This is a genomic window from Alishewanella tabrizica (assembly GCF_014652375.1).
Classification (GTDB): domain Bacteria; phylum Pseudomonadota; class Gammaproteobacteria; order Enterobacterales; family Alteromonadaceae; genus Alishewanella; species Alishewanella tabrizica.
Map to the genome: position 1 here is coordinate 173015 of NZ_BMYR01000007.1, position 84768 is coordinate 257782.

Annotated in this window: 76 protein-coding genes and 1 tRNA gene (1 of these 77 running past the window's edge); 26 read left to right on the top strand and 51 right to left on the bottom strand. The window is 43.9% G+C overall.

From position 1 onward, the window contains the following. From fliL to IE070_RS09715, 10 genes are all read right to left on the bottom strand, one after another. Window positions 1–469, bottom strand: the 5' portion of a protein-coding gene (gene fliL, locus IE070_RS09670; RefSeq protein WP_189482878.1) for a flagellar basal body-associated protein FliL. Its footprint begins 53 nt before the window's first position; 469 of the gene's 522 nt are visible here — the first part of the coding sequence; it begins with the start codon at window positions 467–469; its stop codon lies off the left edge, out of view. Between the two features lie 105 nt (window positions 470–574). Further along, window positions 575–2968: a flagellar hook-length control protein FliK gene (locus IE070_RS09675; RefSeq protein ID WP_189482880.1), complete on the bottom strand. Its 2394-nt coding sequence runs from the start codon at window positions 2966–2968 to the stop codon at window positions 575–577. Window positions 2969–3111: 143 nt separating this feature from the next. Beyond that, window positions 3112–3576, bottom strand: a complete 465-nt coding sequence (gene fliJ / locus IE070_RS09680) for a flagellar export protein FliJ (RefSeq protein ID WP_189482882.1) — start codon at window positions 3574–3576, stop codon at window positions 3112–3114. Continuing rightward, entirely contained in the window at window positions 3576–4919 is a 1344-nt protein-coding gene (fliI, locus tag IE070_RS09685) for a flagellar protein export ATPase FliI (protein WP_189482884.1), read from the bottom strand. The genes fliJ and fliI overlap by 1 nt, the downstream gene beginning before the upstream one ends. Before the next feature lie 36 nt (window positions 4920–4955). Further along, complete coding sequence (fliH, locus tag IE070_RS09690; protein ID WP_189482886.1) at window positions 4956–5762, bottom strand: flagellar assembly protein FliH; 807 nt, start codon at window positions 5760–5762, stop codon at window positions 4956–4958. 52 nt (window positions 5763–5814) lie between these two features. Next, window positions 5815–6846: a flagellar motor switch protein FliG gene (gene fliG / locus IE070_RS09695; RefSeq protein ID WP_189482888.1), complete on the bottom strand. Its 1032-nt coding sequence runs from the start codon at window positions 6844–6846 to the stop codon at window positions 5815–5817. Beyond that, window positions 6839–8542: a flagellar basal-body MS-ring/collar protein FliF gene (gene fliF / locus IE070_RS09700; protein WP_189482890.1), complete on the bottom strand. Its 1704-nt coding sequence runs from the start codon at window positions 8540–8542 to the stop codon at window positions 6839–6841. The genes fliG and fliF overlap by 8 nt, the downstream gene beginning before the upstream one ends. A 32-nt stretch (window positions 8543–8574) precedes the next feature. Further along, window positions 8575–8913 carry a flagellar hook-basal body complex protein FliE gene (gene fliE / locus IE070_RS09705; RefSeq protein WP_189482892.1) on the bottom strand — a complete coding sequence of 113 codons (339 nt, stop codon included), beginning with the start codon at window positions 8911–8913 and terminating at the stop codon, window positions 8575–8577. Window positions 8914–9091: 178 nt separating this feature from the next. Then, window positions 9092–10600, bottom strand: coding sequence for a sigma-54-dependent transcriptional regulator (locus IE070_RS09710; protein WP_189482893.1), 1509 nt, complete (start codon window positions 10598–10600; stop codon window positions 9092–9094). A gap of 2 nt (window positions 10601–10602) precedes the next feature. Next, entirely contained in the window at window positions 10603–11838 is a 1236-nt protein-coding gene (locus IE070_RS09715; RefSeq protein WP_189482895.1) for a sensor histidine kinase, read from the bottom strand. A gap of 184 nt (window positions 11839–12022) precedes the next feature. Between IE070_RS09715 and IE070_RS09720 the strand changes: the two genes are divergently transcribed. Beyond that, the gene (locus tag IE070_RS09720) at window positions 12023–13591 is read left to right on the top strand and encodes a glycosyltransferase (protein ID WP_189482897.1); all 1569 of its coding nucleotides are present in this window, start codon (window positions 12023–12025) and stop codon (window positions 13589–13591) included. Window positions 13592–13626: 35 nt separating this feature from the next. Here the strand turns inward: IE070_RS09720 and IE070_RS09725 are convergent, their stop codons facing one another. Further along, window positions 13627–15108 (bottom strand): sigma-54 interaction domain-containing protein, encoded by a 1482-nt coding sequence (locus IE070_RS09725; RefSeq protein WP_189482899.1) that lies wholly within the window; start codon window positions 15106–15108, stop codon window positions 13627–13629. Window positions 15109–15275: 167 nt separating this feature from the next. Next, the gene (locus tag IE070_RS09730) at window positions 15276–16061 is read right to left on the bottom strand and encodes a flagellin (protein ID WP_189482901.1); all 786 of its coding nucleotides are present in this window, start codon (window positions 16059–16061) and stop codon (window positions 15276–15278) included. A 253-nt stretch (window positions 16062–16314) separates the two neighbouring features. Here IE070_RS09730 and pseB point away from each other — a divergent pair, with 253 nt between their 5' ends. The 17 genes from pseB (at window position 16315) to IE070_RS09815 (ending at window position 33473) form a co-directional block, all read left to right on the top strand. Continuing rightward, window positions 16315–17316: a UDP-N-acetylglucosamine 4,6-dehydratase (inverting) gene (gene pseB, locus IE070_RS09735; RefSeq protein ID WP_189482910.1), complete on the top strand. Its 1002-nt coding sequence runs from the start codon at window positions 16315–16317 to the stop codon at window positions 17314–17316. Continuing rightward, entirely contained in the window at window positions 17313–18479 is a 1167-nt protein-coding gene (gene pseC, locus IE070_RS09740; protein ID WP_189482918.1) for a UDP-4-amino-4,6-dideoxy-N-acetyl-beta-L-altrosamine transaminase, read from the top strand. Before pseB ends, pseC begins: the two co-directional genes overlap by 4 nt. Continuing rightward, entirely contained in the window at window positions 18476–19174 is a 699-nt protein-coding gene (gene pseF / locus IE070_RS09745) for a pseudaminic acid cytidylyltransferase (protein WP_189482920.1), read from the top strand. Before pseC ends, pseF begins: the two co-directional genes overlap by 4 nt. Then, window positions 19167–20198, top strand: coding sequence for a UDP-2,4-diacetamido-2,4,6-trideoxy-beta-L-altropyranose hydrolase (gene pseG / locus IE070_RS09750; RefSeq protein WP_229797014.1), 1032 nt, complete (start codon window positions 19167–19169; stop codon window positions 20196–20198). The genes pseF and pseG overlap by 8 nt, the downstream gene beginning before the upstream one ends. Before the next feature lie 21 nt (window positions 20199–20219). Further along, the gene (gene pseI, locus IE070_RS09755; protein ID WP_189482922.1) at window positions 20220–21269 is read left to right on the top strand and encodes a pseudaminic acid synthase; all 1050 of its coding nucleotides are present in this window, start codon (window positions 20220–20222) and stop codon (window positions 21267–21269) included. A 4-nt stretch (window positions 21270–21273) separates the two neighbouring features. Then, entirely contained in the window at window positions 21274–21861 is a 588-nt protein-coding gene (gene pseH, locus IE070_RS09760; RefSeq protein ID WP_189482924.1) for a UDP-4-amino-4,6-dideoxy-N-acetyl-beta-L-altrosamine N-acetyltransferase, read from the top strand. An 11-nt stretch (window positions 21862–21872) separates the two neighbouring features. After that, window positions 21873–22130 carry a phosphopantetheine-binding protein gene (locus IE070_RS09765; RefSeq protein ID WP_189482926.1) on the top strand — a complete coding sequence of 86 codons (258 nt, stop codon included), beginning with the start codon at window positions 21873–21875 and terminating at the stop codon, window positions 22128–22130. A 5-nt stretch (window positions 22131–22135) separates the two neighbouring features. After that, on the top strand, window positions 22136–23437 hold the full coding sequence (locus IE070_RS09770; RefSeq protein WP_189482928.1) for an ANL family adenylate-forming protein: 1302 nt from the start codon (window positions 22136–22138) through the stop codon (window positions 23435–23437). Next, window positions 23430–24146, top strand: coding sequence for an SDR family NAD(P)-dependent oxidoreductase (locus IE070_RS09775; protein WP_189482930.1), 717 nt, complete (start codon window positions 23430–23432; stop codon window positions 24144–24146). Before IE070_RS09770 ends, IE070_RS09775 begins: the two co-directional genes overlap by 8 nt. A gap of 149 nt (window positions 24147–24295) precedes the next feature. Continuing rightward, window positions 24296–25204, top strand: coding sequence for an NAD-dependent epimerase/dehydratase family protein (locus IE070_RS09780; protein ID WP_189482932.1), 909 nt, complete (start codon window positions 24296–24298; stop codon window positions 25202–25204). Beyond that, the gene (locus IE070_RS09785) at window positions 25201–26349 is read left to right on the top strand and encodes a glycosyltransferase family 4 protein (protein ID WP_189482934.1); all 1149 of its coding nucleotides are present in this window, start codon (window positions 25201–25203) and stop codon (window positions 26347–26349) included. The genes IE070_RS09780 and IE070_RS09785 overlap by 4 nt, the downstream gene beginning before the upstream one ends. Window positions 26350–26359: 10 nt before the next feature. Next, entirely contained in the window at window positions 26360–27325 is a 966-nt protein-coding gene (locus IE070_RS09790; RefSeq protein WP_229797015.1) for a hypothetical protein, read from the top strand. Between the two features lie 284 nt (window positions 27326–27609). Continuing rightward, a complete protein-coding gene (locus tag IE070_RS09795) occupies window positions 27610–28332 on the top strand; it encodes a TylF/MycF/NovP-related O-methyltransferase (RefSeq protein WP_189482936.1) in 723 nt (240 codons plus the stop codon). Between the two features lie 30 nt (window positions 28333–28362). After that, window positions 28363–29043: an acylneuraminate cytidylyltransferase family protein gene (locus tag IE070_RS09800; RefSeq protein ID WP_189482938.1), complete on the top strand. Its 681-nt coding sequence runs from the start codon at window positions 28363–28365 to the stop codon at window positions 29041–29043. Beyond that, window positions 29040–31292 (top strand): N-acetylneuraminate synthase family protein, encoded by a 2253-nt coding sequence (locus IE070_RS09805; RefSeq protein WP_189482940.1) that lies wholly within the window; start codon window positions 29040–29042, stop codon window positions 31290–31292. Before IE070_RS09800 ends, IE070_RS09805 begins: the two co-directional genes overlap by 4 nt. A 101-nt stretch (window positions 31293–31393) precedes the next feature. Continuing rightward, window positions 31394–32089: a TylF/MycF/NovP-related O-methyltransferase gene (locus IE070_RS09810; RefSeq protein WP_189482942.1), complete on the top strand. Its 696-nt coding sequence runs from the start codon at window positions 31394–31396 to the stop codon at window positions 32087–32089. Window positions 32090–32174: 85 nt separating this feature from the next. Continuing rightward, window positions 32175–33473, top strand: a complete 1299-nt coding sequence (locus IE070_RS09815; RefSeq protein ID WP_189482944.1) for a hypothetical protein — start codon at window positions 32175–32177, stop codon at window positions 33471–33473. A 63-nt stretch (window positions 33474–33536) separates the two neighbouring features. On the opposite strand, the gene IE070_RS09820 is transcribed toward IE070_RS09815, so the two are convergent. The 28 genes from IE070_RS09820 to IE070_RS09955 all read right to left on the bottom strand — a co-directional run bounded on the left by IE070_RS09820 (window position 33537) and on the right by IE070_RS09955 (window position 62462). Beyond that, on the bottom strand, window positions 33537–34478 hold the full coding sequence (locus IE070_RS09820; protein WP_189482946.1) for a class I SAM-dependent methyltransferase: 942 nt from the start codon (window positions 34476–34478) through the stop codon (window positions 33537–33539). A 56-nt stretch (window positions 34479–34534) separates the two neighbouring features. Then, entirely contained in the window at window positions 34535–35494 is a 960-nt protein-coding gene (locus IE070_RS09825; RefSeq protein WP_189482947.1) for a GDP-L-fucose synthase family protein, read from the bottom strand. A gap of 2 nt (window positions 35495–35496) precedes the next feature. Continuing rightward, window positions 35497–36615 (bottom strand): GDP-mannose 4,6-dehydratase, encoded by a 1119-nt coding sequence (gene gmd / locus IE070_RS09830; RefSeq protein ID WP_189482949.1) that lies wholly within the window; start codon window positions 36613–36615, stop codon window positions 35497–35499. 14 nt (window positions 36616–36629) lie between these two features. Further along, window positions 36630–37703 carry a glycosyltransferase family 2 protein gene (locus IE070_RS09835; RefSeq protein ID WP_189482951.1) on the bottom strand — a complete coding sequence of 358 codons (1074 nt, stop codon included), beginning with the start codon at window positions 37701–37703 and terminating at the stop codon, window positions 36630–36632. Next, on the bottom strand, window positions 37703–38722 hold the full coding sequence (locus tag IE070_RS09840) for a glycosyltransferase family 2 protein (protein WP_189482953.1): 1020 nt from the start codon (window positions 38720–38722) through the stop codon (window positions 37703–37705). The genes IE070_RS09835 and IE070_RS09840 overlap by 1 nt, the downstream gene beginning before the upstream one ends. Before the next feature lie 2 nt (window positions 38723–38724). Then, entirely contained in the window at window positions 38725–39591 is an 867-nt protein-coding gene (locus tag IE070_RS09845; RefSeq protein WP_189482955.1) for an O-methyltransferase, read from the bottom strand. Window position 39592: 1 nt separating this feature from the next. Further along, entirely contained in the window at window positions 39593–40759 is a 1167-nt protein-coding gene (glf, locus tag IE070_RS09850; RefSeq protein ID WP_189482957.1) for a UDP-galactopyranose mutase, read from the bottom strand. Continuing rightward, window positions 40752–41705 (bottom strand): glycosyltransferase family 2 protein, encoded by a 954-nt coding sequence (locus tag IE070_RS09855; RefSeq protein ID WP_189482959.1) that lies wholly within the window; start codon window positions 41703–41705, stop codon window positions 40752–40754. Before IE070_RS09855 ends, glf begins: the two co-directional genes overlap by 8 nt. Before the next feature lie 145 nt (window positions 41706–41850). Continuing rightward, window positions 41851–44643 (bottom strand): motility associated factor glycosyltransferase family protein, encoded by a 2793-nt coding sequence (locus IE070_RS09860; RefSeq protein WP_189482961.1) that lies wholly within the window; start codon window positions 44641–44643, stop codon window positions 41851–41853. A gap of 15 nt (window positions 44644–44658) precedes the next feature. Further along, entirely contained in the window at window positions 44659–44988 is a 330-nt protein-coding gene (locus IE070_RS09865) for a hypothetical protein (protein WP_189482963.1), read from the bottom strand. Beyond that, window positions 44988–45434, bottom strand: coding sequence for a flagellar export chaperone FliS (gene fliS / locus IE070_RS09870; RefSeq protein WP_189482965.1), 447 nt, complete (start codon window positions 45432–45434; stop codon window positions 44988–44990). The genes IE070_RS09865 and fliS overlap by 1 nt, the downstream gene beginning before the upstream one ends. A gap of 11 nt (window positions 45435–45445) precedes the next feature. Next, the gene (gene fliD, locus IE070_RS09875) at window positions 45446–46918 is read right to left on the bottom strand and encodes a flagellar filament capping protein FliD (RefSeq protein WP_189482967.1); all 1473 of its coding nucleotides are present in this window, start codon (window positions 46916–46918) and stop codon (window positions 45446–45448) included. A 23-nt stretch (window positions 46919–46941) separates the two neighbouring features. Further along, window positions 46942–47334: a flagellar protein FlaG gene (locus IE070_RS09880; protein ID WP_189482969.1), complete on the bottom strand. Its 393-nt coding sequence runs from the start codon at window positions 47332–47334 to the stop codon at window positions 46942–46944. A gap of 66 nt (window positions 47335–47400) precedes the next feature. Next, entirely contained in the window at window positions 47401–48243 is an 843-nt protein-coding gene (locus IE070_RS09885) for a flagellin N-terminal helical domain-containing protein (RefSeq protein WP_189482971.1), read from the bottom strand. A gap of 300 nt (window positions 48244–48543) precedes the next feature. Continuing rightward, window positions 48544–49401: a flagellin N-terminal helical domain-containing protein gene (locus IE070_RS09890; protein ID WP_189482973.1), complete on the bottom strand. Its 858-nt coding sequence runs from the start codon at window positions 49399–49401 to the stop codon at window positions 48544–48546. Window positions 49402–49574: 173 nt separating this feature from the next. Then, window positions 49575–50798, bottom strand: a complete 1224-nt coding sequence (flgL, locus tag IE070_RS09895) for a flagellar hook-associated protein FlgL (RefSeq protein ID WP_189482975.1) — start codon at window positions 50796–50798, stop codon at window positions 49575–49577. A gap of 6 nt (window positions 50799–50804) precedes the next feature. Then, window positions 50805–52838 carry a flagellar hook-associated protein FlgK gene (gene flgK / locus IE070_RS09900; protein ID WP_189482977.1) on the bottom strand — a complete coding sequence of 678 codons (2034 nt, stop codon included), beginning with the start codon at window positions 52836–52838 and terminating at the stop codon, window positions 50805–50807. Window positions 52839–52871: 33 nt separating this feature from the next. Further along, complete coding sequence (gene flgJ, locus IE070_RS09905) at window positions 52872–54161, bottom strand: flagellar assembly peptidoglycan hydrolase FlgJ (protein WP_189482979.1); 1290 nt, start codon at window positions 54159–54161, stop codon at window positions 52872–52874. Window position 54162: 1 nt separating this feature from the next. Then, on the bottom strand, window positions 54163–55260 hold the full coding sequence (locus IE070_RS09910; RefSeq protein ID WP_189482981.1) for a flagellar basal body P-ring protein FlgI: 1098 nt from the start codon (window positions 55258–55260) through the stop codon (window positions 54163–54165). Window positions 55261–55269: 9 nt separating this feature from the next. Then, window positions 55270–55953 (bottom strand): flagellar basal body L-ring protein FlgH, encoded by a 684-nt coding sequence (gene flgH, locus IE070_RS09915; RefSeq protein ID WP_189482983.1) that lies wholly within the window; start codon window positions 55951–55953, stop codon window positions 55270–55272. Window positions 55954–55966: 13 nt separating this feature from the next. After that, window positions 55967–56755 (bottom strand): flagellar basal-body rod protein FlgG, encoded by a 789-nt coding sequence (flgG, locus tag IE070_RS09920; RefSeq protein WP_189482984.1) that lies wholly within the window; start codon window positions 56753–56755, stop codon window positions 55967–55969. A 91-nt stretch (window positions 56756–56846) separates the two neighbouring features. Continuing rightward, entirely contained in the window at window positions 56847–57593 is a 747-nt protein-coding gene (locus IE070_RS09925) for a flagellar basal body rod protein FlgF (protein ID WP_189482986.1), read from the bottom strand. Between the two features lie 179 nt (window positions 57594–57772). Then, window positions 57773–59062: a flagellar hook protein FlgE gene (flgE, locus tag IE070_RS09930; protein WP_189482988.1), complete on the bottom strand. Its 1290-nt coding sequence runs from the start codon at window positions 59060–59062 to the stop codon at window positions 57773–57775. A gap of 26 nt (window positions 59063–59088) precedes the next feature. Next, complete coding sequence (locus IE070_RS09935; RefSeq protein ID WP_189482990.1) at window positions 59089–59772, bottom strand: flagellar hook assembly protein FlgD; 684 nt, start codon at window positions 59770–59772, stop codon at window positions 59089–59091. Between the two features lie 10 nt (window positions 59773–59782). Continuing rightward, a complete protein-coding gene (flgC, locus tag IE070_RS09940; protein ID WP_189482992.1) occupies window positions 59783–60202 on the bottom strand; it encodes a flagellar basal body rod protein FlgC in 420 nt (139 codons plus the stop codon). 2 nt (window positions 60203–60204) lie between these two features. Then, window positions 60205–60606 carry a flagellar basal body rod protein FlgB gene (gene flgB, locus IE070_RS09945; protein WP_189482994.1) on the bottom strand — a complete coding sequence of 134 codons (402 nt, stop codon included), beginning with the start codon at window positions 60604–60606 and terminating at the stop codon, window positions 60205–60207. Window positions 60607–60681: 75 nt separating this feature from the next. Beyond that, the gene (locus IE070_RS09950) at window positions 60682–61515 is read right to left on the bottom strand and encodes a CheR family methyltransferase (RefSeq protein WP_189482996.1); all 834 of its coding nucleotides are present in this window, start codon (window positions 61513–61515) and stop codon (window positions 60682–60684) included. 17 nt (window positions 61516–61532) lie between these two features. Continuing rightward, window positions 61533–62462, bottom strand: coding sequence for a chemotaxis protein CheV (locus IE070_RS09955; protein ID WP_189482998.1), 930 nt, complete (start codon window positions 62460–62462; stop codon window positions 61533–61535). A gap of 127 nt (window positions 62463–62589) precedes the next feature. On the opposite strand from IE070_RS09955, the gene flgA reads away from it, so the two are divergent. From flgA to flgN, 3 genes are all read left to right on the top strand, one after another. After that, window positions 62590–63315 carry a flagellar basal body P-ring formation chaperone FlgA gene (flgA, locus tag IE070_RS09960; protein WP_189483000.1) on the top strand — a complete coding sequence of 242 codons (726 nt, stop codon included), beginning with the start codon at window positions 62590–62592 and terminating at the stop codon, window positions 63313–63315. Between the two features lie 78 nt (window positions 63316–63393). Beyond that, complete coding sequence (flgM, locus tag IE070_RS09965) at window positions 63394–63717, top strand: flagellar biosynthesis anti-sigma factor FlgM (RefSeq protein WP_189483002.1); 324 nt, start codon at window positions 63394–63396, stop codon at window positions 63715–63717. Beyond that, the gene (gene flgN, locus IE070_RS09970) at window positions 63714–64148 is read left to right on the top strand and encodes a flagellar export chaperone FlgN (protein WP_189483004.1); all 435 of its coding nucleotides are present in this window, start codon (window positions 63714–63716) and stop codon (window positions 64146–64148) included. Before flgM ends, flgN begins: the two co-directional genes overlap by 4 nt. Before the next feature lie 25 nt (window positions 64149–64173). On the opposite strand, the gene IE070_RS09975 is transcribed toward flgN, so the two are convergent. Next, complete coding sequence (locus IE070_RS09975) at window positions 64174–64632, bottom strand: LPP20 family lipoprotein (RefSeq protein ID WP_189483054.1); 459 nt, start codon at window positions 64630–64632, stop codon at window positions 64174–64176. A gap of 434 nt (window positions 64633–65066) precedes the next feature. Between IE070_RS09975 and IE070_RS09980 the strand changes: the two genes are divergently transcribed. Then, the gene (locus tag IE070_RS09980) at window positions 65067–66200 is read left to right on the top strand and encodes a flagellar assembly protein T N-terminal domain-containing protein (RefSeq protein ID WP_189483006.1); all 1134 of its coding nucleotides are present in this window, start codon (window positions 65067–65069) and stop codon (window positions 66198–66200) included. Between the two features lie 147 nt (window positions 66201–66347). Further along, window positions 66348–66422: transfer RNA gene (locus tag IE070_RS09985), tRNA-Arg, on the top strand. 425 nt (window positions 66423–66847) lie between these two features. Here IE070_RS09985 and IE070_RS09990 read toward each other — a convergent pair. The 7 genes from IE070_RS09990 to rppH all read right to left on the bottom strand — a co-directional run bounded on the left by IE070_RS09990 (window position 66848) and on the right by rppH (window position 73998). Next, on the bottom strand, window positions 66848–67543 hold the full coding sequence (locus IE070_RS09990) for a FlgO family outer membrane protein (protein WP_189483008.1): 696 nt from the start codon (window positions 67541–67543) through the stop codon (window positions 66848–66850). 96 nt (window positions 67544–67639) lie between these two features. After that, window positions 67640–68302 carry a FlgO family outer membrane protein gene (locus IE070_RS09995; RefSeq protein ID WP_189483010.1) on the bottom strand — a complete coding sequence of 221 codons (663 nt, stop codon included), beginning with the start codon at window positions 68300–68302 and terminating at the stop codon, window positions 67640–67642. Beyond that, entirely contained in the window at window positions 68299–68937 is a 639-nt protein-coding gene (locus IE070_RS10000; RefSeq protein ID WP_229797016.1) for a FlgO family outer membrane protein, read from the bottom strand. The genes IE070_RS09995 and IE070_RS10000 overlap by 4 nt, the downstream gene beginning before the upstream one ends. 390 nt (window positions 68938–69327) lie before the next feature. Next, window positions 69328–70176, bottom strand: coding sequence for a thymidylate synthase (locus tag IE070_RS10005; protein ID WP_189483012.1), 849 nt, complete (start codon window positions 70174–70176; stop codon window positions 69328–69330). Then, window positions 70173–70982 (bottom strand): prolipoprotein diacylglyceryl transferase, encoded by an 810-nt coding sequence (gene lgt / locus IE070_RS10010; RefSeq protein ID WP_373296956.1) that lies wholly within the window; start codon window positions 70980–70982, stop codon window positions 70173–70175. The genes IE070_RS10005 and lgt overlap by 4 nt, the downstream gene beginning before the upstream one ends. A gap of 164 nt (window positions 70983–71146) precedes the next feature. Beyond that, on the bottom strand, window positions 71147–73405 hold the full coding sequence (gene ptsP, locus IE070_RS10015) for a phosphoenolpyruvate--protein phosphotransferase (protein ID WP_189483014.1): 2259 nt from the start codon (window positions 73403–73405) through the stop codon (window positions 71147–71149). Window positions 73406–73488: 83 nt separating this feature from the next. Beyond that, on the bottom strand, window positions 73489–73998 hold the full coding sequence (rppH, locus tag IE070_RS10020) for an RNA pyrophosphohydrolase (RefSeq protein WP_189483059.1): 510 nt from the start codon (window positions 73996–73998) through the stop codon (window positions 73489–73491). 380 nt (window positions 73999–74378) lie between these two features. On the opposite strand from rppH, the gene mutH reads away from it, so the two are divergent. Continuing rightward, window positions 74379–75062: a DNA mismatch repair endonuclease MutH gene (gene mutH, locus IE070_RS10025; protein WP_189483016.1), complete on the top strand. Its 684-nt coding sequence runs from the start codon at window positions 74379–74381 to the stop codon at window positions 75060–75062. On the opposite strand, the gene cysB is transcribed toward mutH, so the two are convergent. Continuing rightward, window positions 75059–76036 carry an HTH-type transcriptional regulator CysB gene (gene cysB / locus IE070_RS10030; RefSeq protein WP_189483018.1) on the bottom strand — a complete coding sequence of 326 codons (978 nt, stop codon included), beginning with the start codon at window positions 76034–76036 and terminating at the stop codon, window positions 75059–75061. The genes mutH and cysB overlap by 4 nt on opposite strands. Window positions 76037–76328: 292 nt before the next feature. Here cysB and IE070_RS10035 point away from each other — a divergent pair, with 292 nt between their 5' ends. Continuing rightward, complete coding sequence (locus IE070_RS10035) at window positions 76329–77093, top strand: hypothetical protein (RefSeq protein ID WP_189483020.1); 765 nt, start codon at window positions 76329–76331, stop codon at window positions 77091–77093. Window positions 77094–77148: 55 nt separating this feature from the next. On the opposite strand, the gene topA is transcribed toward IE070_RS10035, so the two are convergent. Beyond that, window positions 77149–79734, bottom strand: a complete 2586-nt coding sequence (topA, locus tag IE070_RS10040; protein ID WP_189483022.1) for a type I DNA topoisomerase — start codon at window positions 79732–79734, stop codon at window positions 77149–77151. Window positions 79735–79955: 221 nt separating this feature from the next. On the opposite strand from topA, the gene astB reads away from it, so the two are divergent. Next, the gene (gene astB / locus IE070_RS10045) at window positions 79956–81296 is read left to right on the top strand and encodes an N-succinylarginine dihydrolase (RefSeq protein WP_189483024.1); all 1341 of its coding nucleotides are present in this window, start codon (window positions 79956–79958) and stop codon (window positions 81294–81296) included. Between the two features lie 105 nt (window positions 81297–81401). Here astB and IE070_RS10050 read toward each other — a convergent pair whose 3' ends face one another. Beyond that, window positions 81402–84767, bottom strand: coding sequence for an Ig-like domain-containing protein (locus IE070_RS10050; protein WP_444541862.1), 3366 nt, complete (start codon window positions 84765–84767; stop codon window positions 81402–81404). Window position 84768: the final 1 nt, after the last annotated feature.

Here is an 84768-nt window from a genome sequence, read left to right on the forward strand (position 1 = left end):
CCACATCCAACATGGCATTTTGTAACTCTATTAACGCTTTATTTTTTAATTCTTCTTTACCGGTCGCGGTAATCAGCTCATCGGCATTAGACGCACTAAAAGTGGCTAATAACGAGCCTTCAATCAATGGAATATGCCGCAGAGCTAACCCTTGATTCGCTTCACCACGAACCATTAATTGCACACGAATTTGTACCATACGATCACGAGAGGCACCTGCCACATTAAACACAAAAGGTCGCGGTAATTGCACATACAAAGCGGTACCTTGTGTTGCGCCACCCGCAGCCGCAGCACCGTCTGTTACCGTTTCAGATGCCGTGTCGGTCACTTCAGGGGCGGTTTCTCCCCCCATTAAAAAGAAGTAAGCCCCAGCACCACCCGCTAGCAGAACCACAATACCGATAATCAGCATTAACTTCTTTTTCTTACCGCTGTTATCAACAATCTCTAAATCATTCTCTGCCATGATGTTATGGCTCCTTGCAGTATCTAATACCTGTTATAAGTTGGTATTATGGTCATCAGCGCAAGCGTTTGTAAACAAAAGCTACTCATCTTACACATAGGATGCTTAAGCGTAATAATCAACTAAGCGTTCGCTGTGATGTATATCGATTGTGCTATTGATTACACCGCCCTCTGCCGCGCTTTGTGTATCATCACCTGAGGGTGTGCTGCGACCGCCATGTTGCTCAGTTGATTGACGTTCTTGACGAGCTTGCTGCTGTACTTGCCCTTCCCCCAACTGAATGCCTTGCTGTTGTAACATCTCACGTAATTTAGGCATTTGCTGTTCAAGTAATTCTTTTGCTTGTTGTTGTTGCACAATAAACTGCACGGTAGCTTGTTCTTGTTGCAGATTAACCCGAATTTGCATTTGGCCTAATTCAGCAGGATCTAGCCGGATCTCAGCAACCTGCACGTTTTGCCTTATCATTAATTGCACCCGCTCACGTAATTGGCCGGTCGCATCTTGTTGCTGCAAATTAAGCTGTTTTAACTGCGCCGCTAAACTTGGTGCTACCGCAGCACTTTGTGGCCGAGATTGTTGCTCAAGTACACTGGCAAAGCCCTCTGCTCTAGCTAACGAAACCGCGGCCTCAGTGGTCGGCGTACTCGAGCTGTTTACCGTTGCAGCAGTGGTTTGCGATCCATTTTGAACTAACGCCACCTCAAATTTAGTAAAGTTCAAGGTTTTGCTATCTTGACGTGCTTGCCCTTGCTGTTCGTTGTTGCTCGCAGTGTCGCTAGCAGATTCAGCCGCTACACTTGCCATCACGCGTGACGCGTTCGATGCGCTGTCTGTAACACGTGCAGTACTACTACCTAGCGTATCCAGTCCGCGTTTTTGGCTAGCGCTAGCTTTATTCGCTGTAGCAGTGCGTTCATTGGGTATTGATAAGCCTAACCCCGTCGCCACAATATTTTCTGCGGCATTAACCGCTGTAGCAACCGCATCCGTTGCGTCAGGTAGAGGCGCTGAACCTGGGGTGTTTATTGCCGGTGCTGAAGTTGTCGCTATCGTAACGGATTGAGCTTGAGCGGCTTTTGTCGATGTAGCATCAATGTGTTCTAGCGTGTTATCTGTGGCAATGGCTGCTGCCGATACTGCGCTGTTTGCCATCATAGGTTTGTTTACCTCAGCAGAGGTTCCAGCAACCGAGGACGCTTCTTGTGCTATCTTAGACACGTCGTTTGCCATGGTGTTATTTGATGAGGTTATAAGTGAACTTGCCGAAGCCGACGCTAGCCTGTCAGATTGACTTGACAGCCCAGACACATCACCACGCACGCTTGACGTGGCGGCCTGTGCATCAGCGCCTGCCGAAATCTTATTAGCCGCAAGACTCTCAGATACCAAACGCTCTGCTGCACTCTCAACGGCGAGTATGTCGGCTGACGTAGTCTCAGCCATCGCCTTTGTTGGCGACGCCTTGTCAATCACTTGGCGCTCTGCATCTTGGTTTACTGCGGCTTTTGATAAATGAGCAACATTGACCAGTGAAGAGTCTGGAGTAAGTGCGTTGACGCTTTGATGAGCTCGTGGATTGTCCTGAGCTATATCGTTGAGTTCCGAACTATTTATAGACGTTATAAGATCGGTGGCGATGTTAGAAGAACTAGGTAATGTTGTTGTAGATCCAGCACTGTTAAACGAGGTTACTAAGGATGCGACACTGTCCGAAGAACTGGCTGACTTCACTAAAGATACAGCGGTGTCTGAGGAAGTCGTTAACGCTGCGGCCGATAAAGCGCTAGCGCCTTGCTGTACTGTCTTTGCGTTAGATTCGCCTGTCGCCTCAGTTAGAACATCAGCACTGGCTTGTGTTGTTATGATGTCGGCTTGACCTTGGCGAGCTATAGCCGGCACACTCACGCCCTTTTGTATTGCTTCTTCGCTCAGAAGTGGGAGCGGCATTGCTTGTAGCGGGGTTTCATCATCGGGGACTGGCCCCAGTTTATCGATAAGTGGTTCATCTTGGAGATGGTGTAAACGCGAACCTATTAACGCTTTTTGTGATACTTGGGTATTAGCATCGCTTGATTGCTGAATAAGCCCTAACCATTTACCAGCAAAATCTGCCTCAATATCCGCATGTTCATTAACTTGCTCAGCATAAAATGACGGATCCGTATAAGCTGTTTCCATAGCATCTTTATCTGACATTGCCGCAACAGCGGGCTGATTTGACAGATGCTTTGCTGACAAAACAGGCCCAGAAGCATCTAGATTCTCTGTAGTATGAGGCGCGGTTTTTGATAGCGTTGTTGGCGGCATAGTGGCGGCAGAAGTTTGCCCCTGTCGTAGGTCTTTCGTATATTGCTCGTCTTGCAACAATTGTTGAAATGCTGCAGCTTGTTGCGCGAAAGCATCTGCTTGACCAGGCTTAGCAAAACCAGCATCCCCCGTGGAGAGCGATTCTAACCCACTAAACAATAAAGAAAATTGTAAGCCTTGCGACATATTTGACTCCGCTTTATCTAAGAGAGTAAGTGCTGCTGTATTTAAATAGTTGAAGCAAAAAACGCGCCAATGTTAATATTGCCTTATTGCTTTTGGTGTGTGCGTCAACGCTTATTTTCTGCAAGCAATTGATCTTAAGGCAATTATTCTGAAGGCAATTGCTCTGCAAGTAAGCGCTGTCGATAAAAGCGTTGAGCTGCATACTCATCCGCGAGCTTTTGTTGCTGCCGATCATCGGCCAGTTGCGCTTTTAGCTGCGCTTGCTCAACTAACTTTTCTAGTGCTTTGCGTTTAGTTTGCATTTTTAACCAACTTTGTCGCCGTTGCTCTGCCGCATTGCGCGTTTGTTGCACAACCCGCCCCTGCTGCGTTAAGGCCTGATCTAACTTGCTGATAAAACTCACATACTGATTATATTGACGCCCGCCTAACCCAACCGCACCTTGCTGTAAACTTTGTTGAATATACTCTGTGCGATAATTTGCCAGCCCTTGATACTTTTGCTCGGCTTGCACGAAAGCTTGCTGTGCCCGTATAAAATGCCCCTGCAAATTCTCTTCCCGCTCTTTTTGTACTTTAATCAGTAGCTGTAAACGTGCTGTGGCCATTAATTTGCTCGCTTAGGTTGAGGCGCTAATTGGCTTAAAAGTGTCAAACAATCGTCATATGGCACAACGTCTTTCATCCCTTGCTGTAAAAATTGGTTGATGCGCGGCATCATATTGATCGCCAAATCTAATTGCGGATCGCTGCCCCTTACATAGGCACCAATGGCAATTAAATCTTTACTTTGCTGATAACTGGCATAGAGCTGTTTAATACTTCTAGCCATCAGTTGATGCTCGTTACTGGTTACCGCTGGCATTACTCGGCTGATCGACTTCTCAATATCGACGGCAGGAAAGTGCCCAGCATCGGCCAGAGATCGTGATAACACGATATGCCCATCAAGTATGGCACGAGAAGCATCCGCAATCGGATCTTGTAAGTCATCCCCCTCTGACAACACCGTGTAAAATGCAGTGATAGATCCTTGGTTGCCACTGCCGTTACCGGCACGTTCCACTAACGCCGGTAATTTGGCAAATACAGACGGTGGATAGCCCTTAGTTGCAGGCGGCTCACCTACGGCTAGCGCTATTTCACGTTGTGCTTGTGCATATCGAGTGATCGAATCAATTAATAGCAACACATCTAAACCTTGATCACGGAAATATTCGGCGACCTGTACCGCCGTCTCACACCCCTTTAACCGCATCAAAGGCGACACATCGGCGGGCGCAGCAATGACAACGGAGCGTTGCTTACCCTCTTCCCCCAAGATTTCATCAATAAATTCTTTGACCTCCCGACCGCGCTCCCCCACCAATCCTACCACAATCACATCTGCAGCCGTGCCGCGCGTCATCATGCCTAATAACACACTTTTGCCCACACCCGATCCCGCAAATAATCCCATGCGCTGGCCTTTACCCACAGTGAGAATCGCATTAATGGATCGTACGCCAACATCAAGTGGTTGTTTAATTGGTCGACGATTCAGGGGATTAATAGGCTTCCCTTTGCCACTGGCAAACAGAGTCGCGCTTATCGGCCCTTTGTCATCTAAAGGTTTTCCCACCCCATCAATCACCCGACCCAATAACGCCATACTAAGCGGTACGCCTTTGTGCTGTAATAACGGTGTTACCCGCGCGCCAGGCACTACGCCATCAATATCTTCTTGCGGCATCAAAAATACGCGATCTTGGGCAAAGCCAACCACTTCGGCCATAATATGGCCACGCGCACTGTCGACTAAACAGGCTTGGCCAATGGCGGCGCTGCAGCCCGTTGCTTCAAGCGTTAATCCCACCACGCGTACTAAACGCCCAGACACGGCAGGCCGACTGGTTTGAATGTACTGTTGTTGCTGTTGTACAAAGCGGAGAAGATCGACGTTTTCCAACATAAAATACCTGCAATGGGTAAACGCCGCAGATTGGCGTTAGTCTTCTGAGGAGTGATGCAGGAAATGTTCCAAGCTGCTTTCAAGTCGTTGTGTCAAGGTTCTGTCAACGCTGGATTTTTCAGATTCAACCACGCAGCCACCCTGCTCTAACAGGGGCTCAGCGCGTAATTGCCATTGCCTTTCCTGTAAATCTGTCTCAGTGTAATGCTCGCGTATGATAGTCAGATCATCGGGATGTAATTTAATGATCACGTGTTCGGCTTTTAACGGCAGTGCAGCTGTCGCTTGCTGTAAAGCGTGTAATACCACCTTGGGATTGGTTTTTACCTCAACTCCAATCACGGCTTTAGCCATGGCCAACGCTAGCTCGCTGAGCGCTTGCTCGACTTGTTCATTTAAGCCTTTTAATGGCTGTTGTAATTGCTCAATAAGCTGAGTGAGTTGTCCTAACTTATTCTCAATTTCTGGCTGGATCGCGGCTAAACCCTGTTTTTTACCCTCTGCAATACCTTGCGCTAATCCCGCTTCTTGCCCTTGCTCAAGCCCCTCTTTATAACCTTTACTAAAGCCTTCTTCTTTACCTTCGGCAAAGCCGTCATCATAGGCCGCTTGTTGCAGCTGCGCCATATCTTCGGCGGTAAGCGGTTTATACTCGGGCTCCTCGGCCACTGAGCTAGACTCAACTAGCGTTTTTGGGGGTAACCGTAGATTTAATGCGTTAGTCTGACCAGGTTTTAAATCTGTTTCGGTAGATAAATCAAGCGTCTGCCAAGCTTCAAGCGCGTCAGATACGGCCTCATCAGGTGAAAAAGGTTTTTTATATCGAAACGGATCAGTATTCATATTTTACCTGAAAACAGTTGAGCCCAATACACGGGCGCAGCCTACATTTGTGTTACACAAATTCTTCGCCACCACCGCCACCCAGCATGATTTCGCCCGCATCGGATAGGCGACGGGCAATGGATAAAATTTCTTTTTGTGCCGCTTCTACTTCGCTGATCCGCACAGGCCCCATAGCTTCTAAATCATCTTGCAACAATTCGGCTGCCCGCTTAGACATATTTTTCAGGATCTTTTCTTTTAAGTTTTCGTCAGTCCCTTTTAGCGCTTTCATCAAGGCGTCTTGCTGAACTTCACGCAATATGGTTTGAATTCCCCGATCATCCACATCAATAAGGTTTTCGAATACAAACATCAAATCTTGGATTTGCTGCGCCATCTCTTCGTCATGCTCGCGGATAGAATCCATTAACTGACCTTCTAAGTTGGTATCCAGATAGTTAAGAATATCCGCAGCCGCCTTTAAGCCGCCCATTTTTGCTGTTTGTGCGCCCGCTTGCCCAGCAAACTGTTTCTCCATAATTTCGTTTAGCTCTTGCAATGCTGCCGGTTGTACTTCCTCTAAATTGGCAATTCGCATAGTTAAATCTAAGCGAACTTTTTCAGAGAATTGCGACAAGATTTCGGCAGATTGCTCTGGCTCTAAATACGACAATACAATAGTTTGAATTTGCGGGTGTTCATTACGAATGATATTGGCAACTTGCTTGGAATCCATCCATTTTAAGGAATCAAGACCGCGAGCACCGCCGCCCAAGACAATTTGATCTATTAAGTTAGCGGCTTTCTCTTCACCCAGCGCCGCCGTCAATGCGCGTTTGATAAATTCTTCGCTTTGGAAACCTATAGTACTAAAGTTCTGAATTTGTTCAATAAAACGCCTATGCACCGCAGCAATTTTTGCTTGATTTAAATCGGTAGTTTGTGCCATTGCCATGCCTACACGCTGCACTTGCTTTGGCTCTAAGTGTTTTAGAATTTGGGCAGCATCTTCCTCTGATAAGCTCAGCAACAAGATGGCCGCTTTTTCTACGCCATCGAGTTTACTAATATCGAAGGCTTTAACCTCTTTTTTCTCACTCATCTTCTGCTAACCAATTTTTTACCACCAGAGAGGACAATTCCGGTTCGTTCGCCACAAGCGCACGCACCGCTCTTAGTAAATCTTCATCACCATGTAAATCCGGTAACATCAAGGTGCCATCCGGGGCAAAACCAACCGATTTCTCGTCAAATTGATTTGCGCCTAAATCATCATCATCACCTAAATCTAAACCTTGCGTTAACGCGTTTTCATTATAAGCATCGGCAGTTTCGGCTGGATTCATGAGTTTCTTCAACATGGGGCGTACTATGCCCCACAGTAATACGATGATCACTAAGCCGCCCATCACCAACTTTAACGCTTGTAAGAACCATTCTTGTTGATAAATGGGCACTTCAGCAACAACGTCTAGCTGTTCGCGTACAAAAGGAACAGAGATCACTTCAATAGTATCGCCCCGTTGTACGTCAAAGCCAACCCCGCCTTGCAATAAGCGACGAATATTTTCTAATTCAGCTTGAGCTCTTGGTGTCGGCACTGCTACGCCATCGTCACCCGGTGTTCCCGGTTGGTAGTCTACTGCCACCGATACACTTAAGCGCCTAATCACCCCACTTTGCTGCGTGGTATGGCTGATGGTAGTATCTAATTCAAAGTTGCGGGTCGATTCACGGGAATTACGGCCAGGAATTACCGCCTGCGAATTAGCGCCTGTAGCTTGCTCAGGAATAGCTGAAGGCATTGGTGGCTGATTAGATAATGCGCCTGGAATACCGCTACTGCTGCCTCCTACGCTATTTTCTTCAATCACCATTTCGCTACGAATAGCGGGAAGATCAGGATTAAAACGCTTTTGTGTTTGTTCAACTGCGGTAAAATCCATTACTAAATCAACTTGGGCAGTGTAATTGCCCATACCCAATACCGGCATTAAAATAGAGTCAACTTTCTGACGATATTCATCTTCGCGGCTGCGCTGAATTTCCAATTCGCGACGATTACGCGCCGAAGCACCATCTTGCGAACCACTGTTTAATAAGCGACCATTTTGATCGGTAACCGTCACCCGCCCAGGCGCCAAACCTTGTACTGCTGAGGCAACTAAATCAACAATAGCATCCACTTCGCTGTCTCGAATTACTCGGCCACCACGCGCAGTGACCAGCACGGTGGCAGAAGGGAGTGCTTGCTGACGAGCAAACACATTTTCTTTTGGAATAGCTAATAATACGCGCGCTCTGGCGATACTTTGCAGCTCTTCAATAGTTCTGGACAATTGCTGCTCACGGCTATGTTTTAAGCGTTCCATTTCTAGCCGCTGGCTAACACCAAATCCACTGTCTTGTAATAAAAATTCGGTACCTTGCGACGGTTCTTGATTAAGCCCTGCCCGCGATAAACTTAAACGGACATCTTGCACGGTGTTTTCTGGAACCAGAATAACGTTGCCTTCCAGCTTATATTTTATTTTTTGCGCATCTAAATGATCCAGCGTTTGAATCAACTCTTGTGTGTTGTAAGTGCCCAATGGGCGCATTTCCGGCGTTTTAGCCCAAAAAATAATCAGAATTACAATCGCGACACAGATGGTCAGTGCGACCACTAGGGTAATTTGCCGGATCAGATCGCCTCCCCCCCCAAAGGAATTTAATAAGCCACTCTTAGGTTCAGGGGTTGTTTCGTTATTGAAATCGGTGTTGGTTAACGCCAACTCGGTTGATTGATTCTCTGCCACCTTACTTCTCCTGGATTCGCTGCGATACGCGATTAAACTGGCATCGACATAATTTCTTTATAAGCTTCAACCACTTTGTTGCGAACCTGCACGGTGGCTTCAAATGCTAAAGAGGATTTTTGAGCGGCGATCATGGCTTCTGCCAGTGACACACGTGGATCACCCATTTCTACAGCCGTTGCCATTACCCGCGTTTGCTGTTGTAAGGCATTTACGCTACCAAGGGCATCTTTAAACAAGGTAGAAAAGTCAGATTGGCTACCATTTACCGGCTTAACCGCCATACTGGGATCAGCTTCGATAGGTAACGCTCGCGCCTGACCTGCCATCGCCTGCATTTGGGCATATAACGCCTGACCTTTAATTTCCATAATGCACCCTGTCAAAAAATTGCTATCACCTACACTATCCCTGATTAAGCAGAAGTTATGCCAACTCCTAACCAATAGTGGTAATTAGTATTAATCAATTTAAAAACAGCAGGTTAACCTACCACTTCTGTGATAGGTATTAGGTTAAGCAGCTAGCAGGCTTATGGAGAGCACTGGGCTATACGGGGACTTCAATCCCTGATTCACGCATCCGAGCTAATTTGTAGCGTAGGGTACGATCACTGATCCCGAGCTTTTGCGCGACATCTTTACGCTTAAAAGCACAGGCGTGTAAGGTGGCTAAAATTAACTTGTGCTCTTGTTCATGGATCTCTGTTTTAAAATCGCTGGCCGAGCTAATGGCAGAACTAGCAGCGGAGCTAGGAGTAGAGCTAGTAGCTACGAATGCCGCGGCAGCAGAAGCAGGCATTTCGGATGGTGCATAGCAAACCGGTGGTGCAAGCTCTGTAATGGAGACATAACCCGCTCCCCCTGCGTCTTGAGACGGCGCTTGCACAGTGTCATCTGTAGAACGGCTAAACTGTGGATTATCGCGACGTGGGGCGGATTCAACTAAAATATCAGCTGCATCAATCACTAAACCTTGCTGTAAGATCAACGCACGCTGCACCACATTGTCTAATTCACGTACATTTCCGGGCCAAGTATGTGCTGTTAAAACTGCCGCTGCCGCGTCACTTAAACGGACAATCGGCCGTTGCTGTAACTGACAATGCCGCTGTAACAAATGTAACGCCAGCGGCACGATATCGGCTGCTCGGTCTTTTAAGGCTGGCCAACATAACGGAAAGACGTTGAGACGATAATATAAATCTTCTCGAAAATGTCCTTCAGCAACGGCTTGTCGTAAATCGCGATTACTCGTGGCTAAGATGCGTACATCTAAACGTAGGGTTTTGCGGCTGCCCAACCGCTCCACTTCACGCTCTTGCAGCACGCGTAGGATTTTCACCTGTAAATTAAGCGGCATTTCCGTGATTTCGTCTAACAATAAGGTGCCACCTTGCGCTTGCTCAAACTTGCCAGGACAGGCGGAAATTGCCCCAGTAAAAGCGCCTTTTTCATAGCCAAATAAGGTAGATTCAAGCATATTCTCAGGAATGGCCGCGCAGTTAATAGCAACAAAAGGTGCGCTTGCCCGTGCAGACTGTTGATGAATATAGCGTGCAAGCACCTCTTTGCCGGAGCCACTGGGGCCCAAAATCATCACACTTGCCGCAGACTGTGCCACTCGCGCGGCAAGTTGCAGCAACGCCTTACTCTCTGGCGCTGCCGCTATGGGTTCAGTTACAGAAGTGGGTTCAGGTATCACATAGCGCGCCACTGAACTGACTAACACCTCTGGCGAAAAGGGCTTCGCCAAATAATCAATTGCCCCGAGCCGAATTGCTTCGACCGCGTCTTGCACATTCGCATAGGCCGTCATCATTAATACAGGGATCTTGCTGTAATGCTCACGCAAAGTTCTCAGTAACGTCAACCCCGAAACTGAGCCCATTTGCACATCGCTAATCACTAATTGCACAACATGCTTTTTTAAATGCAATAAGGCGTCTTCAGCACTGGCCGCCGCCACCACGTGATAACCCGCAAGCATCAACGTATCAGCCAAGGCTTCACGTAAACCTGCGTCATCTTCCACGACCATAATACGGATATCAGACATGCTCATACTCCCCTAACCTTGCCTGCGTGTTGGTCCTGAGTGCAAGTCAAAGCCTCTTGTTTTGTACCATGCGGCACATCTGGTAAGGCATACACTGGCAATACCAGTTCAAAACACGCACCCGCTAACGCGTTCGCGAATTGTGGATCTTCCGTATAATTGGCCTGATTTACATAACGTATTTGCCCTTGATGGCTATGAAACACAGCCTGGACCACCGCCAAGCCTAACCCCGTGCCACCGGCCTTACGACTAAAAAAAGGCTCAAAAATATGTGCTTGAATATCTGCTGCTATGCCAGGTCCGTTGTCACTAAATCTTAATAGCAGTTGATTATTGTTGGTGTGGCCTTGCTCAAGATGGATGCAGGCGTGGTGTCCAACCGCTTGTAAACTGTTTTGCAATAAATTAAGCAAAGCTTCGACCAGACTATTTTTATTCCCTAATAGCTGCAGCTGTGGCGTATGCAGCGTAATGGTTAAGCTCGCCTGATGCTGCAGCAATAGCGCTTCACTTCGACTTACCCATTCATCACATAAGGCTTGCAAGCTAAGGACGTCGACTGCTTGCGCCGTTCCCGAGCGAGCAAATAACAGCATATCGTTTACCTGTTGCTCAAGATCGTTAAGCCTAGCAATAAGTTTCTGCTGAAAGCTCGCGCGAGCGTCTGTTGTAAGCTTGGGGCTGTTGAGATTTTCAGCATACAGTAACGCTGAAGATAACGGCGTGCGGATCTGATGCGCTAACGTTGCCATCATTTTACCCAAGGTGGATAAACGTTGAAGATGACTGATGCGGTGTTGTAATTCTCGTGTCTCAGTTAAATCGGTCAGCACAATAACTTGCCCTGCCTGAGATAATTGCCCCGCCTGAGGTGATAATGCGCTAATGGCAATTTTAAGACGTCGGCCATCTGCCAACGACACTTCTAACCCATCATCACTGCGTGGTCTAAAACAGCGCGTGATCACCGCTAACCAGCGCTGGCCTAGCAAGGGCTCACCTAACATGGTGATCGCAACTTGGTTCGCCTCAACCACCACACCTTTACTATCAAGTAAAATAACCCCCGATGGTAAACAATGTAAAATATGGTGTAGACGTGAAGCGTCCGAGTTATTGCTTGCCAGATCACGCAGCGCAGCAGAAGACGAAACCAACGGCGCTGTGTTCGTTAGCGGTAAAGACCGATGATAAGAGGTCTGCTCGCTCAAAAGGGGGGCGACGGCAACCGTCATCAGCTTGCTCCTACATAACCTAACAGATAATAAGCTAGGTTATGCAGAGAGCATGCCAGTGTTAAACGATTAATTTACAACATTTTTTTCAGTCAAAAAAATGACTCTTGTATTTTTTGTATGCTTGTTTTTTATATCTTAATACTGCTATTGTTAATTTTTTATCAAATCAATAAAGACTAAAATGACACTTGATAATGTTACTAATCAGCTCAAAGCGTTTTTTATTCCAGCAACTAATCCGCTTTACGACACAAGAGGACGTGATATTAGTGAGCTTGGTAAAACATGGATAACCTTATTTAAGCAAACTATAAGCACCGATGAATTGGTTTCCAGTATTATTAGTCAATTCAGAGATTATGGTCCTTATGCATTACTCTACGCATATTCTTTATTGCTAAAAGCCGGAACACAATCCATCAATATTTCAGAGTTATATGACGATATTTTAGGTATGCGATTGTCTGCAAATGAAAAGTTTTTCATCTACTATCAGCTTAAATCTATCAACTTTCAGGGAATCAACAGCACAGCCTCGGGAAAAAGCATTACGCTATACCAGCAAATCATTACTGAGTTTAACAACCAACTTAAAGCAAAAATTAACTACATACCTGCAACTGAACGAAATGAAGATGTAATTGTGGTGTTCACTGCTCAGTTTCTTGGCCTAAATCATGCTCCAACTAAAACAGCGTTAGACCGGATAAGAGTCTTAAAAAGTATTGCTAGCAAAGAAGTTATTTTGATTAACACCTGCGATTTATTACCAAAAGCAGGCGCTTTACCTTGGTTTGACATGGCGTTAGCAAATAGAGCTGATATTGAACAGCAAACAATGGAATATCAAGGAGCCAAATTTAAGTATGCGCAATGCTCTGATACAATGCCTAATGTACATGAAATGACAATGCTTATTGATGTAATTAATACCCTAAAACCTAGCTTTACTATTAGTATTGGCGAAAATTTGTTGGCTGATATCAGCAGTCAAATTGTTCCTAATGCGGTTATATCAACAGTATTTAGTAGCTTGTCATACTCCCCAAGTCAATTTAGAGTTATTGGACGCAAAGTATCTGAATTAGAGAAAAATAACTTGAGCAAATATGGTTTATCTGCTGATAGTGTAATAGAAAGCACTTTTACATTTGATTTTAAACCACAAAAAAACATTTTTAGCAGATCATCCCTTAGATTACCTGAGAATAAGCTCTTGATAACCTTGATTGGCGGTAGATTAACAACTGAATTCTCAGAGAGTTTTTTACAAGAGTTATTACCGCTATGTGATCAAGGGATCCATTTTGTTACCGTTGGATATTTTGATACTTATACCCAACTTTGTGACAAATACCCTCGTTTTCAACAAAACTCAAGTCATTTGGGCTTCCAAGACGACGTTCTAGCCGTCCTCGAAACATGCGACCTATTCCTTAACCCGCCAAGAGCGGGAGGAGGAAGTTCCGCAGCTGAAGCCTTATTCAAAGGGAAACCGGTTATCACTCTTAATATGGGTGATGTTGCAACAACAGCTGGACAGGCATTTATAGTTAATAATATGCATGAATTGCGCGAAAAAATTATTAAATATAAAAACGATAAAAATTTTTATCTGGAGCAATCACAAATAGCCAAGGATAGAGCTAAAGTGCTTATGAACAGTGACATGGCATTTTCCGATGTTTTACAACAAATAAACCTACATCATTTTTTTGATTACCCATGGCAGCTATACAAGCAGATGTAACAAAATAACCAGCTAGGCAGTAAAAAATTTACTGCCTAATCATCTTTGCCCAGATTATACTTACGCATTTTTTCTACTAGGGTGGTACGTCTTAAACCCAGGATCTCAGCGGCACGGGCGACAATAAAATCATGTCGTTCCAGCGCTTGAGAAATAAACCGGATCTCCAGCTCAGCCAGAAATTCTTTTAAGTCCAAGCCATCATGTGGTAAGTCATGCAAGATACTCTGCACCGCAAAACTAGTTTCTAACGAAATGGGACTGGTTGCAGCAACCCTTTCTTCATTAGCGTCATCATCATTATCATCGGTTTGAAACAAGGCATTTAATAAATCGCGTTCTTGTAATGCTTCGGGATAGACAGGCTGATAACTCTCAACCTCAAGGTGTTGATACTTTTTAGGAAGCTCAGCAACATCAATCACTTGATCAGGATACATGATCACCATTCTTTCCAGTAAGTTACCTAATTCACGCACGTTACCTGGCCAAGAGTGCAATTTCAGGCTCTCTATAGCGCGCTCAGTAAACTTTACTTTAGCCTGATGCGACTGATATTGCCGATTCAACAATTCGTTAATCAGCAAAGGTAAATCTTCTGCACGTTCATGCAGAGCGGGGGTCTCAATAGGAAATACATTTAGCCGATAGTATAAATCTTCACGAAAACTGCCTTCGGCGATCATTGTTTCCAAATCACGATGCGTTGCCGCAATAATACGAACATCCGCTTTTAAGATTTGCGAACCGCCTACCCGTTCAAAGATGCGCTCTTGCAATACCCTTAATAGCTTTACCTGCATCGGTTGTGGCATATCACCTATTTCATCTAAAAACAGCGTCCCCCCTTGTGCCAGTTCAAAGCGCCCTTTACGGGTTGATATTGCCCCAGTAAAGGCGCCTTTTTCATGCCCAAATAATTCACTTTCTAATAACTCAGCTGGAATGGCACCGCAGTTAATGGGCACAAAAGGACCACTTGCGCGATGCGACAGCAAATGAATATTGCGGGCAACCACTTCTTTGCCCGTACCCGAAGGACCAAGCACTAATACATTGGCTTCCGTTCTGGCAACTTGCTGAATTAAAAAACGGATTTTTTGCATGGCTGGTGCTTGCCCCACCATGCCATCAAACTTAGCCTGATTGTCTAGTTTTTTATGGGTAGGCAATAAACGGTGATATTGCTGCGCATCACGCAACAATTGGGTCAGGCTAGCATAAGCAAAATGTTCACTTAATACCCCAATAACATTGGCATGCTCGAGCAAGAACGCCAAACTGTCGCTAATAACAATAAAGGCGCATGCCGGAAACTGGCGTATTAACATTGCAGGTTCAACCTGTTCAGTGGCCCCTAACAGGACCACAGACTCTGGATGCAATTGCAGTTTGTTTATGACTGTGTCAGGCGTAAGCAAATGATGTGCTTCACCAATAAAGCTTAATACAGTAGACAATCGCTCTCGGCGACCAGCCTGCATATCAACAATATAAAGATTGGGATTTTCTGACATTAGCACACAGATTATTAGTCTTCTTTCAATTCATTGTACAAGCTGTGCGCGCCCTTGCAAGGCAAAACGCTATTTTTTTGACGCCTTGTCAAAAAAATAGCGTTTGATTAAAATCTAAACCCTCTGATGTTTTAACAAGCGCAACCTATCTCGCACGAAGCATCAAGCTAGCTCAATAATGATAGCGCTTGCTCTGAGGTGACGCGGGCTTGCATCGCAACATTAATTGAGCTTTGCGCTAAGATACCGTTAGCCGCCCGCTCTGCACTCGCTTTAGCAAAATCTAAGTCTGCAATGCGTGAACGCGCTTCTGCGGTTGCCACTTGCTGTCCTGAAACTGCATTAGCTGTTCCTTGAAATGCATTAATGCTTGCGCCGATGTCCGCTTGAAACGCCCCGAGTTGCTCTGCCGTACTGCGAAGGGTCGCTAAATTATTGGCTTGATTAGCGGGCTGAGTGATATCAAGATTAAACAGATTCTGATCCGCCAAAACGGCGCTGAGATCAGTCGTTTGCAGTGCCACGCTACTTTCACCGGCATTAAAGGTGAGATTACTGTCAGTAAACAGCGCTTTGCCCGCAAACTCTGCACCCAGCCCTTGCTGAATATTAGCCAAATAACCATTTGCTTCAGTTTGCAGCGCTTGCCGATCGGCATCATTGTAAATGCCATTACCCGCCGCAATGGTTAAACGCTCTAGTTCCAGCACATTATCATTAATACCTTGTAACGCTTGATCATAGACGCGTGCAAAAGCGATACCGTCAGCCAGATTACGCTGCCCCTGCCCTTGCGCATTAAGGGTACTACTTAGCCGATTAGCAATTTGTAATCCTGCAGAATCGTCAGCGGCACTGTTAATGCGCTTACCCGTGGCTTGCTGCTGCGCCAGTTTTTGTTGTTGCTGCAGAACATTATTAAGGATATTGGTATTCGGTGTGTTAACTTTCATAGCCATTCTTCCTCAAATTAATTGGTTATAGTTTAGCCTGATCTGCAGATATACTCAATTTCCTGATTGTTTTAGCTAGCTGTTTTAGTCGCTAAACTCAGCACAGACTTGCATCAACAATTAAAGTAGTTAAACTTGAATAGTATGCGCCCTAAATGCTATCTGATTTTACTAGGTTTTCTTAAACGCTTACGCTAATCTCATATCACATATTGGGTGAATAATAATGACAATAACTCGGGTGGGCTGACACATGTTTGATGGTAAAACTATTCTGATCACCGGCGGCACAGGCTCCTTTGGTCATAAATATACCCAGACATTGCTGGCACGATACAAACCAAAAAAAATCATCATTTTTTCCCGTGACGAGCTCAAACAATATGAAATGCAGCAACGTTTTAATGAGCGATGCATGCGTTACTTTATTGGCGATGTAAGAGATCCTGAGCGGCTACGCCGTGCTATGCATGGTGTTGATTATGTTATTCATGCAGCAGCTCTCAAGCAAGTGCCTGCAGCCGAATATAACCCCACCGAATGCATTAAAACCAATATTAATGGCGCTGAAAATGTAATTAACGCCGCAATTGATTGTAACGTTGATAAAGTTATTGCGCTGTCCACCGACAAAGCCGCTAATCCGGTGAATCTGTATGGTGCAACCAAACTGGCATCCGATAAACTTTTTGTAGCGGCCAATAATATGGTAGGCAGCAGCCGGCCACGATTTTCGGTAGTGCGCTATGGTAATGTTGTGGGCTCACGCGGTTCAGTTGTACCCTACTTTGAACAATTAATTAATCAAAATGCTGGGCATTTGCCTATTACTCACGAGCAGATGACACGATTTTGGATCACCTTGCAACAGGGTGTCGATTTTGTTTTAAAGAACTTTGAACGGATGCTTGGCGGTGAGATTTTTGTGCCTAAAATACCTTCCATTCGTATTACCGATTTAGCTCAAGCCATGGCACCTCAGTTACCCATTAAAATTGTTGGCATCCGCCCAGGTGAAAAATTACATGAAATGATGTGCCCCGGCGATATGTCGTTTCATACCTTCGAATTCGCTGACCACTTTGTTATTGCACCCGCCATTAAATTTTTTAATCGCAGTAATGATTTTACAACTAACGCTTTAGGTGAACAGGGGCATTTAGTTGCACAGGGGTTTGAGTATGTCTCTAATACAAATACACATTTTTTAAACATTGACGAAATTCGTCAATGTAACCACGTGGCGACGTTATGATACCCTATGGCAAGCAGCTATTAGATGCCGCGGATCTGGCTGCAGTTCAGCAGGTATTAAACTCTAATTGGCTTACCCAAGGCCCGAAAGTACCTGAATTTGAGCAAGCGATTTTACTAAAATGCCAAGCTCAGTTTGCGATAGCCGTTAACAGTGCCACCTCCGCATTACATATCGCTTGTTTAGCGCTAGAGGTAGGCCCCGGCGATAGTGTTTGGACGTCCCCCAATTCCTTTGTGGCGTCAGCCAATTGCGCTCTATACTGCGGCGCAACGGTAGATTTTGTCGATATCGAGCTTGAAACTGGCAACCTGTCTATTCAGGCGCTAAGCGAAAAACTAATACTCGCAAAACAGACAAACTCTCTACCTAAGGTGCTTATACCGGTGCATTTTGCGGGTCAACCTTGCGATATGCCGGCTATCGCTGCGTTAGCCAAAGAATATGGCTTTAAAGTGATTGAAGACGCGTCACATGCTATTGGTGCTAGCTACCAAAACAAGCCAGTAGGCAATTGTTTTTATTCCGACATTTGCGTTTTTAGTTTTCACCCAGTTAAAATTATCACCTGCGGCGAAGGCGGTATAGCCACCACCAATAACGCCAAACTTGCCAGAAAAATGCAAATGCTGCGCAGCCATGGCATCACTTCAGAAGCCGAGGAATTAACCGAACCCAGCCATGGTGTTTGGTATTATCAGCAGCAAATGCTCGGTTTTAACTACCGCATGACTGATCTGCAAGCGGCGTTAGGTTTAAGTCAGTTAAGCAAATTGACTCATTTTGTTGCTGAACGTCATCTATTAGCAAAGTGGTATGATGATGCCTTTGCTGACAATAAAGGCATTTCCCCATTACAACAGCAACCCTATGCTTATAGCAGCTATCATCTTTATGTAGTCAGGCTGCTCAATCTGAATAAAACCCAGCATAAAGACTGTGTTCAGTTTCTTCGACAGCAAGGTATTGTCGGGCATTTACACTATATTCCCATCTATTTGCAGCCGTATTATCAGCAACTCGGCTTTAAAGCTGGCTATTGCCCACAAGCTGAGCTGTATTATCAACAGGCACTAACCATACCGCTGTTTCCGGGGTTAACAGCTAAGGAGCAACACAGTGTGGTTGATGCCCTGCAACACTTTTTAGAAAATACACAATGAATATTGCCATTATTCCTGCCCGTGGCGATAGTAAGCGCATACCTCGGAAAAATATCAAAGATTTTTGCGGTCAGCCGATGTTGGCTTATCCGATTAAGGCGGCACTACAAAGTGGCATTGTTGATAAAGTCGTGGTATCGACAGACGATCACGAAATAGCGGATATTGCCCGGCAATATGGTGCCCAAGTGCCGTTTATGCGCCAGCCAAACTTAGCCGATGATTATACAGGCACCAGTGCCGTGATCCGAGATGCTATACGCCAGTTACAGCAACTGGGTTGGGATCTAAAATACTGTGCTTGCTTATATGCCACAACCCCATTACTCAATGCCACAGTTATTCGCGACGGTTATCAGCAATTGCTGGCAAACACCGCTGATTATGTGTTTACCAGTGCCCGTTTCTCTTTTCCGATCCAACGAGCTTTACTACTGACTGAAAGGGGCGGCGTTATGCCGTTCGATGCTGCTAGCATAGGGAAACGCTCACAAGATTTAGCCCCCGCTTATCATGATGCGGGCCAGCTTTATTGGGCCAGCGCCGAGACTTGGCTAGACACCAATAAACAGGTCTTTGGTGACAACTCGCGAATGCAGGTATTACCCGATCATTTGGTCCAGGATATCGACACCTTGGACGACTGGCACCGGGCAGAACTGCTATATAAATTGCTACAGCAGGAACATGCCTGAGATGCAGGTACTGTTTCGAACCGATGCGTCTGTCACGCTTGGCAGCGGCCATGTAATGCGTTGCCTTACATTAGCTAAAGCACTTACGCAGCAAGGCGCTAATTGTCATTTTATCTGCCGCAAAATAAATGGCAATCTTATCGACTTTATCCGCCAACAGGGTTTTACCGTACTTGTATTGCCAGCACAGCTAACCTCAGAACAAGAAGACGCTCACCAGACTCTGGTGCAGCTTAAGCAGCCTTATCAGCTGTTAGTACTGGATCACTACGAACTTGGCTACGCCTTTTGCCAACTGTTACGCCAACGCTGTAAAACTGTACTGGTTATTGACGATTTAGCCAACCGTTCGCACGATTGTGACTTATTACTTGATCAGAATCTGCTGCCAAATGCCGATGCACGTTATACTGCTTTGGTGCCCCCAAATTGCAAACAGTTACTCGGTCCACACTATGCACTGCTGCGTGATGAGTTTTATCAGACCAGCGCCAGCAGACAACAAAATCATATACTGGTGAGCTTTGGTGGTAGCGATGAACACAATTTAACCGCTCTGGCAATAAACGCCATAAAGCAGCTAAAGCCCGAGCAAGTTACGGCCGATATAGTAATAGGGGAAAATAACCCATGGCGCATCGCGCTTGAAAAGCAGCTTGCCAGCTTACCTAATATGCAGTTACATGTGCAAAGCAAAAATATGGCAACACTGATGCAACGCGCGCAGTTGATGCTGGGTGCAGGCGGTGCGACCCATTGGGAAAGATGCATCAGTGCTCTGCCTGGTTTGGTCGTAACAATTGCCGAAAATCAACAGGCAACAACAGCTTATTTGGACAAACTGGGGGCATGTATTTGGTTGGGCAATGCCACTGAGCTCACTGAGGCATTGCTGATAGAAAAAATAAGTTACTATCTGAAAAAACCAGAATTGCTTCAAGCGGTTGCGACTGCAGCAAGCAGCGTAACCCCTGCAGGCGGTGGAGCCTTGGCTGTAGTAGAAGAGCTACTCGCGCTGCAATAAAAAATCATTAGGATTAACAATATGTCGGTAATCTTACTTGGCAACAAAAAAGTAGGTGCCAAAGAGGCACCCTTTATTATTGCTGAACTCTCGGGTAACCATGACCAATCGCTGGATAAGGCATTAGCAATGGTTGATGCTGCTGCCGCAGCTGGTGCAGATGCAATTAAATTGCAAACCTACACGGCAGATAGCATGACGCTGGCTATCCATGAGGGTGACTTCGTGATTCAAGATCCGAATAATTTGTGGCAGGGTAGATCGCTGCATAGTCTTTATCAACAGGCTATGACGCCCTGGGAATGGCATGCCCCCCTATTTAAACGCGCTCAATCGCACGATATGCTGGCATTTAGCACGCCTTTTGACGTTAACGCTATCGCTTTTTTAGAGCAGCTTAATGTGCCCTGCTACAAAATTGCCTCATTTGAAAACAGCGATCACGCTCTGCTGGCTGCAGTAGCTAAAACCGGTAAGCCTGTGATTATGTCTACCGGTATGGCAACACAAACCGAGCTGGCTGAATCGGTAGAGGTACTGCGTAAACACGGTTGCAATCAGCTTATCTTACTAAAATGCACCAGCCACTACCCGGCCGATCCGGTTGATGCCAATCTGGCGACAATCCCGCATTTAGCTCAGCTGTTTAACTGTCAGGTTGGTTTGTCTGACCATACTGCCGGTATCGGTGTAGCCGTTGCCAGTGTGGTGCTGGGCGCAACAGTAATTGAAAAACACTTTGTACTCGACAGAAGTGAAGGTGGTGTTGACGCCGAGTTTTCCCTTGAGCCCGATGAATTTTCCGCGCTGGTGCAGGAATGTAAGCGCGCTGCGGTAGCGCTGGGTAAAGTCACTTACGGCGGCACAGACAAAGAGCAGGCCTCGCGTAAATACCGCCGCTCATTATATGTTGCCGAAGATATGCAACCAGGTGACATTTTCACCCCGGCTAACTTACGTTCTGTGCGCCCCGGCTTGGGTCTGGAACCGAAATATCTGCCAATGTTGCTGGGTAAACCAATTAAAAAGGCGGCAGCCAAAGGCACCGCGATGAGCTGGGAGTATCTGTAGCGCTATGCTGACAGCAAAGCAGTATCCCGTCAGTCAGTTTCGCCCTCTAACTGAGGCCGACCTGGAGCTGGTATGGCAGTGGCGTAACCAACCGGATATCCGGCGCAATATGCACAATGACACGCCTATTAGCTGGCATGAACACCTGGCCTGGTTTGAAAAACTGCAGTCTGATTTAAGCCGTAACTTCTTTGTTTTTTATCAGAATGAACGGCCGATAGGCGTGCTTAACTTTAACCAGCACAGCAGCGGCGTGCTGGAATGGGGCTGCTATTTGGGTGAAACCAATGTCTGGCCAGGCTCAGGGCTGTTGCTGGAGATTGCCGCACTGGACTATGCGACAATGCAAAACGCACAGCACAGCCTATATGCTGAAGTACTGTCTTTTAACCAAAGCGTGCTAAAAATGCACCAGTTGTTTGGTTACCAGCCTTTACCCGACTTCCCGGGCAAACACAGAGATAATCAGCCTTATCAGGTAAAAGCGTTTCACTACCCGCTGGCCGACTGGCGTGCCAACCGCGACGCCGTATTAGCGCGTTTGCCAAAGCAAATTGCTGCAGCGGCCAGTTTTATTCAATTTACTCAGTAGCAGGTTTTAACGTGGAACTGGAACATACTATTCGCCAAACGCTGGATCAGGTTGCCATCATCGCAAACTGTCAATTGATTGATAACATCAACGATGACACGGTACTGCTGCAAAGCGGGCTCGACTCGCTGGGCTTCGCGATGCTGGTCGCGCAACTGGAAGAAGATTTAGGCATAGATCCGTTCAGCCAGATGCAAATAGCCGTTTATCCACGCACTTTTGCCGAATTTGTCGGCGTTTATCGCCAGACACTGGCAAACGGCAACTAAAACCAATGAATCTGCTGCAGCGACTGCAACAAGCGAACTATAACAGCACTGCCATCAGCGCCGGGGCTGATATCAGCTATCCGCAGTTGGTAGCGCAAGCGGTGCAACTGAGGCAGCAATATCCGGCACTGCAACATCATGCTATCGCCCTAAGCTACACCGACCTTAGCACTTTTACCTGTGACCTGTTGGCGTTTGACGGTTGGTGCCGGGCACTTTATCTGCTGCCGGATAACAACCTTGAATTGCCAGAGCAGGTTATCCGCTGGCCTGAAAATACCTCAACCGCACCTATAACCGCAACTGCAACTGCAACGCCTATAGCAGAAACAACCCTCTGGTATCTGGCAACATCAGGCACCACCGGTACGCCAAAATGGATAGCGCATTCATTTACCAGCTTAAGCCGCGCCGCTAAAGCCTCAGTACAAAGTGCGGCATTGCACTGGGCATTATGTTATCAGCCAAGCCGTTTTGCCGGGCTGCAGGTGCTATTGCAAAGTCTGTTATCCGGCGCAGTAATAACCGACTGCAACAGCGGTGATGCGCAGCAGCGTTTTAACCTGATGCAACAATACAGTGTCAATGCAGTATCGGCCACGCCCTCTTTGTGGCGACAGTTACTGATGACAGCGCAAATAAACGCACTGCCCTTGCAACAAATAACGCTGGGCGGTGAAATTACCGACCAGCCGTTACTTGATACACTGGCAGCGTTATTCCCAACTGCCCGTCTGCTACATATCTACGCCTCTACCGAAGCCGGTGTGGGTTTTGCCGTTGCCGATAAGCGTGCTGGCTTTCCAGCCAGTTGGCTAAATCAATGTCACAGCAACCTGTTGCTTAAAATCGATGCCAAGCAACATTTATGGTTAAAGCCGCCACAGCTGCCTGATACCCGCCTAGCGTCTGCTGTTGATAGCGATGGCTATCTGGACAGCGGCGATTTAGTCACTATTGTACAAGACAGAGTTGTCTTTCTGGGCCGTGCCAGCGGTGTTATTAATGTTGGCGGTAATAAAGTTCATCCCGAGCAGGTAGAACAGGTATTGTTACAGTACCCTGCCGTGCGCCAGGCAAAGGTGTATGCCAAAACCAGTAGCGTCATAGGCCAGTTAGTTATCGCAGATATTGTTGTCGACACCGGTACTGACAGTAAAACACTGCAAGCTCAGTTGGTGCAGCACTGCCAGCAACAACTGGAGCGCTATCAACTGCCCGCCCGGTTTAATATAGTCAGCAGTTTAGCAACCAATGCGACTGGTAAGTTAAGCCGTAAGGCTGATGTAAAGGAGCCTCATGAGTAAATTAGTGATTGTCACCGGCGCCAGCCGTGGTTTAGGTTTAGCGATATGCCGCCAGTTGCTGCAGGCAGGTTACAGCGTACTGGGATTGGCCAGAACGCCAAGTGATGAGTTAACACAGCTACAACAGCAAGGCTTACTCTTTCGCGCAGCTGATTTATCTAAACTGGATAACATTCCGGCCCTTTGTAGCGAACTGACTAAACAATACGGCCGGCCTTATGCGCTGATTAACAACGCTGCTGTTGGTTATGATGGTGTACTGGCAACGATGCACAACTCTGAGATAAATAGCTTACTTAACCTGAACATTCAGGCACCTATCTTGCTTAGTAAGTACTTGCTAAGGCCAATGTTGTTAAACCAAAGCGGCCGTATCGTCAATATTTCGTCGATTATCGCCCGCACCGGTTTTAACGGCTTAAGCGTATATGCCGCAAGCAAAGCGGCACTGGAAGGTTTTAGTAAATCTTTAGCCCGTGAAGTTGGCAAAGCCGGTATCACGGTAAATTGCGTGGCACCAGGCTACATGCAAACCGAGATGACGCACAGCCTGCAGGGCGATAAATTAGAAAGCATAAAACGGCGCAGCCCGCTGGGCCGGCTGGCCACACCGGATGATACAGCAGGTGCAGTGGTGTATCTGCTAAGCGAGCAAGCAGCTGCGATAACAGGCACAACGATTACTGTTGATGCTGGTAGTACGGCTTGACCACCTTGATATATGTCGGCTTTCAAAGAGCTGTCCAGGGAAGCAGGATATTACTGGCACGACGAGCTAGGAAATAAAGAAAGAAAATAACTGAAGCTTCCGCTATTAAATTGCAGTGCTAAGTTGCAAATAGCCCGGAGAATTATAAATTGAGCAAAAAAATCTTAGTGCTAGGTGCTGGTGGTTTTATTGGTAGTCACTTGGTTGCAGCATTACGCAATACAGAGAACAAGATCCAAGTGGCAGGCAATAATCTTGTCCCTTTGGCTGGTGATACTATCGAGTGCCTGTCAGGGGAATTAAACAGTGATCTATATCAGAAATGCGCAAAGCCGGATCTGATTTTTCATCTGGCAGGTGGCGCTTCAGTTGCAAGTTCATTACACAATCCCAAGCACGATTTTGCCAAGACATTACCCAACCTGAGTGCACTGCTGGATAAGATGCAGACAGACTGGCCGCAAGCAAGGCTGATTTATCTATCAAGTGCAGCTGTTTACGGTGAAAATGCTTCCGCCAGCACCTCAATACAATGTTCACTTAATCCTATATCACCTTATGGATTACATAAGCAACTAGCAGAAGAGATGATCCTGTTTTACTATCGCCGCTTTCAGTTGTCAGCACAAATAGTACGTCCATTTTCAGTCTATGGCGAAGGGTTGCGTAGGCAACTGCTATGGGATGCCCTTAAAAAAGCGCAGCGCGGAGAATTTTGCTATTTTGGCAGTGGGAACCAGCAACGAGATTGGGTCTATATCGGTGATCTTATCGATTTTCTCCTCAGCTTGATGACTAAGAATGTCAACAAGCAGAATCAACTACTAAATGCCGGTACAGGTAAAGGAATTACAGTAAAGCAAATCCTTACCATGTTATTGAAGATTGCAAAATACCCTCGGCCTCCAGAATTTTCCTCTATTGGTAAACCTGGAGATCCTGACAACCTAGTAGCCTGTAGCCAGGAGCAAATAGCCTATCCACAACTTAAAAATACCAGTTTGCAACAAGGGTTAGAGCGTTATGTTGCTTGGTTTAAACAGCAGGAGCAATCATGAAAAAAGTCGGGATTTGCGTATTAGTCACTGAAGATTGGTTTGGTGGCATAAACTATTTCTTAAGTTTACTTTCAGCGCTCAACCAACATCCAAACCCCGATCATGAGTATTATATCTTAACCAATCGCAGCGACATATTTAGCCATAGCTATAAACCTCATATCAAAATCATCCAATGTGAGCATCTAACTGATAATTCTGAGCGGGTCAGAAGGTTACGTCGTCACTTTCAAACTAACATCGGTCTAGCCTACTATGCCCGGCTCTATCAGCTAGATCTGATAACCCATACCATGCCAGGTAAACGCCTGCTACCGCCAACTATCTACTGGATGCCCGATTTTCAGCATTGTTATCTGCCGCAGCTGTTTAGAGAAGCAGAAATTGGTAGCCGAGACCAGTCTATATCCATGGCTGTAGAACGTTCCGGTCATTTACTTTTGAGTAGCGAATCGGCAGAGAGGGATTTCAGGCATTTTTATCCGCAATATGACTCCGTTCAAACTCACGTCTTGCGCTTTGTACCCTATATCCAAGCTCAAGATCTTGCCTGTCAACAACAGATACTCGCTCAGCCACAGGTAGAAGACGACTTTTTCTATCTGCCGAATCAATTCTGGGTCCATAAAAACCATGCTGTGGTTATAGAGGCATTGCTATTGCTACCTCGGGAGATCAAGGTGATCTGTACCGGTAGTCTTAATGACTACCGTAATGCAACCCATATTGAGCAGTTATTGCAACGGGTCAAAGAGTTAAGGCTTGAGGAGCGGTTTGTCGTCCTCGGTTTGGTAGAACGCAGCAAAATGATGTCCTTAATGGCTAGAGCTTTAGCTATTATCAATCCCTCCTTGTTTGAAGGCTGGAGCACCACGGTGGAAGAAGCAAAATACACAGGTAAAAAGATCATCCTTTCCGATCTGCCAGTACACAGAGAACAAGCTCCTGCAGATGCTGTTTATTTTCCGCCTCGAGATCCATCGGCACTGGCCGCAGCAATCTTGCAAATTTGGCAGCAAAAAAATAATGAAAGACAGCGAGCGGTTAGCAGATTTGCTCAAGCCAGAATTACTTTGGCTGAAAATCGCGCATTATTTGCTGAAAAATATCAAACTATCATTTCGGCTATACTCAAAAATGTTTAAGGAATAAAAGATGCCAACTAGTCCTGAGCAACCAGATACCAATGCCTTGGTCAAAAGTGCCATGAGATCTTTACATAAAAGGCTGTCCGATATGATGGTTTTACAAGGTCGCGCACTCGCCGTTACCAACCAACAACGTTCTGATATTAAAAGCCTGCATGATGCAGAGTTTAAGGTTTTCTCCCAATTTGGCGAAGATGGCATCATTCAATATCTAATCAGAGAAACAAAAATTTCTCAGGAAGAATCAATTTTTATAGAATTTGGGGTCGAAAGTTACCTTGAATCAAACACCCGTTTCTTATTAGTAAACAATAACTGGAAAGGTCTGGTTTTTGATGGGGCTGAGCAAAATGTAGCTGCAATAAAAAAGCAAGACTTCTATTGGCGAAATGACTTGACTGCCGTACATGCCTGGATTGACCGCGACAACATCAATCAATTAATAAAGAATGCTGGTTTTTCTGGTGATATTGGTTTGTTGAGTGTAGATATTGACGGCAATGATTATTGGGTGTGGCAAGCTATTGATGTAGTTAATCCAGTGATCGTAGCTGTGGAATGGAACAGTATTTTTGGCTCTGAAGCTCCTATTTCTATTCCTTATGACCCTAAATTCTTCCGCACCACTGCCCACTTTAGCAACCTCTATTACGGCGCATCTATTGCTGCACTGGAACAACTGGGACAACAGAAAGGTTACTCGCTGATCGGTTCCAACAGCACCGGAAATAACCTTTTTTTTGTACGCAATGATCGGGTTGGCCCGCTCAAAGTGCTGACAGCCAAAGAGGCTTATGTCGAATCCAAGATCAGAGAATCACGAGATGAGCAGTACAAACTCAGTTTCATAGCAGGTAAACAGCGACTCAAACTGATTGAAGATATGCTGGTAAAAAATGTGAAAACGGGGGAAACGAATACTCTGAGTGAGTCAGTTGCCGCTTTCAATCACATTCACACGACTAATAGCTGAAACTACTTTAGTCGTGTACAAAAATAGTACACGACTCTGCGGTGTGTATATTTTCGAATAAGGTTGGACATAAAAATGCGCAAAGAACAATTGGAAATAAAATGAACATTTCCCAAAACCTTGTATACCCGAGCAACTGAAATTTTTCAGCGAAAACTAACAACATAACTCTGATATACAAAAAATAAGAAAAATCATCCAAGAACAAAGCAAAACATGTAATCGCACAGGGTAAATTTAAAGTAAATAAAACATATTTGCAACATTAAAATGGCAATAATCAAATGAATGAAACATATGAACTATTCAAACAAATAAAGCATCCTACAGATGTCAGTGACTATTGGCATGTATTCAATATGCAGAACGCGTTAAACGTAATGTATTGGGATCATTTCTTTAAGATAACCCAAGGACTCGAAGGCGACATCATTGAATTTGGCGTTGGCAGAGGCAGAAGCTTACTAACCATTCTATCGCTAGCAACCTACTATAACAATGTTAATAATACATCTAAAAAAATATTTGCTTTGGACAGTTTCGAAGGATTCCCTGAGCCCACAAAAGAAGATGAATCCCCAAGAGCACCCAAAAAAGGAGAATGGGCCAGCTCACCAAATAAACAGTTTAACTACTCCCCAGAGTCACTAAACATAATCATTAAGAATGCTGCAATTCCGGCTAATACTTTACAGAATTTGCATGTTATTAAAGGGTTCTTTTCTGATACAATTTCAAAAATATCATCCAGTAAGATTTCCATACTCCATTTAGATGGTGATTTATATCAATCTGTTAAAACCCCCTTGGTCGGACTTGCAGATAGAATTGTTCCGGGGGGAATCGTTGTAATAGATGACTACCTGCTGCAGGATGCCAATCAGTCTTCTGAGCCGTTTCCGGGAGCTCGGACAGCTGTCGAAGAGTTTCTCCGCCAGCGAAATGACTTTCAGTTGCGTGAGAGTATCAGAGGGACTCCATATTTAGTGAAAGCAGAGATCAAATAATTTTATTGCATACTGCCAGGAGCAGAGACCATGAAGTTTACAGCGTTGATTCCCGCACGAGCCGGTTCTAAAGGTGTTGTGGATAAGAATATTCGAGAGATCAATGGCTGTCCGTTGATTGTCTGGAGTATACAACAGGCTCTGGATTGCAAGCTGATCAGTAAAGTTCTGGTATCTACCGACTCTCCTATCATTGCATCGATCGCCGAAAAGGCGGGCGCAATTGTTCCTGGCCTGAGACCATCATATCTTGCCGAAGATACAACTTCGACCGAAGCTGTTATGCTACATGCTGCAGAAAACTGGTTGAATAACAATCCTGACGAAGTAATAGTATTGTTGCAGCCTACATCACCTTTGAGGTTTAAAAACAGCCTAGATAAAGCTATCGAACTGTTTATCGATCAGCAAGCTGATTCACTAGTATCAGTGTGTGAGAGCCATGCTTTTTTTTGGAGCACACCGGAAGAACCGCAAGCTTTATACGATTATATGAATCGGCAAAGGAGGCAGGATATTCCTACTGAGAAACGGCAGTATCGTGAAAATGGATCGATATACCTGACAAAGCTTTCGATACTAAACCAGCTTAAAAACAGACTCGGCGGAAAAATTGCTATGTTCTGTATGCATGAAGCAGAGTCTTGGGAAATTGATTCATTGACAGACTTTAATATTGTCGAGCAGTTGATGAAGAAGAATGGCTTATGATTATTGAAAAGAACATTACTCGACACATTGTTTTCACAGATGATGAAATAGGCCATGCACTTTACAAAATTAGTAACAACAGATCAGGTATTGTATTTGCTCTTGCTCAGAATGGTGTTCTGGAAGGTGTTCTTACAGACGGAGACGTCAGACGTTGGTTATTGCAAACAACACACTTTGATTTAACGCTCCCAGTGTCAGAAGCTATCAATACAGATTTTATCTACGCTTATGAAGACACGCCTTCAAGCCATATTGAAAATTTGCTGTCTTCAAAGATTGAATTTGTACCTTTACTGGATAAGCAAGGGCGATTAGTTGGGATAGCATCATATAAATCTCAATACATTGAGATCTCTAACTTTTCAATATCGGAGAAGAGCAAAGCTTTTATTATTGCAGAGATCGGAAACAATCATAATGGTAGTATTGAACTTGCAAAGAGACTGGTCGATGAAGCGATTGATGCCGGAGCAGACTGTGCTAAGTTTCAGCTTCGCGATATGGACTATGTGTACCGTAAAACAAATTCTTTCGCTACCGGTGAAGATTTAGGAGCCGAATACACATTGGACCTTCTTAAGAAGTTCCAACTCAGCCTTAAAGAGATGTTTGAGGTTTTTGATTACTGTAAAGAAAAAGGAATCATCCCTCTATGCACTCCGTGGGATTCAGCCAGCCTGGAGGCGCTGGAAAATTACGGTATGCCTGCATATAAAGTGGCATCCGCGGACCTGACTAACCACGATTTCCTGGAACTTTTGGCGAAGATAGGCAAGCCCTTACTGTGCTCGACCGGAATGTCGACCGAGTCTGAAATTAAAGATGCTGTGACGTTATTAAAAAAATATGGATGTCCTTTCATATTGCTACATTGCAATTCAACATATCCTGCACCTTTTAAAGATATCAATCTCAAGTATATGCATCGTCTTAGAGAATTGAGTCTCAATGGCTTTGTGGGTTATTCAGGCCATGAACGAGGCATAGCAGTTGCGATTTCGGCTGTCGCACTTGGTGCTAAGGTCATAGAGAAGCATTTCACTCTGGATCGTACTATGGAGGGAAATGACCACCGTGTCAGTCTGCTGCCAGCTGAGTTTTGTCAAATGGTACAAGGGATCCGCGAAACAGAACAGGCACTCGGGCATGCCGAGCAACGGAAAATCACTCAGGGAGAAATGATGAACCGGGAGGTTCTGGGCAAAAGTCTGGTAAGTAGAAGGGTCATTGTCGCTGGTGAAATTATCAAAGCGGCAGATGTAGAGATACGAAGCCCAGGCAAAGGACTTGCTCCTTATCAAAAACAATTCCTGATTGGAAAAAAAGCACAGCGTAACATAGATGCTGGTGATTTCTTTTATCCTTCTGATCTAAATGACCATGTAAAGAAAGCCCGCAAATATAGTTTTAAGCGTCCTTTCGGTGTGCCTGTAAGGTATCATGACATTGCCGCAATGCTGCAAAAATCAAACTTCAACTTGGTTGAGTTTCATTTCAGCTACAAAGACTTAGAAATCAAACCGGAGTCAATTTTGTTGGCTGATGGATATGATTTGGATTTCATAGTCCATAGCCCTGAACTGTTTGGCGGTGATCACATCATGGACCTTTGCTCGTCAGACAAACTCTACCGTCAAAGGTCAATAGCAGAGTTGCAAAGAGTCATAGATACGACACTTAGCCTGAAGCCATATTTCCATCGTAGCGGAACACCAATGATTGTCGTCAATGCGGGCGGCTTTACTTTGGATCATTTTATGCCGGACACTGAGCGTCAGGATAAATACGCACTAATTGCAGATGCCTTTCAACAGGTCAGAAGCCTGGGTGTGGAGATTATCCCTCAAACAATGCCGCCCTACCCTTGGCATTTTGGAGGGCAACGTTACCATAATCTCTTTCTGACGGCTGACGATACTACAGCTTTTTGCGAGGCGCACGGTGTCAGGGTTTGCCTTGATGTGTCTCACTCAAAACTGGCCTGTAACCTACATAAAGAGTCATTTAGTGAATTTGTCCAAAAAGTTGCTCCATACACCGCTCATTTGCACATTGTTGATGCCGATGGTGTGGATGGTGAAGGTTTACAAATTGGTGAGGGTGAAATTGACTTCGCAGATCTTGCCCGTCAGCTCGAACAACTGGCACCTACCGCATCCTTTATTCCGGAAATATGGCAAGGTCACAAAAATGACGGGGAAGGATTCTGGTCAGCGTTTGAGCTTCTGGAACAATATGGCTTCTAATGATTCATCCAGCAGAAATGATATACATAAACGAGTCACTTCAAATATGACTTAGTGCCGGGTAACTGTATGCCCATGATAAAGTTATGGACCACTGAAAAATGAATGCAAACTCAAATGAAGCAGAAGAGTTAGTAATACGCGGATTGAATTCCAAAAATGTTTTTGATTTCGAGAATGCTTACTATTGGTTTAGCCATCCCACCCGAGTCAGTAAGTTACTTGCTCAGTATGAAATTTATAAAAGAATAATTCGTGTTCCCGGTGACATCATAGAACTAGGCGTATTTAAAGCAGCCTCGTTAATCAGACTCGCAACTTTTCGCCACATTCTGGAAAATGACTATTCTAGAAAGATAGTTGGATTTGACGCTTTCGGAAAATTTCCGACTGAGAATTTAACAATGGAAACTGATCTTGAATTTGTTGGCGAATTTGAAGGGATCGGCGGTGAAGGATTATCGGTCAATGAGGTAGAAAAAATACTTAGGCATAAATCTTTCAATCACATCCAACTTATAAAAGGAAATATTTTCGATACGCTTCCTGCGCACTTGGAAAAATTTCCATCAACCAGGATTGCCTTGCTCCATTTAGATATGGATGTTAAGGAACCCACCAGCTTTGCTTTAGATCTCCTGTATGATCGAATTGTTCCTGGCGGTGTAATAGTGATCGATGACTATAATGCTGTAGAAGGAGCAACGTTAGCTGTTGATAACTTCATAAAACAAACAGGTTTGAAAATTCAAAAAGACCCATTCTATGTATTACCGAGCTATATAATAAAAGAGTGACTATCCTCAATAACACTTTCTATCACTATAACGTTATTGTAGAGAAAAGTAGAAGATCTCCAGATACACGCAGAAGGCACTTGGAATGGAACAACAACTCTTTGAAATAATACTGAATAAGATTCCGGCCCCTGAATATCAAAATGCAGATCAGCAATTCTTTACTGAAGCCAATTATTATGGCGCAGCACGATTAATTGCTGAGCAACTTGGTCTGACGGATATTCCGTTTAGTCTGGCAGGATGGAGACACGGCTGGGTACATTTTCCTATAAAGTATGTTCGACAACTCACTGTTTGGGGTAGTGAAGACGCACATTTTCTATTAGGCCAACAAACACATGTCGATTTCCTCGCGACACATAATATAAAAGCTACGGCCGTTGGACTCCCCTTCATCTATGCAAATGCTGTTGAACATTCATTAAGGATCCCAAATACACTGCTGGTGATGCCACCACATACGTTGCCATACATCCCTAGCACTGGTAACGAAGAAAATTATATCAAGCAAATAGATAAGATCCGTCATCAGTTCGATGCGGTTGTGTTTTGTATTCATCATTCATGTTTTGAAAATGGCATCTGGCCGGAGCTGCTCAAAAAATATGAATTCCCGATGATTATCGGTGCCAGTGCGAATCAAGTGAATGCACTCACCAGATTACAGAAAATATTTTCATGCTTTGAATATGTGACAACAAATACTGTCGGCTCTCATTTACCTTATGCTGCCTATTGCGGGGCAAAAGTGTCTATCTATGGCGAGTTTTCAGATTTTTCTCACTACAACATTGAAAAAGATCCTTATGCCAAAGCGAATCCTGAACTCATGGAATTTAACATAAAACATACAGAAGAAGCCTTTATTAGGAAGCTGGTTCCTTTTCTTTTTTGCGAGCATCCAAAGCTCGCTAATCAGCATATAGAATGGGCCCAGACTGAGCTAGGACAAAAGTATAAAAAGGAACCTGGCGAGATAGCAACTTTACTTGGTTGGTATAACCAAAATGTTCAAATGAAAAAACACAAAGAACAATTAGCCATTGAGAAGAATAGGGCAAGAGAAGTCATGCTCAATGATATTGGTTCGATGCTGAAACTCGCAACATCCTACAAAAATAATTTTGCAATTTACGGCGCAGGCGATGTCGGTATCACGCTAATCAAACTACTTGCAGCCGTTGGCTTGAAACCAATTTGCGTTTTTGATAGAAAATATCAGTCTCAAAATAATGTCGATGGTATAGAGATCAGAAATCCTGAAGATGTATCTGCAGCAGAAATCCAGCTTATTCTGGTCGCATCTTTTGCATTCCAGTATGAGATAAAAAACTATATAACATCAATTCGAAAAGATATAAAACTGTGGCTATCATCATAACCATCCCAACAATACGACTGCAACGTTTTGCAATAATTTAATGAGTATAGGTTAGCCGCAGCTTTACTTCACAAGCTCAATATATAATGAAACATGAGGCTCTGTTGTATCAAATACATGCAGGTTCAAGAAAGGTTCTTCCAGCGATACGCCTCTGTAGCACGGAATGCATGCTCGGAAAGACAAGTCCCGCGCAACTTCGTTTAGCTTTACATAATCCCAATAGCTAATGTGCCGACCAGGATCTGCAACCGAAAACTCTGCGTTTATACCCATCTCAACTGCCGACTCATAATACTTTCTGGCATCGAAATCGGACAGTTGCATCAATGTGAATAGCTGCCGGCCGTCATGATGTACTGAGTCCGTCAGCAAATGTTTGGATACCTCTAACGCCAGCTGCTGTTTTACGTCGTCTGAAAGCTGTATCTGGCTAGCGACGATCGAGAGTATCCTTTGGTCGTTATCTGTTGAAGGAACTGCCAATCTCATCAACGCGCCGGGCTTCATAACCCGATAACACTCGCGGAGGAAGTCAATTGCTCTGTCAGATTCGAGATGCTCCAGGGTGTGCGAGCAATAAATTAGTGCGACCGAATTGTCTGCCAACGGAAGTTGCAAATTCGCTGCACATAAATCTATCGATTCGTAATCACGGCCTGCCAGTCCCTGAACAGCCTGATAATACTTAGATTGACCCGGAAAATCATAATTACGCCAACGGTAATGAAAGAATGCACCGGAACCAAAATTACAAAACACATCATTATTGGCGAAACGACTGTAAAGGCGGGCATCAGCTGCAGAAGAATACAATGTCCAACTGTTGTCGTATCGATTTAACGCGGCACCTAAACCAAGCTTATACAATTTTCTATTTATAAATCGTGACAGTTTAGGCAACCAGCCAGTCGTCGATGCAGAAAGCAGATAGAACCGAGTCGCCGGAATGAATGATTCCCTCAGGCTTTTGAATAAACTGATACTTTTCTTAAATTCACTCATCGACCTGAGCTCCGCAAAGCAAAATAAAAAATATACTGTTCAGAATGGGCGATACTTTACTTGGCCAGGTTTTGCTGACAAAACCAACTCCACAGTTCGCTTAACCCCTGACTGAGTTCTATCTTTGCAGTCCAACCAAGCCCAGATAACCGGTCGACATTCAATCTCTTTAAAAGGGTCCCTTCCGGGGCGGCAGTATCAAACTGCAGCTCTCCATCAAAGCCTGTGATGTGTTTGAGCAACTCCGCCAGCTCCCGAATAGAACAATCAACACCTGTGCCAATATTGATATGCGAGCACATCGGCTCTAAACCGTCACAGTAACTGGTTGCCGGCAGGCTCATCAAATAATGGCAGGCGCTGGCTAAATCATCAACATGCATAAATTCACGCCGTGCATTACCGCTTCCCCAAATCCTGACTTCAGGCTCGTTATTGACTATAGCTCGATGGAGTTTCCCTACCAATGCGGGGATAACATGGCTGTGCTGCGGATGAAAATTGTCATAGGGGCCATACAAATTGGTCGGCATGACTGAACGGTAATCCCTACCGTATTGTCTGTTGTAGCTTTCGCATAACTTAATACCAGCAATTTTTGCGATAGCATAAGGCTCGTTAGTTGGTTCCAAAGGTCCTGTTAACAGCGCTGATTCAGCAATAGGCTGCGGTGATAATTTTGGATAAATACAGCTGGAACCTAAAAATAGCAATTTTTGCACGTCAGCCTGGTGGGCTGCCTGAATAAGATTGCATTCAATCATTAAATTTTGATAAATGAAATCTGCTGGAAACTGGTTATTGGCCCATATCCCCCCTACTTTGGCAGCCGCTAAATAAAACTCGTTAATCTGTTGACGCCGGAAAAATTGCTGCACTGCTGATTGGTCAGTTAAATCCAGTTGGTCTCTGGTTGCAGTAATCAGTTCGACTTCTGACTGTAACTCCAGTAGTCGACACAAAGCGCGACCCACCATGCCCTTATGCCCAGCAACAAAAATACGACGTCTGCTCATTCTCATCCCTCGGTACTCATAGCACAGTCAAAACCATTTTGTTTTAAAAAAGCCTGACGCTTCGCTTCTTTCAAGTCATGATGAGCCATTTCTTTGCACAGAGTCCTGGTATCTATTTGCGCTTTCCAACCTAATTTAGCATGGGCTTTGCTGGCATCCCCTAATAAAGTTTCTACTTCTGCAGGGCGAAAATATTTAGGGTCAATGCGCAATAAAATATCGCCGGTTTTCACTGCAGGAGCATCCTCTCCAGACACAGACTCCACAATAGCGACTTCATCAACACCCTCGCCTGCAAACCGCAGCTGTATACCCAGCTCTTCCGCCGTCCATTGGATAAATTGACGAACCGAATACTGCAAGCCAGTAGCTATAACAAAGTCTTCAGGTTGTTCCTGCTGTAACATCAACCATTGCATATAAACATAATCTTTAGCATGACCCCAATCCCGTAGCGCATCGATATTCCCCATGTAGAGACATTTATCGAGCCCCTGAGCAATATTGGCTAGTCCTCTAGTGATTTTACGGGTCACAAAAGTCTCACCACGGCGTGGAGATTCATGGTTAAACAGAATACCGTTGCAGGTATACATCCCATAAGCTTCGCGGTAATTAACCGTAATCCAGTAGGCATACAACTTGGCAACTGCATAAGGGGAGCGCGGGTAAAACGGCGTAGTTTCCCGCTGTGGCGTTTCCTGTACCAAGCCATATAGTTCAGAAGTTGATGCCTGATAAAAACGGGTTTTCTTCTCCAGACCAAGCAAGCGGATGGCCTCTAGCAGCCTCAAAGTGCCCATAGCATCAACATCTGCAGTGTATTCAGGGGATTCAAAACTAACGGCAACATGACTTTGCGCACCTAAGTTATAGACTTCATCAGGTTGAACCTGCTGAATGATGCGGGTCAGGTTTGACGAATCGGAAAGATCGCCGTAGTGCAATATAAAATTACGATGTTCAACATGAGGGGACTGATAAATATGATCAACCCTTTGCGTATTAAACAGTGAAGAACGTCTTTTTATGCCATGAACTTCATAGCCCTTTTCTAACAGCAGCTCTGCCAAATAAGAACCATCTTGTCCTGTAATTCCGGTAATTAAGGCTTTTTTCATAGTTGTTGGCGCCCTTACTGTGGATTAGAAGATTGACGTACACAGAAAACACGCCAGCTTAATACATTAACGCCAGGGCAAGACAAAATAATACGTTGGGTAACATCGTCCTCATGGGCACCTTCAATACAATTGAGCACAAAATCCGGAGCCGCCAGCACCAGATCTTGCAAACTCATAACCGGAACATTAGCATACTCCGGCAGATTATCAGCGGACGACACAACAAAACCTATCACCTGAATATTTTTTTGGCTTAAAAAATGATAAAAAATCTGAGACAACTCCCTGGTACCAAATATCGCAAGGCGTTTCCCCGTCAAAACAGACAACTCTATATGGCCTTGCAACATATTCAGCATTAATCTTTTTAACAGTGATAGGTTCAGAATCTGCGCAGCTAGCATTTCCGGCAACTGAGAATGAGCTGTATTCAGTTCTAGCAGGCTATCCACCATCGTATCCTGTGCAAGCACATGAGTTATGCTCGTATCATTAGAACTTACCCCTTGCAGACTAAAACGAGCCACAGTTCGCTGAGTAAAGATACCTTTGGTTTTTTGGATGACTTTCTTCATAAAAAAAGTGTCTGCCGCAACCGTTAGACACTCATTAAAAGGTCCATGTTTATCAAAAAGTTCACGGCGGCAAAAAAAAGCCTGATGGCGGGGTTTAAAATTAATTGGATCATCTTTTTGGGTCATGCTGAAGTAGGATTCTCCAGTTTGTTCATTGACACAAAAGATAGTTCCACAATAATAGTCTGTCTCTGATGTAAATTCAGCAAGAACTTCAGCAATTACTGTTTCGTCATATAAAGAATCATCCGAATTCAAAAAGTAAACCAGATCACCAGTAGCTAAAGCGACGCCACGGTTAAAAGCATGATAAATACCTCTGTCTTTATCAGAAACTATTTTACTGATATGCGGATACTGATTAACCAAAGCCAGCGTAGAGTCCTTTGATCTGCCATCGACAATAATGTGCTCAATGTTTGCTACAGCGGTTTGATTCGCCACGCTGTCAAGACAGGTCTTTAGAGTGGTTTCACTATTGAATGTTGCTGTAATAATTGAAACTTTCATTAAGCTATCACCATAAAATCACGCCATTCCTGGAGGCCCGATTCACTTAATTGTTGCATCACGGATAAGCGCACAGGCTGTGCTGCAATAACGATTTTTTTACCCAAACAGTCCTGCAAAGCTCTGACTTCAACCCGCGTTTGGCCAATCGTCAAAGTTGCTGTGGCCTGTTGCTCTATCAAACAGAGCACCTCAAAACCAGCCTCACTTAGCAGCTTATACAACAACCGGGCTAAACCACCTGAACCATATATCGCCAACTTCCTTGCAGATCCTGCCAACCTTTCTAACCTAGGCAACTTAAATTCCAGCAAATAACCAAACCAAAGTCGCAGCTTTTCAGCATCGAGCGCAGCCGTCACTGAGTTGTTACTTAAGCGCATCTGCACCAGAACTTCGGGAAGACATGCCATTCGTCTTCCCTGCTCATGCATTTTGTAAAATAGTGCATAGTCCTCGCAGAGGCGCTGGTTCGGATAACCGGCTGAACGAACAGCTTCTGTGCTGGCACAATAGGTAGTGTGTTCCACACAAAGCCAGCGCGGGAGATGCTCGGCTATAAGCGCTTCGGTATTGATGCTGTTAATAAGCCTAGCATCTCGTTTGCGGGCAACAAAACGTTCGCTGCTAACAACATCATCTGAGTCAGCAAAATATTCAAAATATGACTTTACCAGTGAAATGTCAGGATTATCCAACAAAAAACTTACCATTTTTTCAAATCGAGTTGGATGACTTATATCGTCGGAATCGACTTTAATGATAAACGGAGCCGTTACAAAATCTAGCGCGTGCTGCAGTGAATAGCCAACTCCTTTATTTTCTTTACGACAAAAAAGATTTATCCGTGAGTCATGATAACTTTTAATAATTTCTACAGTACTGTCTGTAGATCCATCGTCTACGATAACAAATTCAAAGTCATCAAAAGTCTGATGTAATACGCTATCAATTGTTTCCCTTACGTATTGAGCGCTATTATAGGTTGTCATTAAAGCGGCTACTCGCGGTGCTGACATAACTATCCCCTTAGTTTTCTAACTATTGCAATACCGTAATTAGTGGGCGCAGTCACCATTTCAACTAATTGATATTGCTCAGGGGCGTTAACAACAAAGTTATCAAGCACAAATCTTGGGCCCTCATGTCCACAATACTTTGGAAAAATATCATGAAAAATAATATAACCACCAACCGCCACATGAGGAGCGTATAACTCAAAATCGGATTTGCATCCACTGATACTGTGGTCACCATCAATAAATAACAGGTCAATCTCATTATAACCAAGCCATGAATCAAAACGGCTAGCAGCATTTTTAGAATCAGACTCGATCAAATGAATAATGTCTGAAAACCCTGCACTCTTAATTGCTTCTTTGATCAAGGATTTAGGATTGACAATGCATGAGTAATGAAATGGCGGCCAAGGGAATTTGGGGACATAGGTATCGATAGCATATAATCGTCCCCTTACATTAGAACTTGCCATACCAGCCGCCAGCCATAATGTCGATATGCCAATAAAACAACCAATCTCAACCACGGTTTTAGCAGAAATATTTGCCAATATAACTTTGAGCAATTCTCCCTGAGCTGGAGATAAAGATGCAGGGTAAGCTGCAGGCATTTCATAGAGTTTTTTTAAAACTGATAACCAACCTGAGCCTGCGGACTCCATATAATCTGGATATTTGTAGCTTACTTTACTCAGTGAGATGTTTCTTTCTCGCACGTAGCCAGCAAGAAAGCTATTTATGGATTCCTGTGTCAGCCAGTAGTCTCCATCCTCACCTTTAACTGACGACTCAATTAAAGAGGCTTCCTCTACTTCAGTAAGCTTTAAGTCGCGAATAAATCTGAAGAACCTGACTTTATCAGCTTTCATACTAAACACAATTTTTCTGCAGTTCGGTAAAAGACTGTAACGCATTAGCCACTGCATCATCCATATTAAAGTATTTATACTCTGCCAGCCTACCAAGAGGAGTTAGCTGTGGATATTGTGCCGACAACGCTTTGTATTTCTCGAACCGCTGCTGGTTATCCCCAGTAAATACCGGGTAATAAGGAATATTTCTCTGTGGATCGTTTTTATCGTAATCCTGAGGGTATTCAGTAACGATGGTGGTACTATCTGATGGTTCAGCCAGAATATGTTTAAACTCGGTAATACGGGTAAAGTCAGGCGCATTAGGGTAGTTAACGGTGGTTGCCGTCTGAAAATAAGGGCAATCAAGCTGCCGAAATAAAAACTTTAACGATCGGTAAGGCAATTCACCAAACTGATAAGCAAACAGCTGATCAAGCATACCGGTGTAAATAAGTTTGCCATTAAAAAGTTCGCCATCCAGCCAAATTTGCCCCTGTTCCAGTTTGATCCTTTGCAAAGCATTCTGCAGTAGCTGCACATTAATATTTTGATGTGACAATAACCGGCTAATCAGTGCCGTGTAACCTGCAGCTGGAATCGCCTGGTAGTTGTCGTGAAAATAACGATCATCACGGCTTAAAACCACCGGAACTCTAGCAAGCACCTCAGGTGCAATTTCTTCAGCCTTTATACCCCATTGCCGCATGGTGTAATTAACAAAAATATTGTTGTAAATCCAGTCAGCCAGTTGCGCTAATTCAGGATCTTCAGTTTCACGCAACTTAGTAATAGAAACCTTATTACCTGCTCCGTATAAGGCTACTAGCTTTGCTTCAAGAGCAATAGCTTGTTCCGCAGGGTAGACTAAGTGAAGAGAGTTTAAATTAAAAGGCAATGGAATTAACTTACCAGCAACTTCAGCTAAGACTTTGTGCTGATAGGGATGCCAGTCAGTAAAGCGTGACAAATATTCCCAAACTTCTGGCCTAGATGTATGAAAAAGATGTGGGCCATATTGATGTACTGTGATCCCTTGATCGTTCTTCTGATCAAAGCAATTTCCCGCAATATGAGAGCGCTGCTCCAGCACTAAAACCTTCCAACCCAATACGCAGGCAATTCTCTCCGCCATAACGGCACCAGATAATCCAGCACCAATAACTATCGCTTTGAAATCATCCATTTTGCCATCCTAAATGTTGCATTACTTTTTCGGGCGCATTGATATGCTTTAAAGCAAACTCGTGCCGTTTATCAAAATACAACTCTTTCTCTGCAGATTTTCCAAGCATTGACTGGAAATGTTCAACCATTCCCATTTTTAAAAAATACAAGGCGGCGGAAAAATAAATATGATTGATGCCAAATTGAACTGTATCCTCATTTACCCCAAAAAATTGACTATGTTTACAGGCATGAATTAATTCATCCGTTACTTGAATTCGCCTGTTAGGATTGCACTGTGTCTGCCCACCGAAACTGCTATTATGAACGCGATATCGACCAAACACATTATCAATTCTATCAATAGTACCAGGATTCAAACCAATGTTCCTGATATGCCAAGGGTAATCGCAGATGATGTTATTACCATGCGCTAAGGCATCAATAAAAGCTGGGTAGCGCCTGAACATTATGCTGCTGGCTTGCAAAAAAACCGTATATTTCACCAGATGGTCAATTGTTGCCTTCTGAGGGATATAATGAGCATTATAAAAGTCTCTAGAATAATATTTTATAGTATTACCACTCACGCTATCGAACATATCAGACTCGTGGTAAACCATTGAACATAATGGGTTGGCATCTAAATAGTCAACCTGAAGCTGTAACTTACCCGGTAAAGCTACATCATCACCATCCAAATAAGCGATATATTGTCCCTTAACACTCTCAAGCAACCGCTTCATTGTCGCAACTAAACCAAGGTTAAGCTCATTTTTAAGCACCACAAGATTCGGATAACTGCTTGCTAGATAGTTGATTATTTTATAAGTGCTATCCGTTGACGCGTCGTCACATACGATAACTTCAAAGTCAAAGTTTGTCTTTTGACAAAGAACACTTAGCAAGCACTCAAAGATATATGGAGCAACTTTAAAAGCTGGAATAATAATTGAAAGTTTCATATATTTTGCATGTATCTTACTACTCACGCATTTGAATAAACGGCATTTTATAAAAACAATACCGACCATTATTTATAACGTAAATTATATAACTCAACTTCATCAAGCTAAAAGTATAAAACTAAAAATAAAACAAAAACTAAGACTAAAACTCAACATGCTTTTCAAACAAGACTGCATTACAACATTCCAATGCATCAGTATCAAAATGACTGATTGACTCTTTTAAGAACCACCTAAGAACTATTAACATCTCATTTAGCATTGCAACTTTTTTACTTTGAGAAATAGTTTCATCATGTACATTCATAAGATTAGTAAATCGAGAAAAATAATAAGCTACTGAACTATAGTACAAGCAAAATACAACTCTGCTAGTGGTAACGACATGCTCAAAATGATACCATTGTTGTTTTAAAAATATTTTAGCTTCTAAGACATCAAATGTATTTAAAGACAACATTTTTACCCAATCTAAAACTAAACTTTTTTCATCATCTGTCAAAACTCCTTTTTTGAATTTAGATAAAGATTGATTCAATTTACCTAGATTAACAAAAACATTCTTTATTAAATTCTGCTTGTACCCGGCTTTATCAACTACTTTTGAAACTAAAACATTTTCTGGCAATAAGGGCACAGCTCCCAAAATTAGAGCCCCATCACTACAGTTGTAAACCTCGACATTACCAAGGTATTCCTTAAGCTGCATCTGGCATATTTTTCTAGCCAAGTCAAATTCAGATTTAGTATATACAATATTTTTAAAATTTCCTCTTACACATATTTGTTCCGGATTAGCTTTACGGTAATCGTAACTTTCATCCCCTGCTTTAGTATAATAGATTGATTTTTTTGAGTGATGATAACGTGAATCAACCTGCCCAAAATCAACACCAAATAAAAAGAGTTGCTTGTGACCCAAGTTTAACAAAAAACTGATAGCCAAATTTGCTGCAGTAGGAAAAGCATAAGGAATAACACTTAACTCCTTATTTAATACTAAATCAACATCATGCTTAAAAACTATCGTCGGCGCTTCGCTTTCTTTGAAAATAAGAAATGATTGTTCAAAAAGCGCTCTTGTTGCAGGATGTATACTAGAAAAAGAAATTAAGGAAACCTTTTTTAATAATTTATTGTCACAGGTTTTATGCAAGTGATCATAAGTTGAAGCATTTTGCTCAACCTCAACGTGAAAATCTGGGATGATCCCATAATCCAGCAAAGGTTTTAAAGCTGTGCCGCAGCTGACTATAATTGCCTTCGTTTGATAACTTCTAATATACGCTAAAGTCTCATCTAAACTAGGGCCATTGCCAACAACAAATACCGGCATGTCACTTATAGCAAGACTTACAGGAACGTTTATCATAAAGAGCGCGTCAGATGAAAAATTACTTAATGTTTGATTTAAACCATATTTGGCATGATCGAAATAATCGCCTAAGGCAAGAACACTTCTTAACTGTTGCTTTAAGGAAGAAAATATATTATTGAGATCAGGTGTTGTATAATTTAACCAAAAACTGGTTTCGGCCAGAGCGTAGGCTCCCACCCGATAAAACTGCCGTAATATTTCATCAAAGTAATCTGCTTTACGGCCGCCGACATTAAGGTATAACTCTCGTCCCTCTTTATCCAGTTGCTCTAAAAGAGTATGCCATGGCAATACAAAGAGTGAAGCATAGAAAAAATCTGTCTCAGGTTCAAAAATAAAAATATTCTTTAAATTACTTTTGCTTAGCAACGCTTCGAAGGATAAGGATAAAGCGCAACCGGAAATAACAACTGTTGACATTAAATCGGGATTAATTGATAACCTACTACTATATTGTGCTTCTATTTGTTGAAGCTTACTTACTGCTTGGTAATGCAAATAGTGTCGAAGCTTATAGGGTACTTTTTGCTTAACTTGCGTATTAATATTCATCTCGCTGCTAAAAAAACGTCTGTTTACATTATCACAGTCATGATAAAGATGCCGATATAACATACAGTGTCGTTTAAAATGATATAAATTTGGAGTACCACTTTTATCTAATACTAACTGCCAGCGAGAAGGCTGGTAATTTTCCGCTAATTTGGCAAGTCCAGGGAAGTACTTTTTAAACACATCTAAATTCATACTAAATAGCGTTGAATCATTCTCGAAAGCAATTACAGAGCTATTTCCAAGCATTGATTGAGTTCTAACTGGGATATAATCCTCTGCTTGGTCAAACCCCATAAACTGCCGACCAGATCTTAAGAGTTTTACGCTATCTCCCGAGAATTGATTGTAGAAATGAATCACTTCATCTGACACAGGATGGGAGAGATGCCTGTAATAGTAAATTTTTTCTATGTTAGGCTGTATTGTCAGAATTTCTGTAAGGTGTTCAGCTAAAGAAGTGCCAGCATTTCCAATTTGCAGACCGACATAAATACCACGCTTGGTTGCAAGTTCAAGTAATGCTTGCCAATCTAAGGTGTACATTGAACATTTTAGAATATCTAAACGCGGTTCATATAGAATGACAAATTTTACATTAGCTTTTTCGATTATATTTTTGAGTGAAAACCCCAGTCCCAAACCAAAAACTAAAAGTACGTCTGCATTCTTTAAATCATGCTCTATGCCTGATGCGTTTGTAAGTGAAAAGTATGGTGCTCGTTTCAGAAAATCCAAAAATTCCTCTTCACATTCAGCCTCAGCATCAAGCCCGTACAAGGCGTGATTTGTCGAGTTATCGACGATATTTGCTTTATTGTTATTATTAATGAAAATTGAGAAATCATTGGTGTTTTCTTCTAGCGCTTTAGACAGATCTGGCAATATATCAGTAAGATAATATCTATTTAGCGTATATGTCTTAGGGATACTAAGTGCTAAACTTTTATATTCGGGTGATTCAGTGGCAAGATTTTCTGTTTGGAATATGCAAGAATGCAGCATAAAGTATTCTCAATATCATCCTTTTTGTACACTATGGTAACTTGCTTTAACCTTCTTAGCTAACTGAATTTTCTCCAATTCAGCTGCAATATTTTCCCTGTCTCGCTTGATAAGAATAATCATGTTTTCAAACCACACTAACTGTTCTTGAAGTAACAAAGCTTGCTCTTCAACTGAACAAGCCCTGAGCATTTCAACGAGATCAATATCAGTAAACTCTGTGGAATAAGAAACGAGATCAACATTAGGACTAGCAAAATTATCTAACAAATTTTGTTGTAACTTATGCAGCTTTGACAAACCTACTTCCTCGTCACTTGTCAAAGCATCATTTTTGGATGACATCAAGCACCAACAGCGAGTTGTTGTGGAACAGGATTTAACTGTTCCCGCATTTTATAGCCTTGCTCTCTATCGCTTACAGAGATTTGATCCCAAGCAGATTTAATAGTTAGCATTAATTCCATTACATCGTTTACTTTAGCGATACTCTGCTCTCTGCTTGCCAATGTTAGGTGATTAATCATGAATTCATAAAGCGAGTCGAGATTCTGAGATATTTCGCCACCTTCCTTCATATCTAAAGAACCTTTGAGCGCACTAACAATTGCGATTGCTTTACCAAAAGCTTGAGCTTTAGTAGCATAATCTTTTCGTTCAATTGCGCCCTTGGCTTTGGCCATGTTCTCTAAAGAACCTTGCATTAAGAGTTGAATCACACGATGCGGATCGGCAATAGCAAGATCATCTTTCACACCAACCGCTTTATATGCTTTGATACCATAACTCATAATTAATTTCCTTAGCTAGATTTGTTTACAGTAAAACCAGGAAGACTGGATAGCGCTGCAGTTACATTGGCTTGCTGTCTTTGCATTTGTCCAAGCAAGGTATCTAATGCAGCGTAACGTTTTCTCAGCGATTCTTCATAGTTAGCTATATATCGGCTGGCAGCCTCAGAAGCTTTAGTATTTTCACGTAATCTAGATTGAATATTTTCTTGGCGATTGGCTATCAAACCACCTGACTTGGTATATTCGGTTATTAAATTATCTAATTGTTTAACAAGACCATTTTCACCACCAAATAATTTAGCTAAGTCATCGTAATTTTCATTTAGCGCCTTATCAAAACGCATCTTCCCTGTTTCACTATTAAACTCGGTGCTAGTGGAAATTTCTAACTTGCCGCTTTTGTTTAAGGTAATACCTAAACTAAATAGACTATTAAGCTGATCCGATGAACCATCTACAGTGCTACCCAATATACTGCGCACTTGATTCAAAATATTTCTGGGCATTGAGTCTCCAGCAAGCGCACCGCTATCAAGAGTTACACTGCCATCTGCACCCATAATCCTATTCCGAGTAAGACTAGATATTTGATCAACAAGGGTGTTATAACCTTTAATGAAATTTTGAATATTTTCTTCTGCAGCTTTTTTATCTGTTGCTACCTGTAAACGCGCATTTTTGCCCACAGGTGTTACATCTAGCACCGTTAATGAAATATCTTGAACAGCGTCTTCAAAAGTATTGGTACTGCTAAACACTGCTATGCCATCAAGCTCTATTTCTGCATTTTGTGCAGCTGCAGCTAAATTTAATCCAGCAGTGGCACCTGGAGTAATATCTGTAGCAACTGATGAAACATTGTCTAACTCAGCATTATTATTACTAACCACCAGATCATTCCCAGTACCAGTAACATTCGAGTTTAAAACTAACTTAGTGCCGACTGCTCCACCGGCGTTTAGAATATTGGCGTTTACCCCAAAGTTATCTGCCGAATCATTAATTGCTAACCTTAGTTGGTTAAGTGTCATGCCAGCGGTTACCGCAACAGTAAAGCTCTTATCGCCCGCTTCAAAGGTTAACTCTCCGTCAGTTGTTGATACTACGGCGTCTGAACTTGCAAAAAGCGCATCTGCCGTTTCCATACGGCTACCTTTAGCAAGCTGATTAACTTTAATATCAAATGAGGCCGCCGAAGCGGTATTTTTGGCCGTTGCTTGAATAAAGGTTTTGCCTTCCTCAGGCTGAGTTAGTTTAATTTCTCTGGCTTTTAAACTTTCACCACTTAACTTTTTTGCCGCGTCTAAAAAACCAGATAAGGCCGATCTCAATTGACCTACACCTGATAAAGACGCATTTAAGCTTGACTTTGTCTTCTCAATGCGAGCCATTTTCGTTTTGCGCTCAACATCAACAAAGGTACCAACTAACTGGTCAAGTGGCAGGCCAGATGCAGCACCCAAGAAATTAATTGAAGACATAGATCACCTCATATTTTTTAACTTTACACTTTGCGATCGATCAACACGCCTAAAGATTGACCCATTTCCTCTTGTAAGCGTTTAATATCTTGAGCCACTTTCAGTAACTCTTCTGATGGTATTTGTCGAATAACCTGATCGTTGGTTTTATCCATCACTTTAATTATAGATCGTCCTGATTGTTCATCCATCTTAAACGACAAGGAGCGCTCTTCAAAAATTGCAGCTTTGTTAACAATATCTAGAGCTTCTTCAACTTGCACCTGAGTCGGCTTTGCTGACGTAATTTCAGTTACTTTTGGTGTAACTGTGTCATTAGATACTTTGTTAGAAGATGCAACTATATTCGCTGCTGCACTATTCTCAATTCCTGGCAGCATTGCGGAACTGCTGGAGATATTGGGCATGGTATTCATAATGTACCCTCATAAACGTAAGGCCAAACAAAGATAGCATCTTTGTTTGGCGCTTATCCACCAAAATTAACCTAACAGTGACAACGCTGCCTGCGGCCGCTGATTAGCCTGCGCTAATACTGTTTGGCTCGTTTGCTGCAAGATCTGCGCCCGAGTTAACTCTGCTGTTTCTTTTGCAAAGTCAGTATCACGAATACGTGCACGAGCGCCAGAAACGTTTTCAGAGATATTGGTCAAGTTACGAATAGTCGCCTGGAAGCGGTTTTGAATCGCACCTAAGTCAGCTCGTTTAGCATCAACTGTAGAAATAGCAGCGTCTATACTTGCCAACAATGAAGAACCAGTTTCAGTTCCTGATACGTCCACATCATCTAATTCAAGAGCAGCTGCAGTAAAACCACCAGTACCATTACCTAAGCTTACGGTAATATATTCTTGATCATCACCATTTACACCTACCAAGAACTTAAACTGTCCGTCAGCAGCATCTTCATTCAACAACAGTTTATCGCCAAATTTTGTTGTTTCTGCAACACGAGTTATCTCGATTTTTAACGCAGATATTTCTTTTTGGATTGCTACTTTATCCTTGTCAGCGTTAATACCGTTTTCTGATTGTACAACTAGAGTACGCATACGCTGCAATGATGTAGTGATTTCTTCCATCGCTCCTTCAGCAACTTGCGCTAATGAAATCCCATCATTAGCATTGCGAGCACCTTGATCTAAACCATTAATTTGGCTCGTTAAACGATTAGATATCTGCAAACCAGCCGCATCATCAGAAGCACTGTTAATCCGGAAACCTGAAGATAAACGTTTAAACGCTACATCCAATGAGCCACCAGAATTCATTAACTGGCGCTGAGCATTCAATGAGGATGTATTGGTATTGACAAATAAAGCCATGAGTCACTCCTTAGTCATAGACCGAACTTGGCCGTAGACTGTAGTTAAATATACGGATATTCCGTTTAGCTGAGCCAAGCTGCAACTTGGCTTACATACTGTATCGGCAGACTTAATAAGAACTTTAGGATTTTTTGATTATTTTTTTAAAAATTTATATTAAATGTGAGGTCTTTAAAGTGGGAATTAAATTAATAAAGCTGCCGTAAGGCAGCTTTTAAAGCGAGTCACTCCACTGAAGCGGTTCCGGCAAGAAGCAAGATTACTGCAATAATCTTGTTGCTTCAGGGCGGCGAGCTATTAACCTTGAAGTAAACTTAAGGCTGCTTGCGGCCGCTGATTAGCCTGAGCTAAAACTGTCTGACTAGTTTGTTGTAATATCTGTGCACGAGTTAATTCTGCAGTTTCTTTTGCGAAATCTGTGTCACGAATACGCGCACGTGCGCCAGAGACATTTTCAGAAATGTTCGTCAAGTTGCGTATAGTGGCTTGAAATCGGTTTTGTACAGCACCAAGATCAGCACGCTTACCGTCGACATTACTAATAGCGGCATCAAGTCTAGTTAAAATAGACGAACCTGTCTGAGCTGCATCAGCTACACTAATATCTTCAAGATCTAAACCAGCTGTTGAAAAACCACCTGCTGTTCCAAAACCCAAACTAACAGTGATGTAATCTTGCGTATCACCATTAACACCAACTAAGAAACGAAACTGCCCATCAGTGTCAGCTGAATTAAGATTAAGGAGCTGTTGATCACCAAACTTTGTAGTATCTGCGACACGCGTAATTTCAATCTTTAAAGCTGAAATCTCTTTTTGTATAGCATTTTTATCTTCTGCACTATTTATACCATTTTCAGACTGAATAACTAATGTACGAATCCGCTGTAATGAGGTAGTTATCTCATCCATAGCCCCCTCAGCAACTTGAGCTAAGGAAATCCCATCGTTTGCGTTTCGTGCTGCCTGGTCTAAGCCATTAATTTGGCTTGTTAGCCGGTTTGAAATTTGTAAACCTGCAGCATCGTCAGCAGCGCTGTTAATCCGAAAACCTGAAGATAAACGTTTAAATGCAGTATCTAATGCATTACCTGAAGTGATCATCTGACGCTGTGCGTTCAGTGATGAGGTATTAGTGTTTACGAATAAAGCCATGATGTTTTCCTCGCTTTTTAACTGGTTTAGGCAATGTAGACTTCGAATTGCCTGTTTCTTGCCGTGTTAATTATTTATCGGCGCAGTGCGGGGAAACTTTAGTTTTTTTTCAGAAACTTTTTATTGCAGTATTTCAGTAGATTAAGGGCAGGCTTTGTCACCTGCCCTCAGTATTAGCGTATATAATCAAATAAGGTGGTTGCATTCACTTTAGTAAATGATTGTGAGGCCGCTTGTAAAGCCACTTCTTGTCGTTTTATCTCGGTTAACGCCGCGGCTAAATCCACCTCAGAAATATCAGCTTTGTAGCTTTGATTTGTTATAAGCAAATCTGCATTAGTATTAAACACACTGTCTACTACATTTAAGCGACCACCTAAATTCGCTAAAGCACTATCGACATTGTTAGCCGTAACTCGGGTTTGTTCTAATGTGTCCAATATAAATGACTGTAAAGAATCAGATAATGTATTAGGATCATTTAAAGTTTCAATAAAACGTTGTAATGTATTAAGAATATTGGTTTGCTCTGGGGCTGGCAGCTCGAAATCAACTTGCGTAGGCACTGGCGTAGCAGCATCTAACTGAAAGGCTAAGCCATTAAAACCAATGTTCTGTCCTGGTGTGTACACGCCGGCTACTGGCGGCGTTAACGAATTGCCATTTCTCAGAATTTGATAATTTGACGCAGCATCAATTTGTAAACTGAACTGATTATTAGTCGGGGTTAGATTGTCAAAATTACTTAAATAAAAACTATCAAAAGCCGTTTGATTGCTTACCGTTGTCGTAGAATTTGCCGGCGCTGCTGTCACTTGTGGAGAAAAACGCGTGAACACGCTATCAAAAATTGCTTTGCCACTATCGTTACCCGGTAAACTTATCGATTGCGAAATTTGCATGGCTCTATTGCCATCATCGCCTTTAAATTCAAACTCACCGGTGACTGGATTGCGAACGTAAGCCGGCGTTTTATCCTGAAAGCCGGCGAAAATATAACTGCCATCAGCACTACGTGTGTTCATTAAATCAAATAACTCGGTTTGAATATTTTGCAACTCAAACGCTACCGCTTTACGCTGCTCCAAGGTATAAGTGCCATTACCGGTTGCTTGCGCCAACGTAGAAATACGATCATAAGAGGTACGCATGCTCGTGAGTACGGTCTCTTGCAAACCTAAATTGTTTTTTAGCAAAATACTGTTGGTTTGATATTGATCAATTTGCGCTTTGTTTTGATCCAAACTTAATACTTTTGCTGCACCGGCCGGATCATCCGCCGGCGACAAAATACGCGTTTGCTTACTGAGCTGAGATTCTGCTTTCGACATACGTTGCTGCGCGTTCAGAATACCGTTTAGGCTCTGATTGAACTGCATATTAAAGGTTAAACGCATATGTTATTACCTCACTGACTGCAACAAAGTATCAAAAATGGTCTGCGACGTTTGCAATATTTTAGCGGCAGCAGCGTAGCTTTGCTGAAAACGAATTAAATTTGCAGCCTCTTCGTCCAGATTAACACCAGACAAGGATTCATACCAGAGCGTGGTTTGCTCCAGTATTGCGGTATTCGCTTCATCAGCGGTGCGAGCTTGTCGCGTTCGTTCACCAATGTTGCCCACCATAGTCGCATAACTTTGGTTTAAACTGTATTGGCTGACTGCTAAACCGAAAGGTTCTGCACTGCGTCTAACCAACGAAGCGTCTTGCAAAGCCGATAAGGCTAAGCCATTACGGTTATCGTTAAAACCATTGGTATTAAAGTTTATCGTGAAGGTATCACCAGGTCTTGGTACCCCTGAAAGATTAAAATCAAACCCCAATTGCGCCTTTAAATTAGTTGTAGCATTTTCTAGTACGCCATTAAAGTTGTTCGTACTAAAACGCGTTTCACCTAGTAACGTATTGGACGAATCTGTAATACGAAACACAAATTCATTTGTAGCACTATCCTGACCTTGATAAGTTACAGTAAAAGGCCCATTACTTAACGATGATGTATTAAACGCCGAAGTGGCAGGATTGGTATTGTTTACTACTAACCCCTCAACGCGGCCATTCCCTAAATTACTGGCAGTAAACTCTCCCCTTACTGGGCTCGCTAGCGCGACGTCTTCTGCTCGGGTACTGGCTAATTGCATCGAACGAGCCGCCACATTTAATGGCTTTAACTCAAACTGGTCGCCCGGTGCAGCCGCACCAATTTGAATACGTAAACCAAATAAATCATTATTACTCGTGTTGGATGCACTAAAGGTTGCAGGAAAGCCTGTAGCACTGGTCAGGGTTTTACTATTTGCGGTTGGTTGGCCCATGTCGTCTAACGCGGTTACCGTAATCGTGTTTGCATCGATCACTTCTAACAAGTATTCATTGGGTGGCAATTGATAAGCGCGCCCAGGTTCGATTTCGACTAGAACATTGGCATTACTGGTATTGCTACTAAACGCGAGTCCCTGTGAAACAGGTAATCGAAATAAATCTTGGCCAATGGTACCGTTAAGGGTTAAGCCCAGTTTATTTTGTTTATTAATACTGTCGGCTAAAGTTAAAGCTAGCTGACCAAGCTGATTTTGTACCGGTTTGACTACCTGTAATCGATAATCAGTAAGAGCCCCTATTTTACCACCAATGCCCTGCGCACTCAGTTCAACCTTAACGTTAGCATTACTTTGTAACGTTAACTCAATGGTGCGATCGTTAGGATCGGGATCGCCGCGCAGGGACAATAGATTAAACTGGCCTCGTTCAACCACTAACGCCTGGCCACTGCCCATAAACACTAACTTTTCACCGCTTTTGGCATCGATGGTCTGAATGTCGAGATATTCTGCTAACTTTAAAATCGCGCTATCGCGATTATCAAATAAATCCAACGGAATAGGTCGACTAGAGCTACTGCCATAGGAAGCAATATCATTATTGTAAGTGGAGATTTGCGTAATAAGATCATTAACTTCTTTTACATAAACATCCATTTGCTGATTTAAAAACTGTTCTTGATCAGCAATTAAGGTAGACATGCTGCCAAATTGATTGAGTAGTGATTGGCTGGTGCCAATCACTAATTGCCGGTTTGAAAGTTGTGTGGGATCATTATTAGCGGTTTGTAACTGTTGAAACAAATTATTCATGCCCGTGGCAATACTGTTCGCGGCATTGGAAAATAGCGCGTCTAAACGGTTTGCTTCCGCTAAATATTGGGCGCTGTAAGCCGCACTGGTGGTATCGCGGCGCAATTGCTTTTGACTGAATTCATTTACTAAACGCTCAGTAGTGCCCTGGCCTACCCCTAGGCCGAATTTTTCAGCCACAAACTCCGTGCGCTGACGCACATAGCCCGGGGTATTAATATTGGCAATGTTATTACTGGTTGTGTTCAGCAAATTGCTATTAGCTAGAACTGCTGATTTTCCAATATTTAGTAAACTCATGTCTTACTCCGCACACCCGCTAACGGGTATTGTCTATTCTTCGGCTGTTGCCTGAAAATCTTGAGCATTTTCTGCTTGAACACGATCTATCGAACTTTGCCCTACGCTTACTCCATCACGCGCTTGCGACGTTATAGTTGACGTTGCTGCATGCGGTGCTGGTGTTAACGCCTGTGCAGCAGATTGCGACGTAGTGGAAGGTGAGGCGGCCAGTTCGGCTCTTACCTGTTCAAAGGCAGAGCTCTTAAACACCGACATAATTTTTTGCGCGTAATTGGGATCCGTTGCATAACCCGCTGCCTGTAATTCACTAAAATAGGCGGCAGGTTCTTGCGCGGCTGCAACGGCCTGTTGATAACGTAGACTGTTACTGATAAAACTGGCGTAATCTTTTAAGCTTTGTTCAGGCGATTCATAAGCGCGGAACTTGGCTTGTTCTTTTCGTGCAACACCCTGCCGATACTCTAAGGTATCTACCACGGCGGTATCACCTTGCCAGTTTCGGCTCGCTTTTATACCAAATAAGTTATAGCTATTATCACCCGTTGCGGTTTTAATCATGCGCTTGCCCCAGCCGGTCTCCAGCGCAGCTTGCGCAATCAGCGCCAGCGGATCTAAGCCTAAAGCACTTGCGGCTTTGCGTGCCGCAGGCAATAAGCTACGAATAAACTCCACTGGAGAATCATTCTTAAATTCAGCACTTTCAGTCACAGGTTCAACGGTTTTACGCTGCTGGGCGGCTAACTGTTGCGCAGCCGCTTGTTCTGCTGCCACTTTTTCGGCCTGCACCCGCTCACGTTGTTGCTGTAATTTTTCGAGCAATGGACTTAACTGCGACATGTCACGTTTACCCGGTTGAACAAGATCGGCTTGAACGACTTGCTGCGCAGCATGGGCTTTAAGAAGCTCTAAATCGGTTTGCTGCTGATAGCGCTGCGCTTGAGGTAGCGCTAAATCGCTCGCAAGCTGGCCAGGTAATAATAACGTTTCGGGCCGTTGTGTGGGTTTTGCTGCAGCACTAGGATCAAGCTGTTGTACCAACAAATCCGCTAAACCGAGCGCCCCTTTTTGCGACAGATCCGAGGCCAATTGGCTGTCGTGCATATCACGATAAAACTCGGTAGTCTGACTATTCATCAATCCTTCTGCTTCAAAGGCCGCGTTGGCTTGACGCATGCTTTTAAGCAACATATTGAAGAAAATCCCTTCGAACTGCTCAGCCGCTTGCCGTAACCCGCCCGCTTTATCGCCCCGCGCAGTTGTTCTGATCTGTTGCAGACTATTGAGATCATGATAAGAGTGCTGCAGTTTGCCGCTGTTCATATTAAATCACCACTAACTCGCCGTGGATGGCACCGGCTTCTTTTAGCGCTTCTAATATAGCCATTAAATCGCCTGGCGCTGCGCCAACCGCATTGACCGTGCGCACCAACTCATCTAGGGTAACACCCGGATCAAACTTAAACATTCTCGAATTTTCGGGGTTAACATTAATAATGCTATCTTGCACCACTGCGGTATCGCCGCCGGCTAAGGCATTAGGTTGCACAACGATAGGATTCTCTTCAATACTCACCGTCAGTCCACCATGGCTTACGGCTGCAGGGAATAAACGCACATCTTTTCCGATAACGATAGTCCCAGTTCGTGAATTAATAATAATTTTGGCAGACTGATCTGCAGGCTGAAATGTTAAATTTTCTAGTGTAGATAAATAAGACACACGCTGGCTAATGTCGCGCGGAGCTCTCACTTTTACCGAAGAGGCATCAAGAGAAAAGGCAGTCTCAGGTCCCATAAAACCGTTTATGGCCTCAGCTAACCGCTTGGCAGTAGTAAAGTCAGGACGTTTAAGGTTAAAGGTAATAAAATCACCATTACCAAATGGCGATTCTACTTCACGTTCTACCACTGCGCCATTTGGGATGCGGCCAACGGTTGGGGTATTTACCAGAATACGTGAACCATCAAGGCCTTCTGCACCTAAACCGCTAACAATTAAACTGCCTTGCGCAACCGCATAAACATTACCATCTAAACCGGTTAAAAAAGTTTGTAGTAAAGTACCGCCTCGTAAACTTTTGGCACTGCCAACAGAAGATACAGTAATATCAATAGTTTGGCCTGGTTTGGCGAACGCAGGTAGTTCTGCATGAATCGCCACCGCTGCCACGTTCTTAATTTGTGTGCGCGAGCCAGCCGGTAAATTAATACCGAAGTTGGCTAACATGGTGCGAAAGCTTTGTTCAGTAAAAGTACTTTGTTCGCCGGTCCCCGGTAAACCTACCACCAGCCCATAGCCAACTAATTGGTTACTACGCACGCCCTCGATATCGGCCACATCTTTAATTCTGGCCGCATCAACACTCACACTTACCAAAAGGAGTAAAATCAGTATCACCACAGTAAATATAGTACGCATCGTTAACTCCTAGAATGGCCAGAGAGGACCACTAAAAAACCGCGTTAACCAACCGGGCGATTGTCCACCATGGTGGGAGCCTGTACCACTATACTCGATACGTGCATTGGCTATTTTCGTCGATTCTACGGTATTGTTTACATCAACATCTTGTGGCCGAATAACGCCTGTTAATCGAATGTATTCTTTACCCGTATTTAACGTCAGCCATTTTTCTCCACGGATCACCAGATTGCCATTTTCCATCACTTGCAACACATTTACCGAAATATCCCCCACGAGGCTATTGCTCTGATCGGCCTTTGCATCACCGCTAAAATCTTGGCTACTGCTTGAACCAAACTGCAATACATTGCCACCTATAGAAGCGTTGCGCCCCGCTATGTTTAGGGGATCAAAGGTGACATTACTGTCTTTAGCAGTTTCTGTTTTCGCTTGTTTTGATGCTTGCGTTTTTTCACGTAATACGACCGTAATAATGTCGCCTTCGTGCCGAGCTTTATTGTCTGAATATAAACTGTTGGAATGGCTTTGCGTAAATAAAGAGCCGTTTCGAACAATCGGTCTAGGCGCCGCAACAGGTGGCAATGGCGCGAAGTAAGGATCGTCGGCTCTGGCTTCTTGTAATGACGCGCAGCCAGTTAACGAACCTGCTAATGCTGTGATAGATAACACCAAACATAACGTACGCATACCTTTATCCACCTTATAACTGCTGAATCACAAAGCCCAGCATTTGATCTACCGTTGAAATGACTTTTGAATTCATCTCATACACTCGCTGGCTTTCAATTAAACTGACTAGCTCTTCTGTTACATTCACATTCGAGGTTTCTAAAGCGCCTTGGACAATGATACCTAGCCCCTCTAAACCGGGGATCCCCTGCACCGGTGCACCACTGGCGGGCGTTTCAGTAAATAAATTTTGCCCTATTGGCTCTAACCCGGCCGGGTTAATAAAATTGGTTACGGTAAGTTGCCCGAGCACAGCATTTTCTACCTGCCCAGCTAACCGTACCGACACTTCACCATCTTGCGAGACCATAATGGCGGTAGCATCGGGAGGGATCACAATATTGGGCTGTACTTGGTAACCAGCCCCTGATGTCACCATATTACCTTCACCATCTACCGTAAATTGACCATTGCGGCTATATGAAATAGTGCCGTCAGGCATCAACACCTCAAAAAAACCATGGCCTTGAATCATCAAGTCCAAGCTATTTTCGGTGGTAATCATATTGCCTTGGGTAAAGCTTTTTTGTGTTGCCACAACTTTTGTACCGGCACCAACCATTAACCCATTTGGTAACTCAGAGTTTTGCGAAGAACGGCCACCAGGCTGATTAATATTTTGGTACAGTAAATCTTCAAACACCGCGCGACTCTTTTTGAAACCTACCGTGCTGGCGTTTGCCAAGTTATTAGAAATTACCGAAATATCACGCTGCTTGGCGTCTAACCCTGTTTTGCTGATCCACAATGCTGGATGCATTTGTACCTCCTGGGCATAAGCCCTATTAACTTAGTGGTAATGTCTTACCTGCATAACACACTGAACAAAGTTCAGTATGCGCGTCAAATGGTTAGCCCATGATTCTTAACAGCTGATTTTGCTGCTGATCCATTTGTTCAGCTTGTTTCATCATTTTCACTTGTAATTCAAACTGACGTTGTAAACTGATCATGGTGGTCATTTCACTTACCGCGTTTACATTGCTGCCTTCATAAGCCCCGTTTAATAAGGTCACATCGGCACTGGCCTGGGCTAATTGGCCATCTTTACGCCGGAATAATCCGTCATTGCCCTTTTCAATTTCAACCAGCTCTGGCTTTACCAGTTTGATACGCCCAACATCTTCTAGCACGTTTGCCGGCGCGCCTTGCGCCCTAGCGCTGACGGTGCCGTCGATTCCAATTTCCATCTTCGCCAAGGGAACAGGTAACTGTATGGGACCTTCATCCCCCATCACGGGCAAACCGCTTGCTGTCATCAACATGCCGGTCGCTGATACTTGTAAATTACCTGCTCGTGTGTAAGCTTCGTTGCCATCTTTATCTTGCACAGCAAACCAACCGTCGCCCTGAATCGCGATATCTAACTCACGTTCGGTAATGATCATGGCGCCGCTGTCAAAGTTTTGACCAGGACGCTCGGTCATTGAAAAAACACGTGTCGGCAAACCCTCGCCAAAAGCTTGCATGGATCGCGCCTGTTCAAAGTCGGCTTTAAACCCTACGGTGCCCGTATTGGCCAAGTTATTTGCTCGAACACTAATGCCATTCATATTCTCTTTGGCACCACTCATGGCAATGTATAACAAACGATCCATGGTAAACCTCGCTATAAAACAGATAAATTGTCACGCTTCACATCTTAAGTAATGAACAAGCAATAACAATGCCAGAGTGAAAAAGCAGCAACATTTAGCCAACATAACGATGGCCTGATAAGCCCAAATGAGCATAAAAAAACCACCTTGCGGTGGTTTTTACGCCAAAAAAATTAGCTTTATCGGATCTGCAGTATGGTCTGTTGCAGCGAACTGTTCACCTCTAAGGCCCGAGAGTTGGCCTGGAAGTTACGCTGTGCGCTAATTAAATCTACAAGCTCCGTGGTTAAATTAACGTTAGATTGCTCTAACGCCGAACTCTGCACACTGCCAAAGGTGCCGGTATTGGGCTCACCAGCCAAAGGTTCACCAGAGGCTAAACTGGCGCGCCAAGAGGTGTTGCCTGATTGGCTCAAGCCTTGCGGATTAGCAAAACGTACCATGGAAATTTGCGATAAAAATTGTTGATCGCCATTCGAGTAGGTCGCCATCAACTTACCACCTGCATCAATATCTAACCCAGTTAAACGCCCAACGGTAGTCCCGTTTTGACTTAACGAGCCTACCTCAAAATTTGACGCATATTGCGTAGGATTACGGGTGCCTGATTCATCCTGATAACGCAACAACACGTTTTGGTCAAACACCGCACCATTTGTAAGAAGCCCATTAAGCTCACCAGCTGATAACACACCATTCGCGAATGGGTTAGGCAACGTATTCGGCACACCGGAAGGGGTAAATTGTAAGGTAGAAATCGGCGAACCACTGTTTAGAACCGTGCCATCAAAGGCGGCATAAACTGACCAACTATTATCGGTCAACGGGGCATTTCGCGTAAAATAGACACTGGCAATGTGCGCCTGCCCTAAACTATCGTAAATCGTCGTTGACGTGGTACTATTGTACGAGGAAGGATCGCTCACACTAAAACCCACTGCAGGCACTGCTGCCCGTGAATCTAAATTCATTGAAAGGTATATTTGACTGGTGGCACTTGGCGCACCCGCAGTGGTAGGGATTTGTATTGGGTTAGTGGTACTTAAACTCACTGAGGTGGTTGAACCGGTAGAACTGTCTACAGGATACCCCTGTAAAAAATCGCCATTGTTATTGACCAAAAAATTATTGCTATCTAATTTAAAGGCTCCTGCGCGTGTATAAGAATAGTCACGCGAGCCAATTTCAGATGCGGTAACAAAAAAACCATCGCCCGTTATGGCAAGATCTAGCGCATTATTGGTAAATTGTAATGCCCCTTGTTGAAATTGCTGTGCAACGGCAGCGGTTCTTACCCCATCACCCACTTTTGTTCTGCCTGATTGAAATACCGAAGAGGCATACACATCGGCAAATTCAGCCCTAGATTCTTTAAATCCAGTGGTATTAACGTTGGCGATGTTATTCGCTGTGGTGTCTAAATCTTTCTGCGCGGCAGAAATACCGCTTAACGCTATATTAAAACTCATATGTTACCTCACCTTAAGCGGTTGTATTAACTGTAAGAGACTTCTAACACATCGGCGAGCTTCACTGCACCAATGCCTAATAAATTCAATACGATCCCCGTACCATTGTTACCCATGCTGACACTGGAGACAGGGGTATAAACTTGCACCGGTACGGATTCGGTTTTACCACTGGCACTCACTTCTACTTTGATGTTATACACACCCGGCGGCATTTTTTCGCCAGCTTGACCCGAGCCATCCCACACAAATTCATTTTTACCCATTTGCGGTTGATCTACTGTAAAACTATTTACCAATTCACCATTAGGCTTAGTAATAATCACTTTCATATTGTCAGCAATATTGTCTAAGGTAATTTGACCACGAGATAACGATTCACCAGTAAAAACAAGCTCTTCAGATTGCGTTAGAACACTGCGACCAACTAATGAGGACGCTTGTAACGCTTGATTTGACGTCATACTTTGCGCCAAACTGCTAAAATTTTCGTTTAACTTCGTGATGCCATCAGCCATGGTAAAGTTGGTCATTTGCGCGATCATCTGATCGTTCTCTACCGGCTTGGTCGGATCTTGATAAGCTAATTGTTGCGTCAGCAAAGCAAAAAAATCGGATTGGGTTAACGCACCATTGTTTTTATCGGGAACTTTATTGCCGTTATCCCAATACATGCCGTCTAAGGCTTTGTTGTTATTCACCGTTGTCATGTGTTATTCCTTAAGACTGGCCTAAACGTAACGTACGCATCAACATTTGTTTAGCGGCATCGGCAGTTTGCACATTCGTTTCATAGGAACGTGATGCCGAGATCATATTGGCCATTTCTTCCATAATGTTGACATTCGGCTTATAGATGTAGCCGTTTTCATCCGACAGAGGATGATTTGGTGCATATTCAACATTAGGTGGCGCATCAGACTCCACGACGCCAAGCACTTTTACGCCGCTACCGGCATCTTGTTGCCGCCTCGCTTCGGCCAGCTCAGCGGCAAAGATGGGATGGCGACCGCGATAAACTTGATCAATACTGCTGCTAACGCTGTTCGCATTGGCAATATTACTGGCGGTGGTATTCATCCGAACCGATTGCGCGGTCATACCGGAGCCCGCAATATCAAACACTTTAAATAAGCTCATAATTATTGCCCCGTACCCACAATGGCTTTTTTCAAGCCACTAATTCTGCTGTTTAAAAACTGCAAACTGGTTTGATATTCAATAGAGTTTTGCATCATGGCATTACGCTCACGATGCATATCAACGCTGTTACCATCGCCAGTATCGGGTTGATCGGGATTACGAAATTTAACTTCTTGACGCACCTGCGTTGAGATAGGGAAGTGCCCTTCTTGCGTGCGGCTCATTGGGCGAGATTGTCTAGATTGCGCATTCGCTAGCGCATGCTGAAAATCCAGATCTTTGGCTTTGTAGCCAGGGGTATCGGCATTAGCGATGTTTTCTGACAGCACCTGGGCGCGGCGATCACGAACCAGCAGCGCCTGTTGGTGCATGCCAAATGCTTTATCAAAACTGATTGCCATTTTTTTGCCACCTCATGTTGAACTGTCAACAGGAGAATGCAAAGAATAGGCCAAATTATTTCAAGAGGGATAAGTTTAAGTTTTTTTACGGTAAATGATGCCAGGGTTGCAACGCAACATTTCAAAATCTTCATTTAAACTGGATAGGGATTCTGACGCCCCGAGAATTAGATAACCACGGCTATTTAACGATTGTGCAAACTGACGAATAATCTTCATTTTGACTTCAGGTGAAAAGTAAATCAGCACGTTACGACAGAAAATAATATCAAATTTACCCAGTAGCGTATAACTGTCGAGCAAATTAAGATGACGGAAGCTCACCTTTTTTCGAACTGCCTCTTTCACTCGCATCATACCTTTGCCACTGTCATCAAAAAATCGCGTTCGACGCTCTGGCGATAATCCTCTTGCTAGGGCTAAACCATCATACTCAGCGCGCTGGCAGTGTTCTAACATGGTATTTGAGATATCAGTTCCAAGAATACTTACGCCCCCCGCAAACGCAGAGGGTCGGCTTTGTTGATATTCGAGTACAGACATCGAGATAGAATAAGGTTCTTGCCCAGACGAGCTAGCGGCTGACCAAATTTTGACACTGCGGCAAGATTTTTCCAGATCCGGCAATAATTGGTTCTTCAGTAATTCGTATGGATAGGTATCACGAAACCAGAGCGTTTCGTTCGTGGTCATCGCATCAATAACGGCTGAACGCAATTGCCGCTCAAATGGGCTCATGGTTTTAGCCACTAATTCAGACAACGTAGCAATATTAAAACGCTGCATCAACGGGCCTAAGCGGCTTTTAACTAAATATTGCTTATTCTCGCCCAACACAATGCCACATTGCAGCTCGAGAAAATCACGGAACTGTTTATATTCAGATTCTTGTAATTGCTTATCCTGCACTCACATTTCCTTAGCAATTAGTCTTTGTGTAACCACTTTTGAACGGACTGCGCCAGTTCATCAGGATTAAATTTGGCGATAAAATCTTCAGCGCCCACCTTTTGTACCATTTGCTGATTAAATACCCCACTCAATGACGTATGCAGTATGACATGAAGTGGACGTAATTTAGGATCAGCTTTTACCTCGGCCGTTAAGGTATAACCGTCCATGTCGGGCATTTCAATGTCTGAGATCAGTAAGCCGACCTTTTCAGTTATCGATACTTGGCATTCTTTACTTAATTGCTGTAAGTAGTTAAGGGCCTCACGGCCATTATTTACTAAATGCATTTGCACACCCAAAGGATCTAAAGAACGCTTAACCTGATTACGCGCTACTGCAGAATCGTCGGCAATTAAAATAATCCTGCCGCCTAAATCTGCCGTGATACTTTTCGTAACGCTTTCATCATGAATCATAGTGGGTGAAGGCGAAATTTCTTCTAGAATTTTTTCTACATCAAGAATTTCAACCAGCTCTTTATCAATTTCAGTCACTGCGGTTAGATAGCTTTGTTTACCACTAGTGCCTTTTGGCGGTGGCATAATCGCTTCCCAGTTCATGTTAATTATGCGCTCTACTGAGCTCACTAAGAAACCCTGAACAGAACGATTATATTCAGCAATAATAATAAAAGCCGTGTCTAAATCAGCAATGGGCCGGCCGCCAGTGGCCAAACTTAAATCAATGACCGAAATAGTTTGCCCCCGAATATGGGCAATACCCCGTACAAACTTATTCCGTTTTGGCATAGCCGTTAAACGAGGACATTGCAGCACTTCGCGAACTTTAAACACGTTTATGCCATAACGTTGCCGGCCTGCTAACTTAAACAACAGGAGCTCGAGCCTATTTTGCCCGACCAGCTGGGTTCGTTGATTGACAGAATCTAAAATACTGGACATCGGCAACTCCTTTAATGCACCGCTCGGCGTGGTATTTGCATACTATCAAGCAAGTGTCAGAAAAACGGCGTTAAACAATCATGCAAGCATGTTATAACCCTTTACCCGTAAAGCATAGCCAAACCCTATGAAAAAGTACGAAAATATTATCTTGTTTAGCGGTTTGCTCTTTGCAGCGCTCACGCTCACAGCTGCAAACGCCCATGCCGTTCCCGTTGCAACCTCATCACAGCTTTATACTGCCGAAGAGCTCACTCACCTGGCAAAAACCTGGTTAGAGATTGAGCTTAATAACTCGGACGATCCGGATACTGAAATACAGATCACGCCATTAGATCATCGTATTGGCCAAAAAGAATGCGATACAGCACTCACATTTAGCTTACCCAGTAACAGCAACACCAGACAAACAACGGTGCAAATAAGTTGTCTCTCCCCCACTAGCTGGCAACTTTTTTTACCTGTGAGAATGACACAATGGTTAGAACTATTGGTGATACAACAAAATATCACGCCAGGAACGGTGATTACCGCCGATATGCTGTCTACGCAGCGTCGAGAACGTCGTCTGGTTCGCGGCAATTTTGTACAAGATCCAACGACGATTATTGGTAGTAAAAATAAACGCAGCTTTAGTGTTGGCCAAATTATAAACTTAAATGATCTTTGTCTTGTATGCCGTGGCGATATTGTTACAATACAAATCAATCATAGTGGTTTATCAGTCAGTGCCACAGGGATTGCCCAGCAAGATGGTACTTTTGGCGATGTTGTAACCGTGAAAAACCAACAGTCTGGTAGAAATGTTCAAACTGAGGTTGTTGGTGTAAATCAGGTTAAAGTAAAATTTTAGAATTAAATGCTAAAGTTTTTTCAGGCGCAGCCGTTAACTTAAACATAAGGACTAAGGTTTAGGTGATGAGGTTCTATTATGGCGATTAATATTAATAACTTGCAGAATTCTACGCAGGTAAAAGCAGACCAAAACGCTGGGCAAGTTGTCCAACGTCAACAAGCAACTGTGCAACAAAGTGCGATGAATCAGGCTGCGCAAAAGCAAGATTCAGTGTCGATCACGCCGCAAGCACAACAATTTTCTAAGCTGCAGGAAAAAGCAACAAACAGCAGCGGTATTGACCAGGAAAAGGTTGATAAAATTAAGCAAGCCATTGCCGACGGTAAATACAAAATTAACGTTGAAATGCTAGCTAAACGCATTATGCAATTTGAAGGCGATTTATTCGAGCGTAAATGACAACCGCTGAACACCCCCTCCTCACCTTGCTTAACCAACAACAAGCGCAGCTCAATGCGCTTTTGTTGTTATTACAACAAGAGCTAAACGTGCTTTCGAGCCGAGATATCGATGTATTAGATGAACTCACTCAACAAAAAGCACAATTACTTAGTCAAATCACCGATATTGATGTTGCAATTAGTCAGCAACCCGATCTTGAAAACCACGTTAAAATGGATTGGTTTACTAGCCAGGTCATAGCATTAGATTCGTTATTAGATGCCTGCAAATCCCAAACTCAAGTTAATCAACATGTTCTGGAACATAGCCAACTCACTTTAGATCGTTTAAAGAATGAATTACTGGCGTCTAAAGGAAAGTCAGGACTTACCTATACGAATAAAGGTAAGCCTGCTGTTGACAATAAAGGCAGCGGTGTAAAAGCCTAAATTTCGTTGTAATGTGAGTCGGTGTTTATAAGAGATAACGCACACTACGAATACTCTGTTTTGGCTGGATGTTCTTCAAGGTAGCATATACTTCAGCAAAATCTAGCTCTAACTCGGTAACATAAGTATCTTCCACTGCATAACTTTTCACCACTCTTGCACCTCGAATAACGCCTTGTACCGATGCTTCCAGCACATCATTTTGTGCCACCATCGCATGCAGGGTATTCTGGCTGTCAATTCTTTGACCATACACCCGTTCGGCCAATTCACGATACGCTTCAAGCTTTGAGGCACGCATCGCTAATAACATGCGTTGGGTATCATTATTGCCTTGCTGCGCCGAGATAGGCGCAACACCTAGCGCCGTGATTACCGGAAAACTAACGGGCGTTTCTTGCTGATATTCAATGTGCCGTTCTGTAAATTGGCTACAGCTGGCTAAAAAACCACTGAGTAACATGGCAATACCAAGATTTTTCATAAACATTACCTACATTCCTAGCCTAGCGTGAAATAACAGGATAAACCAATCCGATCGCGATACGTTCCGCGCTGAAGAGAACACACTATACATAACGTGCCCAAACGCGGGTGATAACGCTTCGTCAATGACAAGTAGTTACAAGCAAAAACCACGCCAGCAAGCAACACCAGCGTAGACACCTTGCTTAACGTTGGCCTATTTTTGCCCAGCAGCAAAAACACCATATATATTATTTTTCGGCACACTACTTGCTTCGTTAACAGTGATTGTCTTAAAGCAGATTCGACAGCTCCTCTATACACAGCGTCTATATACAGTTTGGTCGCATTAACGCAACAAGACTGCCTTGCGTACTAACGTAAACACCTTGTTTACCGTGGCGCAAGACCGTAGCGCAAAGTTGGATAACTAACTTAATAAATTGGCATCGTATGAAAAAAATTGTGTGCACGTGGTTATTGATTAGCATTGTCAGTGTGCTGCATTCTGGTATGGCATCTGCGAACTGGTATGAAGCGACAGGTCAGGCAACTATTGAGCGAGGTGATATCAATAGCGCGCGCCAAGCCGCTATTGAAGATGCTTTACAACGCGCCACATTATTCGCAGGCGCTCGGTTAGAGAGCCAACAGCAGGTGATCCAAGGTATCTTGCAACATCATCAAGTTACCTTAAGCAGCTCAGGAGAATTAAAACAAGTACAACTTTTATCTGAGACGCACAGCAACCAACAAGTGTTTATTACCTTAAAAGCCCATATTTTGCCAACCGCTAGTAGCTGCCAACAGCAGGTTCGTAATTCACTCTTGGTAAGTCCTATCTACCTGCATGCCAGACAAGACGCCATTTATGGTCAGCTTTTTCAGTTAGGTGAACACAGTAGCCGTCAATTATTAAGTCATTTGAAAGATTTTAGCCCTAACCTCTTAATACAAAACCTACCCGAAACCCTGCATCCTGAACACTTAACTGCAGCAGCTGCAGAACAGTTTTTTGGCCAAGGTCAGCAGTTTATTTTGCTCGCCACCATTAACGATTTATCGTTAGGTGAAAAAACCAGTAAATTTTGGCAAAATCGTGTTCGCGAGCGTTTTTTCTCCATCGATGTTCAACTGTATGATACCTATGAAAGACGCGTACGTTTTCAACAAGAATATCGTACCAGTAGTCAATGGCCGGATGAAAATAGCACGCCTTCAAGCCATAGCATGGCATTTTGGCGCATGCCTTATGGACAAAAAATTGATCAACTGCTTCGTACCGTTGCCCTAGATATAGAGCAACAAACTGCATGTCAGCCGCTATTGGGTCAAATTCGCCAAGTCAAGCAGCAACAAATCCAATTTAACCTTGGCGCGGTGCATGGCTTAAAAGTAGGCGATCAAATCCGGCTTATTCAAATACAACGTGATCCCCAGCATCCTGAGATCCGTCGTTTACTTGATAGCCCACTACAACTTACCATCACCGATCTGACCCCCGAAGGCGCTTGGGCAGCGTCACCTTCGTTGCAGCTGTTAAATCATATACAACCAGGGGACATCGTGACCTTACTAGGTCGATAACGGGATACATAAACGCGTTACCCCTGAGAGCGACAGCTTGCCGACGATAACGTCGGCACAGAGTTCACATAGCCCACTGACTCTGATAGACTTTAGCTGTTCGCGTTTAACATCAGTAATACGCCGATTGTTATCAGTGTAAACCATTGCCCTATAGTTAAATGGATATAACGGCCCCCTCCTAAGGGGCAATTACAGGTTCGATTCCTGTTGGGGCAGCCATAAGACAGTACATCTCGGTCTTAAATGGTCTGAACTTCCTAGAAAAACCGTTTAATATCAAGCTTTAGCCTTAGTTTGAGTCTACATTTATCTGATCCGGCCTAAAGAGAATTTCTCTTTTTGATACCACAAATGACACTACAGAACTATACCTACATAAGTTGTGGAGTGTATGCTGCCCTAAAATTGGTGTAGCTAAATATCGGAAGCTTTTAGCAGAGCATATTAGCCAGCCCAGCCAAAAGCAGGATGCGGATGCGGATGCGAGTTTAAGCTTACAAAAATCGCAGGAATAACAATGCGCTTGCACAGAATTCACCGAGTTAGCCAATGGGCAAAATCGGTGAATTATTTGTCTTTTGACGTGGTAATGTCTGCGTAAGTGCTATCTTCGTTGGTACTGTGGTGTACGTAAACCGTAAACCTTAACGAACGATCCCTGGGTAGATAGAACTTATCACAAAGTGAGGAATAAGCTGCTGTGAGCTGGCAGCAACCACTTTGGTATGGAAATTAATCACTCGTGCGTTAATCATAATACCTCTTGGTACAAATACCATCGTACCCGATAACACATAATCAATTTGTTGCATCGCATCTAATTGCATATGATTTCGGGTGAACACAAAGTCACCATTGGCAGTCACCTGAATATCGCGGGTTGTTTTAAAATCAACAACATTGATCCCAAATTGCTGGAACTGATGAATAAAGGCTTCTGCTAACTGATTACCAATGATGTTTGTGGTATTAAGCTCGCTGTCTAAATTGACAAAAGAGGCTACCGCAACACGTGAGCTTGATGGAAAATAATGAAAGGTTTCTACCAATTGCATGGCCATTTGCGCCACGTAATCGTTTAGTTGTTTATTCGATTGCAAGCTCGTAACGTACTGATGAGGCACTTCCCAGCCTGTCATTCTGCCAGCAGGAATAGCTTGTTGTGTTGGTAGGGGTGTCACGGTGTCTTGACGAACAATATCATGAGTATGACGACGCACTTCACTGCTACAGCGCCCTTGGCTATCACAACGACTTACGCCTTCTTCTACCCTGTGATAGCTATAACATCCAGCCAACAGCCCTGCTAACCCCAGCAGAACTAAGTGTTTTCTTATCATGGCGGTCTCCTTAAAACGATTATAGCCATAGGGCATGCCCTAGTTATCATAGCTCTATTTCGACCGCGATGAGATTTTCTTTAATATTCTTTTGTCTTAGCCCTGCTTTAGTTTCAGGCTTGCATCACTGTGTTGTTGTAAAATGGCCTTGTACACTGCAGTTGGGACAAACGTTCTGGCTGCTGAGATCACCCGCTTGGTATCAATTTGAATCAGGCGGGCATTCACCATAACCCCTGATTGATGCGCCGTCGCCGTGCCCGTAACAACATACTTTATCGGTAACTCTGCCGAAAGCTCACTAAAATCACGGCTTAATACAAAATCGCCTTTCTCTGTTACACGAATATAATCAGTGACTTTATAATCGAGTACGGGTACGCCAAACAAATGTAAATCATAAATTATGGCTTCACTTAAGTGGTTACTGAATACCGTACCCTGTTGTAAATCGGTATCAATAAAGGCGATATCTGTAACAGCAACCATAGCCTGCTCTTCTACTCGATGATGGTTAACCATTAACTCATGCACAAGGTTACGTGCATAGTGATCCAAAGTAACCAACGGTGTCTGTCGATACTGCTGCGGAAGGGAAGCGGGTAAAAACGCCTGTTGCTCGTTAATACGCTGTTCGCGGGCTAATTCACCGCGCATAGTCACCGTATTCTCTGGCACCACTCTAGGTGCTTGAGCGATCGGCTGCACACAAGCGGTTAAACCCAATAACATGACTGAACTATATAACACTACTTTCATGGCCGCTCTCCAATTCGATCGCTGCGATATAAATACTTTCCGCGTTTGCGCATTTTTTCAGCCCCCCACATCACATTATCAGGGATGTAATCCGTTGCCGCGGCAAGAACTTGTTGGCTATCAATATCAATTAGCCGCACATTCACAACGTAGCCGTCTTCTTGCACGCTGTAAGTACCACTTAACAAAGCACTTGCTCGATGGTTTTGCCTTATATCTGCAAGCTGCCGGCTAAATCCTTGCTCGTGATCAGCATATAACACAACCTCTTGCCGTAACCGAATATCTACTGCAGAAAAACCACGCTGCACGGCTTCAGTCAACATACTGTCGGCTAATTGGTTAGCCAATTCAACTTCTTGTTCACTACGCTGCTGCAGTGTTAAGGCGCCAATTGGCAGAAAACTGCTGACGGCAAGCTGACGTTGTTGTAATTGCTGATCTTTCACGGCGTCGATAAAAAGCTGCTGTGCTAAGCGCTGAGTATAAAAGCCCAAAGGCTGCGGGCTTAACCCTACGGCAGAAACTTGCCGAACGGGTAACGACACCGTAGGCTCGGGTGAGTTTTTTTGAGCACAACTGCCAAGCAATGTGATCATCAGCGCCGCTAACCCAAACGGCATTACCTCTTTCATAACCACCTCATTTTGGTTGTTAGCGCCCCCTTGAGTTTAACTATGCCGTGAAACCAGCACATTTTTTTTGGCGAATACCGGGGCTATCTATCCACGAAGCAAAAAGCACGCCAAAAATAAAAAATGGCGTGTATCTTATATAAAAGGGAGAGGTAAGCTGTGGTTTAGAAGAACTCGACGTGTTTTACAAACCCGCTTCGTTTTAGCACAAGGCGCTAAGGGCTCAGTACTAGGAACGAAGTCCTTAGCACAAAGCACTAAAGTCAAAGTACTGAACCCGAAGCACAAAACTTAAAGCACTGAACTCAGAGCACTGAACACTGAGCACTGAAAACTGAAAACTGAAAACTGAGCACTTTACACAAAGTACTCATCGTATCGAACTGAATACTAAACACTAAAGGGGTAGTTAATCGCCGGATGGTGCTGGTACCCTTCTACCGAAAAATCGTCTACAGTGACCCAAGTCTCTATATCTGCCAACGACGTAATGCGTGGATTGATATGCAACTTAGGTGAAGGAAATGGCGTACGTGTTAGCTGTTCTTTCATCAGGGCTAATTGATTTTCGTAAATATGGGCATTAGCAATCTTGTGATACACCTTACCGGCCTTGTGCCCCGTAATTTGTGCGATCAGCGCTAATAACACAAAGCATTGCACCTGATTAAAATTAAGGCCTAGCGGCACATCGCAACTACGCTGATAAGACGTCAAATGCAAGGTATCGCCCAGTAAACTGAACGTGTGCGTGTGCATACAAGGACGTAAACAGCCCAGCTCAAATTCACCGGGATTATAAAACGTCAAAATTTCGCCACGATCATCAATCCCTTTGCTTAGGTTAGTCACCAGCTTCTGGAGTTGATCCAATTTACTGCCATCGGGCTTTTGCCAAGCACGACCTTGTACACCGTATACGCGACCAAGATCATCCTCGCCTTTGCGATGAGGATTATTCAGCCACGCGAGATTATCATTGGCATTGGCATTCCATGTATTGCAGCCTATGGCACGAAATTGTGCTGCATTATCATAACCACGTAAATACCCCAACAGTTCAGCAATAGCCGGTTTGAAATAACTTTTGCGCGTTGTCAGTAAAGGAAACTGATTGCCTGCCACATCGTACTCAAGATCGGCATTAATGACGGTTAAACACCGCGTTCCGGTTCGAGCATTGTTTACCCATACCCCTTCTTCAACAATACGCTGGCAAAGGTTTATATACTGCTTCATGCTCTTACCCCATGTTTAGCCTTGTGCGAGATGGCGAAGACAATTAAGGCGAACCCGGCTAGAATCATCGGCATGCACAACCATTGTCCCATGGTCATACCCATAGACAACACGCCAAGATGAGCATCAGGTTCACGGAAAAACTCTACCGTAAAACGTGCAATACCGTATCCCATTAAAAAGACACCGCTAATGACACCCGTTACCGGGCGTAACCGGCGCACCAGCATAATCACCACAAATAACAAAATGCCTTCTAGGGCAACGTGATACAACTGAGAGGGATGACGGCCAATAGCCCCCCCAGAAGGGAAGACCATTGCCCAAGGTACATCTGTAGGACGCCCCCATAATTCACCGTTAATGAAATTACCGATACGTCCGGCGGCTAAGCCAAGTGGCACCAACGGCGCCACAAAATCACCTATAACGAGGTAAGCTTTTTGGTATTTTTTTGCAAAAAACGCTAAGGCCAATAACACGCCAATTAATCCGCCGTGAAACGACATGCCGCCTTCCCATACCCGAAAAAGATAACTGGGTTCCTGTAACACCTGCGAAAAATTGTAAAACAAAATATAACCGATACGGCCACCTAAGATGACACCTAAAAACCCATAAAAAAGTAAATCACTGACTTGCTCAGCGGTCCAGCCGGAACCGGGCTTTGCAGCCGCGCGATTAGCCAGCCAATACGCTAAACCAAAAGCCACAAGATACATCATGCCGTACCAGTGAATTTTAACCAGCCCTAAATCTAACATCACAGGATCGATGTTGGGAAAAGGTATGGGGGAACTCATCATATACATCCTTTCTTCATCAATGTTGTTATAGCGTTATCGCTATTATCCACACTATTTTACGTTAATAACAGGCGTGGCGCTCTGCTTTTAGCAGTAGCCCAAGAGAAAGAAAACCATAATACAATGCAGAAATCAGCGTTATCCACCCTAGTTTGGCACTATACTTAGGCTCGTAATTGGGTTAATAATTGCTTTTGCTCTAAAAAACGTTGCACTTGCAATCGAACTTGCTTAGGCGAATGACAACAGAGGACTTCAGGCAACAATAAGGCTAAATCGGCCAGTTCAACCCGACGCAATAACCATTTGATTCGCGCCAAATTGCTGCTATTCATACTAAAACGGCGAAATCCCATTGCGGCAAGCAGTAATACACCCGCCGGCTCACCGCCTAGCTCACCACAAATACTGATGGGAAATTTAAGTGCCTGCGCTTGTTGCCCAAGTTGGAACAGTGCACGCAATACCGCCGGATGCAGGGCATCATATAAGTTAGCTACCCGCGCATTGTTACGATCGACCGCCAACAAATATTGCGTTAAATCGTTAGTGCCTACCGAACAAAAATCTACTTTTGCGGCGAGTTCTGGTAATAGGTATAACACGGAAGGAACTTCAATCATCACGCCAATTTTTGGCTTAGGTAAACTTACACCCAATTCATCGCTGACTTCAAAACAAGCTTGTCTAATTAGGCGAATGGCTTCATCCACTTCCGCCAAATCAGACACCATGGGGAGCAAAATGTGCAAATTTTGATGCTCAATATTCGCTTTTACCATCGCACGAATTTGTACTAAAAATATCTCTGGATGATCCAATGTTAAACGGATCCCACGCCAGCCAAGAAACGGATTCTCTTCAATAATACTGAAATAAGGTAAGGCTTTATCACCGCCTACGTCCAAGGTGCGCATTACGACTGTCTTCGCCGGATAACTGGCCAGCACCTTTTGATAGAGCTCAATTTGTTCTTGCTCAGTTGGAAATTGGCTTCGAATAATAAAAGGGAATTCAGTACGGTAAAGCCCTACACCATCCGTATACTGTGCATTGGTATATTCTAACTCTATAGCTAAGCCAGAGTTCACCATAAACTTAAAGCGCTCGCCACACTTTGATTGCGACGGTAGACCGATCTCTTGTTGATAGCGGGCATTTAACGCCACATCTTCATGAATTAAACGTTGGTATTCCGCACAAATCGTATCCGATGGCGATAATAGAATATGCCCCTGATAACCATCGACGATAACCCGTTGTTCATGCCAATGTAAGAGGGGTAATTCGCTTACTCCCATTACGGCAGGAATACCCAACGCTCTGGCCATAATCGCCGCATGCGAATTCACCGAGCCGCGTAACGATACAACGGCAATTAATTGCTCACGAGGCACTTCAGCCAACATAGAGGCGGTAACTTCATCGGCGACTAACACCACTTTTTGCGGTAATTTTGCACGCCGTTGCTCAGTTTCTAATAAGTGGTTTAATACCCGTTGTCCAAGATCGCGGATGTCTAAACCGCGCTCGCGCAAATAAGGATCGTCCATATCATCGAATTGTCGCGCAAAACGCTCTACTACGCGTTTTAAGGCACTTTTAGCACACCAGCCATCTGCTATTTGTTCTTCAATCTCACGCCCCAGACTCGCTGCATCAAGGAGCTGATGATATACATCGAAAATGGCTAAGGCATCGGCCGGTAAATGATTCGACATGCGTTCGGCTAAACGGTTAAATTCGGCCTTTGTCATTTTTACGGCACGATAAAACAGTGCTAATTCTTTGTCGGGATCATCCGCTCGTTTTAACGATATTGCATCAAAGTCGCTGGCAGGTTCTGTAACATACGCTTCGCCAATAGCGATGCCAGGCGCACCAGGCAAACCTTGTAACTGGGTAGCTTGAGCTACGCTAGCGGTGCTGCGACTCGCGGCATCACGCATTTCGGCATTCGCTAACACCGAGGCTAATTGCACCCCAAGTGTAACTAAGAAGGATTCTTCATCTTCATTAAACACCCGCTCAGCAGATTGTTGGATAGTTAGGACACCGAGCACTTTACGATGATGAATGATAGGACAACCCAAGAAAGCGGAGAAATTATCTTCGCTCACTTCAGGTGTAACTTTAAACCGAGGATGTAAGTGGGCTTGGGCCAGATTGATGGGTTCTTCACGCTGCCCGACCCAGCCAATGAGCCCCTCAGAAAAACCGATGGCCACTTGGCCAACCGCATCTTGATTGAGCCCATCCGTTGCCATTAACGTGAAGTGCTGTTTAGTGTAATCGGCAAGGTATACCGAACAACATTCAGTAGCCAAGGCTTCTTTGACACTCGACACCAGGCCAGATAGAGCTTTGTTAAGTATCGGCTCTTGTGCCACATCCTGAACAATACGCCTTAACTGACCCAGCATAGTTATTCCCTCACAATTCGTCAGCCATACTTGCCTAATAGCCGAACTCACCACAAGGCAAGTTCGGCTATTAGGCCATATTGTTATATTTTACGTTTATTCGTCATGTCCCGGCGGACAAACGGCAAAGCGACCGGAGCGAATTCTTTCATAACCTTGCGATAGACTTCTCGTTTAAAAGAAACCACCTGTCTAACCGGATACCAATAACTAACCCAACGCCAGCTATCAAATTCCGGATGACTGGTTTTCGCCAGATTAACATCCTCTTCCCGACAGGTCAGCCGCAGTAAAAACCACTTCTGCTTCTGCCCAATACACACAGGGTTACTATCTTTGCGGATCAGCCTTTTTGGCAATTTATAGCGTAACCAATGTTTGGTTGTGGCTATAATTTCCACATCTTCAGGTCTTAAACCGACTTCTTCGTGTAATTCACGAAACATGGCTTCTTCCGGTGTTTCACCGTCATCAATGCCGCCCTGTGGATATTGCCAGGAATGTTGGCCATATCTTTTCGCCCAAAACACCTGTCCATGGGTGTTACAAATCACTATGCCGACGTTGGGTCGGAAACCCTCGGCATCGATCACACAAACCTCAAGCGACTCAAATTCAGCTATGTTAAGGATTCTTTCACAAAGTTGTGCTCTCAGCAAACGGTATTTTTTATCTCCCACCCACAACTTATCCACAGATGAGCAGCAAATCAACAAACGAATGTGCACTTCTTCACAGGCTCTGTGCATAAAGCTGTTATTAAGCATGAGTTAATCACTGAATAACTTTTTATTCATGAACAACCCTAATAGAATAGGATAGAATTTTATTATATATTTCATAGTATTAATTGTTTGCCAATGACAAAACACCGTAAAAACTTATGTGCATAAGTCGGTTTGCTGCGTTTTTAAGCAGTCAATTCATAAAAAAAATGCTAGGGTAATATCTGTCTTTGTTTAAGTTTGGCACTATGCAAACCGCCTCTGAGTTTAAACCGCACACTTCTGCTGAGTTATTACTTGCTTGCCAACGTATTGCAGGCCTTACTCTAGGGCAATTAGCGGCCGAGTTAGCCTTACCTGTACCCGATAATTTACTCAAAGATAAAGGTTGGGTAGGACAACTAATGGAACAGGCTTTGGGCGCGAGTGCTGGTTCTCAGGCTTTACCCGACTTTCCTGAGCTGGGAATTGAATTAAAAACCCTTCCTATCAGCCAGCAGGGTAAACCCTTAGAAAGTACCTATGTGTGTACTGCACCACTCATTGGGATAACAGGCCAGCAGTGGGAGGACTCTTGGGTATGCCGCAAGCTTAGTCATGTTTTGTGGTTGCCTATTTTGGCCGAACGTAAATTGCCGTTAAAAGATCGCATTATTGGGCAAGGTTTTCTTTGGCAACCCGACAGTGAACAACAGGCTCTACTGCGGCAAGACTGGGAAGAACTAATGGAACTGATTAGTTTGGGAGGTATTGCGAAAATCCGTGGTGCGCATGGCAAGGTGCTACAATTGCGCCCCAAAGCTGCTGATAGTAAGGCTTTAACTCGCGCAGTAGGTATTAATGGTGAACCCATACAAACCCTACCACGCGGTTTTTATTTAAAAAGTGGTTTTACCCAGGCCATTTTGCAGCAACATTTTCAGTTGGGTTAGCGGCTAGGCAACTCGAACTTACTGAACATACGATCAACTTCTTCTTGACTGCGCAGTGCATTCGCTTTCTCAACCACATCTCGTGTTAAATGTGGAGCAAAACGCTCAATAAACTCATACATGTAAGTGCGTAAAAAGGCTCCTTTACGATAACCAATCTTGGTAGTTGAGGCCTCAAATAAATGCCCAGCATCAATCATCACTAAATCGCTGTCTAGTACAGGATCAATTGCCATAGAAGCAATAACACCAACGCCCAAGCCTAACCGCACATACGTTTTAATAACGTCAGCATCCGTTGCAGTAAAGACAATATGCGGCTCTAAATTTTTAGCGGCAAACGCCCTGTCTAGTTCCGAGCGCCCAGTAAAGCCAAACACATAGGTGACGATAGGGAAACGGGCAACATCTTCAACCTGTACCTGCTGCGTCAATTGCGCTAAAGGATGATCTTTACGCACAATGATACTGCGATTCCAGTGATAACAAGGGAGCATTACTAAATCACTGTATAAATGCAGCGCTTCTGTAGCGATAGCAAAATCGGCATCGCCACGCGAAGCGGCTTCTGAAATTTGCTGAGGCGTACCTTGGTGCATATGCAAAGACACTTTTGGAAACTTTTGCATAAAGGTACTGATCACTGGCGGTAATGCATAGCGGGCTTGAGTATGGGTCGTCGCGATATTGAGTTTACCTTGATCAGGTAACGTATGCTCTTTAGCGATTGCCTTGATATTTTCTACTTTTGCTAAAATTTGCTGCGCAATTTCGATCACTTCACGCCCGGCGGGAGTGACATGCGTCAAATGTTTGCCGCTGCGGCCAAACACCTGAATCCCTAATTCATCTTCTAACATCCGTACTTGCTTGCTGATTCCGGGTTGCGAGGTATACAAGCTCTCCGCTGTAGACGACACATTAAGATTGTGATTCATTACTTCCACAATATAGCGCAGCTGCTGTAATTTCATTCATCGAAGTCCTTGTTGCTTTACCAGCAAATATACCGGAGTTATCAAATATTCCAATAGCTATTTATCTTATCACTTTTTTTTGATTCTTCGGTTTAGCTTTTAGTCTGCCTTCGCAAACAAAAAACAGGTGGATTATGGTGCGAATTTTGCTAGTCTCACGAAGTAAAAAGCCGATAACTTGACGCAGCAACACTTATACTCGCTGCGGTTGGGTTAAATGCGAGTTTATTTTGAATTGTTTGGCTTTCCGATTACTATGCAGCAAGCACAACCTAATACAGAGGTATAAATGGTCTTACCCCTAATCATCACGCTGGTTATAGCATTGGTGATTATTGCCATCACAGTTAATGTCGTTCAGCAGCATCGCGATAGAATGCAGGCACTGAAGCGCGCTGAATTTACCAAATTGCGTCATGCGCTTGAAGAAACTGAAGAAATTCTGGTGAATGCTGCGAATGTTCCGCTTTCCGTTGGATTATCCTTAATGCTGCTACGCCGTCTGGTTTATTTACTTAAGGCTATGGTAGAACTGGAACCTGGCATGAGAGACTTAAAACAGCGCCTAGACGATACCGAAAAACGCGTAGCCGAACTGGCTAAAACGCCTGCATCAAGCCCCGAAAATCCCACCTTGCCCGATAACGATCAGCAACTGATCGCGATGATCAAAGGCATTAAAAAGCTTAGAACGATGTTGCGTGCAGAACATGCCAGGGGTAATGTGGACACACAATTGGTTATTGACGAAGATCGCCGCCTCGATTTGCTGCAGTTACGCATTAATGTTGAAAGCCAAGTAAAACGCGGCAAAAATGCGCGTGCCAGTAATATGCTGGGCTCTGCCAGACAATATTTTGAGAAAGCCCTTAATTATTTGAGCAATACCAATCATCAAAACGACTACATAAATAATCGCTTATCTGAAACACGCACCGCGTTAGAAGAGATAACCTTAGAATTAAAGCAGGGTAATGCGCGCGACGTTGAAAAACGTGGCGAAAAAGATAATAAAGACATCGACGATCTGTTTGCACCCAAGCGTAAGTGGTAGCGGGCAAAGACATAAGATTCCCTACCCGCTCAAGATGTTCATACCCGCTTAATGGTTATTTCTCTGTAACGACCCAACGTCCGGCTTCATACCAGGCAGACCAGCCTGTCGCCTTACCTTCTTGCTCAGTCATCACATACTGCTGCTTCGTTTTACGACTCCAACGCACTATGCTTGGATTGCCAGCCTGATCTTTTACTGGCGCATCAGCCAAATAGTAAAACTTTGGCGATAACTGATCGCGATAACGTTTTAACTCACTTACCAGCGGAGCCCTCGTTTCACGCGATTTAGGGAAAGTTGCTGCGGCTAAAAACAATCCTGCCGCGCCATCACGCAATACAAAATAGGTATCCGATTTTTCACACTTTAAATCGGTTAAATGTACCGGATCTTCTTTTGGTGGCGCAGCTTCTCCACTGCGTAACAGTTTACGCGTGTTTTTGCACTCGCTGTTTGTACACCCAAAATACTTACCAAAGCGGCCAGATTTAAGCTGCATTTGTGCACCACACTTATCGCACTCAATTTCTGGACCTTCGTACCCTTTTAACTTAAAACTCCCTTCTTCAACGGAATAGCCATCGCATTCTGGATTATTGCCACACACGTGCAATTTCCGGTGTTCATCTATTAGGTAGCTGTCCATAGCGGTACCGCATTTAGTGCAACGCTTTTTATGACGCAACACTTCGGTTTCCAGTTCTTCATCAGCAACATTAACTGCTTCTTCACCAGACACTAAATTTAATGTAGTGGTGCAACGCTCTTTTGGCGGAAGATTATAACCAGAACACCCAAGGAAAACCCCAGTAGATGCGGTTCTAATCCCCATTTGTCGGCCACACGTAGGGCACGCAATGTCTGTTAGTACAAACTGGTTTATCCGCATGCCGCCGTGTTCAGGCTCTTGCTCTGCCGCTTTTAATTTGCCGCTAAATCCTTGATAAAACTGGTCAAGCTCTTTGCGCCAACTTAGCTGGCCTTTAGCGATATCATCAAGTTTCAATTCCATGTTTGCAGTAAAATCGTAACTCATCAAATCGTCAAAGTTCTCCACCAAACGATCGGTTACAATTTCGCCCATTTTCTCTGCATAAAAGCGCTTATTTTCCACCCTAACATACCCACGTTCTTGAATCGTAGAGGTAATAGCTGCGTAGGTGGAAGGGCGACCAATACCGCGTTTTTCCAGCTCTTTTACTAAGCTGGCTTCACTAAAACGGGCTGGTGGTTTAGTAAAATGTTGTGCGGCCGTTAAATCGGATAGCGTTAATGTTTCACCCGCTTTTACATCCGGCAACTCGTTTTCTTCGTCGCCTTTCCGTTTTATTGCTGGCTGTACTTTTGTCCAACCCTCAAAGCGTAATACTCTGCCTTTAGCTTTTAATTCAAAATCGGCTGCAGATACCGTAATATTGGTGACATCATATAGCGCAGGTGGCATTTGGCAGGCTACAAACTGGCGCCAAATAAGCTCATACAATTTACGCGCGTCGGCTTCCATATCGCCTAAATCTGAAGCCAGTACGTTGACCTCTGATGGCCTAACCGCTTCGTGCGCCTCTTGTGCGTTTGCTTTGCTGCCATAGCTAATCGGCTCTGCAGGCAAGTACGCTTTACCAAATTTTTTACTGATATATTCACGACAATTTGCAACCGCCTCAGCACTTAAATTGGTAGAGTCGGTTCGCATATAGGTAATGTGCCCAGCTTCATATAATCGCTGTGCCAACATCATAGTTTTCTTAACACCATACCCTAAACGTGTACTAGCAGCTTGCTGCAGCGTAGAGGTAATAAAAGGTGCTTGAGGCTTGCTACTGCTAGGTTTATCCTCACGCTCGATAACCTGATAGGTTGCTGACTTTAGCGCTGTTAATGCGCTATCTGCTTGCGCTTTGTTGACTGGGCTAAAAGCTTTACCCAAATGCTTGTGCACAGCTAATTGCAATGCCTGCTTCGACGCCGTTAACGTATCGGCATCAATAGTCCAGTATTCTTCTGGTACAAAGGCTTTAATTTCACGCTCACGCTCTACCACTAAGCGTACCGCAACCGATTGTACTCGGCCAGCTGACAAGCCACGGGCTACTTTCTTCCAAAGCAAAGGCGATACCATAAAACCAACAACACGATCTAAAAAGCGACGAGCTTGCTGTGCGTCTACCTGATCTAAATTCAGTTTACCGGGTTCATGAAAAGCTTGCGTGATGGCATTCTTTGTAATTTCGTTAAACACCACGCGTTTAAATTTGGACTCTTCGCCGCCAATAATTTCACGTAGGTGCCATGCAATGGCCTCCCCTTCGCGGTCTAAGTCCGTTGCGAGATAAACCGTATCCGCTTTTTCTGCGAGCGCTTTTAGCTCTTTGACTACTTTTTCTTTACCGGGTAACACTTCGTAGCGTGCTTTCCAGCCGTTGGCCGGATCGATCCCCATACGATCGACTAACGCTTGGTATTCTTTCTCTGCTTTACTTAACGTTTTATCCGCTGTTTTGGGTTTGTCTTTCGTGCTGCTTGTCGGCAGATCACGGATATGCCCAACACTGGATTTGACCACAAAGTCATTACCCAGATATTTGTTGATGGTTTTTGCTTTTGCCGGTGATTCGACTATTACCAGTGATTTTGCCATTTTTAACCCAAAAATCCTTTAATCCAGCGTCGTCAGGTTGACGCCCTTTTTAAACGTATATCCGCAAACCGCTGTTGTGACAAGTGCCTAACTTGATTATTATGCTTTTTGGTCAGCTTTTTTGTTGAGTTAGGCCAATCACTATTTAAAAAAATGAAGCATAACATCTCGCGGCCGGAAAAATAACAAAAACAGTGCCGCATCAGATAAAGGATCAAACAATGCAAGCTTATGAAGCCAATTTTGATGGGCTAGTCGGCCCAACACACAATTATGCTGGATTATCGTTAGGCAATGTTGCCTCGCTCAATAACGCCCGCAATTACTCAAGCCCCAAGCAAGCTGCTTTGCAGGGTTTGCAAAAAATGAAAGCCCTGCACGATCTTGGTATGGTACAAGGTGTTCTCGCACCGCAAGAACGCCCTGATGTAAATGCCTTACGGCGTTTGGGCTTTACTGGTTCAGATGCACAGGTTATGCAGCAGGCAGCACAGCAAGCGCCGGAGATTTATCGCGCAGTATGTTCTGCTTCCAGTATGTGGACCGCCAACGCAGCAACCGTATCGCCCAGTGCGGATACTGCGGATGGTAAAGTCCATTTTACGCCAGCGAATCTCACCAACAAGTTTCATCGCTCACTTGAACCCATTACCACCGGTAGAATTTTACAAGCGATGTTTGCTGACAATGCACACTTTAAACATCATCAACACCTACCTGACAATGATCATTTTGGCGATGAAGGTGCCGCTAACCACACAAGATTGTGCAGCGATTATGCAACAAGTGGGGTCGAACTGTTTGTATATGGCCGTTACGCGTTTGATAGCAGCAAAGTGGCACCGCAGCGTTTTCCAGCACGTCAAACCTTAGAAGCTAGCCAAGCGGTAGCTCGCCTACATGGATTAACGGAGGCCAACACGGTCTTTTTGCAACAAAATCCGGCGGTGATCGATCAAGGTGTTTTTCATAACGATGTTATCGCCGTAGGTAATAGAAATGTCCTCTTTTTCCACGAAGAGGCGTTTTTAAATAAACAGCAAGGCCTGCAAGAAATTCAGCGTAAGTTTAGTGAATCATCGCCTTTACACTTTATTGAAGTGAGCAATCAGCAAGTTTCTGTCGCGGATGCTATCAAAACGTATTTATTTAATACGCAACTGATTAATTTACCCGATGGCCAAATGGTTATTATTGCACCAACAGAATGCCAAGAGCATCAAGGGGTGTATCGCTACTTAACCGAGTTATGCCAACAGAATACGCCGATCAAAGCCGTAAAATATTTTGATGTAAAACAGAGTATGCAAAACGGTGGAGGCCCCGCATGTTTACGCTTACGTGTAGTACTGAATGAGCAAGAACGGGCAGCGGTTAATCCAGCGGTGTTGATGAGCGAAACATTGTTTGCAACGCTTAATGCTTGGGTGAATAAACACTATCGTGACAGATTAAGCGAAGCAGATCTGGCTGATCCATTGTTACTACAAGAAAGCCGCACTGCTTTAGATGAGCTAACACAAATTTTAAAATTAGGTTCGGTTTATTCGTTTCAACGATAAGCAATTACATCATTATTTACGCGCTAAAAAGCGTTTCACGCATTAAAAGAAAAACCCCTAAGTATATTAGGGGTTTTTTATTTGCTCCGAAAGGTATGCAGTTAATTAGCGATCATCTGTTACTGGTACAGATAATGAACTTACTAAACCAGATGGGCTTGTCACACTAATTGACAGAAAACCGTCAAACTTCTCATTGCCCTGACCGGCTGGCTCTCGTGTTACAGCAAAAAACACGCTAGCAGGTACACGGCTAGTTGTATTCGGGAATACAAAACCGCTTGAGCCTACCAGGACACCGTTATCTACACTGATCTCAACTTCAGTGCCAACTGGCATAGGATTGTTATAGATATCCGCTATAAACAATCTTAGTGAAGCATTAGCCGCGCCAGTGCCAGAATTAAGATCAATAGCAGTAACTTCACACATCTTACGACTATTGTTGTCGTTCTGCACCTCAAGGACTTCCGGACTTGTGTTATCGCTATTAACACGGACAGTTCTAGCTGTTATACCTGGAATGGCTGAACAATCTGCAGCATAAGTAACTAACCGGAAATAAGCCTCATCACCTGACATTATTATTTCTTGGTTTTGGAAAATATGCAGCAAATCACGTGAACATAATCCAGCCGCAGCATCTTCTTCACGACACAGCAAACCATTGTATAACCCGTTAGCGACATCGAAAGTGTTATTGCTATTAAAATCAATAAACTCTTCAAATTCATCGCCCTCGGAATTAGCTGGATCACAAGGATTCGAGGCATCAGCACAGCTCTTACCACCATAAACGCCATCCTCGTTATGATCAGTAAAGGCCTCCGTTAAGTCATACGCTGCATAGAACTCACCTAAATCAAAACGTCCATTACCATTGAGATCAGAGAATGATTCCTGACCAACGGCATAAGCAGTTATAGTTGCTCTGCCACCTAAAGGCCGATCAATTGACAGATCATTTTGTACGATACCAAGTGGACATGGCCGTCCACCATCACATTTGGCAAGTATGCTATTGGCATAACTTTCAGCAGTAAAAGGTCTAGGATTTTGACTACGCCATTTTACAGCACAGCGTCCATTCTCTGTTACACAACTAGGCTGAATCGATCCACCTTCTGCAATAAAGTTGACTGCCGTACCATCTGGTACCGGATTATTAAAGTGATCTGCCAAAAATACGGTTACATCAACTTCATTACCATCTACACCTAATCCATGTACGTTAAAGGCTGAACGAGACAACGAGAAGCTATTTTGATCAGCCAAACCGGTGCTGACTGATAACACGTCAGAAGGCGCTGTTACCACAACAGTGGTACCCGACACAGATTGTTCACTGCGGGCAATAACCCGAATTGGTGTTGGTACAAGGCCAGAACGAACAATAGTCTGCACAATACCATCTATATTGGTAAAGCCAGCAGCTTGCGCCAGCTCAATACCACCAACACTCGTGCTCAAACTAAACTCAACGTCTCTGCCAGATACAGGATTACCATTTGCATCAACCAGTCGGAATCTAACAATAGAGGTTTCAGTGCGGTTTGCACCACCGGTCCCTTTTAGTGCGATAACGGGTGCTGAAACATCGAGGAATTCAATTGAACCCAACGCGGCTTCAGATACATCGACAGTTACTGATCCACTCACGGTGTTGCCACCTGTGATTACCGTAGCGGTGATCAAATCTGAGCCGACGCAGCCTGCTGCACGGTAAGTAGAACGTGCGATACCACCAATACTGGTAACCGCTTCGTCAATCACGGCTAAACCGGCTTGGACACAGCCAGAAGTAAACTCTACTCCTAGCGGTGGCATATATGGAGCACCATTGCGCGTAATATCGACGCTAATCAAAGCCGTTGACCCTGCAGAAAGCGTTTGATTAGCCGCCAGACTAGAACTCACCACGATTTCCACATCTACTGCGCCGATTTCAAAGGCTTTGGTTCTACTTGCATTAACAGCGGTAACGGTAACCTCACCAGCACCAACATCGCGACCGGCAACCAAATCTAATAACGCAATACCGTTGTTATCGGTAATAGCGGTACCTGTTCTCGGGCTGATTGCACCAAGCGTTGTAACCGCAGAGACAAGAGTTTGTTCAATTGGTGTATTAGAACCCTGACGGGTTACCTCAATAAACAGAATACCTGGCTGTTCCGCAGAAATACTTGTCGTTTCAGTACATAACGCTGGGTTTCGGAGTGTTCTGAAATCAGCTGGACAGTTTGTTAACAACCGGAAATTAATCGCCGCATTTAGCTGGTTTGGATCAATTTCATCACCGCGAGTATAGAAACCGATTGATTCAGATACACCTTCAAATTGTGCAGTGATATTGCCAGCACCCTCAGCAGTGCCTGCGGCCAACATGATACGTGCCTCACCTAAATTGTTAGTTAAGGCAGTACCCACAGAAGGCCGTAAACTTCCCAATGTCGTTGAGAAACTTACAACTTCACCCACTACAAGCAATCCATCTTTATCACGAATTGTGGCAACAATTTGGCCAGGACTACTTGCACTTACTTCACTGGTTTCATTGTTTGTAGCAGTAGAAATTAATCTCAAGTCAATACTAAAATCAGGTGATGTACCAAGGGGTGGCGTATCGCCAGCATTCTGGAAAGCAAAGGGATCACTTGACAATACAACACCTGCATCAGTTGTAAAGGAAGCAATCACTTCACCCGCGCCTGGAACATTCCCAGTAAGTAGATCTACATAAGCAACGCCATTTAAGTCTGTCATCGCCCTACCACTAGTCGGGTTGATTAAACCAGCAAAGCGTGCCTGTACATTCACCAGTTTAAAAGCTGCGGCTACACCACCTTGTGTCAGGTCAACTTTAACCTTACGTGGATTAGCATTACTTACATCTCTCACTTCGTTATTGTCAATAACATTGTCAACAATTTGTGCAGTGATAATCGTTTCTGCTGATTGATCGCCAGCAGATTCAAACACAAAGGCCAGTGACACAACCGTTTCGTCAGCTGCTTCATAAGTTGCTGTAACCATACCGGCTCCAGGAACAGCGCCAGCAAATAATCTGATAACGGCTAAACCATTGTCATCTGTACGAGCAGTACCAATTGATGGAATGAGTTCACCAACCTCATTCGCTAATTCAAAAGTAATTAACTGGTTCGACAACACAATACCATCAAAACTTAAAACGGCCCTTAACTCACCCTGATTATCTTTACTCACATTTCTGGATAAGTTACCACTACCATCTCTCATTTCCAGCGTTAGACGATACTGGCTAACAACTTCATCACCTTTAGTCGCAAAGCTGATCGTCTGCTCCACACCCTGGTAACGCGCTGTCAGCGTACCAGCACCTTCAATAGTACCGGCTGTTAAACGAATACTCGCTTCACCCTGTGCATTAGTCAGAGCAGTACCAAAGGCAGGTTGGATACGACCTAAGGTGCTGTTGAAATTCACCACC

Excerpts from the sequence above, each read along its gene's own strand:
- IE070_RS09675 (WP_189482880.1), bottom strand. The coding sequence starts at position 2,968 with ATGTCGCAAGGCTTACAATTTTCTTTATTGTTTAGTGGGTTAGAATCG.
- fliJ (WP_189482882.1), bottom strand. The coding sequence starts at position 3,576 with ATGGCCACAGCACGTTTACAGCTACTGATTAAAGTACAAAAAGAGCGG.
- fliI (WP_189482884.1), bottom strand. The coding sequence starts at position 4,919 with ATGTTGGAAAACGTCGATCTTCTCCGCTTTGTACAACAGCAACAACAG.
- fliH (WP_189482886.1), bottom strand. The coding sequence starts at position 5,762 with ATGAATACTGATCCGTTTCGATATAAAAAACCTTTTTCACCTGATGAG.
- fliG (WP_189482888.1), bottom strand. The coding sequence starts at position 6,846 with ATGAGTGAGAAAAAAGAGGTTAAAGCCTTCGATATTAGTAAACTCGAT.
- fliE (WP_189482892.1), bottom strand. The coding sequence starts at position 8,913 with ATGGAAATTAAAGGTCAGGCGTTATATGCCCAAATGCAGGCGATGGCA.
- IE070_RS09710 (WP_189482893.1), bottom strand. The coding sequence starts at position 10,600 with ATGTCTGATATCCGTATTATGGTCGTGGAAGATGACGCAGGTTTACGT.
- IE070_RS09715 (WP_189482895.1), bottom strand. The coding sequence starts at position 11,838 with ATGACGGTTGCCGTCGCCCCCCTTTTGAGCGAGCAGACCTCTTATCAT.
- IE070_RS09720 (WP_189482897.1), top strand. The coding sequence starts at position 12,023 with ATGACACTTGATAATGTTACTAATCAGCTCAAAGCGTTTTTTATTCCA.
- IE070_RS09725 (WP_189482899.1), bottom strand. The coding sequence starts at position 15,108 with ATGTCAGAAAATCCCAATCTTTATATTGTTGATATGCAGGCTGGTCGC.
- IE070_RS09730 (WP_189482901.1), bottom strand. The coding sequence starts at position 16,061 with ATGAAAGTTAACACACCGAATACCAATATCCTTAATAATGTTCTGCAG.
- pseB (WP_189482910.1), top strand. The coding sequence starts at position 16,315 with ATGTTTGATGGTAAAACTATTCTGATCACCGGCGGCACAGGCTCCTTT.
- pseC (WP_189482918.1), top strand. The coding sequence starts at position 17,313 with ATGATACCCTATGGCAAGCAGCTATTAGATGCCGCGGATCTGGCTGCA.
- pseF (WP_189482920.1), top strand. The coding sequence starts at position 18,476 with ATGAATATTGCCATTATTCCTGCCCGTGGCGATAGTAAGCGCATACCT.
- pseG (WP_229797014.1), top strand. The coding sequence starts at position 19,167 with ATGCCTGAGATGCAGGTACTGTTTCGAACCGATGCGTCTGTCACGCTT.
- pseI (WP_189482922.1), top strand. The coding sequence starts at position 20,220 with ATGTCGGTAATCTTACTTGGCAACAAAAAAGTAGGTGCCAAAGAGGCA.
- pseH (WP_189482924.1), top strand. The coding sequence starts at position 21,274 with ATGCTGACAGCAAAGCAGTATCCCGTCAGTCAGTTTCGCCCTCTAACT.
- IE070_RS09770 (WP_189482928.1), top strand. The coding sequence starts at position 22,136 with ATGAATCTGCTGCAGCGACTGCAACAAGCGAACTATAACAGCACTGCC.
- IE070_RS09775 (WP_189482930.1), top strand. The coding sequence starts at position 23,430 with ATGAGTAAATTAGTGATTGTCACCGGCGCCAGCCGTGGTTTAGGTTTA.
- IE070_RS09785 (WP_189482934.1), top strand. The coding sequence starts at position 25,201 with ATGAAAAAAGTCGGGATTTGCGTATTAGTCACTGAAGATTGGTTTGGT.
- IE070_RS09790 (WP_229797015.1), top strand. The coding sequence starts at position 26,360 with ATGCCAACTAGTCCTGAGCAACCAGATACCAATGCCTTGGTCAAAAGT.
- IE070_RS09795 (WP_189482936.1), top strand. The coding sequence starts at position 27,610 with ATGAATGAAACATATGAACTATTCAAACAAATAAAGCATCCTACAGAT.
- IE070_RS09800 (WP_189482938.1), top strand. The coding sequence starts at position 28,363 with ATGAAGTTTACAGCGTTGATTCCCGCACGAGCCGGTTCTAAAGGTGTT.
- IE070_RS09805 (WP_189482940.1), top strand. The coding sequence starts at position 29,040 with ATGATTATTGAAAAGAACATTACTCGACACATTGTTTTCACAGATGAT.
- IE070_RS09810 (WP_189482942.1), top strand. The coding sequence starts at position 31,394 with ATGAATGCAAACTCAAATGAAGCAGAAGAGTTAGTAATACGCGGATTG.
- IE070_RS09815 (WP_189482944.1), top strand. The coding sequence starts at position 32,175 with ATGGAACAACAACTCTTTGAAATAATACTGAATAAGATTCCGGCCCCT.
- IE070_RS09820 (WP_189482946.1), bottom strand. The coding sequence starts at position 34,478 with ATGAGTGAATTTAAGAAAAGTATCAGTTTATTCAAAAGCCTGAGGGAA.
- IE070_RS09825 (WP_189482947.1), bottom strand. The coding sequence starts at position 35,494 with ATGAGCAGACGTCGTATTTTTGTTGCTGGGCATAAGGGCATGGTGGGT.
- gmd (WP_189482949.1), bottom strand. The coding sequence starts at position 36,615 with ATGAAAAAAGCCTTAATTACCGGAATTACAGGACAAGATGGTTCTTAT.
- IE070_RS09835 (WP_189482951.1), bottom strand. The coding sequence starts at position 37,703 with ATGAAAGTTTCAATTATTACAGCAACATTCAATAGTGAAACCACTCTA.
- IE070_RS09840 (WP_189482953.1), bottom strand. The coding sequence starts at position 38,722 with ATGTCAGCACCGCGAGTAGCCGCTTTAATGACAACCTATAATAGCGCT.
- IE070_RS09845 (WP_189482955.1), bottom strand. The coding sequence starts at position 39,591 with ATGAAAGCTGATAAAGTCAGGTTCTTCAGATTTATTCGCGACTTAAAG.
- glf (WP_189482957.1), bottom strand. The coding sequence starts at position 40,759 with ATGGATGATTTCAAAGCGATAGTTATTGGTGCTGGATTATCTGGTGCC.
- IE070_RS09855 (WP_189482959.1), bottom strand. The coding sequence starts at position 41,705 with ATGAAACTTTCAATTATTATTCCAGCTTTTAAAGTTGCTCCATATATC.
- IE070_RS09860 (WP_189482961.1), bottom strand. The coding sequence starts at position 44,643 with ATGCTGCATTCTTGCATATTCCAAACAGAAAATCTTGCCACTGAATCA.
- IE070_RS09865 (WP_189482963.1), bottom strand. The coding sequence starts at position 44,988 with ATGTCATCCAAAAATGATGCTTTGACAAGTGACGAGGAAGTAGGTTTG.
- fliS (WP_189482965.1), bottom strand. The coding sequence starts at position 45,434 with ATGAGTTATGGTATCAAAGCATATAAAGCGGTTGGTGTGAAAGATGAT.
- fliD (WP_189482967.1), bottom strand. The coding sequence starts at position 46,918 with ATGTCTTCAATTAATTTCTTGGGTGCTGCATCTGGCCTGCCACTTGAC.
- IE070_RS09880 (WP_189482969.1), bottom strand. The coding sequence starts at position 47,334 with ATGAATACCATGCCCAATATCTCCAGCAGTTCCGCAATGCTGCCAGGA.
- IE070_RS09885 (WP_189482971.1), bottom strand. The coding sequence starts at position 48,243 with ATGGCTTTATTTGTCAATACCAATACATCCTCATTGAATGCTCAGCGC.
- IE070_RS09890 (WP_189482973.1), bottom strand. The coding sequence starts at position 49,401 with ATGGCTTTATTCGTAAACACTAATACCTCATCACTGAACGCACAGCGT.
- flgL (WP_189482975.1), bottom strand. The coding sequence starts at position 50,798 with ATGCGTTTAACCTTTAATATGCAGTTCAATCAGAGCCTAAACGGTATT.
- flgK (WP_189482977.1), bottom strand. The coding sequence starts at position 52,838 with ATGAGTTTACTAAATATTGGAAAATCAGCAGTTCTAGCTAATAGCAAT.
- flgJ (WP_189482979.1), bottom strand. The coding sequence starts at position 54,161 with ATGAACAGCGGCAAACTGCAGCACTCTTATCATGATCTCAATAGTCTG.
- IE070_RS09910 (WP_189482981.1), bottom strand. The coding sequence starts at position 55,260 with ATGCGTACTATATTTACTGTGGTGATACTGATTTTACTCCTTTTGGTA.
- flgH (WP_189482983.1), bottom strand. The coding sequence starts at position 55,953 with ATGCGTACGTTATGTTTGGTGTTATCTATCACAGCATTAGCAGGTTCG.
- flgG (WP_189482984.1), bottom strand. The coding sequence starts at position 56,755 with ATGCATCCAGCATTGTGGATCAGCAAAACAGGGTTAGACGCCAAGCAG.
- IE070_RS09925 (WP_189482986.1), bottom strand. The coding sequence starts at position 57,593 with ATGGATCGTTTGTTATACATTGCCATGAGTGGTGCCAAAGAGAATATG.
- flgE (WP_189482988.1), bottom strand. The coding sequence starts at position 59,062 with ATGAGTTTTAATATAGCGTTAAGCGGTATTTCTGCCGCGCAGAAAGAT.
- IE070_RS09935 (WP_189482990.1), bottom strand. The coding sequence starts at position 59,772 with ATGACAACGGTGAATAACAACAAAGCCTTAGACGGCATGTATTGGGAT.
- flgC (WP_189482992.1), bottom strand. The coding sequence starts at position 60,202 with ATGAGCTTATTTAAAGTGTTTGATATTGCGGGCTCCGGTATGACCGCG.
- flgB (WP_189482994.1), bottom strand. The coding sequence starts at position 60,606 with ATGGCAATCAGTTTTGATAAAGCATTTGGCATGCACCAACAGGCGCTG.
- IE070_RS09955 (WP_189482998.1), bottom strand. The coding sequence starts at position 62,462 with ATGTCCAGTATTTTAGATTCTGTCAATCAACGAACCCAGCTGGTCGGG.
- flgA (WP_189483000.1), top strand. The coding sequence starts at position 62,590 with ATGAAAAAGTACGAAAATATTATCTTGTTTAGCGGTTTGCTCTTTGCA.
- flgM (WP_189483002.1), top strand. The coding sequence starts at position 63,394 with ATGGCGATTAATATTAATAACTTGCAGAATTCTACGCAGGTAAAAGCA.
- flgN (WP_189483004.1), top strand. The coding sequence starts at position 63,714 with ATGACAACCGCTGAACACCCCCTCCTCACCTTGCTTAACCAACAACAA.
- IE070_RS09975 (WP_189483054.1), bottom strand. The coding sequence starts at position 64,632 with ATGAAAAATCTTGGTATTGCCATGTTACTCAGTGGTTTTTTAGCCAGC.
- IE070_RS09980 (WP_189483006.1), top strand. The coding sequence starts at position 65,067 with ATGAAAAAAATTGTGTGCACGTGGTTATTGATTAGCATTGTCAGTGTG.
- IE070_RS09990 (WP_189483008.1), bottom strand. The coding sequence starts at position 67,543 with ATGATAAGAAAACACTTAGTTCTGCTGGGGTTAGCAGGGCTGTTGGCT.
- IE070_RS09995 (WP_189483010.1), bottom strand. The coding sequence starts at position 68,302 with ATGAAAGTAGTGTTATATAGTTCAGTCATGTTATTGGGTTTAACCGCT.
- IE070_RS10000 (WP_229797016.1), bottom strand. The coding sequence starts at position 68,937 with ATGAAAGAGGTAATGCCGTTTGGGTTAGCGGCGCTGATGATCACATTG.
- IE070_RS10005 (WP_189483012.1), bottom strand. The coding sequence starts at position 70,176 with ATGAAGCAGTATATAAACCTTTGCCAGCGTATTGTTGAAGAAGGGGTA.
- lgt (WP_373296956.1), bottom strand. The coding sequence starts at position 70,982 with ATGATGAGTTCCCCCATACCTTTTCCCAACATCGATCCTGTGATGTTA.
- ptsP (WP_189483014.1), bottom strand. The coding sequence starts at position 73,405 with ATGCTGGGTCAGTTAAGGCGTATTGTTCAGGATGTGGCACAAGAGCCG.
- mutH (WP_189483016.1), top strand. The coding sequence starts at position 74,379 with ATGCAAACCGCCTCTGAGTTTAAACCGCACACTTCTGCTGAGTTATTA.
- cysB (WP_189483018.1), bottom strand. The coding sequence starts at position 76,036 with ATGAAATTACAGCAGCTGCGCTATATTGTGGAAGTAATGAATCACAAT.
- IE070_RS10035 (WP_189483020.1), top strand. The coding sequence starts at position 76,329 with ATGGTCTTACCCCTAATCATCACGCTGGTTATAGCATTGGTGATTATT.
- topA (WP_189483022.1), bottom strand. The coding sequence starts at position 79,734 with ATGGCAAAATCACTGGTAATAGTCGAATCACCGGCAAAAGCAAAAACC.
- astB (WP_189483024.1), top strand. The coding sequence starts at position 79,956 with ATGCAAGCTTATGAAGCCAATTTTGATGGGCTAGTCGGCCCAACACAC.